This is a genomic window from Marinoscillum pacificum, assembly GCF_024714495.1.
Lineage (GTDB): Bacteria > Bacteroidota > Bacteroidia > Cytophagales > Cyclobacteriaceae > Marinoscillum > Marinoscillum pacificum.
Window position 1 is genome coordinate 115,344 of the sequence record NZ_JAMZMJ010000010.1, and the last position, 97,289, is coordinate 212,632.

Here is a 97,289-nt window from a genome sequence, read left to right on the forward strand (position 1 = left end):
GCACTCAACATTTGGAGAATATCCCTTGAAAGGAACGAAATGCACAATATCCATTTTAATTGCCATGGGTGTGATATCAAAACTGCTAGTATGACCTATTCTGGACTGAAAATCTTTATATATGTATATCTCTGATATCTTATTTCCTTCTAAAAAAACCTTAAAGGCCGCTTGAGCAGTGCCATAAAAAGGCTCTATACGGATACTATCTACCCTCGATCCTGCCTCCTTTTTGATCACCTCTATCGCCTCTACAAATGATTTAGGCACTACAGACTTGAAAATTTGACTCCTGGAAACAAAGAGCAAATCAGAAGTAGAAAGATCTAAGCGAAACCCAAAGCACAAAACCAAATCGAGCGGTCCATCCGTCTGATCACTCAAAACAGCTTGCACCAGGCTGATGGAGTGTCCAGAAAAATCACATGGGAGCAATACTCGCTTATTCATCAATCGTCTATCCTAAATATCCATCCAAAAATTGCTCTTGACTAGTTATAGATGGGTTAAAACCACATTAAGATGACATTAAAATTATTCGTATGGATTTTTTGTGATTGGCAGGAGAATTTTCACGGTCGTTCCCTCGTCTTTTACAGAACTCACCATCAACTCACCATTATGTATTCGTAGTATGTTTTTGGCCAACGACAGACCTATTCCATACCCCTCAAATCGCTGGGCATTGCTTGCTCGATAATACGGGTCAAAGATGTAATTCATTTCCCCTTGAGGAATCCCTATCCCCGAATCCTTAATGAATATGATAATGTGCTCAGCATCCGAATCAAGTGCCACCATCACCGGATTATTATTGGAATACTTACATCCATTGATGATCAGGTTGCAAAGTGCCAGTTTGAGTAACTGCTGGTTACCATTAACTTTTAACCTTTCTGGCTGCTCTGGCAATAAGCTAAAATCCAGATTGATCTTAGCCTTATTGTTGATACTATCTACTGTTTCCTTCGCATCCAAAACCAGCTGATCCATTCTCACAATCTCTTTGGTAAACTTTTTACCATCATAACCCGTCTGTGCCAAAAGGAGAAGTGCCCTGGTTTTTTGCTCCAGCTTTTCTGCTTCGCTTAAAATAATCTTGATCGTATCTACATACTCAGACCGCTCACGATCTTTGGTCAATGCCAAATCTGCCTCACCTATGATGGCGGTCAGTGGAGTATTTAGTTCATGCGAAGCATTACTAATGAAATTTTTCTGTGTCTCAAATGATGTCTCCAGTCGATCCAGCATATCATTAAATGTCTCGGTAAGTCGAGTCAGTGAATCATTCTGATCAGGGACTTTTAGTCGAAGGTGAAGGTTTTCAGACCCTATCTTCTTCACCTCTTTGATGATGTTATTGATTGGGTGAACGAGTGTTCGGGAGAAAACAAGTGAGATCAAAGTAACCAAAACTAGCGTATAAGCAAGTGAGGTAAACAATAGATTCCGCAAATAAGCCACATGGTGCGAACTGAAGTAATTCTCAGCAGAGATGATCACTACATATTCTTCACTGGACGTAGATTTATATCGGATGCCTGAGAAGAAAATATTCTGATTGTTATCACTTGCTGCTTCCAACTGGATCACATTCTCCACCAATTCTTTGCTGATGGCTTCAGGAATGGTATCAATCGGCTGATTATTTTCTATGCGAATAAAGTATTCTTTCTGATGGGGTAATTTTTCTAAATAATCCTGACGCAATTCCTTGATAATGGTCACGTCATTGGGATGTTCCAGAGTAATCTTGGCTGCTGTAATGGCACGGATTTCTAATCGTTTATAAAAATCTGTATAGGAATAACTAGAGATGGAATAGTATATAAACCCACTAAACAGGAGCGTATAGATCAGGAAAATGGTGATCAGCGCATAGATAATTTTGTTATGAATCTTCATCTGCTCTTAAGACATATCCCATACCAATAACTGTGTGAATTATCCGCTTTTTATTCACTCGTTCAATCTTTTTTCGCAGGTAGTTAACATAGACATCCACGACATTGGTACCTAAATCGAACGTAATTCCCCAAACCTCATCTAGCATGGATGTTCTTGAAAGCACTTTTTTGGGATTCTTCATAAACATCAACAACAAGCGATACTCTGTAGACGTGAGAGAAATGGACTCATCGGCTCTCGTTACCTTTTTGGTATGATCATCAAGAGTTAAATCATCAAATGTATATTGATGCGTATTGGTAACGACTGTCTCTTGATTTTCCGCTCTTCTCAAAAGAGATCGTATTCGTGCCAACAGCTCTATGAATTTAAACGGCTTAGTGAGGTAGTCATCAGCACCGGTTTCTAACCCCAATACAACATTTTCTGCACTACCGAGGGCTGTCAAAAACAAAATAGGAATTCGGGTATCACTCTTACGAATCTCCCGGCACACTTCTAGTCCATTAATGTCAGGCAGCATGATATCCAGTATGATCAAGTCAAACTTAGCCTGACTGCTTAAATCAATACCCTGCTGACCTGTCATCCCAACTGTCACGTCAAAATCATTCTCTTTAAGTCCCTTGTTGACCATGGAGCAAACACTGGGATCATCCTCAATTAGCAGTATTTTCATGCACTAGATTTTGAGACAAAGTAATTGGAAAAATACTCATTCTGACTGTGGGTGAATTAGAAAGGGATTAGAATTATTTAAATAATAAAATGAGTACAATAGCCCAAGACTTGGAATCATTGAAGAAAAATAACATTCCAAGTTAGCTATTCATTATTATTGTGACCTACAATTGCTATTACATAAGAAGTAAAAATCAAATGAAAAAAATAGTACTATCTAAAGAGGCACCAGCTCCTATCGGACCATATAGTCAGGCAGTCATTCACGGAAATACGCTGTATGTATCTGGACAAATTGCGATAGAGCAATCAACGGGCAATATGATCACAGATAACATAGAAGCTGAAACGGATCAGGTAATGAAGAACCTGGGATTCATACTGAAAGAAGCTGGAGCTGATTATAATCAGATCATCAAGTGCAGCATTTTCGTGAGCGACATGGGCAACTTTGCGAAAATCAACGAGGTGTACGGAAAATACTTCCCAGAAAATCCTCCTGCAAGAGAAACTGTTGAGGTGTCATGCCTGCCAAAAAATGTGAATGTGGAAATTAGCTGTATCGCATATATCTAATGGAATGGCTACCAAATAGCCAACAAACATTTGTTTCAGAGCTTTCGAAACGTGATGTGCTGGTTAAACTGCACAACTACACTCAGGAAGTCAACTCTGAATTTGTAACAGAAAAGCCGTTGTTCAATGGAAAAGTTGGATCAGACGGCTTTCGTGTTTCCTCTATTATTCAGACTCCACAAAATGCTTTACCTCTCATCATTGGCAATGTAGAATCGACCAAAAGAGGATCTATTATTTTCCTTAAACTAAAGCTTTTTCCCGCTGCTATTCTTTATCTGAAAGCCAGTTCACTCTTGTCGATTCTTTTAGGATTCACCTTTCTATTTCTGTCTAAATGGTACCCGGCTGGATGCATCAGTCTTTCATTTGGTCTATTAAACTATCTGGTACTCACCCTCTCCTTTCACCGAAAGTGTAAAGAATGCATTCAATCTTTAAAGAATCTGCTGGAAGGCAATCATTAACAGCCAAAGACTTCTGATAAGTATCGGCTATTTGATAGTTTTGCAGTCCTTAAAAATTACCCTATTCATATGGATCAAGTAAGAGTACGATTTGCACCAAGTCCAACGGGTGCGTTGCACATCGGAGGAGTGAGAACAGCTCTATTCAATTACCTATTTGCTAAAAAACACAATGGCACGTTCATTCTTCGCATTGAAGATACTGATCAAACGCGATTTGTGGAAGGCGCTGAAGAATACATCAAATCTTCTTTGGAATGGTGCGGTATTGAACCTGAAGAGAGTCCATGGAATGGTGGTGAATATGGTCCATATCGCCAATCTGAGCGAAAAGAAATCTATCAACAATACGTTCAGAAACTATTGGATGACGGGAATGCCTATTATGCTTTTGATACTCCTGAAGAGCTAGATGCCATGCGTGAGCGTCTAAAGGAAGCAGGAGTTGCCACCCCGCAATACAATGCAGCGGCTAGAATGACAATGAAAAACTCATTGACATTATCTGCTGATGAGGTGAAAGCAAAAATGGATGCTGGTGAACCTTATGTCATTCGGTTCAAAATTGATCCAAAAGAAGAGGTTCGCCTTAATGACATCATTAGAGGTTGGGTACATGTACACGGGTCTACACTAGACGATAAAGTGCTAATGAAGTCTGATGGACTTCCTACCTATCACCTGGCCAACATTGTAGATGATCATTTGATGAAGATCACTCACGTCATCCGTGGGGAAGAGTGGTTGCCTTCAGCTCCTCTACACGTTCTTTTATATAAGTATTTAGGTTTTGAAGAAACCATGCCTAAGTTCGCTCACTTGCCGCTAATCCTCAAGCCCGATGGTAATGGAAAACTTAGCAAAAGAGCTGCTGACAAAGCCGGTTTCCCGATCTTTCCATTAAACTGGAATGATCCAGAAACTGGAGACCTCTCTGAAGGATTCAAAGAAGCTGGCTATTTACCAGATGCTTTGATCAACTTCCTTTCATTCCTTGGATGGAATCCGGGTACGGAGCAAGAAATATTTAGCAAAGAAGAATTGGTTGAAGCATTTAGCCTGGAGAAGGTAAATAAGGCAGGTACCAAATTTGATATTGATAAAATCAAGTGGTTCAACCAGCAATACTTGAAAAACAAGGATGCTTCAGAGTTTGCTGCCAATATTCAATCAGATCTAAAAGCTCAATTTGGCATTGAGTGTAGTGATGAAGATGCTGCTGCTATTTTTCATCTACTGAAAGAGCGTGTTACTTTCCCTCAGGAAATAGCACCAAATGCACTGTATCTATTCCAGAACCCTACGGAATATGATGAAAAAGTGGCCAGTAAGAAATGGGATAAAGAAGCTGAAAAAGCAGTTACACTTTATGCCGATGCGCTTAACGCAAAAGATACCATCTCTCCTGAAGAGGCAAAAGAACTATTTTTTGGACTCATGGAAGAGAATGGCATTAAGGCTGGCAAAAACATGCAAGCACTTCGTATGACCATCACTGGAGCAGGTTCAGGGCCGGATTTGATGGAAATAATTTCCATTATGGGCGGAAAAGCAGTACATGATCGAATCAAATACTCCATAAATCAGTTAAAGTAGGTAGAACCTATGACTGATTCATATGAGTAAGAAAAACGAAGAGCCAGAGAAAAAGCCAAAAGTCAATAAAGAACTCGAAGGGTTTGATGTAAGTATTGACTCATTTGGTGAGTTGAAGTCCACGATAGACATTGATAAGATCAATCAATTTCTGAACAATAATGTGGATGATAAAAAACTGAGAGATCGCGAAGACCTGGACGATCTTAAAAAAGGAACACAAGACGAAGAATAAAAGAGCCGGCAGATGCCGGCTCTTAATCTATCTGTCAACCAATGTGGCGACAAACGCCCTAATCTTAAGACTTCCTTGCGTCTCTTATTTTCTTCACACCATAGAGTCCTCCAGCAACTAACAGTGCCGAAAGTCCTCCGTCAATAGGTGTGGCTGGTGGAGCCGACGGTTGCGCCATAGCAAATGGCACAACAAATAACATCAAGACAGGAACAAGGATATAAGCTTTTTGAATCGTTTTCATGATCGTATCGTTTGGCGGTTTATTTAATGATGATTTTTCGAGATTGATCTCCTGCAGAAACAACATAGACACCTTTGGAGTATGAGTTCATATCGATGATATCAGATCCTTTTGTCTTCGTTTTTAAAACCACCTGACCATCTAAAGCACAGACTAAAACATCCACTTCTGCATTGTCTTTCATTTGAATATGGAGGAAGTTATCCGCTGCATAAATCTGATTGAAATCCAATTCTTCCTTCAATACTCTTGAAGAACTAAAGATTTCAAATCGATCTTTATCCACTCCTTTTGAAGTGTAAAACTCATAGGATCCTGAAGACAAATCATGATAGACACCCATCTTTCTATCATACAATGATAATTGTCTGGATGAGTTCAGCTCTACCATATCAAAAGCATATTCACCAGCCTCCTTGATATCGATAGCTAAATCAATTGGTTTGTCATATGTTTCTGGAACTCCTTGAATAGCCAGCTGTTTGTTTTCAAGCGGCATATACAATTGAGAAGCTTCATTACCAATTAGTTTTCTAGAATCATATTTGTAATCATATCCAGGATCTGCGTCATTCACCCATCCGATAAGGATTTCGCTTCTTACCTCATCCTTATCAACCAGAGCGATTTTAGCAGTTTCATGTGCTTCTTTGTCAGATCGAAAATAATTGGCATCTGCATTATTGCCATTCGCTTTCATGGCATTGGTGAAGGTAAGGGTAGTACTAGCAGGAACACTCTCTACAAAGAAACCTTGTGCGACTCCAATGTATCCATTGAAGTCTCCACTTCTTCCAGAACCACCCGATACACTACCCAGTGCATTTACTGTAATAAAGTCACTCTGGTTTTTTGGACCAGGCCCACTACCATCATCCCATATATAGATGGTACTGGTAATATCTCCAGAACCACCTGGTCCTTCTGCTAACATCAAAGCTTCATAACTAATAGCGGTCGGGTAAGGGTTGGAAACTAAATTATAACCAAAGCCCTCTCCTGAATTACTAATAGTGGTACTAACATTACCAATACCTGGATATTGGCCTACAAACTCCAACACGTCATTATTGGCAATGGTATAACCCACCCCGGATTGCATGTATGTGAGACTATTAGCATCCAAGTAAGTATTATTACTCTGAATGTATCGATACTTATAATCACCTGTTATGGTGGTATAGTCATACGCATTAAATGGAGAACCAATGAAACTATATTTTCCATCTCCAATACCACCGGAGGTGTTTCTTCTTACAGTAAGACTAGCACCATCGTAAGGCAAGTACAAATTTTGTGAATTAAGAGATGAACCAGACTCAAGGATGATGTCTCCGTATGACTTAAGATAGAAGTTATGTTGGAGAGAGCCATTATTTTCTATGCTAAGTGTTACACCAGGATGAAGGTAGACTTCTCTAAATTCCAAAACTTCACCTTCAGAAAAAGGATAATCGCCTTTAAAAGCTACATTATCGGTACTCACAGGCGTGCCATCTACCCACTGACTTCCATCCCAGTAATTAAATTCTGTATAAAACGGCCAGGAAGATGTAGAATTAAAAGCAGATGCGGTTTTGCCTGGATCAGTTTCTGAACCAATCGCCAACGATGAGATAGTGACAAAGTAGTAATTCACGTCAAACTCCAGATCATCCGTTGGATCTATAACTAACTGGTTACCATTTTGAATTGAAATACGGTCACTTGTGCCTTCAAAGGACTCTACAGTAGTGATGGGTGAACCATACTTTTTTATTTCGATCAGGTTTCCTGACACATCAGTATTCAAAGCAATATTCTGATCAAAAGTAAGCACCAAATTACTACCAATAGACACCTGCTTTTCGCCTTTTTCCGGACTATAAGTGATTACTTCAGGGCCATTCCAGCTCACATCAAATGACAGGTCTGAGTCAGAAGTAACCCCTGCAAATGAGTTACCTGCCAAATCTGAAACAGCAGAAGGATCAATCAAGATATGGTAGCTCTCTCCATTGGTCACATATTTATATTCAAAACTAATACTGCTACTTGTAATAGCTGAAACAGACGGGCTTAGATTGATAGCAAAACTATTGAGTTCCCTTACAATTTTGAACATGTTGGTAGCCGTATTAAAATTCACGTCTTCACTAAAAGTAAGGGTAAAGTTGAGTGTATTATTGTCATAACTTCCACCTTCTATCGCTCCAGCAGAGGTTAATGTTGGTGCGGTGACATCCGTTTCCGCTTCGGTCGTAAAATTTAAAACCCCTGATCCATTGTAATTAGGTAAGGCGTTACCTGAAAGGTCGACAATTGCCGCTTTCCCCAACATAAAATACCTCACCCAATAGCCTGTATTATATTTCAATGTGGGTATATTATTGAGTGTTACTTGATCACCATCAATCACAATGTCAGTGCTAAAATTAAACCTCTTGACAAAAGCAACACTAGTCCCAGCACTAGTCCCCTCATGAAGCTCAATAAACTGATCAACACCGGCTGTGCCGGGATCATCCCCCAGCTTTACCTCTTCAGACATATGCCAGACAAAAGAACCTAAGTCGACACTAATTCCTGAAGCTCCATCAACTGGAGAGGTCGAAGAAACGGCAGGTGGAGTTTCATCCAAAACACTCATAACCTCATAAGATGCCACAATGATACCCTCACCCATTTCATACCCATCAGAAATATCATCATCAAAGTTGGTAACAGTGATATCATGAATTGCCCACGTATAATTATCCGTCGCATACTCTGCAGCGCGTAGTGTCTCTATTTCTGATTGAGAGCCGGTGATATGTGGCGGAGTAACCTCAAATGTTATTTCGTTGGCGCTAGTCAGTTTCAAAAACCTTAGTTCTCCATCAGACCTTGTGACAATCAGGTCATCACTGACATTGATGCTGAATTCATGGTTGTAGCTAAAATTTCTATTCCACTGCTCCACCCTGGAAGAGTTATACTTGATCAGGTTAGTAGCAACATTAAGGTAAAGGTTTCCAGAACCGTCCAACTGGATATCATTTGGGTTTTGTGCCAAGGTGCTGGTAATAATCCCTTGATAGACCTTAGAAGAATTGTAATAAGCGATATAAACATCGGAACTGTTTGAAGAATTGATCGTAGTACTTCCTCCATCAAAACTGGCATTTTGCTCGTAGTACCCTGCAATAATGATATTGCCTGAGCCATCCACAGCTATGGCTTTTCCGCCATTGTCTTGATCTGCAGCATATGTACTTTCTGCACTTACTATTGGATAACCCTGATCTACTCTGGTTCCTGAGCTATTAAATTTGGTAAAATACGTTTGCCGTTGACTTATGTTTGCCACCGTAAAATCATTCATCTTATTGGTAAACTCCCCTGTGATATAGACATTACCACTATCATCTACTGTAATCCCTTCACCCGTGCTAGATGCGCTTAATGCTTGCTCCAGGTTGTGTGCATCGAAAATAAGTGCACCGTTCGTACTAAACCCTTTGACAAAAGCTCTGGAATAATAGCCGTTTGCCACTATGGATCCCGTCACCTGGTCTCCCATACCAATTCCATCAGCGATTCCACGTATATCCCCAACCAGATAAATGTTACCCGAAGCGTCTAATGCTAAATCTCTAAAAAACAACAAGGGGTCATGCTCTGTTGACTGATAGACTGCAGGCCCTCTCGTCCACATCACTCTTAACCAAGATAGTGAACCGTCTGAGTTGTATTTTGCAATAAATGCGTCCAAGTATGAATCTGCGGTTTTCCAATCAAATGGATCATTTCCATTAATCACTGATTCGCTCGGATCAAAATCTGGGTCTCCTGAAAACCTCCCAATAACAAACGTATTACCTGAATCATCAATGACAGCATCGGTTGGGATTAGTCGGTTATCGTTGAGTATAGAAATGGAAGTAAACTCAGGAGTCTGAGCACCAGCATCGAGAACAAATACGATTATTCCAAATAATAAAATGACGGTGAAAAGTGTTTTCATAGTTTCTAAATTGATTGACAATCAAAGTTTGAAACCATACATCTCACATTCAATCAGGAATATCCCCCAGGGGTCTACGGAATTTTACGGATATCTCTGTATTCTATCTGGAAAAGCTTGCACTATGCGGTGATTAGCCCTTGCTTTATGGCAATTCTAACCATCTCTACAATACTCTTGGCTTCCATCTTTTTCATCAGATTGTTCTTATGAGTTTCCACTGTCCTCGGACTCATATCAAGCTGAGCGCCAATTTCTTTGTACGTAAAACCATCAGCAAAACCACGAAGCACTTCAATCTCCCTAGGGGTATATTTGAGTACATCATTCAACATGACATTGGAGAAAGCAGACGAAATGTATTGACGTCCAGAGACCACTTCATCCAAAGCTTTGAAATACTCCTGAGTATCCATATCCTTTGTTAAAAATGCGACAGCACCAGAAGACTTGGCTCTCTCCATATCCACTGAATTGGGATCACTGGTTAGCAAAATATAAGAAGCAGGAACAAGTTCATTTAATTCTTTAATCAATAACGCACCATTAGCGTCAGGGAGCTTTAGATCTACAAATACGATGTCCGGATTGAGTCTTGTAATATACTTAGTAGCCTCCTCAGCTGATGCAGCTTCTCCTACTACTTGAAATTCCGTTTTGGCCAATAACATGGCCTTGATACCATCACGCACAATTTTGTGATCGTCTATTAGAAAAAGCTTATAGGGCATAGATTAGGCAGCTTTAGGAAAACTTATCCTAAAGATAGTTCCTTCATTTCTTTTCGAGGAAACTTCTATTGATCCATTCATTCGCTGCACCAACTCCTTACAAAGCATCAAACCTAAACCTGTACCTTTCTCTGACGAATTTTGAATGTCATGTGCTACCAGGTTTCCGCTAAGCAATTTATCAACTTGTTCCTGATCCATCCCCACACCCTGATCCTTCACCTCGATCACTCCACAATTATCTTCACCGCTAATTAAGACATCAATCCTTTTCTGAACATCAGAATATTTCAAGGCGTTACTAATAAGATTGCGAACGATAATTTCTAAAAAGGCTCTATCAGCTTCAATCTTCAGGGACTCTTCTTGCTGTATGTGAATCTCTGTTTCTTTCAATTGAGCTACTGAAAGCAATTGACTTTTTACTCCATCAATAATCTCAACAGGGTTTAATGATTCCGGGTCATATTGCAACTGATCAGTCTGCGCCAATGCCCATTTCAACAGGTTATCCATCATATCACGCACATTTGCTGAACTTTCTCGCAAAGTGATCAGGAAGTCTTTCAATTGATCCTTTTCTAGGTTATCCCAGTTTTCAGTCAAGCTTTTAGTGATTAAGTGAAAACTAGACAGAGGACTTTTCAGGTCATGAGAAATGATAGAAAACAAACGATTCTTCGTTTGATTTAGGCTTGCAAGTTGCTGATTGACCATTTCAAGACTTTTATTTGACTTAACCTTAGCTCGATATAAAAGAACAATCACGGCGATTATTATAGATAGCAGAGTTAAACCTATCAATAAATACAATTGCTGACGTTCTGCCTGCTGAGCTTTTAGCTCTTGTAGTTGCCTTTCGGATTCCAGTTCAGAGATTCTTAAATCCTTTAACTCTGTTTCGAATGACACTCGTAGTTCACTTAATTCAGCTTTGTTTTCTGCTGCAGAAATAGAATCAGAGATTTCATAATATTGCTTTCTACTCTCAGCAGAAACCTTAAAGTCTCCAAGTTTTTCTGCTATATCACCTAAAATCTTGTATGATGCTTTCTTCGTTTCCACATCCCTGGTCATAGACAGTGAGCTTAAGACCATTTTCTTAGCTTCCTGGTATTTTGATTGAAAGAAGAGAACTTCAGCAAAAGAAGTTAAGTCGCTAGATAGTGCAATGGTGTCTTTAATTTGTTTGTCTAGATTAACAGCTTTTTCATAATAATAATGAGCTGAATCATACTGCTGACGATGCAAATGAACCAAACCTATAGAGCCGTAAGATTTGGTTAAACCACGGAGATCATTGAATTTTAGTCTTAGCCCTGTAGCAATATTCAAGTAGTACAAAGCTGAATCGAACTCTCCCAATTCCTCATAAGCTATTGCGAGATTATGATATGAAGATCCAAGCCTGGATGAATCTCCCATATGGAGTTTATATTTTATGGCTTCAAAAAAATACGGTTTGGCTTTATCAAACTCCTCAAAACTATCGAACATGATTCCGATATTATTGCTAATTCCTCCCAGGCGAGCAGTATCTCCAAGGTCTTTTAAAATAAAATATGCCTGTACAAAGTAATCCAAGGCTTTAGAATCATTGGATTGATAATAATAGGTAATTCCTATTTCACTGATTATGGTTGCCATTTGAGCGGAGTCTTCTGCTGCTTTCGCATCCTCCAGAACCATCTCAAAGATAGTTCTTGCTGTATCCAGCTGATTTTGATAGACATAAGTGATACCCATTTTGATATCAATATCACGCTCAAATTGGTGATTATCAGACCTATTGACAATATCCTTTGCTTTGGCAAGAATGTGAGCAGTTAGGTCTGTATTTTCTCTGATATAAACTGGAAACAACCCTAACAAATAGGCAACTTTCGCAGAATCGCTGGTAATTCGATCTAGTGGAACAGCTATACTGTCGGGTAATTCATTTATTTGAGAATTGCCTGATAAGGTAATTAAACTCAACAGGACAGAAAAAATGACTATTCTTCTCATAATGAAACGTTGTTATCACTCGAGCTCAAAGCTGCGTACAACTTGTCTTTATCTATTGGTTTTAACAAATACCCATTAAAGTATGGCTCAAAAAGTTCACGTTGGTGAGCAGTAATATCTGCTGTCAGCGCATAAATTGGGGTACTGATATTTGGATTAATAGTAGAGCGGATGGTTTTTGTAGCGTCAAACCCATCCACTTCTGGCATATGAATATCCATGAGTATGTAATCGAAAACCGCCTCATTGGCCATATCCACTACCTCAATTCCATTTTTGGCGTGAGTGACTTTTAAGCCCCAATTGGTCAATAGTTTGATGGAAACCATTGCATTGATCATATTATCCTCTGCAATTAGTACATTCAGCCCTTCCAACCGCCTAACTTCTTGACCTGATTTTCCTGCAGGTTTCTCACTTTTAGCAAGACTAATCTGGAAATGGAATCGAGAACCTTTTCCTATCTCACTCTCTACTTCAATATTACTTCCATGCAGGTCAATTAGTTTTTTGACAATTGCTAAACCGAGCCCCGAACCTCCCTGCTTTTTGGTGGTAAATGATCTTGGCTGAGAAAAACTATCAAAAATCTCATCCATAAAATCAGGAGGAATACCCAATCCGGTGTCCTTTACAGTAAAATTCAATTGATCTCTTTCCTCTCCCGAATTAATCAAATCCACATACACTGAAACATTTCCACTGTCAGTAAATTTAATCGCGTTACTTACCAGGTTTCCCAAGATCTGAGAGAGCTTTGTTGAGTCCGCTTGATAATATTGATGAACATTTGGATCAATTGATAATTTCAAGTCAATACCCTTTTCTCTTGCCATAGAAGAATACGTATTGCAGATATTTTGAAGTAGTGGCCTGAATTCTACAGGAGCAAAGTCTAGGTGAACCTTACCAAGATCCAGTTTACTAAAATCAAGTATATCATTGATAATCAGTAACAGGTTATTGGCAGAAAACCTCAATGACTCTATTAATTTAATCTCTTCACTTGAAGTACGTTCTTCCAAAAGAGATGATATGGTAATGACAGCATTAAGTGGAGTCCGTATTTCATGACTCATGGTCGACAAAAATTCCTGTTTAATTCTTGAAGCCTCCTCGGCACGATTTTTCTTTTCTAATATTTCAGCCTTTTCACGCTGCATTTGAGCTTCTTTCTGAAGTCGCTCCATCGTAGAAATAGCCTCATAGCTCTCTATTACTTTTTGTGTCTGTGTATTGATTACGCCTTCCTTCTGCTGAAGGTATATCTCCAGGTATTTCAATGCATCAATTGGTCGATCAGTCATTTTGTACAACTGATACATCAAATAATTACTCTTAAATCGAAGAAGGGCTATATTATACTTCTCAGCAAACTCAATGGATTTTTTGATTTTACTCTCTGCGCGAGTAAAATCTTCCATTTCAATATAAAGCTCACCAAGCTTCATGAAGCACATACCACAACCGAGCTTCTCACCCATTTTTTCATGAATATCTATGGATTCTTTGAAGATGGATTCTGCAGTTTCATATTCCTTCAGTTGGACGTGTACTTTAGCTTTTCCGTAAAGTGCAAATGCCAAGCCTCTGGTATCATTGGTTTGCTTCTTCATCATGATAGACTTCTCAATGATCTCAGTAGCTTTCTTTATTTCACCTCTGTTGAGGTATATTCCAGAAAGTGGATTATATGCATTTGACTCAAGATTGAGGTCACCAACTTTTTGAGCTGCTTCAATAGCTTGTTCATAGGCTATGATAGCGCTACGTTGATCTCCAAAATACTCATAGATAGTACCCAATGATTTTTGAACTCTCGCCTGACTGTGCAAGTCTTCCGTTCTTCGGTATAGTTCAAGACAATCAATCAAATAGATCAGACCTAAATGAAAATTATCAGTCTTATAATAGATACTAGCGATATTAAATTTTGAATCCGCAATTCCCTGTTCATCTCCCGTGATTTGAAAAAGCCCAATTGCCTCATTGCTAAACCGCATAGATCTGTCATATTCCCCCCTGATCATGTGAAAGAGTGAGAGTCTAGACTTACTTCTTGCGATTAAAGTAGTTTCATCAAGTTTTATACTTAACTCTAGTGCTTCTGTAGCAAGCTCGATACTTCTAAAAAGATCATTGACCCGACATGAATATGCCTCATCTAACAGAGCGATTATGCGGTTAGCTTGCTCAAGATTTGTTTTGTAATTCATTTAGGTGTGAGTCAAAAAGTATCCGATTGAAAAATAATGAATATTCACCATTTAATTCAATGATTTTAGACGAGTGAAGCCTTTACAAACAAAAAGCCGATTCAGTTTGAATCGGCTTTCGTCAAATATCAAGAAATCTAATCCTTATTAGATATGAATAACTTCATCATATGCAGCAGCAGCAGCTTCCATTACTGCTTCACTCATAGTAGGGTGAGGGTGTACAGTTTTGATAATTTCATGACCCGTAGTTTCTAGTTTTCTAGCAGCTACAGCTTCAGCAATCATCTCAGTTACGTTAGCCCCAATCATGTGACATCCTAACCATTCGCCGTACTTAGCATCAAAGATTACTTTCACGAAACCATCTTTAGCACCTGCAGCACTTGCTTTTCCAGATGCCGAGAATGGGAATTTACCCACCTTGATTTCGTAACCAGCCTCTTTTGCTTGCTTTTCTGTCATACCAACAGAAGCAATCTCCGGAGAACAGTAAGTACATCCTGGGATGTTACCGTAATCTAACGGCTGTGGATTCTCTCCAGCAATTTTCTCCACACAGATGATACCTTCAGCTGAAGCAACGTGTGCCAATGCTGGTCCGTGTACAATATCTCCAATTGCATAAACGCCATCTACATTCGTTTTGTAGTAGTCGTCTACCAATACCTTACCTCTTTCTGTTTTTACACCAGTTTCTTCAAGACCGATACCTTCGAGGTTGGTAGAAACACCAACAGCTGAAAGAACCACATCACAATCCAACTGCTCTTCACCTTTCTTGGTTTTAACAGTGACTTTGTTGGTCTTACCTTTAGTATCTACGTTAGTTACTTCACTGCTAGTCATTATTTTAATACCAGCCTTTTTGAAGCTTCTTTCTAACTGCTTGCTCACCTCTTCGTCTTCTACAGGAACAATTCTGTCCATGAATTCAACGATGGTTACTTCTGTTCCAATTGAGTTATAGAAATAAGCAAACTCTACGCCGATCGCACCAGATCCAACAACAACCATTTTCTTAGGCTGCTTTTCCAATACCATTGCTTGTCTATAGCCAATGATTTTCTTACCATCTATTGGCAAGTTTGGTAGCTCTCTTGATCTACCACCTGTTGCTATAATGATATTATTTGCGTCGTAAACTGTTCTCTTACCAGCTTCGTCAGTTACTTCTACTTTTTTACCTTTCTGTACTTTACCGAATCCATTGATTACTTCAATCTTGTTTTTCTTAAACAAGAATTGGATTCCTTTACTCATTCCTCCAGCAACCTCACGGCTTCTTTTAACCATACCGGAGAAATCAACAGATGCATCTTTTACGTCGATTCCGTAATCCTTAGAATGTGATATGTATTCAAATACCTGAGCACTCTTCAAAAGAGCTTTTGTAGGAATACAACCCCAATTCAAACATATGCCACCTAGCTCAGCTTTTTCTACAACTGCTACTTTCATACCAAGTTGAGAAGCTCTGATTGCAGCAACATATCCACCAGGACCACTACCTACTACTATTAAATCATATTTTGATGCCATATTAAACTATTTTAATCCGGTTATTGAGGGAGCAAATTTAACCCAGTAGGGTTTAGAAAAAAATTAGATTCCTTAAATGGCACAATAGCCTGATCTAATATTGATTTTTCCCAATATTGCCCCTTTAAAGTCCTATGTTTTGCATACCAATTACAGCTTTTAGCAAACTATCCGTTAATTTGGCACCCTGAAATTATAGAACAACAACAAGTCAAACGACTTCTATAGAATCATAGATACAATAAACATGAAGTTACTAGAAGGAAAAAATGCGCTGATTACCGGAGCCTCAAAAGGGATTGGTAGATCTATCGCATTAAAATATGCAGAGCAAGGTGCTAATGTGGCCTTTACATACTTATCAAGTGTGGAAAAAGGTGAAGCTCTCGTAAAAGAATTAGAAGCTTTTGGAGTAAAAGCAAAAGGTTACCGTTCTGACGCATCAGATTTTAAAGCTGCCGGCGAATTGGTAAACATCATGGTGGAAGATTTTGGCTCACTTGACATCTTAATCAATAACGCCGGTATCACCAGAGACAACTTACTTTTAAGAATGTCTGAAGAGCATTGGGATGAGATCATGAATGTGAACTTGAAGTCTTGTTTCAATACTGTAAAAGCAGCTTCCAGAACTTTGATGAAGCAAAAATCAGGCTCTATCATCAACATGTCTTCTGTGGTTGGTGTAAAAGGAAACCCTGGACAGGCAAACTATGCCGCATCTAAAGCTGGAATCATTGGCTTCTCTAAATCTATCGCTTTAGAGCTTGGTTCTAGAGGCATTCGTTGCAATGTAGTAGCGCCTGGTTTCATTGAAACAGAGATGACAGAAGTGCTTGACGAAAAAACTGTACAGGGCTGGAGAGATGCTATTCCTTTGAAAAGAGGTGGCCAACCTGAAGACATTGCTGATGCATGTGTATTCCTTGGTTCAGATATGTCTACTTATATTACAGGCCAAGTACTACAGGTAGACGGTGGTATGCTCACCTAAAGTTGAATTAATTTAACCGAATTGATGAGAAGCCGTTTATAGCACAAAGACTGTAAGCGGCTTTCATTTATATATGGATAATAGTTGGTATTCTTTTGATGTTTCACCCATTTGGGTCTTTATCGCTTTAATTGCTGCACTAGGAGTTTCCGCTCTTTTGTATTCCAAAAAGAAAACTCCCTGGTCAAAGTCTGTCAATATTCTACTTGGCCTTCTTCGCTTTGGTGCCATTTTCCTATTGATTCTGCTAGTCATTAATCCGCTACTAGAATACAACACCAATAAAACAGAAGAGCCTATCATCGTTGTTGCTGTGGACAACTCCGAATCACTAGACCTAAGAAAATCTGGAACTGACGTTTCGGCTTTAAACTCCTGGTTAACCCAAACGAAGCTTGCATTAGAAAACAATTATCAGGTAGTTGTAGAAGGATTAGCCAAAGACACCATCACTGCTACTGACAAAACGACCAACTTAAGTAAGCTTCTAAAAGGAATAGAAACAAAATATGAGCACGAAAACCTGGCTGCAATTGCGCTTCTGTCCGATGGAATCATCACCAATGGCCAATCTCCAGACTACCTTGGTTTTAGCGTGCCGGTCTACACGTTAGGGCTAGGAGACACCATTCCTCCAAAGGATATCATTATCCAAAACATCAGAAATAACAAAGTAGCATATCAGGGCAACAAATTTCCAGTGGCTGTTCAGCTTTTCCAGACAGGCTTTAATAACCAAACCGTAAAATTAAGTGTGCTGGAGAATGGAAAAACCCTGACCTCAAAGGATATCCAATTGACCAATGCAAGTCAAGAGGTTGATTTTCTACTTAACGCTAATACGGCTGGACTGAGACGATTTACAGTTAAGGTAGAAGAGAAGCCTGAAGAGTCTACCTACGGAAACAATTCCAAAGACTTATACATAGATGTAGTAGAAGGTAAGGATCGCATTCTTATTCTGGCTCCCTCTCCTCATCCAGATATCAATGCTATCCGATCCATTTTGGAAGAAACAGAAAACTACGAAACCTCGCTCTACATTCCTGGCATACATGATAAGCCGAAAATTAAAGATTATGATTTGATCATTGAACACCAGGCGTTCAGTGGCATCAACTACGGTGACTACAACGCGTCTGGAAAGTGGTATATTCTTGGTAATAGAAGTAGAATTAATCAACTCAATCAAGCCACTTCTTTCTTCAACATTGCTCAGAAGGGCAATCAGCGCGATCAGGTTTTAGGCAGCTACAACTCCAAATTCACCAAATTCAAAATCGATCAGGACAGAACAGAGCGTCTATCAAGCTATCCCCCTATCTCCTCGCCTTTTGGGGAATATACGCTTGCGGGACCTACTGAAATACTTCTCTATCAACAAGTAGGAAGCATAACCACGAATAGACCCTTGCTCCTTTTCTTCGATGATGGAGAATCGAAAACGGGGCTTTTAACAGGAAGCGGAATTTGGCAGTGGAAACTACAGGAATCAGGAGCCAATGGTGAATCTCAACTGTTCAATGATATAGTCTTAAAAACCGTTCAGTACTTAAGTATCAAGGTCAACAAAGATCGATTTGTTGTAAAACCTCGAGAAGCTAGTTACCAAATTGGTGATCAAATTATTCTTGATACAGAAGTATATAATGAGATTTTCGAACGGACTTATGGCAATGCCATTGACCTTACCATAACGGATCAGGATGGGTCTATGAACACCTATCAACTGGTGGATAATGAAGCTAATAACAGCTTCAAAATAGGAGTTTTAGAACCTGGAGTCTATACCTACAAAGCATCAACAGAAGTTGGTGGAAAGAAATTTTTCGAGCAAGGATCATTTGCTGTAAGAGATGTACAATTAGAGGGAATCAACCTTACCGCCGACCACAATTTACTACGCAGACTTGCTAACAACACCGGCGGAACATTTGAACATTTTGCAAATCGTGATCAGTTAGTTAAAGAGATAACTGAAGCCAACTTCAAGAGCAGAATATCTACTTCTAGAGAAAAGCTCCCATTAATTGATGCCTTCTGGATTATTTTGTTGATTGCTGGACTGCTTACAGCAGAATGGTTTTTAAGAAAATATTTAGGCGCCTATTAAGAAGGAATATTCTTATTACTTTTCATTTAATAACTATCTACTGATTCTATTAAAGTATTTACAGAATTAAAAATTCATCTGGATTCCTGCATAGATCAGCCTTCTGCTTAAATATTGAGCGACGGAATTAGAGTAGTCAGAATTATATCGATAATTGCGAACATTTTCGTGATCTGTCAGATTATTAACTGAACCAAAAGCTACCATAGTTAATTCCTCACTAATCGGCATCAACTTACTGATGGACAGATTTGCAATAAAATAATCACTGTATTGAGATTGATGATCAGAATATACTGGGCTGTACGCTCCAAGTTCTGTATCGTATTCAGCATTGATTACACTAGAATAGCTCAGTCCTTCTCGATAGACACTATTAATTGCCAAAATCCAGTTGCTCTTTTGATATTGCAGATTTGATTTGATAAAATAACTGATATTAAAGGCTGACCCCTCGTCAGCAGTCAAAAACGTGTAAGCTATATCAAAGCTCCAATGTGCAGATAACCCTTGATCCAAAAACACTTCAAAACCACTCACAGGCATTTTCACTCCATTAATAGTTGCATGTTTAGTGAATACTGAAGCAGATGCATCAGTATCAGAATACGCATAAAACACATCTAGTGATAACTGATCACTTTTCACAAAAACCACCTGCCCCTGATCTGTATCTATTCCATACTTATGGAAACGACCACCACCCATTATAACTTTCCATCTATTACCTATCAGATAAGTCATATTCATTTGAGCACTCAAATAATCATAAGTTGCTCCATTCAGGTTTTTACGTACTCCCCCTCCAAAAATCAAATTGTCAGCGAAATAATATTTTCCATATACAAAAATCTCAACTACAGAAGAATTGCTACTTTGACCAATGGTATCTAATGGAAATGAAGCTCCTACAGCATATGGATATCGAAACAAGATCCCCTGAATTTCCGAATGATTCATATCCAGTTGCAACCCACTTTTCACTTGCCACTTCTGCATTAATTTGGAATAACTTAACCCTTGAAAAAGAGTCTTATTATTGACTTTAAAATCGGCCAAACTGTATCTGTATTTACCCGACGTAAAAGTGTAGCCTTGATTCCAGGAAAATGTACCAATAGGTGTACTCCAATTAAGATTAGAAACATTAAGAACCTTCTTCCGATTTTGCAAAATAGATCCACTAAATGTCGGGTGAAGCATCTGATAATCGTAATCTTCTAACAACACATAATTATAGGATTTGTAATTGACCTTAACTGCTAATTGCCCATACAAGTAAGCGCCTCCATCTATTGATTTGAAAGAGTTGAGTTGCGGCAGAGCTTTTGGGTTTATCCATTTGAGCGCGGCACTTGGCTGATAGTTGCTAAAAACCTTCAGATTCTGAGAGCCCAACCGCTGATTTCTTTGTAAACCAATACTAGCCGGACTAACGATTAAAGAGGAATTACTTGCTTTGATTGACTCATCATCTGTAACGATTGAAACCACTCCAGCGGTGCTATTTCCAAATTCCAATGGAGGATTACCAGGAAACACCGTCACATTTTTTATAAGTGCCGTATTAAACAAACTAAAAGTCCCCACTCCATTTATTTGACTATAGCGAATTGCATCATATACCGGAACATTATTCAAAAAAATCCCAGTTTCAACAGGGCTACTCCCTCTCAAACTAATGGAGGCGGATTCATCTGTAGTAGTGGAAGCTGGCATGGAATTTACTGCCAGCAATGGATCCGCTTTGGAGGCAGGGTTCGTGTAGATTTCTAGTTTATTAACTTTTTCAAATTTAAATTCTTCAGCGATTAAGGGCTCCGCAACTATCAAAACCTCACCCATTTCTAAGTCCTTAGCTACCAAATATACAACGTCACTCAGCTCACTAACAGGCAACATTCTTTCCTGATAGCCCATGAAGGAAAACAGGAGCGTGTCAGCCATTTGATCCGTCATGACTGACAACTTAAACTCTCCTTCAAAATTCGTGGTAGTTCCTCTAGCGTAATCTTTGATGAAGAAAATATTAACACCTATTAAGGCCTCGCCAGTCTCCTGATCCAACACGCGTGACCTGATTTCTAACTGAGCATTAGCGAACCATCCACTTACCAATAGGAATACCATTAATATAATTCTCATTTGGCAGCCAACGCTTTTTCTGAAGAAGGAGCTAGCCCGTATTTAACCCACCCAAAATCGGGCTCCGACTGTAACGCCTTTTTGAATACAGTTAATGCCTTGTTATGGTCACCCACTTTTTGACATGCCAATCCTAAGTGAGCCAAAGCGTCCAGGTACAGCCAATTATGCGTTGTATCACTTTTGTTTTCAAATAATTTTACACTTCGTTCAAACTCCGTTACCGCCAGTTCAGGATCACCACCAAACATCTCTGGAGTGTACAACTTGGAGGTTGCATATAACTTCACAACTAAAGGATTATCACCATCCATTCCATAGGCATCTGAAATAAGTGATGAACTTTTAGGCCCAAGAAACATTCCTTTGTAACTGTTATAGGCTAGCTCAAAACCGTATATAGACGATTTCAAGGCCTTACATTCAGCAATTTTTGTTTCTGAATCGATTAACTCATCCAAAAGATCGATTGTCTCATCGTAATAGCGATGAAAAGCTTCATCATCCATTTCTGACAGGGTACTATTGAGAAAGCCATATTGAGCAAGTGCTCTCTCATATGAGCTTTCTGTGGATTGATCAATGACCCGCTGCCAAATAGTTTGACTATTAGAAACATACGCCTGATAGGTAGTAACATTCTGTGCAGTAGCACAGTAGGCACTTAAAAAAGCAACTCCAATACCTAATGCTGTAATAATTGTTTTTATTGATTTCATGATTCTGATATTTGTAAACTAGTTTATATTATAAACTATAAGGGTAAAAAAATTATTCTATATATCCTTTCAAAGCATTTACATATGCCTCAAAGGCCTCAACTCCAGTCTTTGTTATTTTACACGTTGTAACAGGCTTTTTGCCTTTGAACGCCTTTTCCACTTCGATGTATTTCGCTTCGCTAAGTTTATCCAACTGAACGCTTAAATTACCTGCAGTCGCTCCTGTTTTCTCTTTGATAAACGTAAACTCGGCAGATTCTACGCCTAGCAACAAACTCACTACGGCTAGCCTCAATTGTGAATGAAGCAATGGATCTAATGGCTTAAAACCACTCATTTCTCTTTTCCTTTTAGTAAATAACCAGGAATCAAATATCCTGCGAATATACCTATTCCACCTACTAGATATTGATCAGTTATACTAACATTGAAGCAAATCACACTACTCAGTGCTAATAGCATGCCTCCTATTTTTAAAGGATTAAACTTCAACATGCTCCCAGAAACAAATGTGCCTATAGCCGCCAACAATATGATCACCGCATTGTGATTATACCCCAGCTTATTCATGAACATCAGAATGATAATTAAAGCCACACCAATTGACATCCACACCTGACCATACAGTTTATCCAGATGACTGACAACAAGGGCTTTCCTTTTTTGTCGGATACCATATATAGCTGAAAAAATCCCCGCCGGAATTGTCACTGCCCACACATAATAAGGGTGTGGATAATCCGTGTAAGCGTCCAAATAATAATGTGTTAAGTTAGCCACCATTACAACCCAACCCCAAAGCAAGAAATAGAAACTTCCTCCCTTTTGGTAGTTACTTTTCGCCTGGCTTATCATGCTTGATATAAGCGCAAGGCTCTCTTTTTCAGATAAATTCTTCTCAGTCATAGTTCAAATATAATTAAGTTTATATTATAAACTACTTTACACCATTAAAGGTTACGATTTCTCAACAATTTATCCTTTGATCTTAACCAATTACCGTAAATCGTCTACCGTAAATCGTAAATACAAACACTCCTGCACTACATATTCCTACTTTTGAAGAAACATTAACAAAAAGAAACATCAACAGAGCTTTATCCTAGATAGAATTTCAAAGACACATGAGATAAATCAGAGATGTATAGAGCGAAGTTTAACCGATTAAAACAAGTAGGACGAGTTTTTGTCCTACTGTTTTCACAGCAGAAATTATAATTCAACTCATAAGTTGAATTCAAGGTCCTTTTATAAGGTGAGTTTTGATGATTAGGTTAGGTAAGGGATGAAATGATGGTTTTCATCCCTTCTTTTTTTTAATTAAAAAAAGAGTGACCAAATGATTTTTTGATACCCCGCAACAAAAAAGAGGCCTCATCTGAGGCCTCTTTCCTATTTTTCTTTGTCTTCTTGCTTGATCTTCTTTTTCTTCAACTTGAAGTGAAGCTCTTCAGCTTTTCCATCCCAATCAGCAACTAAAGTATCACCTTCCTGGATTTCTCCTTTCAGGATTTCCTCCGCAACTGGGTCTTCAAGGTACTTCTGAATCGCTCTGTTCAAAGGCCTAGCTCCATATTGAGGATCATATCCTTTATCAGACAAGAAGTCTTTAGCTTTCTTTGTCAATTCTACATTGTAGCCAATGTCCACGATTCTCTTGAACAGTTTCTCCAAAGAGATATCGATGATTTGATGAATATGCTCTTTCTCAAGAGAGTTGAACACAATTACATCATCCAATCTATTCAAGAATTCAGGACTGAAGGCTTTCTTCAATGCATTCTGAATGGTCGACTTCATTGCATCATCAGCGTTATCTCTTCTTGTAGATGTAGAAAAACCGATACCTGCACCAAAATCCTTAAGATCACGCACTCCAATATTGGAAGTCATAATGATGATCGTATTTCTGAAGTCCACTCTTCTTCCCAATCCATCTGTTAAAACGCCATCGTCCAATACCTGAAGTAAAATATTGAATACATCTGGGTGCGCTTTTTCGATTTCATCAAGAAGTACTACTGAGTAAGGCTTTCTTCTTACTTTTTCTGTAAGCTGCCCGCCTTCTTCATAACCTACATATCCCGGAGGCGCTCCTACAAGTCTTGATACCGAGAATTTCTCCATGTACTCACTCATGTCGATACGGATCAAAGTATCATCCTTATCAAATAAGTAGGTAGAAAGCATCTTAGCCATTTCCGTCTTACCAACACCTGTTGGACCTAGGAAAATGAAAGAACCAATTGGCTTTTTAGGATCCTTCAAACCAACTCTGGTTCTCTGGATAGCTTTAGTCAATTTAACAACTGCATCATCCTGACCAATTACTTTCTTCTTAAGATCCTCTTTCATAGCAAGGAGCTTAATACTCTCGTTCTGAGCGATACGTTTGGTAGGAATACCAGTCATCATCGCAATTACTTCAGCAACGTTTTCTTCGTTTACTTCATATCGCTTAGTCTTGGTTTCTTCCTCCCACTTATTTTTCTCCTCATCTAACTGCGCAAGGAGTTTCTTTTCTTTATCTCTGAGCTGAGCAGCTTCTTCATATTTCTGACTTTTAACTACTCTATTTTTCTCTTTCTTGATTTCCTCAATCTGCTCTTCAAGTTCTACAACTTGCTTCGGCACATTGATGTTGCTGATATGCACTCTAGCGCCAGCTTCGTCCATCACGTCGATAGCCTTGTCCGGAAGGAATCTATCACTGATATATCTATCTGAAAGCGTCACACATGCCTCTACCGCTTCTTTGGTGTAGTTTACATGGTGGTGATCCTGATATTTATCTTTGATATTTTCAAGTATCTGAACTGTTTCCTCAGGAGAAGTAGCATCTACCATTACCATCTGGAAACGTCTTGCCAAAGCACCATCTTTCTCAATATATTGTCTGTACTCATCAAGAGTAGTAGCACCAATACATTGGATTTCTCCACGAGCTAGAGCAGGTTTGAACATATTGGATGCATCCAAAGAACCGGAAGCTCCACCAGCACCTACAATAGTGTGTAGTTCGTCAATGAACAAAATAACGTCCGGAGACTTCTCTATTTCGTTCATCACAGCCTTCATACGCTCTTCGAACTGACCTCTATATTTAGTTCCAGCCACTAATGATGCCAAATCAAGGGTCACCACTCGTTTCCCGAACAAGATTCTAGAAACCTTTTTCTGAACAATTCTTAGGGCCAAACCTTCAGCGATGGCTGTTTTACCAACACCCGGCTCACCAATTAGAATTGGATTGTTTTTCTTTCTTCTACTAAGAATTTGCGCTACACGCTCAATTTCTTTCTCACGACCCACAATTGGGTCCAACTTATCATCTTCTGCAAGTTTCGTTAAGTCACGACCGAAATTATCCAAAACCGGAGTTCTGGATTTTTCATTTCCTTTCGCTGACTCACGTCCACTTCCTCCTCCAGATGATGAACCACCAAACATTTTACCTGTATCTTCATCACCGTCATCAGTATCTGATTGCGCCAATGGATTTTCCGTTTGGTATTCTAAAAGCTCTTTAACAACATCATAGCTCACATCAAACTTGTCAAGTATTTGAGTAGCCAGGTTATCTTCATCTCTTAGGATGGATAAAAGCAAGTGCTCAGTACCAATAAGCTGGCTTTTAAAAATCTTAGCTTCTAAATAAGTTATTTTCAGCACCTTTTCCGATTGACGTGTCAATGGAATATTGGCCAGGTTTTTCACATTACTCGTAGCTGTTCCCTTAGTAGCCTGCTCGATAGCCGAACGCAACTCTTCTAAAGAAACTCCTAATTTTTTGAGCAAGCTTACTGCGACACCTTCACCTTCTCTAATCATGCCAAGCAATAAATGCTCTGTTCCGATGTAATCATGCCCAAGACGCAAAGCTTCCTCGCGGCTTAGTGAGATTACTTCCTTTACTCTATTTGAAAATTTAGCTTCCATAAAATGGATTATATGGTAATGAGTACTCTATTAGTAAATTTAACGCTTATGCGACTTAAATCCTCGGCATTCTCCGAGTTTTAGAAACGCATAAAATTTCAGATTTGTTCAATCGCTCAATGCATAGATCGCGTCAATACTTCTGAGGCTCTCGAACCCTCACACATGATGAGGTCTATTATGCTCAGATTTGGGACAAAAATGTTGCCAAATGTCTGGGTGTAGGGAAAAGGTAGATATAAATTTCTTTCTTCAAAAGTCTTTTTAGGAAGTATTCGTTCTCTGAGGTCATTTAGTCGATGATCGGGAATTTTTTCGTACTGTTCTGTCAGCTGTATCGACCTGTCAATTTGTAAGACTTTCAGACACATTGTCATCATTTCGAGATTAAGATCAATTAGAAACTGATGTTTTTTCTCCCAAATAGCGTGGAAATAATCTTGAAAAAACTCAAAAAAAGGCGCTTTACCGTATGCAGAATAGAAGGCTCCCTTATGATCTCTAGCCCATGATTGACTATGATCAATCGTAACTTCTTTTAAAGGAGTCCTATTATCAAACTTAACAGGAACAGTTAGCGGCATTATACCATTTGCAGACAATATGTAACAGCGATTTTTGTAGGTCTGCTTCGTAAAGTTCTGACACACTTCCAGGTGTATTTCATCACTAGCTACAATTTGTCCGTAATATTCCAAACTCCCCAAGTAATGAGGCTCGACAATAATTTTCTGCATTTACAAATATGGGGTAATATCTCCCAGACCCTCTCTAACAACCTCTGGTAAATCTCCGGTACAATCAATTACTGTACTAGGCTGGTTATTTCCATATCCTCCATCAATAATGATGTCCACCAGGTTTTCAAAGTCATCATATATCAAACTTGGATCCGTGGTATAATCCACTATTTCATCTTCGTGATGGATGGAAGTTGTAATAATTGGGTTACCCAGAAACTTCACAATATCTCTAGGAATGTTGTTATCCGGCACTCTAATACCGATCGTTTTCTTCTTGACATTTAGAATCTTAGGCACCTTACTGGACGATTCTAAAATAAATGTAAAAGGACCCGGGAGACACTTTTTCATCAATTTAAACGTCGGTGTATCCACATGTTTAGCATATTCCGACAATTGACTTAAGTCGTAGCATATAAACGACAGGTTGATATTCTTTCCTTTAATGCCCTTAATAAGTTTTAAACGCTCCAGCGCCTTATTATTAAAGATATCACAACCCAAACCATAGACTGTATCCGTTGGATAAATAATCAAACCACCGTCTCTAATGACTTCAACAATTTGAAGAATTTTATCCTCTTCAGGATTTTCCGGGTATAATCTGATGAATTCCGCTCCCATGACTTGCTACTTAAGTGAAAAAAAACGCCGTTCAAACACAATTACATTCTTTTTACTCAGATGTTGCCAATATGTTATGTCTCGACGACTGAAATTTATTTAATTTGCCACGAATTTTTAAGAGATATGATTAGAGTTGTCATTGTGGGCCTGGGTAATTGTTCAAGTTCATTCATTCAGGGAATAGAATTTTACAAAAACGAGCAAGAAACCAAGGGTTACGTAAGAAGGGAAATTGGTAACTACCTAATAAAAGACGTAAATGTTGTTGGAGCAATCGATGTAGACAAACGTCTCATTGGCAAAGATGTTTCTGAAGCAATTTTTGCTGGAAGTAACACAGCTGAGAAATTTACAGATGTTCCTAATTATGGAGTAGAAGTAGTTAAAGGGCCAGTATTAGATGGTGTTGCTCCGCATATGCATAACTCCTTTCAGGTAGATGACAACCAACAACCAGTTGACGTAGCGGCATATCTTAAAGAAGTCGAGGCAGAATTTGTAATATGTTACTTACCTGTGGGTAGTGAAAAGGCTGCGAAATTCTACGCAGAAGAAGCATTGAAGGCAGGAGTAGGCTTTATCAATGCAATCCCAGTATTTATTTGTTCTACCCCTGAGTGGAGCAACAAATTCAAGGAAGCAGGACTCGTTTGTGCTGGTGATGATATCAAATCTCAGTTTGGTGCTACCTACCTAAACAGAGTTTTAGTAGAAAGCTTAATGTACAGAGGATTCAATATCGACAATTTGTATCAACTAAATGTTGGTGGAAATACCGACTTTGAAAACATGATTGATGAGTCTAGACTTCAATCTAAACGTATCTCCAAAACATCAGCCGTATCCACTTTATTTAAAGAAGGTGAAGCGCCTGCATTGAGAATAGGACCTAGTGACTATGTTCCTCACCTGAAAGATGCCAAAATCTGTTACATCAATGTAAATGGAACTCAATTTGGCAACCAGAAATTTGAGTTAGAACTAAAACTTAAAGTTGAGGATAGTCCCAATAGTGCTGGTGTAATGCTAGATGTAGTGAGATTAGCCAAAGTAGCGAAAGACAAAGGACTGTCAGGAAACATTCCTGTAGTATCTGCATTCGGATTTAAATCTCCAGCTGATAAATTCAGCGAAACTGATATCTTAAGAAAGATTGACGACTTCCTTTCTTAAGTTGCTGTGCGCAACTTAAGATTTTAATGGAATTTCTAATCTTTTGTATTCAGCATAAATTTTATGAATAGCCTCATCAATTTGCTCCTTTGAGTGAGTTGCCATGAGGCTAAATCGTATAAGTGTATCTTCAGGAGCTACTGCTGGAGAGATAATTGGATTGACAAAAACACCTTTTTCTAGAAGACTTGTAGTCAATTGAAAAGTCTTCATGTAATCACGAACATAAATAGGAATGATCGGAGACTCGGACGCTCCTGTATCGAACCCTAAGTCGCTTAAACTCTTCTGAGCATAGTGTGTATTCTCCCATAGCTTCAATCTGTGTGAATCATCTGACTCTATGATATCCAAAGCAGCCAAAGCAGCAGCACAAGATGGAGGCGTAATGCTTGCACTAAAAATCATTGATCTTGAATGATGCTTCAAGAAATTAATGGTGTCACTATCACTAGCAATAAATCCGCCCAAAGACGCTAAAGATTTACTGAATGTACCTCCAATCAAATCGACCTTATCAGTAAGGCCAAAATGTGAAGGAGTTCCCGCGCCATGATCACCAATTACGCCCACAGCATGCGCACAGTCTGACATAACTACAGCTTCGTATTTATCAGCTAGAGCGACTATTTCTGGAAGCCTGGCTAAATCACCTTCCATACTAAAGATACCATCTACTACAATCAGTTTAAAAGCATCTTTCGGACAACGTTGGAGTTTCTTCTCCAACGACTCCATGTCATTATGTCTAAACTTGAGCTTATTTGCAAGAGATAATCTAGCACCTTCGATAATAGAAGCATGAACAAACTCGTCCATGATGATAAAGTCATTTCGAGTAGTGATACAAGGAATAACACCCAGATTAACTTGAAAACCTGTACTGTACATCAGGACAGCTTCTTTCCCTAAAAACTTAGCAAGCCTATCTTCTAGTTCTTCATGGATATCTAACGTACCATTTAAGAAACGTGAACCTGCACAGCCAGCACCATACTTACTCATTGCCGCTCTTCCAGCCTCTACAACCTTAGGATGATTGGTAAGACCTAAATAACTGTTAGAGCCAAACATCAAAACATCCTTACCATTCACTTTTACGATGGTACCTTGTTCTGATTCAATTTTTCTAAAAAAAGGATAATAGCCTAGAGCTTTTACACGCTGTGGCTCCGTATATTGATTGGTTCGTTCCCGTAATCTACTCATACTTATATAAGTGGCAATTCCCACGTCTTCCTCCCCTACAGCTTAACCGAAGAAATCCACAAAACAGAAAATTAATTTGCAAATAAACATTAAATAAACTCAAATATTAAGATTCAAAGAGTTCTTTAAATCTTCTGGATTGTCAACATCATTCCAAACACTTCCTACAACATCTACAGTAGTTGCTTCTTGGTCGTTAATTAATTGACTAACCATATTCGATATGGTGTATTTCTTTTGATCAAAACACAATTTCAAAGTTTGAAATACTTGAGGCTTTAAAAAAAAAAGTCCAGTATCGTATCTATTATATACCTCAATCATCTTGCCTATTGATTGGATATGTCCTGCATCGTCCACCAAAACTCTAGTTACATCTTCAATATCGATATGCGAATTTTGTTCAGACGGAACATCTACCGCTAAACAGAGATGTTTATTCACTTTTCGGTTTTCAATTGCTTGTTGAAAAGCTGGTATAAAACCCTGATCAAACACATGATCACCCATTGTAAGAAAAAATCCTTCTGATTTCTGTGACTTAATCCAATCCTCAGTGACACTCACTGAAAACCCATTTTCCAAATCATACCTTTCATTATGAACTGCATCTATAAGCACATGATGCTTACCACGCAACTCTACTAACTTTTCACGAATAGGGTCTGGATTATGGCCCGTGACCACACAAAACTCTTTACAGCCATTTTGCTTAAAGAGCATAATGTGTCGTTCCAAAAGAGAGATACCGTTAATTTCTAATAATGATTTAGGCTTACCTGTGTCTAGACGACTGTTTTTTCCAGCAGCAAGGATGACGCACTGATTGTTCATAGGCCATCAAAATTAGAATAAGTTAGATAATCAACTCAATAGTCACAGGACTAAATTATTTTAGCACAAGACAATCATCATACCAGAATGAATTTTCAAATTTCAGAAGTCACCTCAAAATCTGATCTGAAAGCATTTATAAAATTCCCTTTCAAGCTATACAAGGGAGTATCTTCATATGTTCCTCCTTTGCTAAGTTTTGAACTTAGCACTCTGGACCCTAAGAAAAACCCAGCTTTTGAGCAGGCTAATGCCAAGTATTGGGTTGTTAAAAAGGACAAAGAGATTGTTGGCAGAATAGCAGGAATCTTATTACATCAAGAATTCGAGGAGAAGAAGTTAGTTCGTTTTGGATGGGTAGACTTTATTGATGATAAAGAAGTTTTCACTTTACTCATGGATGCAGTCATTGAATGGGGGAAAAATCAAGGTGCCCAAAGCATGCATGGGCCTATGGGATTCACGGATTTGGATTTTGAGGGAGCCTTAATTGAAGGCTTTGAACACACTGCTACACAGGCTACGATATACAATGCTCCCTACTATCAAAAACATTATGAAGATTTTGGATTTGAGAAAGCTGTAGACTGGATAGAAGGAAGAGGCAATATTCCAGGCAAAACTTCAAAAAAACTGGATCGAATAGCTTCTATTTGCGAAAGTAGATTCAACCTGAAAGCTGTTAAATTCAAAAAAAACAAGGACATTAAACAATATGCTCCTGCCGTTTTTAACCTACTCAATAAATCATATAGTCATTTGTATGGCTACTATCCGTTATCTTCAAAACAGGTCGACTATTACATCAAACAATATTTTGATTTTATTAAGAAAGAGTTCATTAGCATAATAGTTAATGACCAACATGAAGTTGTCGGAATGGCTATTGCCCTTCCCTCCATTTCGGAGGCATTAAAAAAAGCTAATGGTCATCTCTTTCCCTTTGGCTTTATTCACATTTTAAAAGACTTTAATAAAAACACCTTGATGGATCTTTTCCTTATAGGTGTTGATCCTGAATATCAAAAACTAGGTGCTCATGCTATTATATTTAATGACATCCTTTCCAATTTTATTAAGTTAGGCGTCAATCAAATTGCGACAGGGCCGATGCTAGAAACTAATAACGGTGTCATGAATTTATGGCATGAATTTGATGCCGAGGCAACTGGCACATTAAGGAGACGGTGTTACATCAAGAATATTTAACTCATTCACATATGATAAAAAGAGCCTTGATTTTAGGCGGTTCAAGTGGTATAGGAAAAGCTACAGCAAAAAAGGTCGCCGCATCTTTTGATGAAATCATTATCGTTCATAGAGACAGGAAACAAGGAGTTTCCGAATTACATCAATTCACTGATGAAATTTCATCAACCTACAATTGCACTTTTAAAACTTTCAATATTGACGCGACTGAGAAAGAAAAAGCTTTAGAGGTAGTAGGCAATGACACAGAACCTTTTCAATTGGTCCTGCATGCGATAACGAGAGGAAATCTTGGCAGCCTTGACATCACCAGTGATAAACCATTGAGAAGTGATGATCTAAAGCTAACAATGGATGCCATGTGCTTTAATGTACAAATGTGGAATGAAATCCTGGTCTCTTCTAAACTATTAACTTCAGAGAGTAGATTCATCACTCTAACATCAGAAGGAAGTACAAGATCATGGCCTGGCTATGGCGCGGTAGGTATGGCCAAATCATCACTCGAAACACTCACAAAATATTTGGCAGTGGAAATGAGCTCACACGGAATACGATACAATTGTATCCATGCTGGTGTGACAGATACCCCTTCATTGAGATTAATCCCTTCCTATAATGAATTGGTAGATTTTACAAAAAAGAGAAACCCTTATAAGCGACTTACTAAACCAGAGGATGTAGCGAACGCCATTTATTTATTAATTCAACCCGAAGCCAGCTGGATTAATGGTGCTGTTATTCATGTAGATGGAGGGGAACACCTTGTATAAAATGAAAGAGAAAATACCACAAATCCTTGAACTACTCCCCTACAGTGATCCATTCTTATTTGTGGATGAAATCAAAGAATTGGATGAGTCCAGAATAATTGGCACGTATACCATTAAAAAAGATGAGCACTATTTCAGAGGACATTTTAAAGAGAAACCAATTGTTCCTGGAGTGATCATTACGGAAATCATGGCTCAAATAGGCTTGGTTTCATTTGGAATAGGATTGTTATTAAAACAATTTGATGAGCACCCTGAAAAAGGGAATAAAGAAATTCTACCAGTCTTCAGCAATTTTCACGTAGAGTTTGTGAATGCCGTTGGTCCAGGAGCTAAACTTACCATCGAGTCAAAAAAGGTCTTTTTTAGACTAGGTAAATTATTTTGCAAAGTAAAGTGTATGCACGAGGAGACCATTGTTGCTAGAGGTGAACTTGGTGGAGTGTTAATTAGTAAATAAATGAATCAAAAAAGAGTAGTAATTACTGGGATGGGAGTAGTTGCTCCAAACGGAGTTGGTATTTCCGAATTTTCAGAAGCGTTATATAGAGGGAAATCAGGAATTAAATTCCAGGAGGACTCAGCCAATCAAAACTACAGATGTCAGGTGGCAGGAGTACCGACAGTTTCCGAAGAATACATTGATAAATATTTCCCCAATATTTACAAAGAAGTAATAAAAAACAATGCCATCAAGTACGGGTGTTTAGCAGGCCTTGAAGCGTGGGCAAATGCGGGACTTTCACCTAGCAAAGAAAGAAAATCAAGATGGGGAATGGTATTTGGAGCTGGCGCTCCTGGTTTAGATGAATTTATCATTGACCCAATTGAGAAGCTAAATATTGGAAAGTCTAGAACGGTTGGCACCACTCTGGTTCCACAATCTATGACTAGCGGCACTGGGGCATACCTAAATCAACTTTTAGGATTAGGAGGCCCCGTAATCAGCAATTCATCTGCCTGCAGTACAGGGAGCGAAGCGATTTTAATAGGTTATGAACAAATACAATTAGGCAAAGCAGATATAATGCTGTGCGGAAGCACAGAAGGAATAGGTAGATTTATTTGGGGAGCGTTTGACACCATGAGAATTCTCGTACCCAACTCAAATGACGCTCCAGAAAAAGCAAGCAAACCTATGAGTCAGAAATCATCTGGATTTGTACCGTCTGGAGGTGCTGGTACTCTTATTCTGGAAACTTTGGAATCTGCACAAGCTAGAGGTGCTAACATACTAGCTGAATTAGTAGGTGTATCTCAAAACTGTGGTGGTCAGCGTAATGGAGGCTCTATGACTGCTCCAAATTCTGAAGCAGTTATTGAATGTATAAAATCTGCCATTAATCATGCCAATATTGATGCTTCCGAAATTGACTTAATATCTGGTCATCTTACTTCTACAATGGCAGATCCAATTGAAATCGAAAACTGGGTAACAGCACTAAATTTACCTCCTGATAAACTACCAGCAATCAATACTGTGAAGTCCATGATAGGTCACGCTATCTCAGCCGCTGGATCTATTGAATCTGTAGCTTGCATCATTCAGTTAACTGAAGGTTTCATTCATAAAAACATCAACATTGATGCCGATACCATACATGAGAAGATTAAGAATATTTACCCAATAGAGAAAATACCATTAGAAACTGAGCGAAGAGAAATTCAAACAATAATTAAGTCTAATTTTGGATTCGGTGATGTAAATTGCTCGCTAATTTTCAGCAAATTCAAGCCGTAATTATGGAATTAAAAGAAATACAGGAGAAACTCACACCAATTATCAGTAAGTACTTACCTGATGAAGTAAAAGTAGAAGAAATCACTCCAGAAAAGGATATTCTGAAAGATTTACAAATTAACTCCGCTTATTTAATTGACATCATTATTGCAATAGAAGAAGAATTTGATATTGCAATAGATGATGACTCCATTGCCAAGATAAACACCGTTCAGGAAGCAGTGGACGTTATTGTCAGCAAAATAAATGAAAAGTAGAAGGTGATTACTTTCTACCTCTTCACCCGCGAATTCAACCCTATATTTTTCTGAGTAAGAAAGTGATAAATCACCTTCGTCCAGGAATTGTAAGAATGCAATCCTTCATAATGCTTGCTGGCTTTTTCTCTCAAGACTGGCAATCTAGAACCTGGAACATTTGGAAAATCATGATGCTCATTGTGGTAGCCTACGTTGAAAACCAACTTATTTAATGGCCCATAATAGGAATATGTCTCCTGACCAGGCTTAGTAACATAGTGCTCAGACACAAAGTGACCACCCAAGGGATGAAGACCAGTTGCTAATATCACAGATAAAGCCATGTATAGCACACCTATCCAACCTACAAAATTCAGATACGTTAAAACAAAAATGATTTGGACCACTAAGTTGACAAACTCCCATTTATTGGGTTTTCTTGGATAAACCATCAATGGCCGTAAAGCGTAAAAGAGAATCTGAAAAAACATCCAAATAAATTTCCCTACAAAACCTCTAAATAGCTTCGCTTCCAATCGTGTAGGAAGATCTGTATCAATTTTATCTTCTCCTTGTTTCCAATGGTGTTCAAGGTGATATGCTTTAAAAGCCATTGCAAATGGAAAAACCAAGGGCAGATTGACCAAAATGGCTAGCCAATTGTTTTTCGCTTCTGATTCAAAAGCAAGGTTATGGGATAATTCATGAATGGCTAAAACCAGGATATGCACCAATGTAGTACCTACTAAAAACAACACTGCGATGAACCCCCAAATATTAGACGGCACATAAAATGACACTGCTAACTGTAACAGTGAGACAAGCAAAACTTTGTACTTCAGACCAGCATCTATACCCATTAACTCCTTCACCTCAGGCACTTCTTTCAAAATCTGCTTTCTACGCTGAAAATGAGGCTCTCGTCCTTCCTCCCAAATGAAATCTTTAGTAGCTCCCATCCAGCAAATTTAAACATTGTACTTTAATTGAAAGCCAGAAGATTAATTGATAGACAGCTAGTATATCTCCTATTTTTCATGTTCATCTTTAATATTCCAATACTGACATTAAAAAATTCTCAACGTTTAGTGATTTGATTAACTTTGTGACAATCAATATTCTATGCTTAGATACAAAGCCGATATTAAGACCTTAGTCTATCTAACTTTCACCTCATCCCTGATGCTGGTATTATTCTTTTATCATGAGCAAATCCAATCTGCGATTTTGTGGATACTTTATGGTATAGAATTGGTTATGGCTATTACTGTGGGAGTTATTGTTCATAATCATCGCCATGTAAGCATCTGGAAAAACAAAACCTTGAATAATCTCACGGACTGCTGGTTGACAGTTCTATACGGGTTCCCTGTATTTGGATGGATCCCCACTCATCTTCAGAACCACCATACACATACCAACAAGGAACCAGATTATACGAAGACCTACGCATTCTCTGAAAAGAATAACTTATGGACTATCATTTACTATCCGATGTATAGTAGTGGGGTTCAACTGAAAGCTATCAGACGCTATCTTTCTGATTTGAGAACAAAAAATCGAGAAAAATTCATTGAACATATTTTCCAGATCATATCATTGGTTCTATTCGTTGTAGCTGCATTCATTATTGACTGGAAAGCGGCTATTCTCTTCGTGATAATCCCTCAACAAATCTCGCTCAACAGTGTATTAGTATTTAACTACGTACAGCATATTCATGCAGATGAAGAATCAGAATACAATCACTCCAGAAATATAGAAGGCCCACTAAATACCTTCCTATTCAACAATGGACTGCATACTGCGCATCACATAAAACCTCATCTACACTGGAGTCGTTTACCTGAATTTCATGCTGAAATCAGAGACAAAATCGATCCTAAATTGAATGAAAAAAGTCTGATCTGGTATTTAATCAGGCAATACTTATTATCACCATTTAACTCTAAATGGTCTACTGTATCCATGCGCCTTACGCGTGAAAAAGTCTGATAATATGTTGAAATTAAAATATAAATCAGATCGCAAAACACTTGCAGCTGTTACCCTGTACTTTGTCAGCACAGGACTGATCTGGTACTATTTCCCTCAATTGCACATAGCACTTCAGATCTTTGCAGTTATTTTTTTATGTATGCTCTCCTTTATATGTGCTGTGATCGTTCATAACACGGTCCATGTACCTATATTTAGAAGTAAGCGAGCAAACAAGGTGTTCCAAATCGTACTTTCTATGACTTATGGATATCCTGTAAGTCCGTTTGTGATAGGTCATAACCTAAGTCATCATCAACACACAGGCAAAGATCAAGACATTGCCAGAACGGATAAGTTAAGGTTTAAGTGGAATTTTCTCAATCAAGCATTGTTCTTCTTTGTAACCTCTGACAGCATCATGAAATCTGAATGGCTATGGATCAAAAAAATGTGGAAAGAAGATCGAAGAAGCTGGGTTATTCAATATTTCTTGGAACTGATTGGTGTAGGCTTAATTAAGATTCCTCTTTTATTTTTCAATTGGCCAGTGACGTTATTAACTATTTGGCTACCGCACTTATGGGCTCAGTGGGGCATCGTAGGAACTAACTTTTGGCAACATGATGGCTGTGATGTTTATCATGAATATAATCACTCCAGAAATTTTACCAACAAGCTGTTAAACTTTCTGGTATTCAACAATGGGTACCATGGTTTGCATCACAATAATGCAACGCTACACTGGAGTGAACTACCAGAAATATATGAGAAAGAATTTGCTCCAAACATTCATCCAAATCTAAATCGAAACTCTTTATTCATGTATTTGTGGGAATCTTGCGGGTGGCCTGGAAAAAGACTAGACTATTTGGGAAACCCAGTCGTTTTAGATAAAAACAAACAGGAAGATAGCCTGGAGTGGATCAACCACAAGGATTACAAAAAGAACATTGAGCACTTAGGAGCCGAAGTTTAACTAAATAATGAGTCAATTGAATTTCATCAGTAGACATTATCAGGAAGTTTTAGCCTCGATTAAGCAAATAGATGTAGAAGAAACATTTGATCTGTACTTCAGTCGTTTTTTCGGTTTGTTATTTGCCAGGCTAGGAAAAACACTCAATCTAACACCTACTCACGTAAGTTTTTTAAGCTTGGGTTTTGGTGTTCCAGGAGGTATTTTGCTTTACTGGCAAACAGATGTTTGGATTATTGCAGTTGCTTGCTTTCTTATAACGCTTGCAGGAATACTAGATAGCGCAGATGGCCAACTAGCCAGGATGACAGGAACGTCAAGTGAATTTGGCAGAATGGTGGATGGCACTATTGACAACATGGTATTCATGGCATGCTACTTCGCAGGAATTGCCTATTTCAAAGACATCTATGGCCTTCTTACCATAGTTGCTATTGCAGGAGCCTCAGGTTTTGTTCATAGTGTCAAGTCTGCCATCTATGAATTCTATAAATGTGAATACCAGGAATTGATGGAAAACAAAGAAGAAAGCAGTATTCCATACACTTCCAAAGAAGTAGAAATTCAGGGGAACCGATGGTACCATAAGGTGATCTATTATATTATCGTAGATTACACCAACAAGCAATTGAAGTTTATAACCAGAAGCATTGCTCAGCGCAAATCCATGCGAGAACTCACTACCAACTCCGAAATTTCCCGACGATTTTTAGAGCGTTACAGAGATTACAATAAATCTATGCTTAGCTGGTGGGCTATTTTCTGCGGCACCAACACTCATAGAACTGCCATAATGGTCTGCTCCCTTTTTGGCAGAATAGATATTTATTTCATTGCCAGTGTTGCCTGGACCATTTTCATTATTCCTATTTCCTTAATTCAAGCGAAGAGAGACAAAGAGCTTCTTCAAGAATTTTCATTTCAGAACGCCGCTTAATTAAGATTTAGGTTTCAATACTGCATTGGAGGTCAGCTGACAAAAACCCTTTAAGCCTTTCATGATCGCTTTTGCTTTGGTGGCCTTAACAGTTCCTGGCTGATATTCTACTGACGCCTTCGTCATTGGATCCAGTACTCGATTTGCAAACTCATTGACAATTGCCCGATCTTCTGTAATCATCACAACCTCCTGCTCAAAGTGATAACTGATTAAGTCATAATTACTACTTCCGAAAACAAGTTTATCACTGTCAATTAGAATAGCTTTCAAATGAAACATCCCAGGATGATGAAAGAGCTTAAAGAACCCTTTATTACTCTGTGAAAGGAGGTAATCAAAAAACAAGCCTTTATTATTCTCCTTTGGAGAGATAATACTCACTTCTACACCAGATTCCGCTATACTCTGAAGCACTGGAAGCAAAGGCTCTGATACATAAGGAGAAATAACAGTAATTTTTGATTGAGCTTGTCTAAGAATGTCAAAAAACTCCTCATACAGACTTTTACTTCTCACTCCATTGAGAAAAAATAATTGATGCCCTTTAAGATTTTCCTTGAGTGACTGGTTTGAACCGTTCCAAGTGGTTAAAAAATCCGCTCGGATTGCTTTGCCTATGGAAAGATCCTCCATCTCAAGCATCATATCATGCCACTCAAAATTGTGATCGCTAAAGTTTATCCCACCCAAGTATGAGTATCTACCATCCACCACCATCATCTTTTTATGATTTCGAAGCGGATATCGAAGCATCAATGGGCCTGTAGGATTCACAAACTTGACCTTTATCCCATTCGCTTCAGCTTTAGCTAACAACCTATATGTATTCTTTACTTCTCCCTTAAAGTTTGGATCTCTCAAATACTTCAGCCCAAAGACAAAGTGATCACTGACGACAGCTTTTGAAAAAGAATCAATTATGAGTCGCTTATCTCTTGCAGGGCTTTGCAGCATCAAATGAATTAACTCCTCCCCTGCCGCATCTCCTTCAAAAGTCATTGCTTGCACATAAAGAGATTCTTTAGCTTCTTGAGCTCTAACACTCAATGCTGCCATAAATTCACTCGCTCCTATTAATATTTGTGACTTCATTATAAGACTTTCCTATTTTTGGGGCATACAAGATTAATCAAATCCACTAATACCAAGACACAACCACCCATGAAGATTGCTCAGGTTTGCCCATATGATTTTTCACGTCCTGGTGGGGTAAAAAACCATATTGAGTCTTTATCCAAATATCTGAGACAAATGGGTCACGAAGTGAAAATAATTGCCCCCAATCCCAATATTTCTGAGGAAGGTGTTTATCATTTTGGAGGTAACAGGAGTCTAAACTTGGGCGGCACCAAAATTGATATCAACATCGCATTAGGAGCTGAACGAAAAGCACTAAAAAACTTCCTTCGAAACGAGCAATTTGACGTTATTCATTTTCACACTTTTTGGAATCCAGCGCTACCATTTCAAATTAGAAGATTTAGTAGAGCAAAACATGTCACCACCTTTCACGACACACCAAAAAGCCAATTTGTCGGAAAAAACATCATGCCAATAGCTGCTAAGGGTGTTTTCACATTAATGGATGCCATCATTTCAGTAAGTAAAACACAAGCAGCATACATCAATAGGTTTTCAAAAAGAGAAATCTCTATCATTCCAAACGGTATAGATTTAGCGGAGTACCAACAACCTATTGAGCCAATAAAAAAGTATGACGATGGTAAATTCAACATCCTATTTCTCGGAAGGCTTGAAGAACGAAAAGGAATTTTGCACGCATTGGAGTCTTACAAAATTGTCAAAAAGGCAAACCCTGACATCCGACTAATCATTGCTGGAGACGGTGATGAGAGAATCCAAGCAGAAAACTTTATCAAAATACATGAACTACAGGATATTGAAATGCTTGGGTTTGTTTCAGAAAGCGAGAAACTTCGACTTTTAAAAACCGCTGATTTGTATATCGCTCCAGCACTTTTTGGAGAAAGTTTTGGAATCGTTTTGCTTGAAGCAATGGCTATGGGCACACCCATGTGTGGCTATGGAAATGAAGGCTACCTAAATGTGCTTTCAGAAAAACAACGTGCGTATTTCGCCTCACCGTATGATACTGAAAGCTTAGCTGCTAAGACTTTGGCTCTGATTAGCGATCAGAACGAACAATCAAAAATGATTTTAGAAGGGAGTCAAGTTGTTCAACCATTTGATTGGGAAATCTTGACAACTCAAATCGAGAATGTTTATAAACGCGTCCTAAAAAATTAAATTAAGGTCATGTTTCGTTATGATTCTGCATTTAATCATAACACTCCATAAATTAACAATTAGAAGAATCAAATTATTTTGTTTAGAGTGTCTGGTTAGTTCCGACACCAGATAAATTTGCAAGGATTAAACAAACAGGTATTGACTAATTTATTAATGGGTTTTGCCCATGGATATGACATTGGGGATCTAGAAGTTTTTATCAAGAGCTTAAAAGCTCATGGATTTTCTGGTGAAGCGGTTCTATTCACCAACAAAATCAACACCACGAAACGAAAGGAAATTTACCAGACCTATAGTGTTACCTGCATTGACTCAAAGGATCCTGTTTTCAAGAAAACACTAAAAGATCAACCAATAATTGATCAGTTGTTGCCCGCTATAAGGAGATACCTGATTTACGAGAGCTACCTCAATTCAGGCCAAGAGTATGGCAATGTGTTTATCTCCGACACAAGAGATGTATTATTTCAAGGAAATCTAGATGATTATGAAGTGAAGGATGAGCTTCATGTTTTTTTAGAACGCGATAACAATTCCATTGTGGAAAACTCATTTAATCGAAATTGGATACTCAATGGTTACGGTGAAGAAGGTCTTGCTCTGATTGGGAATAAAACCATTTCTTGTTCTGGGTTTACTTTTGGTAGCCATAAACAAATGGCCAATTACCTCAAACTCATGAGCGATGAGATTGTCAAGTTTCACAATACTCAACCTAAAATAATCGGTGGTATTGATCAGGGATTTCACAATTACCTGGTGCACACCAATAAAATTGACAACTGTATCATACACCCCAACAAAACCTTTGGTGTTATTACTTGCGGACGGGAAAGCAATCTCAAATTAAAGGATGGGATAATCCTAGATGACAATGAGTGTGTTCAAACAATCGTACATCAATACGACAGGAACACAGATATCTACAAAGAGCTAAACCCATACCGATACAATAAAGAACAAGAGATCAAAAGGAAGCGGGAGTCTAAATCATTTTGGTCAAGATTATTCAACTAATCCTGTATCAAAGCAGACGGAAAACCTCTTCTAAGACTTATAGATACTCTAGATCAAAATACTGTAACTCTTTTATTTTTTTGATTTCAATGCTATAATGGAACAATAGATTGACCAATAAGGCATCTTGAAAAGCAGAAGTAAGGAGTACTTTAAAAAATCGAATAATCGAAAGGGCTTTTGCCAGGCAAGGCGTAAGTATTCGCTAAATTTTTCGGTGATCCCATTTAAATGCGAAGCTGTTCCCCAGGGACCTACCTGAATGGCTCTTCCAGGCACTAAAGCAAAGGCTTTATCTGTACTAGACCGCAAAAGTCTATCTCCAAAGATTCCAGTCCAAGGCTTTCTAGCCATCAACTTAGCAAACTCCAAATTCATCGCATATGCATGACGATCATTGGTGCGAACCTTTATAATTCCAGAATATTCTGTTCGCTTGGCATAAGTGTCCTGCCTGAAATCAGGCTTGTGACCAAAATAAAAGACATCCCACTCTTGCTCATTTAGAAACTGCTGATAGCTAGACGGAGAGACTTTTGATAAAAAATGAACGTCATCCTCAAAGATCAGACAATTGCTTAGCTTGTTTTCAGCTATGTAGCAATAGACATCATAGTGAGCATTGAAACAACCTCGCTTAGAATCCTCAGTGTCAGGCTCATTTTTAAATACTTCAACAAACCCTTTCGGCAAACCTAAACTTTGCTCTATGTGAGCACACTTGAGTTGGATGAATGCTTCATCATTTTTAGTTGTCAGAAGTATAGCTTTGCTGAAAAATGTCATCTAAAGAAATTAATCTTATTTAAGCTCAAAGATGTACAGAATTACATTCTTAACTTATCTGAATAAATCATTAACCTATTGAAATAGGTATCTTCGCCACTGAATGAGCGAAAAAGTGACCATATTGATCCCATCATGCGATGCATATGCCGATGCGTGGGAACCCTTTTTCTACTGCTTCAATAGATCATGGCCCGATTGTCCGTTTGAAAAAATCTTGATTTCGAACCATCTTGAAGCACCAGATACTAAAACCAAAACAATCAAAATTGGAGATGATAAAGGGTATTGTGACAACTTAATTTACGCTTTAGAACAGATCGATTCTGACTACATTATTCTCTGGCTCGAGGACTTATTATTGGCAGCAATACCAAAAGGTGACACTACAGTGATCATCAAGGAGGCCATACAAGCTAATGCTGGGTACTTAAGATTATGGCAAATTTCTAAAACCCAGGCCTCCTCATCAGATCTGTTTTATGAATTACCAAAAGACTCTAAGTTCAGAGTGAGCTTAAAACCTGCTTTGTGGAAAAAATCTGTTTTACTATCCCTACTTGTTCCTGGGGAATCTCCTCACGATCTAGAACGTAAAGGATCCATAAGATCAAATGAACTTCCAGAAAAGTTCTTATCTCTAACTAAAAATTCTGAGGAGTACAGGTTCAGTACAGTAAACCTGATTTACAGAGGTAAATACGAACAATCGGCACTTAATTACCTAAAAAAGATTGGCTTTGATATAAAGCCATCCAACAGAAAAATAAAGCCGCAATTTCTTTATCTCCTTCAACACAGACTATTGAACCCAATTGCTCGGCTTTTCAAGTTACTAGGTAATTAGCTTTTTAATATCCGCTGATAAACCGAGTACATGGTCATATAAAAAGCATCTCCAGGAACTGGTTTTTTGTGATACACAAAGTGTTTCAATGCCGCTTTTAAATGAAAACGCTTGTCTTCCCACTCCTGCGGAGTGATACCTTTAAGAATATCATACGACTGTTGGATTTTATCCATTGGGACCAAAACGGCAAACTTGGTCCAATCCAGCAAATCTGAAAATGGCAGGGTATATTGTTCATAGACAACAACAGGAACAGCACCAAACCACATCCCTTCAAACAATCGTGGAGACCACTCGGAACTTCCTGGAAAATGAAAATAATATTTAGACTGACTGTAATAAGTTAAATATTGTGCGAATGGAACATGATGATCTATCCATAAACACTCGTCCGTCCGTTTTTCATGCACCCAGCCTCTCTGACCGTAGATCATCCCAGCATAGTACCCAAAGTATTTACGTTGATCAAACGGTATATCGAAAGCATTTATGTCAGCTGCATATTTCGGAATCTTATAATCCTTCATGCATACACTACTCACATCTTTTTGAGGGTTGAAGAAACCTCGCTTGGCATCAGCACTATTAACAACTAAATGTGCATGCTGAAACAAGTCGTTATTTACCTTCTCGAGAAATTCTGTACCCAGTTTGGATGAAAAATAAATATGTCTTTTCCCTTGCTCAAAATAGGCTGAATCAACTGCTCTGGCTATTGCTTTCTTTAAAAACCATTCTTCTAATTTCCTCTTCTGGTTGAACTCAAATTCTCCATCTGTTTTAGGATTAGGCTTTATTCGAAGGACCTGCAACAGCTTCCACCATATTTGCACCAGCATGTAGTACATATATGGAGTTGCTGGCAATACAAAAGCAGATGCTTTATGTTGATCTCTGGTGTAAAACTTAGTCTTCGTTAAGCTTTTTAAAAAGTAGTGTTCAACTAAATAGCCTCTATTAGCACTTATGGAAAAGGGAATTTGAAATCGAGATTCATATTTGTATACCTTAAACTCCTTTTCCATCTTTTGGAGTTCCCTGGCAAGATCATCAGCATTTCCACTCAAATAAATACCGAAAGCAGAAGAGGCTGGACGCAACTTCTCTAATCCATACTCATCGTGTATATGGGTTGATTTCCTTCCTTTCGGTCGAAAAACTATATAGCTAATTAATTTCTCTTTAATGGCCACTTAATTGCAATGCTCTATCCACTGCAATATTAACGAGAATCTCATCGCTCAAGCATTTAGCTAAAGGCTAATTTATATGGTAGTTTTGCCCCGGCTTTAATTACCCAATAAGCAGATAATCAAAAAACACAATGAGTTTCGTTTGGAAATACCTCAAAGGAAGTTTAACAGGATTAATCATCGCAACCTTAATGAGCACACTATCAGGTTTAGGAATAGTGTACATCATGCGAAGCTTTCACCAGGCAGTAAAAAAAGGATTGGATAACCCAACCATGTTTTTCACTTCTGTGGGCATTGGACTTCTCGTATTCATTGTATTTGGCCTTATTTCCGAAAAAACATTATCGAGAATCACCAATCGCATTATTCTTGAAATGCGTATTGACTTTAGTAATCTCATCTTCCAATCTGAATACGAAGAGGTAGAGGGTAAGAAGAAAGAGCTATTCTCCAGTATGATATCTGATATCAATGGGTTGTCTCGTATCATAGAGAAGTTGCCAGGAGCAAATAGGAACTTTGTCATCGCTCTGGCAGGAATCATATATCTGGTTACAATAAGCTGGCTACTCACACTCATCATGATCGCATTTTTTGGTGTGACGTATTTGATCATACTACGACGCAATGTATTGGCATATAAACTCACTATGTCTTCCAGAAAAAGCTGGGATGCCGTCTACAACAACATTCATGACATTATCTATGGTATAAAAGAGCTGAGTCTCAACTCATCCCAAAAAGACACTTTTATAGAGAATCATCTAAAGAAATCAGGAGAAATAGAAGCTCAAAACAAAATCAGTTTAAGGTTCTTCAATCAAGCAACAGGAAAGATGTCCGAAACAGTCATGATATTGGGTATTTGCTGCATGATCCTGCTGAGTATTTCAGTAGATGTTTTGAATATGTCTGCATTCGCGGAGTTTCTCACAATCTCTTTATTTATCGTCAATCCATTGTCCAGTGTCTCCAATTTCACCAAAGATCTGGTACCATTGAAAGTTTACACCACGCACATACAAGAAATAGGCATTGAACTTTCTAATGCGAAAGACGATTCACAAGAGGATAGAATAGAATTAGAGTCCATTAATCAATTCATCTCCTTACAAAACGCGGAATATACTTATCGACGAGGAGATGACTCCCATTTTCACCTTGGGCCTGTTTCTATGGAGATCCCAGCAAATCAAATTACCATAATATACGGCAGTAATGGCAGTGGTAAAACCACGCTATCAAAAGTTATCGCTGGTCTATACAAAATAGAAAAAGGCCAATTAGTTTACGGTAATGAGCAGATCAACAGAAATAACCTACAGAGTTTTAGAAATAAGATATCTGCCGTATTTGCTGACAATCACCTTTTTAAGAACAACGATATCTCTCAGGATCAATTACCAAGAGTGCAAGAGCTACTACAACTATTCTCTATAGACAATCACGTGCAAATAGAGAACAACACAGTGATTCATAAAGGTTTATCTACCGGACAATCTAAACGCCTGGCTTTAGTCCTTTCGATGATTGCAGAAAAAGAAATCTATATTTTTGATGAGTGGGCAGCCAATCAGGACCCTCAGTTTAAAAAAGCCTTTTACCATCAACTCATTCCTCAACTCAAAGAGGAAGGAAAAACAGTCATTCTAATTACGCATGATGATCAGTACTTTGACATAGCAGATCACAAAATTCACTTACAAGAAGGCAAAGTCGTTTGATCAAGCTAGCCCTTACCTACTATTAATTCAAGATTCTTTTTTAACTGGACTAAATCAACAGACACATCCGCGTTTTTAGCTATGGAATTAACGCTATTACTTAGCTGATAAAAGTAATCATGCTCCAAAGCTGAAGCCATCGAGAAATAGCAATTGTTGTGACTATCAACAGCGTTTCTGATCTCCAAAATTTTACCCCCTTTATGCATAAACAACATATTGGTTAACCCCGCTCCATGCAGACCTGCCAGAATTTTCGCTTCTGACATAATTTTTAACTGATCAGCCCAGCTATAATCCTCAAAGTGATGAAGTTCAAAACCAAATTGCTCAAACAATAACATAACTTCCTTTTCATTCTTAATCTTACGAATAAGAGCTTTGGATCGACTAATGTAAACTTTTCGATGAGGTTTGGAATTCGTGTTCTTTATGAGTTTCGACCTTAATTCATTGATTAGCTCCTTATTGAAATTCCCCGGCTTAGCAGTGTAACTCGCCACGATCATTCTATCGACCTTGTAGACTCTATTGGAATTAAGTACAACAATAGGAAGACCCAAGGCGCTTAGAGACTCACGAACGAAATGAATTTGATAATATTCACTTGGAATCAAAGCAGGAGCTTGATCGGCAGTTCGCGCATGGAGCAATAAACGTGTCATGCTATCTGAAAACCAATGAAAATAATTGGGGCTTCGATTATCCGAAAACCACACAGCTTCAGGTATCGAGTTCCATCCCCTCAAGAGCAAAAAGAACTTCGAGAATATTCGAAAGTTGGATTCTCTGCGTGCCATATAGTACTTGAAATATCTGGATAAACTCCATGGCTTAAACAAGATATAGTCAAACACAAATACGTTCGAAAGCTCTAATAAGTAAGATTTAGCAATTCGCTTTTCTAGCTCATGCTCAAACAAACCTCTATCCGTCTCTTTAAAATTGACAGGGAGTTTTCTTTTTACGATATGCTCTTTGAACAGGACTTTCAATCTAGTATTTCTAGAAAATCACTTCTTTTTAAAAATAGTAAGCAACTTTGAAATCCCACTTTTTGATGATTTTTTCTTGGAATTTGCAACAAAATCATCAAATGATCTCACGGCCCATTCTGATGACATATTCTGATAGGCAACAAGTAGACTAGATTGAGATTGTCGCAAGTTATTCTCTTCTTTGATGAGTTTCAATACAGCATCTTTTTCTATTCTATTGTCAGGGAGAAGCTCTTCCTCCGGGATATTGTACCTTCGACTAAATGAACTAGTTTCCGAGTGACTCTCTCCATCAATATACGCACAAAGTCTCTGGAATAAACTTGAAGTGGTCAACTGAACCTCATTCATGTCAGCAGAAATTTTCCTTAAAAAATGATTGTAACCATGCTGACCTAGCCGGTTTTTAAATTCATTGCTAGTCCTGTAAAAAGACTCCACTACTATTTCACTGAACGCAGGGTTTATCACATCAGGAGAATAACTCCCTTTGGCTAAGCCCGATTTATCACAGAAGTCTTCTATCAAGTCAAAAGATCTGTTTTTACTTGGCAAGGAATTAACAATTAGCTCAACATGATCATGACTTATCAAACTTTCTAATTTTAGAAACTCCTCACTCCATTTATATGGCTTGAGAGTCAACTTTTGTGAATCCAGAACAATGGCCATCAGATAAGCCTCCGTTCCTAAAAACAAATTGGGTTCTAGTAGATTGGATTTAAGTATTTCATTAATGCTATCACTCATCTCAGGATTCCTAAACTCCCATTGATTAAACGCTGCAACTAATAACTTTGATGATGGGCGAACATATCCAATAATAGAAATACGATCAGCTTTTACCTGATCACAGATGAACTTTACAGCTCGGTGACATTCAAAAAAATACTCATGGCTGAGGATGGCAATATTCTTTTTCTTTAACAGTTCATTTACTTCGCTGATAAACTCTGCCAAATTGCTATCATCAGAATCAACACTCTGATTCATGAGATCAATCAATGGAGGAGAAACATGTCTGTAATGGTCCTTCCACTCACTTTTCAAAAAGTGTTGAATAGATGAAGAACCACATTTAGGAGGACCAATATGTAGAATAAGGTGTGTCATTTAGGTCGAATGGATAAAAACTTCCTATGTGAATTTGTTTTTTAAGTAAATCATAAAATTCAAAAAAATCCTGACCAGCCATTTAGGATTGTTTACTTGAAAATCCATCTGAAACTCCGACAGCTTAGGGTTTGAAGCATAAAATAACCCTTCTTTATCATAAATGTATTTGTTTCTATCATGCACAACTTGAACCCAATAAGCGTCACTTTTTCCGACCCTTAAATTAGTCTCTGTTCGCCAGTCTCCATGTATGCGAGCGAATACTGTTTCCATTGTCTTTACTTGCTCAACAACACTAATAAATGGATTGAATTTGGCATAGTAACTTTTTACTTCACCATTCAAAAAATTAACCTGATATCCTCTGCGAAGGTCTACCACTAACTTATCTACTGGCTTTGCAAGAGTCTGAATTGCGTCAATAAAATCCTTATGAATGAGGTCGTCATTATCCATGCGAGTGGTAACCACATATTTGTCTTCACTTAGCTGACCAGATATAAAGGATTTCAGATCGGACAACAAATTAGCTACACCATCAATAAATAGGGGTTGAAATAGGTCGTATTGAGACTCCAATTCTGAAATTTTGGTTCTCCACTTTTCATCCGTATCACTGTTAAATAGCACAATCCATTTAAAATTCTGGTTCGACTGAGCTTTTACAGATGGAAAACAATAATTCTCAAATAAATCAAATCGATGAGTCATCCAACCATCATCCAAAATTGAATTGCCATTCTTATCTGAATCCCAATTTCTGGTTTTCACATTGAATCTGGTAATTAAAAAGTGTTTCACTTATCAGTCTATTCTTTTTACGTTCTTAGCGATTACCCCAAAATCACCACTATTGGCAACCAAAAGACCTTCTTTGATATTCTTTTTTGAAATTCTCTGATTATGCTCATTCATCCGCTTCCAGGTCATATTATGAGGAATAAATTTCTCATGCTTAATCGCCATGTTGTATAGTGGATCTTGATTTTTGATAATTTGGGTTCCGAATCGTTCTGCTCGTTTAATTAGATCACCATCCTGAAACCCCATAGGAAGAAAAGACTCATCATAGCCTCCCAATTCATAAAATGTATTTTTTGTCAGAGCAATTCGTCCATAACTTCCATCAAGTTTCTTCTTGCTGTACTGCCAAAACAGAATCTCATTTGTTGCTTCACTAAAATGTTTGATGATAAAATCTCCGCCATTCTTTCCGGTATAGTTATCACAATCCAAATTCACCAAAATATCACCCTCAGCTAACGCATGAGCGCAGTTCTTGGCTTTTGGCGAATGCCATTCTGGAAGATCATTACTGTGAAAAGCTTTGAGTTTTCCACTACCCAAAAAAGATTTAAACTCAGAACTTACCCAATCCACAATTTCTAAATCATCTTGAAAATCAACAAGAACAAAATCCACATTCGGGTTTGCTTGATTGTCATTTAGGTTTTGCAGAAGTGTTTTTTTTAGATACGATTCACGGTTTTTGTGTGTAATGCAAAAAGTAAGTGTCAGGTCATTTAAAGAACGACCTGTGAATGAGTTACCTCTATAATTCTTTCTAAAAAACATTTAATACTACCCTATGAGTTCTTTGAGATTTGTATAATCGACTAAAGCCGTTCGCTCATCCTCAAACTTCTCCACTAAAACCTTTTTCAATTTCTTATGAACCAACTTAACCTCTTTACAATTATGCTTCACATCAAAAAATGGTAATGAAACATAAGTCTTCAACGTTCCTTCTTGATTATGTTTTTGACGAAACTTCCCAGTAACTAAATCAATACATCGATAATTAATTCCTCGATCTAGTAGCAATTGTTTGAAAACCATCTCAGGGTTCCAACAACTATATCTTGCCCATATCTTGCCTTTCCTTTTCAAGTATTTTGGATTGTTATGATAATTTGGATACCACTCTTCCAGAAAGTATCTCAGGATATCCATTCGTGCATCCATCACTTGTGATCCACCATAACAAAATCGATCATAAAGCCCTTCATGATTATCAACAGGCGGCAAATAGATGTGCTCGCTACTTTGATTAAAATCAATAAACAGATCGTTAAAAAAACAGATATCTGGCCTGGACCAAATAACCCAATCGTACGGCTGACCAACCTTCTTCTCCAGCTGTTTCTTTAATTGGTTACACGAAATCATGGATTGCCACTGAAGAAGATTACCCTCAATCCCCTGATTTCCAATCAGATTTTCATTATAAGACAGTTCCCATGTAAATGTCGGATCGGCCTCTATTTTTACCAATTGATTATCAACCTTAGACAGAAGCTCATTTAGCGCATTTTTGTCCGGCTGCTCAGGAAAGTGCCCAACAAAATCCACAGAATGACCAATATGATTCAGAACATGATTTTGGAAACTCTCAACAAAGTATTCAAAATTTCTAGGCAAAGAAGATAAACATACCAATATCCGCATATCAAAGTCCCAGTTCGCTCATTAACGTATACAAATACTGAATCCAGTGACGTTGCTTGCTGTACTGTCCCACTAGCCGCTCATGGATCTCGGGGCTCATCGGTCTTTTACTCAAAATCACATCTTCTTTTCTTGCCAAATTGATTCCCTGCCCTTCTACTTTCTGTAAATAATTAGCCTCTAATGGAAGCATAGTTGCCTGAAATGTCGCTATGGCATTTTTGACTTTACGAGTGGTTAGCACCAGCTGTGTCTCAGCCAAAAAAGACGGCTTTTCTCCATATAGATCAAATTCCAATCCTTGATATTCTTTTTCAGTCAGTCCTAGCCATTCAAAAAACACATCATATTTAGATATCGATTCACTCAATTTCTGAAACTGAAACGACCTCTTTCCCAAAGATATTGGGACTTGATAACGAGCAAATTCCCCTTTATGATTTACTCCTGCATCTCCAAAATTCGTTGTAAAAGAAACCCTAGGGTAAAAAAAGAATTTATGCTGATCTACCAGATAGTATATAAAATCCTTTTTCCATGATTGGTCACTCCACTTAGCAACTGGCGTTGGAACTCTTACCGAATCATAATTCACTTTCTGATCCATCCAATTCTCGAAATCTGCCCATTGACTTTCCGTCCAGATTTGGCCCCAGGAAGATGGCACTTGCAAAAAGTAGTTATCAGCCCCGTCTTCAAGTGGAATGAATGGCAAATGCTTGAACTCTTTGATATGATAGCTGAATAAGGAAATTCCTGCTATTGATTGATCATCTTCGCAATAAGTCAGGGCTTCTACTGCATACTGATAATATACCGGACTTACCACTAGATCATCTTCCAAAACGATAACCGCTCCATAGTCCTTTGTTAATCTGCCACAGCTCATTACATGTGCCTTGAGTCCCAGATTTTCCTGATGAGTGATTACTTTTTTTTCTCCATTGTTCCACTCAAAATCCTCTGCTGCTTGTATCACCTCTGAGTTTGCTCCTCCATCAAGGCTGATCAATAGCGGAATATCTGTCACATTATACTGTGCGGACTGCAACGAACAGAGTAAACGATCTAGTGATGCTGGTCGATCATAGGCTACTACAACTACGGCAGGTACACGGTTCATTTACTTGGACTATTCGGTTTTGACAGAAACAATTGGCTATCATCAAAATTAAGAGCTTTTAAATAGATTGACCGAAAATTCTCTAATGCATGCTTTTTCAGCCTTTCTCTTTCATTATTCGCCAAATTTTTGCTGAGGTATTTGACTCTGTTGGAAACATACAATCCATATCTTATCCAGCCAAATCTCGATGACGGATCAAGCAACTTAATGTATAAGTCTCTTTCAAAACGCTTGATCGGATCAAACTTGATCTTAGAAGGAGGCCTATCTTCTCTGTCGTGAACTACGAGTGCATCATTCACTATTCCTATCCTTAATCCTCCGTTGATCAATCGCTGTACGTAATTAAAGTCTTCACCATAATGAAAAAATAAAGGATGAAACAAACCAACTCGTTCTATACATGATTTAGATATGAGCCATGCTGCTGCATTCACAAAATGAACTTCCGCAATATTTGATTCTTGATTGATATTGGCTAGAAAATCGTCAGAAACGTCTTCAGACACAAATGTATAGAACAACTGATCATATCCTGACCGATCTCCTTTCAGATGGATAGGAGATACTATTCCATAGTCTGGATTTGCTATCAATTGATCTCTAAGGCATCCTAAAGTATTCTCATCTACCCATGCATCTTGGTTGAGCAAAAAGAAATAAGAATAACCCAAGCTAAAAGCATATGCAATACCTTGATTATTCGCTCCTCCAAAACCCACATTTTCTTGATTAACAATGACATGAACTTGCGGGTATTTCTCTTCAATATGTGCCAGGGTGTCATCAGAAGAACAATTATCTATTAAGATGATGTCAGACTTCTGGTCAGACGCTAGAATAGAACCAATACATCGATCTATCCATTTCATAGCATTGTAAGTAACTATAATACAGCAAGTGTCTGATCGTTTTGTTTCTGATTTCATTTTACCTGACATCACACAAACTTATCCTAATCTAAACTCTCTCAATCGGTATTCTTTCAAGAAAATGAGTAATTCTAATCATATGGTATGCTCTTTGATACAATATCCTTTGATTATTATCAATTAAGCTTATTTACTTTGTACTTATGGTCACGAAAATTTCCATCTTATTTATTGGACTTTTAGGAGTTTTGAACTCTAACTGGATATCTAATGATGACAGAAAAGACGATTATACATTCGCTTTTTACAAAATCGACAACAAGGTAGAAATCATCGTTAATGATTCATTGATATACTCAACAGGTGAAATGAAAGGTAACCCAGACCTGGAAGGCAACCTAACCTATAAGGTTGGTCATTTACTCACGAAGGGAAGGGATGAAGTCATCGTCAGGTTATACAATGGCCATGAACCCTATAGCCCCGATAAGAAAGATCAGCATTGGGAAATTGAATATTCTCTATTTAAAAACGGAAAGGAATATGATCTGATGTGGGATGAGGGCGATGACTACAGAACAGGATTGGTTTTCGAGGAAACCTACTTTTTATAAAGAAGTTATCACTTTCTGAATAAACCGAAAACTCCACGATTATAATATTTTATTATACTCCAACTGATCATTCGACTTGATTTGAGTAATCCAATTTTCTTCACGTAATGTGATAAGACTGTTTTCAATTCATCAACACCCTCTTGACCGATCATGACTCGAAATTTTTGATAAAAAGAAGATTCCAACAAATCCAATATCAACACCACTCGATCAGTATAAGAAGGATTAGGGCCTATAGTGGCGATATTACTAGAGGATACAGACCCTGAATGCACCCTGAATGTGTTCAACTTTTCACGAACAAACGATATGTGCTCATTAAGACCAATCCTCAGCCAATATTCAAAATCTACAATCTGTTGGTATTTAGTATTAAACAATCCATATTTTTCTATCAAGGACCGATGAATTAAGCCAACTATTGGTTCACCAAGAAAATTATGTTTGAGTTTATTTCCAATTAAGATTTCTGCTATCCTTTCTGGATGAACCAATATCTCCTGTTCTTTCAATGCTTTGGCAAGGGTTAAAATACCATCGAAAAATGTACGCCTTTCTGGATTGTCGCACAGATACTCTCGATCTGTCAACACTAATCCAGTGCCATTTCTTTTTCCCGTTTCCTGCATTTTCTCAATGCAATCCGGCTGCATGAGGTCATCCTGAAATTGAAATTTGATCCAATCACCCTGTGCCATTTCTAGGCATTTATTCCAGTTCTCTACCAGACCAAGTCTACGTTCATTGATTATTAACTTTATTCTGGAATCTTTTCTGGCAAATTCAGTTACAATTCGTTGAGAGCTGTCTGCTGAAGATTCATCTATTACAAGAACTTCAATATGCTCGTATGTCTGATTAATTACAGACTGTAAACACTGTTCTAAGTATTCCTCACCATTATAACATGGTATACACACGGAAACAAGCTCTTGCATAATTCGAAATTACGCTAAAAAGCAAAAATCCTCGTTAATCAACACCCTTGATAACAATTTCAATTAGCCAACATTGGCTTTATTTGCACTATAAACTATGAACCATGAGACTGAATTATATATTCTCGATTGCTATCATATCACTATCTTCTGTAGTATTTGGTCAAATTAGTGCGCCAGGTAGTCTATTTACGACAATTGAAATTACTCATGATACTACAACCTTAGGTTTCTACCAATCAGTTCATTCAGAAGAAATTACGAACAAAATTGAATTACTAGATCCACTATTCAGGACTAGTGCTAATAACTATTACCCGAGAGGGTTCAATGATGGACCGGTTTGGAAAGGTAAAGGTTTAACGATCGAGCTGCATGGAGGGGTGGCAGGTAAAATAGGACCGGTGACCTATGCATTGTATCCAGTAGTTTATTACTCTCAGAACCTTGAATCAAAACTAAATCCACCAATTCTTAACAATAGCATTAGTCCATATGGATATCAATTTACACAAGGATTGGGAGGTATTGATTGGCCCAATAGATTCGGAAACTCCTCCTTTACAACATTTCATCCGGGTCAATCTGAGATAAAATTGGAGCTAGGCAAGTTTGTAACGAGCGTGTCTACTCAAAATTACTCTGTGGGTCCTTCGGTTTTTAATCCTATAATTTTAAGTAGACAAGGCGGTGGGTTTCCTCATTTGAGAATTGGCAGCAAACCATTTGATCTCAATGCCAAAAACCTATACCTCGGTAAAATGGAATTGACTGTATTGGCCGGCTTCCTAAAAGAATCTGAATATTTCGACAATAATGAAGACAACAACAGAAGTTATTTCAATGGTCTATTCTTCGCCTATACTCCTCCATTTCTTGAGAACCTAACTCTTGGATTCAATAAGGCTCTTTATAAACAAACCAACAGGTTTAGCGCTCAAGATTTGATTTCAGTAATTCACGTATTAGACACAGTTGGTCCAAATGATCAATTTGATCAACTTGCCTCGGCCACTATGGAATGGAAGTTCCCGTCAGTTGGTTTCAGAGCATACATGGAGTTTGCATACAATGACTTTGGGGGATTTTTTAAGTGGATAGAGCCAGAACACAGTAGAGCATATACAATCGGTTTTGAAAAAGAATTATATCTAAAAAATGGCGACAAGTTCCTAATCAATTATGAGCACACCAATCTCTCCCGTAATCATACATTTCTTTGGAGACCTGAACCTTCATTTTATATACACTCAGTTAACAAGCAGGGATATACCAATCAAGGACAACTTCTAGGAGCAGGAATTGGCCCTGGTAGTAACTGTGATATTCTAATGGTCAAATTCACCCATAAGCAATCTACTTTAGGGTTATCAGGATCGCGTATCGAAACAAACAAAGACTATTTAGTCAGGAATATTCGTGAACCAGATCATGACATTGAATATGGATGGGGCGGATATGTTAACTATGAATTAGAAAAACTGAATATCTTCTTTGAAATAGTACGCAGCAGAAATCACAACAAGTACTACATCAAGAGAGTAAGCAATTTGTATTTGAGTCTGGGAACGCAGCTAAAACTGAATTGATCATCCCCTTGAGTATTCAAATAAAAAGACCTCTAGCCCCCAACCTGTCGTGTATTGTTGATCATTTTAATGAAAATACATCGTTATATGGGGATACCCATTTAATTCTTCATTCGAAGATACTTTGGGCTAATACAAGCACCCCCGAAATATTAAAAGATATTTCGTCAAAAACTGATGATAAACACAAAACCCTGGTCTTCATAGTTGATGACTTTGAACAGAGATATAACCATCATCAGAATCTAATACTCTTTCGAACAAGCTTGAGAGCTTCCAGGAAAAGGATAAATGAATTCGTGCTTCCCTACATTTGGGAATGTAATGACACAGCATTTCCTACATCAGAATCAACCATAACTCCAGTAGTTGGTTTTTGTGGTCTTGTAAATAAGCATCGAAAAAAGATTATTCAAACTTTTAAGAAATCCAATAGAGTTGAATCCAACTTCATCATTAGAGATAAATTCTGGGGTGGTGATCCACACAATTCACAATTGGTTGACGAATACGAGGCGAACATCAAAAGCTCACAATTTGTACTTTGCAATAGAGGTCGAGGAAACTTTTCCATGCGCTTTTATCAAACCTTGGCATTCGGAAGAATTCCTGTACTAGTTAATACAGACATGGTGCTACCATTCGAAAATGAAATACCATGGAAAGACCTCATTGTCTTTGAGAAGTCTGAAAAGAAATGTCTTGAGAAAGTAATAGAAATTCATAAAAAGGATGAAATCACTCACAGACAAAAATTGTGTCGAGAGTTTTTTGATAAGTTCTTTCACAAGGATGTGGTCTTTTCTAAACTTTTAGAATCTGCACTAAAACCCCAAAAGACATCTTGGTGGTCCAGACTGTTTGCTTGACACATCTCGTTTAATTTCTAATCCGTTAAAAGACACTTCACTACCTTTGCCCCAAACTCAATAAAGGCATGAACAAAAAGAACTGGGTAGCTGCCGCTTTGATCATCGGCACAATTATGCTATCGTCGTTTGCATTTTATTTCTACCAGATTTTATTCACTCCAAATATCCTGGTAGACCAGGAAGACCGCTATTTCGCAATTCCAGAGGGAACCACTTTTGAAGAAGTGCGAAATCAATTATATGATCAACGAATCATAAACGATGCGGTATCCTTTAGTTTTCTGTCTAAACTGAAAAAGTATGACGAGAATGTGAAACCAGGCATGTACTTGTTCAAAAAAGACATGAGCAATACAGCGGCCATCAACATGCTTCGAGCTGGCCTACAAACTCCAGTGAAACTAACGTTTAGTACCGCCAGAAAAATAGAGGAACTAGCGGGCAAACTAACGAATAACATCATGATGGACTCATTGGATCTTATCCCAATACTGACATCAGATAGTGTGGCAGAAGCTTATGGATTTGATTCGCAGACATTCATTAGTATGTTTTTACCCAACACTTATGAAGTTTACTGGACCATCTCTGAAAAAGAACTTCTTGATCGACTAAAGAAAGAATATGATAAATTCTGGAATGCGGAGCGACTTGCTCAAGCTCAAAAAATTGGTTTAACACCTGAAGAGATTACTACAGTGGCTTCCATCGTAAATGCTGAAACAAACTTCAGTGATGAAGCACCAACAATTGCTGGTGTATATTTAAATCGACTTGACAGAGGCTACAAACTTCAAGCGGACCCAACATTGAAGTTTGCACTGAATAACTTCGAAATCAGAAGGCTTCTTTTGAAAGACATGGAGTTTGATTCTCCGTACAACACTTACAAATACGCTGGCCTACCTCCTGGTCCCATCAACATGCCTTCCATCAATATGATAGAAGCTGTTTTGAATTACGAAGATCATTCTTACCTTTATTTCTGTGCAAAGGATGATTTTTCTGGTAGACATGTTTTTGCGAATACTTTAGTAGAGCACAATGTCAACGCCAAAAAATTTCAAACAGCACTTAACCAGCAGAGGATTTACAGATAGTTTAATGTACACACATGAAGCGAAAACCCGGGTCAGATATGCTGAAACTGACCAAATGGGTTATGTATACTATGGCAACTATGCTACTTACTATGAGATAGCTCGGGTAGAGGCCTTTAGAGCGCTAGGATTTCCATATAAGCAAATGGAAGACATGGGAATTGGTATGCCAGTGCTTTCACTCAACGTAAAGTATCACCGACCAGGCAAGTACGACGACCTTCTAACTATCAAAGTAACCATTCCTGAAAAGCCAAGAGCTCGAATTTTATTTCAATACGAGGTTACCAATGAAGCTGGTGAACTGATTAACACAGGAGAAACGGAATTAGTATTCATCAAAATGGATACCGGTCGACCCACAAGAATGCCAGAAGCTATGGAAAAGCTTCTAGAACCACATTTTGCGTGAGAACAAGAGAAAGGCTACATAAACATCTGCTCTATACGAGCTGGTACCTCAGAATGATCCAAATACTGAGGGCTATCAAAATACGACATGGAAAAGCCTCTCTCTACAGAATCCTGATTATTTTCATTGATAAGGTAGGTGACAATCAATTGTTTGACAGAGCCTATGGTGTGGCGTTCAACTTTACTTTATCACTTTTTCCAGCCATCATCTTTTTATTTACGCTGATTCCGTTCCTTCATGAGTTTATACCATCTATCAGTCAAGGGGAGATTCTACACTTCTTGAAAGATGTGATGCCAGACACCGTATTTGAAGTGATGGCCGAAACGCTCTATGACACAACTCAGATACGACGTGAAGGCCTCATGTCATTCGGTGTGCTGTTTGCCTTATTTCTGGCAACCAATGGAGTAAATTCACTAATGCAGACCTTCAATATGAGCTATAAGACGGTTGAAAACAGGTCATTCATCAAGACACGGATTATTGCGTTGTTCCTCACCATTTTATTAGCATTTGCACTAATAGTAGGTGTCATTTTCCTTATTATCGGACAAATCTTGTTGAACTGGGTAGTAGAGATTGGGGTAGTTACTGAGGATCTGCTTGTATGGATTATCTTGATATTGAGGTTTATTGTTGTTTTTATAATCTTCTACAGTGCAACAGGTGCGATATATTATTGGGGGCCAGCCATACATGACAAGTGGAGATTCTTTTCTTTGGGATCAATATTAGCAACCGGACTATGCCTTCTTGTCTCCTTTGGATTCTCGTTTTACGTAGCCAATTTTGGCACATACAACAAAGTCTACGGATCAATTGGTGCGCTGATCGCCTTGATGATCTGGCAGTGGCTCATGTCGTTTATCCTACTGCTGGGCTTTGAATTCAATGCCAGCATTGACAGAGCATCAAGTGGAAAAGTATATGATATTGATAAGGATTAACCCTTTCGCCTACTTGAACCTTCTTAGCTCTTCATTTCGAAACGTGGTATTAATAATTAACCCATTCTCTAACTGACATTTGCAGAAGTACTTTGGTCGTTCTTGACTTCCAAGAATTTCTTTTATTAATACTCTCACAGAGTGATTATTTGCTAATCCAACCTCTTCTCCTATGTAATAAATTGGCTTAAAAGACTGATCCATAACGTTAATTTTTGAGTAACGAATGTAAGACAATCTGTTTAACCAAAATTGTTTTGAGAATATTCACCTAAAACAAAAAAAGCTCAAGATGTCAATCCTGAGCTCTTACAAATTGATTTAATATTATTAGAAAAGAATCAACAAAATCGTCAATACCAGACCAGCCGCTGTGAAGTATAGACCTTTCTTAAAAATACTAGTACCGGGAGAAAACATCCAAAACGAAGAAACCACAAAGAACAACAGCGACAACCCGAAGAAAACATTTAAAAATGCCAATGGTCTACTGCTTGTGGCTTTGTGCATATGTGTCATTCTGTCTAGCAAATACGGCAGCTCCTTTACCGTGTAAACAGCCTTGCCTGTTTTCGTATCAAAGTTTCCTTGCTCGAAGTAAGCTACTCCGCCTTCTTCCTTTTCAACCTTCAAATTTCTTATTCTTAGAGCTTCACCTAATTTTTCGACAGGAGTATCAACCGGCAACTCCTTTTCCACTACTTTTTCTTTCTTGAAGATGTCTTTATCTCTAAACACGAGCACAATTCCGCTCAAAGCATAAACTGCCATGATACCCACCAGGAAAAAACCTAAATACCGGTGGTAAATTCTGAATTTCATATTCATTTTTTATTCCAATTGATCATTAAACTTACCTTCTTCCTCCTGAATAAGTCATGGCTTCTCCTTTACCGAATCCATAACTAAAACCAAGGGTCACAAAAGTACCACGCAAGGACCGACTATACAGCTCATAAGTAGGTTGATACACGTAATTTCTTTCTATTCTTGATGCAAAAACATCCCTTACGCTAAAATTGATGACACCCTTTCCTTTCATAACTTTCTTTCGAGCCCCGAGATCCATAAACAGCTGATCCCCCTGCTCACCTTGCACTGTCTCAAATTGAGAGCGGTAGTTTCCTGTTACTTCCAAATCAAAATCTGCAGGCAACTTAAATTTAGAATTTAATTTAGTTGACCACTGATTAGCCTGAAAATCAATAGATACACCTTCTAATTCGCCTTTACGATCATAATAATTGTAGTTAAAATCTCCATTGATTGTAATCCATCTAGCAGGCTCATATTTTCCGTTCAGCTCAAGACCTGTCGCATTATTTGTTCCAATATTCTCTGGCTGAGTAACATTCACATTGTTTTCATAAAATGATATACGCTCCACTACTCCGGTGGTAAATCGGTGATAAATGGCCGAACTCAATGAAATCTGATCACCATTAAACACTGCAGCTACTTCATAAGAGTCTGTCAGCTCGGGAAGTAAATCAGGGTTTCCTCTTCTTATATTGAAATTATCTCTCAAGTTGAAGAATGGATTTAAGTCCCAAAGTCTGGGTCTAAAAATCCTTCTTGAATATCCTGATTGAAGTGAGAAGGTTTGAGACATTTTATAACTCGCATGAACTGTTGGAAAGAAATTATTATAGTTCTGATCATTACGCTCATTGGTAGTTGTCAAGATCGTTTCTAAATCTGTATTTTCTACCCTTAATCCCAGTTTCACACCCCACTTATCCAACTCATAAGCGCCTGTAGCATAAACTCCTAATACATTTTGCATGTATTCAAAGTTATTGGTTTGAGACTCATCCAAAACCCAGGTACCGTCAATAAGATTCTCCACTGAATAATCATTACCAACATCATTAATTAAATATTGACTTCCGGCCTCCAATGTAAACTGCTCGGTAAAAGGCCGTGTATAATCTAACTTAAATGTATACTTACCTTCATCAAAAGCCGTTGCTGTTTTTTGTTGTGCATCTTGATAAGATACACCGTCAGTTGTTTCAGTGACAAAATCAGAAGACTGTGTTTTACCAAAGAAACTCCCTATAGCTGAAAACAGGAGGTCGTGATCTTCATGATCTTCAAAATCTCTCTTGTACTGTAGTTCAAATTGATATTTAGGATTGGTTGCTTCAGTAGTTTCTGTACGTTGCCATTGAGAGATCATTGCTCCATCATTTTCCATTAAGTAATCCGTAGTTGATGGTTGATTTTCCAACTCCAAAGCAAAATTTCCTGACAAAGTGATCACATTGAAATCATTGATGTAGTAATCACTACCTAAAATGAAATTGTAAAATTGCTCATTTCGGTATTCCGTACCCACAGTAGAAATAGTCGTATCTGTTTCCAAATTAGAATTGACACTCCTCCGTTTATCTGGCAATTCTCTATAACCAGCCCCCAACTGAGTAAATAGGTTAAACTTTTCCGTTCGATGATTGAGACTCAAACCAAGACTATGGTTATGCGGGACACCAGTATTCAGAGAAATGGATCCATTCGTTCCTTTTCTTTCCTCTTTTTTCAAAATGATGTTGATAATCCCGGAAGTGCCTTCCGCCTCATATTTGGCAGATGGATTGGTAATTACTTCTACACTTTCAATCATATCCGCGGTAATAGTACCAAGTGCATTTCCATTATCACTTGAGGTGAGGACAGAAGGCTTACCATCAATCAATATCTGAACCCCACTACTTCCTCTAAGGCTCACCTGTCCTTCAATATTCACATTAACTGATGGCACATTACTTAGCACATCGAGCGCGCTAGCCCCGGCTGTACTTAAATCAGCCCCTACATTAAACACTCGCTTATCGATTCGAAACTCGGTAGTGGACTTCTCACCTTCTATAACTATTTCATCCAACTGCTGATTATCCACACCAAGGGAAATAGTCCCTAAGTCTACATTTTGTCCCGTGCGGCTAAACGATCTAATTTCTCGTTTTTCAAATCCGATAAAGCTGATTTCCACATAAAAATCAGTGGCATCCGTCTCAATTTTAAACAGACCATCAAGCCCTGTGGTAACACCAGTAATTGGATTATTTGTAGACTTAGACTTTATCGCCACGGTAGCAAACTCAACTGGCTCATTGGATTCAGCATCAACTACCTTACCTGTAAGTACTACGGTGCCAGACTGAGAGAAAGAAAATAAATAGGAGGTGAATAAAATGATAAATATATAAGAACGCATCAATTGTGATATTGTGTTTATTTTAATGAATACCCAAAGAAAGAATGGTTCACGTTCTTCTCATAATAAAATCTTTGAACGACTGTTTCATTCGTATGAACGACATACTACACCTATTTCAATATAAAAACAATTGTCGTTGAACGGGAAAGTTTGGTTGATCACCTATTTGTTTTGTAGGTATCTCTATCTATAAGTAACATTGGAATGTGATTGACCTCCAACAAAAAACATCGAATAGCAAATGGGAAATTCCTTTTCAGGTTGTACTAAACCTCATAGTCTTCTCATTTTTCTCTGTAAGTACACGTGGGTATCATGATAGTATTCCACAGGTTGAGCCATTTGAAGTAGCTTTTTTTACCAACTATGCAATAGCAGCTCTTGCAATTAATTACATCCTATTCCCCAGGTTTCTTTATGAGAAAAAGTACGGGCTATTCTTAGCTTGTTTCTTTTTAGTTGTTTTCGCATCCATTTTCATTGAGGAATTCATCCTGGAAAAAATTTACTTCCCTACCACTCGTGGAAACAAATTTGGGAAAATCATGTTCAGCCTGATTGATGTTCTTCCTGTCACAATTATTTTATGTGGATTTAAACTGGCATGGGATATCATCAGAAAGCAACTGCAGCTTGAGGAACTAACAGCATCTGTTGAACAAAGTGAATTGAAATTTCTCAAGTCTCAGATCAATCCACATTTCATGTTCAACAATTTGAACAATATCTATGCATTAGCTCTTGAAAACTCACCTAAGACACCTGAAATCATCTTAGGAATGTCATCCTTCATGAGATATGTTTTGTATGAGTGCAAAAGTCAATATGTCCCCTTAAAGAATGAAATTCATCAATTGGAAAACTATATTGAACTCTATGAAATGCAAATTGAAGGACGAGGACAGGTACACTATCACAAATCCGGGATCGACGAGCCTTCACAATTAGTTGCCCCTTTGATCTTGATGGTCTTTGTGGAAAATGCATTTAAGCACAGTTCCGAAAAAAAATCAGATGGAATTGAAATTTATATTGATCTGATGTTAGAGAATGACACTCTTCACTTCCATTGTAAAAACAATTATGACCCGATAGAACACAAAAACATTGAAAAAGAGGCTGGCATCGGATTGGAAAACGTGCAAAAGCGCTTGCAATTCATTTATCCCAATTCACATGAATTGAGAATTAATGAATCCGATACAGAATATGATGTGCAACTAACAATCGATCTGAAGTAATGAACTTAACATGCATCATCGTTGAAGATCAAGCTCCTGCACAGCGAATTCTGAAGAAATACATCAGTGATTTAGAGTTTATAGAACTGAAAGCTACGTTTTCTAATGCCACTAAAGCCCTCGATTTTCTAAATTCGGCAGAAGTCGACTTAATTTTTCTAGACATTCACCTACCCAAAATGTCTGGCATGGATTTCCTGAAAATCAAACCCAAATCCAATCATGTCATCCTTACTACGGCGTATAGTGACTATGCTCTGGAGAGCTATGAATACAATGTTGTAGATTACCTCCTTAAGCCCTTTTCATTTCAGCGATTTGTTCAGGCAGTTTCTAAAGTGCAGGAACTTATCACTTTTAAACAAGGGAGTCACCCAATCTCAAGGAATGAGGTCACGGAAGTTTTTATCAAATCAGGATACGATCATATTAAATTGGTCATAGATGATATTCTTTTCATCAAATCTGATGGAGATTACACAGAACTCCATTGCGAAAAGCAGAAACACCTATCTTCAGAACCATTAAAATTCTGGATAAATTTCCTGAACACAAATCATTTCATTCAGATCCACAAATCGTTTTTAGTCAATCTCACTAAAATCTCAAAAGTATCAGGAAATCGAATATTTCTAGTAGATAATCAAGAGCTCCCAATAGGTCGGGTTTATAAAGACACATTCACTGAAAAGTTCCTGAAATAGCCTTTAAAACTTCATATTTCAAAATGTCGCTTCAATGTCAGGTCAAAGTCTTACCTTTTCCTTGAAAGACAATGCTATTGAGATTTTCATTGCAATGATTTCTTATGATAGAGCAGAGACAACTAGGAGATAGAATTATTCAGCTGAGAATGACTGCTGGATTAACACAAGATGAACTTGCTGAAAAATGTCAAGTAGCTACCAGAACAATTCAGCGAATCGAATTGAATCAAGTTAACCCCAGGGCCTATACCTTGAGAGTATTATCTGAGGTACTGAATGAGGATTTATTCGAAAAGTCTCACGTGATTCAAAGAGATCAACGCAATCTGTTTTGGTATTTGTGTGATTTGTTCAACTTCAAAACCAATAAAATGAAAAAAATCTCCATTCTCAGCACAACAACGCTTTCAATTTTCCTTGCAATCTTTTTAATGTCAGGAAAGAGTACAGACTTTTCGACCATGACTTCTCATTCTATTGCACCAAAAAGCGGAATTACAATCATCAGAAACCAAGAGAATGAAATAGAGGCACTGGATGTAGTATTCTCTTCAAATCAAACTCTAGATAGCTTAATACTAATGAGAGATCAACTAATAAAATGGAATATCACATTAAATTTCTCTAACCTAGAATTTGATGATTCAGGCAACCTCACAGCAATTGGTTACTCTGCCTCAGATGGCAGATCAAAAGGTGCGGCAAACGCCATCATCAATAAGCAAGTTCAAATGGGGTTCTATTTTGACTACACTAAATCTAGAAAACGAGATTTTTGCATTGGAGGCTGCTGGATTGAAGGGCAACAATAGCAAATCAAACACATTGAACGACTGGTTGTTAATAAACTACTGACAGCTAGTTTTATGAAAGATCGCCTCAAGAGCATATACTATTTTGTTAAAAACATTGTTCAAATATTCAATGAGCAAGATCCTGTGGTATATGCAGGAGCCATAGCCTTCTTCACATTATTTTCTTTGCCATCAGCTCTAATGATTATCATTCAGTCACTAGGAACCATCTTAAGCAAAGACGAAATAAGAAGCCAGCTGGCTAATCAAATTTCCGGATTGATAGGAGCGGCGAGTACAGAAGAGATTCTCACCATTGTAGAAAACAGAGGGTGGGAATATTCTTCAATACTTGGAAACATTGTTGGTTTAGTGTTTTTATTCATCAGTGCCACTGCGGTTTTCAACTTTATTCAAAAGGCACTGAATTCGATTTGGAATGTAAAGCCTCAACCCAAAAAAGTTGTCAAGAGATTCTTAATAGACAGACTATTATCATTCTCCATCATTACAATTATTGGCTTTTTACTCATGGTCACATTGGTTCTTGACGCAGCAATGAGCATTTTCAAAGAATTCCTCTACAAGCTAATTACAAAAGATTTCAGCATGTACATTGTGGAGGGAGCCAATTTATTAATATCTCTTTTAATTATATCTACAATTTTTGCACTGGTCTTTAAATTCCTTCCAGATGCCAAAATAAAATGGCGCGATGTTTCTGTAGGTGCCATTGTCACAGGCATATTATTCATGCTTGGAAAGTTTGCGATTGGCTTAATATTATCCAATTCACAAATCACATCTACCTACGGAGCAGCTGGATCATTGGCAGGAATTCTTGTTTGGGTGTTCTATTCTTCTATTCTGGTGCTGATCGGAGCCATTTTCACTAGAGTTTATGCTGAGGAAATAGGACATGACATCAAACCGCAAAGTCATGCTGTTCTGGTCGATTCGCCAAAAGAAGAAACTATTGAGAGTTAATTAAGCTCTTTTGGCGTCTTCCCTCCAATTCGCTTCCATCCTTGAGTCACCAATTTGCGGGTATAGACTTTCGTCAGTGCCCCTATGATGCCAGTAGTTATTGAAAACAATAAAACTTCTCGGGTACTGTAATCCTCGTGTTCTGGGTTGTCTGGCAAGTCCTTTGAAGTAACAGCCTTATAAGATGTGGAAACTACTTTTTTAATCAACGTTGCTCCTAGAAATGAAAAGGCAAATACCACAATATTGAACTTAGCCTCATCTAGAGTATTTGTAGAAAGTTTCTTCATAGCGCAATTGTTAGTCTAGTAAACTAACCGAGTGAAGCCGTAATGGTTTGGAAATGTCTTTGTTATGATGCCGGATTGTGGGATTAGTTGACGGTGATTCTTCAAGAGAATTAATCAAATTAAACCATTCTCATTTCATTGGAAGTTGCTCTTTCATTTTATGTCCTTCTGAGAACAAGTCCAGCCTTTGATGTAAAATGGTTAGTCTATGTAAAAACTTATGGATTACCTAACGGTGATCCCTGAACAGGGAGATTCAAGGAATCTAAAAACAGAGTTGGCTAAAACAAAAAAAGCTCGACATAATGTCGAGCTTTTCAGCAGAGGAAGAGGGATTCGAACCCCCGGTACCTCGCGGTACAACGGTTTTCAAGACCGCCGCATTCGACCACTCTGCCATTCCTCTGTGTGATCTTTCACCCTATTCGGATGATGCGTTTTTGTTTTAGAAGAGACGCTCAGCTTTTCAAGCTTTTTGAACACTCCTCCGATAGCTATCGGAGTTCCTCTGTGTGATCTTACACCTTATTTAGGTGCTGCGTATTTCCAATTCTTTTGGTGTTTTGCCCGAATTGGATCGCAAAAATAACGGATCAATCGAATCTACCAAATCCATTGACCAATATTTTATCGAATATCTAAAAGAAATCTGAACATTTTATCTGAAAGCACAGTTTTTACAATTCAAACCCCGCCAATATGAGTATTGAAGCAACATGGATTATGCTAATTCTCACTAATTTCTTCGGAGCAGTGATGATCTTTGTAACTCTTTACGTCCTTCGTTCTGGAAGAAAAAATAAAAAACTCACTACTTACTCGAACCATAAAACAAAAGAGGAAAAAGGACCTACTCTTGAATTGCCTGCTGGCGTGACTCTTCCAACCAGGCATACTAAAGTTTAACAACCACACCTTTCTCTGCACTCTCAAAGGCAGCATCAATCACACGCATGACATTCACCCCGTCTGTAGCCGTTACAGGCGCTTCAGCTCCATTTCGAATGGATTGATAGATGCCTTCATAATATTCCTTATAGTCACCTACTTCTGTAGGCAATTGCCCTTTTCTGGAATCTACGTGAAGAACACCCTTTTCATCGACTGATTCAACACCGTATTGTTCATGATCTGGCTTCATTCCAGCTTGTAACTGATCCTCTTGCACATCTGCCCTTGATTTCAAAAATGAGCCCTTAGTCCCATACAAAATAAATCCTGGTAACTGATCCTTGAAAAAATATCCACCATGGACATGAACTCTTTTTTTATCGTACTTGAGAAGAATATCGAAGTAATCATCCACTTCTGAACCTTCACGTGTGATCCCTATGTCAGCGAAGACACTGTGGGGCATACCAAATAGAGTCAGTGCCTGATCTATGACATGTGCTCCTAAATCTTTGATAATTCCAGCTCCATCGCTAGGTTTCTCTTTGTGCGCTTTGGGACTTAGTTCTGGTCTCCAACGATCAAAAGCAATTCGCGCTTCGATGATATCGCCTAGCTGTCCAGTTTTCAATAATCGCTGTACAGTTTTAAAATCACTATCAAACCTTCTGTTTTGGAAGACTGATAATTTCAAGCCTTTACTCTCTGCCAGGGCAGCAAGCTCTTCGGCTTCACTTGTACTGCCCACAAAAGCCTTTTCGACCACAGCATGTTTCCCAGCCTCAAGAACTTTCCTGGTATATTCATAATGTGTATAGGTAGGTGTATTCACTACCACCAACTCAACTTGCTCATCATCTAAGACCTCCTCCAGAGATTCATAAGATTTCACATAAGGGTAGTGATCCTGGATGACATGTTTACTTCTTTCCCAACTTCCCAGTAATTCAAAACCAGAGTGAAGGTGAATAAACGGTGCGTGGAATACTCTTCCAGACATACCAAATGACAAAAGTGCGGTCTTAATTGGTTGTAAATGAGCCATTAAAAAGTTAAATTCTGTAATGTGAATATACAATCAGTCCTTATAAATTCGGTTTGACCGATGAATTAATCCTGCCCGTCTAATTTTAAATGTTTTGAAATACAACGGGTTATAATTTTGAGTCTGCAAATAACTACCTAAAACAAATGTATAAAATTGAAGCCGACGTAGAAAAAAACCTTCTGATTTTACACTTAGAAGGCTTTATGAGTGATGAAGAGTTGAAAAATGGAGCTCAGGAACTAATTGACCTTGTATCCAGCAAAATGAAACCGGGTTTCATTGTCATTAATGATATTGCCAAAATGAAGCCAGCCAGCCAGGAAGGAACTGAGCATATCAAGAAAGCACAAATGTTTGTTGCTCAAAATGGTGTAGCACGAATCATCAGAGTAACTGACAACCCAATTTCCAAAATGCAAATGAGTCGTACAGCAAAATCTGCTGGTTACATTGCCGAAGAGGCAAAAACCATGGAAGAAGCTCTTGACAGAGTGAATGAATTGGTTAGCGCCTAAAAGATGATACTTTATTAATTAAGGAGATTAAGTCAGCTTAATCTCCTTTTTTTATTGCTTGACCAGTTTACTCAACCTCTCTTCTCCTGACAAATCTGATACTTTCAGCATATAAACTCCTCTTGTCAGATCGCTAAAATCAAGTCCAGACACTCCACCTCTATAGATTTCTTGTCCAAACAAATTCATCAATAGCACCTCCGTCACTACCCTACCAGACCATTCAATATCAACATGATCAATTACCGGATTAGGATAAACTTTTAAACTTCCTGTCTGCTGATTGCTCCCTACAAAAACGAATTTAGACAATTCTGATTGACCATCATAGTCTACTTGATTAAGCTGATAATACACCGCATTGCTTGATTCATAATCCACAAACTGATAGTCCTGCTTTTCATTGGTTGTGCCATTTCCATCAACCTGACCCAAAGACTTCCATTTCAACCCATCTGTAGATTTTAGTACCTCAAAGTAATCATTGTTTTTCTCTGTTACAGTTGCCCATTGAAGTTTCACGCCTGCCGCAACTCTCTCTGCATTAAAGAATAAATAAGATACAGGAAGAGGTCTTATTAAATTATAATCAAATGTAACTCTGTTCTGGCCACCACCTTCGAAATACTCCAAAACCAGATTGTAAGTACCATCTAAAACCTGAACAGCAGAGGTAGTAGTGGCATATCCATGATAGCCATAATTATCCACGATCCAAGTAGCTCCACCATCAATACTCAATCGGTACCCATCATCACCACCAACAGTAAAATCATATTCGCCAAAGTCAAAATTCTTTTGCATTTTAAATCGAACAGTAAAGTTTTCAGTTTGAAAATCACACCCTGAAGTAGAACTAATCACATTGTCTCCTCCAAAACCTTCATCGAATGTTTCTGACTCAAAAACCTCTCCTCTATAGTCCGTATAATTATCCGCTCCTCCTGCATACACATAACCAATCCAGCTTTCACTGCCATAACTGGTCTCGTCACCCTGCTGCTCTTGAGCATAGACAGATAAGGATGATGTATTCACTGTATTTCCCCCGCCAGTAGCCTGACGCCTGTAATAGGTTAAGGTTCCTGCAAAACCTGATGGGATATCATATGTAGCAAATGTTGCACCTGAAATATCACTCCAAGTGCTATTATCAGAAGAAGATTGCCATTGGTAAGATGCAGTGCTGCCATCACTAAACTGAGCAGGAAACTGACTGGTGAAAGCATCAGGATCGAAGGGAGCCACAGCACATATCATCTGATCCGAGCCTATCCTTCCTCCCCAGTGAGTACCTAAAAATGTAATATCTATAGAAACACGGCTATCTCCTCCGTCTTCATAATAATCTAAAACCAGATCGTAGTTTCCGTTGAGTACTATTTCGTCATAAGTAGTACGATAAGAATGGTTTGAATAATCAGATATCACATAGGTGCTTCCGCCATCCAGACTTAAACGAACTCCATCGTCACCTCCAATGGTAATTCCATATACACCAGCAGCGTATGTCTGATTCATCCGATAACGAACACTAAAAGTGTTGGCATTTACATTACAGGCATCTGTTGCGAAATCACAATCAGCTGAACCGCAAAAACTACTGTCAAAGTTTTCTGATTCATAAATTCTTCCAGAAAAATTGGCGGTTGTAAAGGTATTGGAGCCTTCATATACATAACCAATCCAGCTTCCAGATCCATAGACGGTTTCTGAGCCTGAACCACACTGAGCCCAGATCAAGTGAGAGGCAATACCCAGCAGTACTGCCATTAAATACTTATTCATGTGTTGACGGTTGTAACGGTTAATTACAAATAATTGATACTGACAAAGATACTACATGTTCTATAACAAAAAGTGATCACCTATTACCGTTAACATAGACAATTCAAGGCCACATGGGCCTTGAACAAAAACATTATTTAACTACTATTCGTCGGGTAATTAGTTGATTATCCGTTTCAATTTCAATCACATACAACCCTTTAATTACACCGTGAGGCAATGAATATTTATTTCCAGACTGCACTTTTTTGGAAACTACCTGTCTCCCAGACAAATCTCTCCATCGGACACTTGCCTCTTCCACTCCTGCGGAAGACAAATCTATCTGATACTCAGAAGTCACAGGATTGGGATAAATCAACACTTCAGTTTTTTGATGCGTCAAATCCTCTGAGGACCATCTGGCACCTGATCCTGTGCCCCAGGTAAAAGTTTCCCATCCTCCAATTGAAGCACGATCACACATCATATTTGATATACCATTTTCAGAGGACACATATTGATTCCCAAAACCCCTCAGGGCAACAGTATTATTACCCAGATCTTCCCATGTAAAAGCTTCCCATCCACTTACAGATGTTGAATTACAAGTCATTACACTTTGACCATTTCCAGAAGAAACATACAAACCATTAGTACCTTGGAGAGCAATCTGGTTGGAGCCAACAGCTACAACTGTAAACTGCTCCCAACCACCTACAGATCCTCGGTTGCAATTCATTCCTCCCTGTCCATTTTCTGACGACACATATTGTCCATTGCTGCCCCTTAGCCAGATTACCTGACCAGTAGGTGCGCCTGTAGTTCCTGATGAAGAGATTCTAAACCAATTAAGATTAAACCCACCAGCTAAAATCGATAACGCTAAATCTTGATTCCCGGCATTCAAGTTGACTGAATGAGATATAGTAGTCCAACTTTGCCAACCGCCTGTGGAAGGAATATTAATACTTCCATAACTGGAACCTCCGCCAAGAGACTCTAACTGTATAGAGCCTCCTCCACCTTGACTAGCTACGCGATACTCGATAGTGTAGGCTCCAGAACTTGGAATATTCACTCGATAACCCATCCAATCTCCGGCATCTAACCAACCAACGTTTGACCCACCTCCTGTATCTGAGGTATTTTCCGTTTGCACACCTTGCATATCGCAAAAACTTTCCGCTTGTATCGTTCCTATTGACTGGTAATTTCCTTGACAACCTCCAGAGGCTCCTGTATACTTTACTGCATCATAATACCCTTGATGAAAGGTTATGCCAGACGCTCCATTCCCAATATTATTCTGACAGAAAGCAATCAAGTTATTGTAAGCATTGGCAGGTGGAGATCCTCCGTATTTAATATAATCTCTTACTGAGTTATATGCTCCATTAGGGTTGATCGTCCAAATACATCGATCATGGTACATTTTCTTAAATGACCATGGAAAATATGCCACATTATTATTGATACACCAATCAGTCATTTCTCGAAGCTTGCTATTGGTGTTTTCCCCATATTCTCCGAGCATCAAAGGTACATTCAAACGATTGGTTAAGTCCTTTCTTCCGTTCAATTGAGACACATCGTCTGAATAATGATGCGTCTGATATACGAGGTTATTATCCCATCGATAATTGATCCCAGTACTTGACTGAACGCTTGGATCCTGCCAGTCTAGTTTTTGCATATCAGATCCCCACCAGCTTCCTTCAGCCACGATCACGTGATTGTTATCTACCTGGCGAATAGCATTTCGGATAGTCAATAGAGAAGGCAATAATTCATACTCTCTACCAGGCTGAGGAACAGGCTCATTGATTAAATCATAACCCCAGACTACTGGTTCATTCTTGTAATAATCAGCAATGTGATGCCATACTTGAGCCGCAATATTGACATTATCACCATCCCAAAAAGTCACACTTGATCTGGGTTGACTGGAATTGGAATTAACATTGTCACTATGATCTCCTGGATTCTGATAGCCTGGAGCTGCATGCATGTCCAATAGAACATACATATCATGAGCCCGACACCAGTTGATCACACGATCAAAGTATTGAAATCCCCTGTTGGTAACTCCATAGGAACCATAATCCCAAAAGAGATTAAAGTGAAAAGGAATTCGAACTGAGTTGAATCCGAGATTTTTGAGATCAATAATTGTTTGCTCATTGACGTAATTCATTCGCCATTGATGCTCAAACTCTATGGCTTGCCCTAAATCTCCGCCGACAGCATTTTTAATGCCATCAAAAAACTGTGTATGCGTACGGTACTCAAAGTCGCCCATCATGAGATAACCCTCCCAAAGCAACCAGTTGCCAAGGTTTATACCTCTAAAATAAATGGGAGCCCCATTCTCGTCAAGAATTTGAGTTCCCTGAGCCTTTACATATTGTGCTTGGGCGGAAAAACTCAATGAAACCATTAAGAACAGGATAATCGCACTAAGAAATCTAGTGACTGAACGACTTTTTAGAAGTTCATTGGACTGTCGAGTGCACGATCGTGCCTTGACGATTTGTTGTAAAACGTTGTGATTCATCATTTTTATGGTTTGGTTTAAAAAACTTCATCACAGCGGTGGGGAAAAATAGGACCAAAGAAGCCGTCTGCCCCTTTGATCCCGATGATATATGAAGAAGTATACTATCCGTAGATTGAGTTACATCCCTTCTAAACATCACAACCAACTTCACATCCCTACAAGAAGGAATTAATAAACAACTGTCTGTATGCCATGAGCAGGAATGGTCAGTTTCACTGCTCTATCCATAACATATAATTGGTATTCGATATCATAATCAGTTTGATTCATCACGACGGTAGCTGTAGTGCCATCCGTGTTTTCATAAGAAGTACTCAGCAGGGTGCTTCTACTCACAGCCGTACTCAATCGCACAGCTTGTGGACGAATGAATCGAGAGAAATGACCTAAATAATAATAAGATGGTGTAAAAATCAGATCTCCCGTTCGTGTATCAGCGTGCACTGGAGCAAAACAGAAGTTCCCAACATGATTTGGCCCTCCTCGCTCATCCAACAATATGTTCCAATCGGTCCAGGCAGCAGTGCCAGCATTGAAGTCATTGATAATTGAATTACCATAACGCTCCGCATTTGGCCAAAACTGATACTTTTCTGGGTCAAATCGCTCAGCACAGCCCTCAGTGAAAATCAAATTCATATCTGGAAAAGCTTCCTTTACATTGTTCAAATTATCAAACAATGGTAAGCCCCCTGTCCAGGTCTCGTACCAGTGAAACCCAATACCCCAAATATATTTAGCTGCTTCCGAGTCCTCGAAAATGGTCATAGCTCTGTGGCTGATTAAGTCACGGTTGTGATCCCACACAACAATCTTCTTATCTCCTAATCCTTCCCTAGCCATAGTAGGACCAAGTGCTGTTTTCACAAAATCACGCTCTTGCTCTGCTGTGTATATACATGATTCCCAGGTTTGAGTGGCCATAGGTTCGTTCTGCACAGTAATTCCCCAAATAGGCATTCCCAGCTTTTCATATGCTTTGATGAACTTGGTGTAGTATAGCGCCCAGGATTGATAATACTCAGGTTTCAAACTACCACCTTTCAGCATGTGATTGTTCGTTTTCATAAATGGTGGCGGACTCCATGGGCTGGCATAAAACATAAAGTCTTCGCCAATTTTCGCCTGAGCCTTTTTGATTAGCGGAATACGATATTCCAAATCATGGCTGATATCAAAAGTCTTTAAAGACTTATCATCATCGCTCACATAGGTATAGCTGCCGCTGCTAAAATCACAGCTATGGATATTCGTTCTAACGATGTTGTAAGCTATACCTTTCTCAGTATCGTAGTATGCTTCCAGCAATCGCTGTTGATTCGCAGGAGTTAGTTTAGCAAAAACTTCAGCACTAGCATCAGTTATGGCACCACCAATTCCTAAATGTGTCTGAAATTTCTTATTCGGATTTACGAAAACACTAATCGCATTCTCCACAGGCTGCTTTGCATCATAGAATGATGTCTCTCCAGACAATTCCAACCTTTGCCCTGTTTCTTTTGCTGTAGTATAGATCCTGGCAGTTTTGGGCTGTGCCATGAGCACAAACCCAACCACTGTCAGCACCACAGCAAACAAATTTTTGTTGATCATATGCATTTATTCTGATTTTCGACCACTAATCATTCGCTCTTAAGTGAATCATAGCGAGGTGTAGGTAGAGTGCGGAGAGATGCCTCCAACACTCACAGCACAGCCTACTCGCACCCCATAATGAGCAAGCTGTTTCCTACTATCCTAAACAAACTTTGTATAACTATTTGATGACTTTTCATTAGGTCACTCATTCCTTGAGTGAGGAAAAGACCATCCGGGAAAACCCCAAATGGTCTGATAGATGGTTACAATTATTTAGTACCTCTCAATTCGATATTATCGATTGAGATTCCGGTATCACCCAGGCTTGCACCACCTGACTTCACTACCAGATACACAGTACCTGTTTGTGCAAAAGTTATCTTACCATCACTTTCCAATAATTCTCCAGCACATCCAACATTTAGAATGCTACCCGAGAACTCAGATGTTGCGCAACCTGCCCATGTATTCAAACCAACCTGATTACCTCCATCAGAGTAATCAGAGTAATCTACAGGTTCAGAAGATCCAAAATATACTTCGAACCAGGTGTCAGAAGCCCCGCTTCCAGATACTAAGGCATTGAAAGCATACTCTTTACCTGCAATAACTTCAATTGGTTGATAGAAGCCTGCGTGGCCCCATCCACCTCCGATACCCGTCATTTTTCCATCAGCAACACTGAACGAAACTCCATCTGTGATTGTAAAAGTGGTCCAGGCATCTGGATCGTCCATTCTACCACCCACCACAATGTTACCTGCCGCTGGATCACTCGTAGCAACGGTTAACACTTCCACATCAGAAGTGTCAGAGCCACTACTCGAAACTGTCACCAACTGGATTTCATAGTCTCCAGCATCAGGCAAAAACAACGTATCTTCCTGAGAGCCCTCACTAAACCCGTTACCATAGTTCCAGATTGAAATGAATGCACCTTCAGTGGTGTTTTTTAGTATGTACGTGTTATTCTCCCCTGAAACAGACTCAACTGTAAACGTAGCTACAGGCGGCTGGCCTCCAAGAGAATAATCTTCATTTTCAGGGAAACAGCTAGACACTACTGCAGCTACAAACCCTATCAATAATATTTTATAATTTTTCATTGCTCTATTCATTTGAGTATCCGATTAAAGAGTTCCTCCGTATTCTGCATTCTGTTGCAATGCCGTATTCTCAAGCTCTAATAGCGGGATAGGTAAAACCTCATGCTTTCCAGCCTCAAAACCTGATCCTCCAAGCACAGATGAAGCATCGCCCCAGCGAACCAGATCAAACCATCTGTGACCTTCTCCAGCAAGCTCCATTCTTCGCTCATGCTTAATCGCATCAAGTGACACAGCCACAGACCCTAATCCTACCCGAGCTCTTACAGCATCGAACAACGCTTGAGCTCTAGCTGAATTTCCGCCACCTCTCACCAATGCTTCTGCTTCTAGTAAATAAGTATCTGCTAATCGGATGTCATATTTGTTCTGATCAAAGTTTCCTTCGATTACACCACCTTCATTTCTATCAGAAGTTAGTGAAGTGAATTTCTCAAGGAAGAATCCAGTGTTTTGATATCCTTTCTCATATTCCACAGAACCAGCATCCTCCAAAGCTTGAAGATTTGCAATGGTTGCATCATAGCGCGGATCTCCTTGCATAGCTGCCTCCAGACTTTCAGTCACTGTATTAAAACTCCATCCTGAGTTATAATCAGGTGCTGCAGGATCAATCTTATTGTATCCACGTGGGTTCAACATAATATTTAACCAGTTACCTTCTGTACAAGAGGTACATCCCCAGTCTCCCCAGTTAGATTGACCAGTATGGTTGATTTCGAATATCGATTCACTATTGTGCTTGTTATCAAAAATCCACAAGTCTCCAAAGTCAGCCAATAATTGATAACCATATTGGCTAGTTCCACCTGGTGCACCATTTACCTGCTCTAATTGAGCAGCAGCTTCACTAAACTTATCTTGCTGTAGATACACTTTACCAAGCAAAGCTCTCGCCGCTCCTTGTGTCGCCCGGCCACCTTCGGTTTCTGCAGGTACAGATGTTGGTAAATGCTCAATAGCAGCTAGCAACTCCTCTTCCATAAAGGTGTAAACCTCTGATGGATCTGCTTGAAGCACATCATACATTTCAGAAGTAGAAATAGGTTGCTCGAATAATGGCACATTCTCAAAGAATCGAACTAAATCAAAGTAGAACCAAGCTCTTAAGAACTTAGCTTCAGCCATGTATCTAGCCTTCAGGTTTTCGTCCATGGGAACATCTGGCAATTTAGAGATGATCACATTGGCTCTGAAGATTCCAGAGAACCCTTTAGACCACAATGACTCTTGAGGCCCATTGGCAGGATCCAACGTATAATTATTCCAAACCTGGATAGCTGTGATATCTGACGAGTTTCCGCCTCCTGCATAGCAGTCATCAGATGCTGCATTAGTAGCCAAAAACTTATCGATATATGGACCAGTCACGCCACCTACGTTATCATATACCGCAACTAGTCCAGCATAAGCTTCTTCTGCATTTCGGTAGTAGTTATCTTCTAACTCCGTGCCCTTAGGCGCTACCTCCAAAAACTCTTCTCCACAAGCTGAAGCGATCAACACTACAGCCAGCATGAATGAATATATTTTGATGAAATTTTTCATGTTAATCTGTATTTATTGATTAAAAACTGAAGTTTAAACCAAGCATATAGGTACGTGCCTGAGGGTAAACACCACGGTCAATACTCATTACACCGCCACCGATCTCAGGATCATATCCTGTGTATTTAGTGAATGTCAATAAGTTCTCAGCCATTAGGTAAACTCTCACCTTATCAATACCAGCATTGCTTAGCAAAGAAGTTGGCAGGTTGTAACCAAACTGAACTGTCTTAAATCTGAAATAATCACCTTTCTCTAAGTAGAAATCGGAAGGATTTGCAAAATTCCCGTTAGGATCTGAATCGATCAATCTTGGGTAATCAGTAGAGGAACCCTCTCCAGTCCACCTTCCAAGAGCTACGCTTTGATAGTTAGCATTGGAAACATCCAATCTTCTAAGTCCCTGGAAAATCATGTTTCCAGCAACTCCCTGCCCAAAGACGACCAGGTCAAATCCTTTGTATGCCAGATTTACTGTCAAACCATACGTCCAGTTAGGTGTAGGATCACCTATAAATGTTCTATCTGCTTCCGTAATTTCTCCATCACCATCAGTGTCTTGCCACTTAAAGTCACCCGGTTTTGCATTTGGCTGGATCATTCCCCCTTCTGCATTGGTGTAGTTTCTTACCTCTTCTTCATTTTGGAATATTCCCATGCTTTGGAACCCATAGAATGAGTTAATTGCCTCTCCTATTGCAGTTCTTGTAATTGGATATCTACTAGCCTGGAAAGACTGCCCTCCAGACAAATAATCAACACCAGCTCCAAGATCTGTAACCTCGTTTTCCAGATAAGAAACATTACCATTAACCCCTATATACAGGTCTCCAATATTCTTTCTATAACCAAGCTCAAGCTCAATTCCTCGGTTTTCCATAGTAGCTACATTGGCAGCAGGATTACTAATAGCACCTACATACGCCGGAATCCTCGGGTTCATCAACATGTCGCTTGTCACTTTTTTGTACCAGTCAAAAGTCACCGTTACATCATGGAATACAGAAGCTTCAAACCCTACATTTATCTGAGAAGTTGATTCCCATTTCAAGTCAGGGTTAGAAGGAGAATTAGGACTCACCCCATTATAATACGCTCCGGTAGTACCAAAAGCATAGTTTCTACCACCACCAACTGTAGAGAGGTATGCAAAATCACCGATATTATCGTTACCAACAACACCATAACCTCCTCGAACTTTCAAGAAGTTTACTACATCATTTTTAGGCCAGAACGATTCTGATGATGTCACCCACCCTAAAGACATGGAAGGGAAGAATCCATACTTATTGTTAGACCCAAATCTCGATGACCCATCACGTCTTAAAACAGCTGTTAAAAGATATTTCTCGTCGAAGTTGTAGTTCATTCGAGCAAAGATGGAGCTTACCTTATGTTGTGCTCCTTCATATCCACTTGCTGTAATTTGATCCGCTGGTACGCTATAATTCATGGACGCACTTTCGAAATCCGTAGCAGGAATATCTCGATATGTTACGCCTATTCCTCTTGAATTATTATCCATGTAGGCTCCTTGACCTAAAAGCACACTCACATTATGAGCTGAAAACGTTCTGGTATAGGAAACGGTATTTTCAATATTGTAATTCAACCCACGATTACTTCCTCTATAGAAGGAATTAGTTGAATTTACGTTAGAAGAGTTTAACCAGAATACAGGAGTGTATGACTCAGATCCCCAGAAAGCAAGCTTTACACCCAGGTTTGACCTGATTTTCAATCCTTCGATAGGTGCCACTTCAAAAAAGGTATTACCTATCACATTATCACTCCAGCCATAATTTCCTTCTCTAGTTTGAATATAAGCCAGAGGATTGGTCATTTCCTGACCTACGATAGTCGATATTCCATAAGGATTTCCATTGGCATCACGCTGAATGCCTGTATTGGTATATGGTGCTGCATTTGCCGCTGCTCCTGTTACCACCAATTGAGTAATTGGATCCAGGTTTATAGCCGAACTCAAAGGCCCTCCAAACTCACTATTGGTATTTCCAAGACCAACAGACTTCTCTCTAGCGTATCCTAGATTCTCCCCAAAAGTCAACCATTTGGTTATTTTGTGTGTAGTATTAACTCGAACATTGTATCTGGTATATTGGGAGATATCCGAAGCTACAATACCCTCTTGATCCCAATACCCAAACGAGGTATAAAAAGTAGAAACATCATTACCTCCACTAAAACTCACTTCATGGTTTTGTTTTACAGCGCTGTTATTGAAAATTGCTTCTTGCCAGTCTGTGCCTTCACCAAGACTAGCAGGATTGCTAAACTCCGGCGTTAGTCCTGCTGCAATCCTCGATTCATTTCTAAGCGTCGCATATTCTGTTGCATTCAGAAGGTCCAATTTTCTTGCCGGTGATGAAGTACCAAAAAAGCCATTGTAACTAACTTTCATACTTCCTTGCTGGCCTTTTTTGGTGGTAACGAGGATTACTCCAGCAGCTGCCCTTGCACCATAAATGGCCTGAGAAGCCGCATCTTTCAAAACTTCAATTGATGCAATGTCCGATTGATTAAGGTAACCAATACCTCCATTATCAACCACCACTCCATCTACTACCCACAATGGATCGTTGTTGTTTAGTGAGGTAATTCCACGTACACGTACCGTAGCAGATGATCCAGGCTGTCCAGAATTAGCTGCAATGGTCAAACCAGATGTACGCCCTTGAAGTGCTTGCTCCACTCTGTTGATCGGCATTGATTCCAGATCTGAAGCTTTAATACTTGAAATAGCACCAGTTACCACACTTTTCTTTTGAGTGCCATACCCTGTTACCACAACTTCTTCCAAAGACTGAATGTCAATTTCCATCGCAACATTGACAATACTTTGTCCATTTACATCAACTTTTTGTGATGCAAACCCCACAAATGAAAAAACAAGTCTTGCACCGTCTGCAGGAACATTGAGCTGATACATACCATCAATGTCTGTAATGGTACCATTGGTTGCTCCTTCCACCAGAACAGTCACACCCGGCAAAGTCTCGCCAGTTTCTTTATCAGTCACCGTTCCTGTCACTTTTACTTCCTGGGCATTGGTTACTCCCCAGAACAGCGAAAGACCGAATACCGTTAAGAGCCTCATCACGCTCTTGAACTCGGGTAAAATTTTCAATCTCATATTTATCAGGTTTATTATGAATGGTTAATTGTTAGAATCTCAAAAGACTAAGTCTTTATTGATCAATTCATCAATTCCAAATATAGAATCCCTGATTAGTGATATTGAATTTCACACTACACTTTGACTACTTCACTATTAAGAGGCACTCGCCAGCACTACTTCATTGATATTTAAATACTGTATATCAATTACTTAAAACATATTTTCACCTCAATTATTAGCCTATAACTCGCCAGTAACTCACCAAACCACACTTAGAATAATACAATTTGTAAAGGATTTCATAAGCTTTGACCTCAGATAAGAGCCTCAACATTCCACAGATGCCCCTATAAAGAACCAATCCCTCATAGTGCATTAAGAAATGCTCAAAATGATAGAAGAAAATTTAAGAAAATAGGATGTCTGGCTGGTAAAATCACTCCCGTATTTAGAGAATGGTATTTTTTAAAGAAATCGACTCGCTACAATTATAGGTGCTGAACTAAAAGTTTGGACGATATTATACCTCCATTTGGAGAAAGCATCCGAATAATATACAATCCATCAGAAAAACCAGACACATCAACCTTCAACTCACGAATATCCGGAGAAATGACTTCTCTATAAACCACCTGATGATTGATGTTAGAAATGATAATCTGGTGAATGTTATCTACTTCTGAAATTGAGAAACTAATATCTGCCGGGTTAGGGTACACCTCAACATGATCCTTCGGAATGGCAACATTCAAAGGTTCTTTTGGATATTGAATATCCATCCAATTAAGATTGAATCCTTCAACTAACACTACCAATCTTATTGTATGCGTACCTTCGGACAATTCTAAATCCCAGCCCACATTCTCCCAATCTTGCCAATCACCCGTTGAAGGCAGAAAAACATTCAAAACTCCAACATCATCTAACTCTAGACCAAGCTTTCCTTGTCGAATAGCAGCATATCGCAGATTGAAGTTGAACACACCAGCTTCAGCAACTTCAATATTATACTCCAAAAAATCCCCCGACTCCAAATAGCCTACATTGATTTCGTTTTCACCTTCAGAGCAAAGCTCCAACTGGACACCATCCATCTGCTGATAGGCCTCCGCTTCTATTTTAGCAGGAATTGAGACATAAGCTTCTTTATCATGAATAGGCATGTTCATGTAAAATTCACCTAGCTCCGTGAGCTGACCGCTAGCGCCCAAGAGTGAAATAAAAGGCCCATCTCCTCGCCCAGTAAACCAGGCATACTTTTCTACATTGGGATGATTTTCCATTTGATCCACAGCGTTGATCAAAAAACTCTTTTGCTGATCCAAACTAATGTTATCCTGATCCCAGCAGGCAATCTCTGTGACCCAAATCGGAAGATTGTATTTGGCAAATTGATCTAAATACCAATCCAGGCCACCACACCCATACCAATGCACAGCGATATAATCAACTTGACAGTTTTGACAGGCTTCAAAAAAATCATCCAAATACTCAATTGGATCTGAATAGGTAATCCCATTTTCTGAAACGCAGTTTCCGCAGTAATTAACCGCCGGACCAACAATTTTTAAGTCAAACTCCTTAGCAATTTGCTCCAATTTAGGCCATGCGCTGGCTGCCTCTGAGGGAGTCATATTGGCTTGATCTGTAAAGTTGGGCTCATTGAATCCTAACAAATATTCTATCTGAGGGTTGGAGGATAAAAATGAACGCATTCCAACTTCATCAAAATCTCCATTCCAAGCCATTGGCACAAAAGCAACATCAAAATCTTTGAAATTCTCCCTTAATCCCTCATCTGGAAGGTGATACCAATTATACCACCAACTGATATTGGACTCTAACCCCTGCATATCTGCCTGAGAATGATGTCCATAGGCCATTCCCCGTTTCTCACTCTTCTGTGAAAAAACAGCGAGAGAAATATTAAATGCAACGATATAGAGATATAAGCGCACTATTCAATAATGATTTTACCTTTAAAGTGATCATTATTTGCCCAGGCATTGACTATGTATAGCCCCTTTTTCAATTGATCTACTGATACAGATTCTCCATTTTCGATCTGCTCTTCTTTCACAACTTTACCTTCCATCGATACTACTTGCACTTTCACCAATCCCTTAACCTCAGGCAAATGAATCTCAAATGAATCTTTTACTGGATTAGGGTACAAATTCAATTGTTTGACTGGTTCAGACAATGGACCTCCGAGAGATGATAATTGAAACCAGTTCACATTAAACTCCGGATCTAGAATTTTCATGCGTAATACACCTCGTGATTGTTCCAAATCAATAGTACTGGAAACAGTCTGCCATGTCTGCCATCCTCCAGTAATAGGCACCACAACATCCGCTTTGTTTAGAACAGCCCCATCTTCAGCTAATTGCTGAAACTGCAGCTTACCAGCATTGCTTTCACATGCCACCCTTACCTCTAATTTATAAGTACCAGATTCAGCAATTGCTACTTGATAATCTAAATAGTCACCAGTACTTGTATAGCCGATGTTTTGTCCACCACCTACATCCGAAGTAGTTTCAAGCTCCAGCCCTTGATTAAAAATGAAATTTTCCGCTTCAATTTTACCAGGAATAGCTGCATGGTAAGGAAGATTATTCGTGACTTTAAGCTCAGAAAATGCCTGCAAAGAACTTCCATCTGTCGCCAACAGGCCTCCTCCAGGGTATGAAAGCGTTATTTTATCTGTATCAATCAGCACAGCCTCAGATTCCAATCGCAATTGATAAGAACTTTCCACAGCTATAGTAGAAATAATTGAAGCTGAGCCATTCACGCTCATAGATAGTCCATCAAAATCTACGTCTAAACCTTCACTTTGATCTATTTCTTTGTTTAAATCCAGGATAATTAACCCATCTTCCCTTGTTTTGGCTGACAGGGCTGTGAAAGAAATATCACTTAGTTGACCGGTCAAAAAAAAACCGAAGTAGCTAAGATTTGGCCCTCCCTGATCAATTACAAATTTGATTTTATTAGTCCCTTTTCGCAACGCCACATCAGCTAGAACTTTATCAGTCCAGATCTGGAATCCTCCGCTAGAAGTAAGCTCAATCGGTCCAGTCACATCTATGCCATCTATCTCTAAATGCACAACTCCGCCAGTTTGACCTGCATAACGTATTGTTAAATCATATGCTCCTGTCGAATCAACAATAACCGTATATTGCATCCACTCTCCATCTTCAGTCCAACCCACATTGTAGTCATTAGCATACTCGCTTTCATCTTGTGTTTCTTCAATATCTACTCCATCATTTCTGTATGCATATCCAAGATTCCACGCCTGACCACCAGCATTACCTGTTATATTGGTTACCTCATTATCAGCGTAAGCAAACTCGCTTTTGCCTAGATCAAAGTCTGAGAAATTAATCGCTGAAAACTCGCCTTCTCCAATCTTATGATGTTTGAATGGTTTTGTGTCGTCTGTATGTGGTTGACGAATTTTAGCATCCACTACATCAGGATGATATATATTATTCTCCAACTTAAGATCTTCTGCCAACTGCATCAATCCTTCAAAAGCATCTGCCTCAGATGGCTTGGAGCCGCTGCCATTCCAGTAATCAAGAACATCCTGATAACCATCATTCATCTTGATTTGAAGGGGGTTGTTACCACCGAGCTTTTTCAGTGGCCACCAGGACCATCCCATTTTATTAGACTCAAACAAGCTAATTGCATTGGTAAACCAGGTATTTGAGTTCTCACCAGTTTCACCCAACCAAATCGGCACGTTTCTATTGGTACGCATATCCAGCATTCCCTGAATTGCTCCCTGAGTATTAGGATTCCAATATTTATGATAGCTGATAACTAAATTATCATCCCATAGAGCCGGCAAACCGGAGTAGTTATTTCCCCAACAGTTTCCTTCGATCACCACAATATGCTTAGTATCAACCTCTCGTATGGCTTGAGTTACTCGCTTTTGTAAATTCCACAATTGTGTGTTCTGCGACTCTGCACATCCATTTGGGTCATTGTTGTGATCTTGAAAACCCCAGTTAGGCTCATTGATGATGTCATAAGCACCAATCCACGGCTCATCTTTATATCTTTCAGCCAGCTTTACCCATAAAGCCACCATTTTATCCTTATTGGCATCACTTTCCCAAAGAGATGGCTTTGTCGAATCATAATCACTAATGTCCGCATTTTCACCCTGCCCACCAGGAGCTGCATGTAAATCCAGGATCAAATACATCTCATTGGCTTCACACCACTCCAGGAGCTCATCTACCATTTCGAATCCCTTATCGTTCCAGGTGATCTCACCTGCCACAGGCTCCTCTTCGATTGGAGGCGTAAAAAGTTTATAATGCATAGGAAGACGGATCATATTGTATCCCCAACTTGCCATAGAATCCACATCTATTTTGCGTGTGTGGTTAGCCAGCCATGCCTCATAAAACTGTTCCGTTTTTTCAGCACCAATCAATGCCTCAATTTTAGCTTCAATCTCATGCTGTGGACCTGAAGTCCGAAGCATATAGCCTTCCTGCAACATCCATCCTCCAAGACCAACACCTCGCCATATCACTTCTTCACCAGACTCGTTTACAATTCTGGTCCCATCAGTATGAAGGAGCTGCGCATTTAAAGTACCAACACTTAATATAATAACCATGAAAAACCACAAGGTCGTGTGGCTGAATATATTTTGAAAGTTTGACGTTTTTGCCATTAATTTTGGAGTTATTTTTAGTGGATTTTCAATATCCAATCGTTTTCAATCAATAAATCTGCATTATCAAAAGTAATGTGATTGGCAACAGTTATATAAGTTCGGGTTACATCTTAAATACATCAACATTTATTTGAAGTACTTCATCACTACTTCAGATGTTCATATATCTTTGATATCCAGAATATTAATCAGCTTGAATAGAAAGGCAAATCAGCGTATGAAAGGGTACTTGGGAGCGATTTTTTGGCTCATTTTCGGTGCATTAAACACTGTAAATAGTCAGAATATTGAAGAAGCATTGTATGAGAATACCGAAATCAGAGGAACTCCCAGGCTTATTCATTATAGCAGAGAAGACTTTTCAGGTGACCCTCAGATATGGGCCATGTGTCAGGACACAAACGGCATTCTTTATTTTGGCAACAATGACGGCACGCTTATTTTCGATGGAGCACGCTGGACCAAACTCACCTTACCAAATAACTCCTCCATTCGAAGCTTACTTTATAGCTCAGATGGAAAAGTTTATGCTGGTGGATTCAATGATTTCGGAATAATCGAAAAAGACGATTTCGGGCAATACACATACAACTCTTACCTGGAAAAACTCCGAACGGAAGAACGCAACCTGGAGAATATCTGGGACATTCATGAAGTTCAAAACCATATCATTTTTAGAAGTTTTGCGAGGCTAGTTGCCATCTCCGGCAATAAGGTGTTCACCATTCCGGCTGAAGGGTTCTATTACTCCACAGTCATCAATGATCAACTTTATTTAGCAGATGGAGAAGGAATAAAACTATTGAACCTGGAAAGTTTCAGCTTCGAAACCATCATCCTATACTCGCAAATTTCCAATATATCTATCGCTGAGATCATACCTGGACCCGATGATTCCTCCATTAACATATTGACCAAACAAGGATCATCATTTCTTTTCGATAAGCATACCAAATCCGTTTCTCATTACAAGGATTATTTAGATCCTAACTCAAGTAATCAGCTAATCTCTGCCATCAAATCTTCTGGAGGCAATACCTACATTGGAACACTAAGCTCTCAAATCATCGTCCTTGATGAATCAGGAGAAATCATTAGCTCGCAAGATGATTTTCTAGAGCTTCAAGACAACACGGTTCTTAATTTGTTTGAGAGCGCAGAAGGCAACATTTGGGCATTGCTAAACAATGGGATTGACTGCATAAACATCACCTCTCCAGTCAGTATTTTGTTCGAAAACGCCTCGGTGTTTGATGTCATCATCCGAGACGAGAAGTTCTATGCGGCGACCAATCAAGGCGTATTTGTTTCGGATAAAATCGTCCAAAACCCTTATTTCGCAAACCTCAATTTCAAAAAAATACCCGGATTGGAAGGGCAGACATGGACCATTCAGATACTGCATGATAAGATCATCTGCAGTCATGATGCTGGTCTATTCATACTGGAAGAAACTGGAATCAAGCGAATCGAAGGAGCGAGAGGAGTTTGGAAGGTAATTCCAATCAGAGGTAGACCTGATCATTACTTTGTTTGTACTTATACAGGCATCCACATGATGCAATATTCTCCAGAGAATGGATTTCAAATATTGTACCGGCTTGATGGATTCAATGAATCAAGCAGAGACATCATCCAAGGTGAGGAAGAAGGCTCCTTCTGGGTTTGTCACGGCTATAAAGGCGTTTTTAAGGTCCAACTTGACAAGAATTATCAAAATGTAATCGCTGTAGAAAGTTTTGAAGATCGAGGACTGCCATCACCATTCAACATCAACGTGTTTGAATACCAGAACCAAATAGTATTCACGACCAATTCTGGGATTTACACCTATGATAATAAGCAAAACACCTTTGTCCCACATTCTAAACTCAATAACATCTTTGGCACTGATAAGAATGTTAGAAAACTTCTCACTTATCAGAATCAGACATGGTTTATACACGATGATGAAGCTGGATATTTTGACAATAACAACACTGAGTTAAATAAAGGCCTCTTTCTAGAGCACAAAGGAACCTTCAATAGAGGAATGGAGTGCATCCTACCCATCAATAAAGAGAATGTGTTGATCGGAACTACAACAGGGTTATATGCATATGATCTTTCTTTAAAACAAATAGCAGATCAAAAAACAATACTCAATAGCATCAGCTATAGAGCTCAGGATAAACGATCGAATGTTGCTTTGAAAGCAGACAACATTCATCTTCCTCATGATGCTACTGAGTTTCGGTTTGAATTTTCCGCACCAAGGCTAAAAGACCAAACAAGAGTAGAATACAGCTATAAACTAAATGGACTTAACAAAAACTGGTCGGAATGGAGTACCAACTCCACTGCGGGATTTTCAAGGCTGTATCCAGGCTCGTATTCATTCCAGGTTAAAGCCAGAAACTTAATTGGTCAACATGCAGAAATCGCCTCCTATAGCTTTTCTATTTTACCAGTATGGTATCGAACAAAATGGGCTTATGGACTACTAACTGTTTTGATCATTGGTGGGATCGTATTAGCTCATCAACTAATCAATAATAAAATAGCCTCTGAAACAGAGAAAACCCGAAAAGAAGAGAAGAAAAAGCAGACTGTTCTGGAACTAGAGCTCCAGCAAATGAAGCTAGAGCGAGAAAAAGAACGAATTGAGCAAGACAAAAAAATTCTGGAAGAAGATGTAATCTTTAAAAGTAAAGAGCTGGCCAATTATACCATGCTGCTAGTAAGAAAGCGTGAATTACTTACTGACCTTCGTGAAGATTTGAAAGATCTAAAAGAAGTTGCTAAGAATGAAAAATCCAGAAATCTTCTTCGAAATCTGGTTAGAAAAATTGGTATTCACCTAAATGACGAGGAACATATTCATGTATTTGAGGCCAACTTTGAGCGAGTTCACCATGAGTTTTTCCAGGAGTTAAAAACGCATTTCCCAGACCTGACCTCTAAGGAACTAAGACTTTGTGCATTGGTCAAAATGAATCTTTCCAATAAGGAAATTGCTCCGATTCTAAACATTTCTTTAAGAGGTGTAGAAACTGCCAGATATCGTTTGAGAAAACGATTAGACCTGGAACATGAAGAAAACATGGTGGAGTTTTTGGAAAAGCTAGCTCCTTAACCACATATTGCAGTCAACTATGAACCCTAGAGCACTCAAATCATTAAGCTATTTTCTTGTTACAGTAGTAATGGGCATTAGTGCCGTATATTTTTACACTACCTGGAAACAAGGTGCGCCTAGATGGTATTTCATGATCATGGCATTATCAATAGCCTTGTTACTTTCCTATAACCTCCTTACCAAAAGAAGGAAGTGATTACTTTGGGAAAGTCATGGTGAAAGTCACATGACCATCCGCATTACTAGCCGAAATAGTGCCTCGATGTTCTTTCACTGCACTGAAAGCAAAATACAATCCTAAACCAGGGGATTCACTATCATCTTTTGTCGTAAAGAACGGATCAAACACTTTGAGCAGATCAGCTTCAGGAATAGCTGGACCACTATTTTCTATGGTCACAACCAACGATTTTTCCAGCTCCTTCAAAGCTATTCTTACAAACGCCTCATCAGGTGAAGATTGTCTTGCATAATAGAACGCATTCTCCAAGACCGATTTAATCGCATGATGAATACGGTTTGGGAAACAAGTAAATCGAACGGACTCTACTTCCTGAATGAATTTTACATCACCCTTGCTAGATTCTTCCCTCAATGCGATTTTCACATTGTCGATTATCTCCACAAAGTCCACCTCTACGGGAGTTTTATCTGTATATGTAGCAATAATCAAAGCCTGAATAATTCGATTGATCTTGGCGATACTAAAACTTGACTCCTTTAGCATGATCTGAATGTCATCCAATAGATCCTGATGCTTGTTATCATCAAATTCCATCTCTCCAAGATTTCTTTCAATCACCTGAAGGCCACCATTAAGAATATTGATAGGGTTATTTAGCTCATGAGCTACTCCTGAGACAAACGAACCAATTGATGCCATTTTCTCAGATTGAATCAACTGTGATTGCGTTCCCTTGAGCTCTTTGATCGTATGCTGTAAGAGGTCATTCTTTTCTTGCAAAGCATCACTTTGAGTAGAGATTCGCTCATTCAATACTTTCAACTCATTATTTCGCTTGTTTCTTAAAACCAGCATACGGTAGGCCAAAAGCAATCCGAGAAAGAGAATGACAACACTAAGAACAAGAATGATTAAATAAAACTTACTCTCATGTTGACGTAGCTCGTAAAGCTGATTTTCCTTCTCGAGCAATTCTATCTTCCCCTCTTTCTCCTGCAGTTCATATAGCTTTTGAAAATTCGCAAGCTGAGTTGAAAGATCATTTTTATAAAACGCCTTTAACTCTAAGATGTACTTACGTTGATTTTCTATAGCGTCCTTAAAATTCATCGAGAGCGTATCCGCAATAACATTCGTTTCTAGAAAGTCAAGCGGCCTTGGAACATCGTCTTCAGTGATATGTAGGGAGTCTCGCTTTATTAGATAGACTCTGCTCATTCTTTGATTTCCGAGCTTTTTATACAGTGCACTTATAAAATTATAAGTAAAATATTGGGACGTTTTAGTTCCAGTTGAAATGCCTTTCTCTTCAAGTTCCAACATTCCTTGTAAAGCATTCTCATATTTTCCTTGATCTATTTGTAACCCTGCCAGCATAAGCAATGATGCCACAGGCACATCATCTGTTATCTCATACTGCCTAATGGCTTGTCTAAAGTATTTCTCTGCAGAATCTGGCAAAAACAGATTGAAATAAACATAACCGATCTGGTGGCTATTGACTTTCAACACTTCCAAATCCGTAGAATAATCAGGAATAAGCAAGGCATATCTCAACGCATCATGATATTGCTGAACGGTAGAATAAGCGGTAGACAATTTGGCTAATGCCTGACTAATACCCACCGAATCCTGATCGATTTTATATAAATCCAAAGCCGATTTGTATTGCTCTAAGGCTCTATCACTAAACTTTAAATCAAGGTATTCATCACCGAGTGTTAAATGCGCTTTTGCCTTAATGGTAGAATCCCTAGAAGACTCAATAATCTTCTCATAGGCGGCAATTTTCACATCCAACAGACTATCGGGTAAATCAGCAATGGAATCTAACTGATAGGAGCCAACTAATGCATATAGTACCGTTACAAGGTTGAGCATAGGATGATAGGTGAGCAATTTAGCTAAACGGAATATAGCTCAAATAGAGTTTAAAAACCACACCAATTCCACAGAGGGTAAGAAGTTTATTCAGTTGAGAAGAGGGTTCTGGTAGCTATACTACGTCCGAGTGTCACCTCATCTGCAAACTCCAATTCTCCTCCAACAGGGATTCCTCTGGCGATAGTAGACACCTTTACTCCTGTTGGTTTCAGCATTTTTGTGATATAAAAAGAAGTAGTATCTCCTTCCATTGTAGAACTAAGGGCAAGAATGATTTCCTTAATTTCTCCTTCAGATTCTTTTACTCGCTCTATTAGCGAATCAATTTTGATGTTTTCAGGCCCTATCCCATCCATAGGAGATATACGTCCTCCCAAAACATGGAACAATCCATTGTATTGACCTGTATTTCGAATAGCAAGTACATCCGGAGTATCTTCCACCACACAAACCGTAGTGACATCTCTGGAAGGAGTTTTGCAAGTGCACTCCTCAGTGTCAGCTATGATATGACACATGCCACAGTACTTGATCTTAGTGCGTAGGTCTTTTAAAGACTCAGCCAAAGAAAAAGTCTGGGTATCTGGTTGCTTCAATAAATGCAATGCCAGACGCAATGCACTTTTACGTCCGATACCGGGCAGCTTGGATATCTCCTCCACTGCCTGTTCAACCAACTTAGATGGATAATCCATACTTATTCGATAGTCGCAGAAATCCCTGCATCAGTAATACCTTCTTTCATCGGCTTTAGTTCATTGAACGAACCATTTTTTACCGAGCACTTTCCTTTGTAGTGAATCAGATAAGTACACTGTTCTGCTTGCTGTACGTCGTGTTTGCACACCTTGATGAGCGTATTGATCACATGATCAAACGTATTGAAGTTGTCATTGTGAACAACCAGATTCTTCAAATCATCTTGTCCATAATCTTCCTCAACTTCAACTAACTCTTCTACTTCAGGTGCAAATTCCATTTCTAGCATCATACTGCAAAATTAGTGTATGTGATTTATTTGCCACAATTTTGAGCGTTTTTGTATACGCTAACTATTAGATAATCAAATGAGTCCGGTAATTGTTGGGAGTATTGTTTTTGGTTACTTCTTGGTTTTGATCACGATATCATGGCTTACTTCACGTAATTCTTCAGATGGAGATTTTTACAACGCCAATCGTCAATCCCCCTGGTATCTGGTAGCATTCGGCATGATTGGCGCCTCCTTATCGGGTGTCACCTTCATTTCTGTACCCGGAGAAGTGGGCAATAGCAACTTTTATTACTTCCAGGTAGTTCTCGGATATCTAGTTGGCTATTGGGTGATCGCCAAACTACTTCTCCCACTCTATTACAAACTCAATCTGGTTTCTATTTACACTTACCTGGAGCAGCGATTTGGCTTCTGGTCCTATAAATCTGGTGCGTTCTTCTTTTTATTGAGCAGAATCATCGGATCATCCTTCAGACTCTTCCTGGTAGCTGGGGTTCTACAGATCTCGTTCTTTGATGCATTTGATCTTCCTTTCTGGGTATCGGTTCTGGTAACAATTGTACTGATTTGGGTATATACTTTCAGAGGTGGCATCAAGACGATTGTTTGGACAGACACCTTGCAAACAGCATTTATGCTGGCAGCGGTAATGATCAGTATTTTCTTTATCAAAGATGAACTCAACTGGACCTGGAGTGAATTAACCACCAACATGACATCCGATCCACGCTTCACCATGTTCAACTGGGACTGGCAAAGTGGCAAAAACTTCTTCAAGCAATTCATTTCGGGTGCATTCATAGCCATCGTGATGACCGGACTGGACCAAGACATGATGCAAAAGAATTTGACGTGTCGGACTCTTTCTGATGCTCAGAAAAACGTATTTTGGTTTTGTATCATCCTGGTAATTGCCAATTTCTTATTTCTGAGCTTGGGATTACTACAGTTTCAGTTTGCCGAACACATCGGAATGACGATTCCTGAGAGAACAGATTATTTGTTCCCTGAGCTAGCGATTAATCATTTCCCAACGATCGGAGCAGTTATTTTCTTATTAGGTATTACAGCTGCTGCTTATTCCAGCGCAGATTCTGCACTGACGGCAATGACCACTTCATTTTGCGTGGATTTTCTAGGCTTCACTCCTGCTAATTATCATGAAAAGAAAACCATCAGAAAAATCGTTCACCTGGCCTTTTCATTAGTTCTCTTCATTGTCATTTTGGTTTTTCAAGCCATCAATGATCAGAGCGTCATCACAGCAGTATTTGTAGCTGCTGGATATACTTATGGACCACTATTAGGAATGTTTGCCCTGGGCATGTTCACTAAAATTAATGTGAAAGACCATCTGGTGCCAGTAGTAACAATCCTATCACCGATTCTTTCTTACATTATTAATATCAATTCCGCAGCATGGTTTGGCGGCTACAAATTTGGGTTTGAGATTTTGATTCTAAACGGACTGTTAACGTTTATTGGGCTCATTCTAATTAAAAAATCATAATCCCAGCTCAATCATTGGATCCCAAAAAACCTCACTGAATTTCTGAATCTGATCATTTTCAATTGTTATTCCTTCCGCTTCCAATCGTTCTTGCATGACATTCGGACCGCCATTAAAATGAATCTTTCCTGAAAGCACACCAATTCGATTGACCACCCGATGTGCAGGTATCGTTGGATCTGAATGAGCGGCATTCATGGCCCAGCCCACCATTCTTGCGCTACGCTTCAATCCTAAATAATTCGCAATAGCTCCATAGGAAGTTGCCCTGCCCTCTGGGATCAATTTGACAACCTCATAAACATCCTGAAAAAAGCTAGATTTAGAATCTGTCATAACTTAGCGTTCAATATTGAGTTGTAAATATAAAAGAGCAAGCCATGGCTAAAAACATATTCATCACCGGAGCAACAGGAAACTTAGGAACAGCAGTTGTAGATTTTCTTTTTCAAGAAGGATATCAACTCATTGGAACCACACGATCATCCACAGCTACAGAGGAAAAAATCGATCTGTATGAATGTGATCTTACTGACGAAGAATCCGTGGCAGAATGCTTTAGCAAGATTAAATCGAATTACGATCAGTTAGATGGAGCGGTATTGTTAGCAGGTGGATTTGGAATGGGATCTATCCTAAATTCCAGCAAAGAAGATGTATTGAAGCAATACACGCTCAACTTCATGACCGCCTATCTCACTAGCAGAGAATGCGTAAAATGGATGAATGAAACTGGTGGTGGTAAAATCATTTTCACTGGTTCAAAACCAGCAGCAGAAGGTGACGGATCAGGCGTTTTGCCTTACGCACTAGCGAAATCATCGGTGATCGATCTTGCAGAATTAATTAACTCTGATGGTGATCTGAACAACATTCAAGCTTCGGTAATTGTGCCAAGCATCATTGACACTCCTCCAAATCGGGAAGCAATGCCAGACAGCAACTTCAGTGACTGGGTGACTCCAGAAGCAATAGCTCAGAACATTGGTCACTTACTTTCAGATAGTGCTTCTAGCTTGAGAAACACCATCCTAAAACTTTATAATAACGCCTAATCCAGGAGCTCTACTTCGGCATCCTCAAACACATAGAATAAATGCAGTGGATCCTGATCATTTAACTTCAGGGTTCCTGTTACCCGAACTCGAACGTCCTTGTAAGTCACTGGTTCTTTGGTGTAAACTTCAGCAACAGTCTCTGGACCTGCATTTCCACAGAAAAAACAGTTGTTGTAAGGAAACCTTGATAGCACGAAATAATCCTGTTCTACACTTTGTTGCAGGGGAATGGTATAGCCCTCAATAGAAACAACCTTTCCTTCAAACGACTTTAGTTCATCAGAGAAAACAGGCACATCAAACGACTCTCCGAGCATGTCATCATAGCTCGATTTGATTTCTATGTTTTGCAGTGTATCCCAACCGTTAAACGTTCCAAACCACCAACCAACAAAAACTAAAAGCACTTTTAACATAAAAATTCAATTTTGACAACCAAAACTATGCAATAACCCGTTAGTAGGAGAGTTTACTGAGTTATAAAGTTTTCGCTAGATTTAAGCCACTATGAGTTCTATCATCGACACCAAAAACCTAAAAAAGCAATACGTAATGGGCAGTGAAACGATTCACGCCCTCAAAGATATTTCTATTCAGATCAATCAAGGAGAGTATGTAGCCTTCATGGGACCATCAGGTTCTGGTAAGTCTACGCTCATGAACATCATTGGTTGTTTGGATACTCCTACTTCAGGAACGTACGTATTGAACAACAATGACGTAAGCGACCTTACGGAGAACGAGCTTGCAGAAATTCGAAATAAGGAAATCGGATTCGTATTCCAAACATTCAACTTGTTGCCAAGAGCATCATCAATAGAAAACGTGTCTCTACCTCTTGTTTATGCAGGTTATGGTAAGGACGACAGAGATGAAATGGCACTCAAAGCACTTGATGGTGTAGGTCTTGCAGAAAGAGCTTATCATAAGCCAAATGAGCTTTCTGGTGGTCAAAGACAAAGGGTAGCTATTGCAAGAGCACTGGTAAATAACCCAAGTATCATCCTAGCCGATGAGCCTACTGGAAACCTGGATTCCAAAACTTCCTACCAGATCATGGACCTTTTTGCGGAATTGCACAGAAAAGGTAACACGATCATCATGGTAACTCATGAAGAGGATATTGCAGAATACTCTCACCGTATCATCAGGCTACGTGATGGCCTTATCGAGTCTGATGTTGTCAACGAAAATGTAAGGACTGCCACCCCCGTTTTATGAGTCTAAAACTATACACCAAAACTGGTGACAAAGGACAAACCTCCCTTTTAGGAGGTAAAAAAGTATCAAAATCAGATTTAAGAATTGAGGCTTATGGCAATGTGGATGAGCTCAATTCTTTCATTGGGCTATTAAAAGATCACCCAGAAGTACCTGCCAGAATCGGCAGCCAGTTTTATTGGCTGCAGGAAAATCTGTTTTCTATAGGTTCCATTTTAGCTACCGAGTCAGGTTTCAAAGGCTTCAAACTTCCAGAAATCACTGATATAGAAGTGAAACAAATAGAGGTTTGGATAGATAAATATTCTGGAGAACTACCAGAATTAAAAACATTTATACTTCCGGGAGGACACCAAGTTGTATCTTTGTGTCATGTGTGCAGGACTGTTTGCCGCAGGACCGAACGCAGTATCATCGCACTTTCAAATGCTGAGGAGATAGACGCTCATATCATTCAATTTATGAACAGACTCTCTGACTACTTTTTCGTGATGGCGCGCAAGTTTGCAGACATGTTTGAGGTTCCGGAAACTCCGTGGAGTCCGGGCCAGGATTGAAACACTAAGACTTTAGAAAAGGTATGACAGAGACAATGGACATCAGCATCACTAAATCAGCTGAATCTAAGATCAGTCAAGTTGATTTTAACAACCTACAGTTTGGTAAGGTTTATTCCGACCACATGTTCATCGCAGACTATGCTGATGGCGAATGGAAAGACCTTAGAATTGTCCCTTATGGTAACATTAGCATTTCTCCGGCCAACACTACCCTTCACTATGCATCGACCATTTTTGAAGGACTGAAAGCTAACAGATCTGAAAATGGAGACATTCTCGTCTTTAGACCAGAAGCTAATGCGAAAAGAATGCAGGAAAGTGCTGTCAGAATGTGCATGCCTCCTGTTCCTGAAGAACTTTTCATGAGTGCTTTGAATGAACTATTAAAAATTGATAGCCAGTGGGTTCCATCTAACCCTGGCACTGCACTTTATATTAGACCATTCCAGTTGGCAATGGATCCATATGTAGGCATTCGTCCATCTGATACCTATCAGTTCTTAATCATCACATGTCCTGTAGGAGCATACTATGCAGAGCCTGTAAAAGTGAAGATTGAAACTCACTATACGAGAGCTGCTAAAGGAGGTACTGGTTTTGCAAAAACAGGTGGAAACTATGCTGCTGCTTTGAAACCTGCCGTAGACGCCCAGAAAGAAGGCTTTAATCAGCTGATCTGGACAGATGCAAAGACACACGAGTATGTAGAAGAAAGTGGAACGATGAACCTAATGTTCATTAAAAATGACACGCTTATTACTGCTCCTACTGGTGACACTATCCTAAGAGGTATTACAAGAGATAGCATCATCCAGATTGCCAAAGACAAAGGCATGAAAGTGGAAGAGCGTCCAATTAAAGTAACAGAAGTAATCGAATCCATTAAAGATGGCAGCATGCAGGAAGCTTTTGGTGCTGGAACTGCCGCTACTGTAGCTCAAATCAAAATGATCCACCACGATGGTATAGATTACAACCTTCCTCCAGTAGAGGGATGGAAATACTCTACGGACTTCTTAGATACATTAAATAAAATTAAAACTGGAGAAACTCCAGATCCACATAACTGGATTCACAAAATCTAAACAAAAAAGAGGCCGTCTCAAAAGTATTTGAGTCGGTCTTTTTGTTTTAGAGAGATTCAAGATTGGATTCATCAGGATATTATGAGATTTTTAGATTTGAGCAAATGCTTCTTAGCATCAAGCAGCCTTCT

The 97,289-nt window shown here is 38.8% G+C and carries 86 protein-coding genes and 1 tRNA gene (1 of these 87 only partly in view); 38 read left to right on the forward strand and 49 right to left on the reverse strand.

The genetic code is table 11. From position 1 onward, the window contains the following. The 3 genes from NXS00_RS19585 to NXS00_RS19595 all read right to left on the reverse strand — a co-directional run. Window positions 1–450 carry the 5' portion of a hypothetical protein gene (locus NXS00_RS19585; RefSeq protein WP_258100962.1) on the reverse strand. The gene continues 45 nt to the left of window position 1, outside the view, so the window shows 450 of its 495 coding nt (coding positions 1–450); it begins with the start codon at window positions 448–450; its stop codon lies off the left edge, out of view. A gap of 84 nt (window positions 451–534) precedes the next feature. Continuing rightward, window positions 535–1,908 carry a HAMP domain-containing sensor histidine kinase gene (locus NXS00_RS19590; RefSeq protein ID WP_258100963.1) on the reverse strand — a complete coding sequence of 458 codons (1,374 nt, stop codon included), beginning with the start codon at window positions 1,906–1,908 and terminating at the stop codon, window positions 535–537. Beyond that, window positions 1,895–2,590 (reverse strand): response regulator transcription factor, encoded by a 696-nt coding sequence (locus tag NXS00_RS19595; protein WP_258100964.1) that lies wholly within the window; start codon window positions 2,588–2,590, stop codon window positions 1,895–1,897. The genes NXS00_RS19590 and NXS00_RS19595 overlap by 14 nt, the downstream gene beginning before the upstream one ends. Window positions 2,591–2,790: 200 nt before the next feature. On the opposite strand from NXS00_RS19595, the gene NXS00_RS19600 reads away from it, so the two are divergent. The 4 genes from NXS00_RS19600 (at window position 2,791) to NXS00_RS19615 (ending at window position 5,466) form a co-directional block, all read left to right on the forward strand. Then, the gene (locus tag NXS00_RS19600) at window positions 2,791–3,168 is read left to right on the forward strand and encodes a RidA family protein (protein ID WP_258100965.1); all 378 of its coding nucleotides are present in this window, start codon (window positions 2,791–2,793) and stop codon (window positions 3,166–3,168) included. Then, complete coding sequence (locus tag NXS00_RS19605; protein WP_258100966.1) at window positions 3,168–3,635, forward strand: hypothetical protein; 468 nt, start codon at window positions 3,168–3,170, stop codon at window positions 3,633–3,635. The genes NXS00_RS19600 and NXS00_RS19605 overlap by 1 nt, the downstream gene beginning before the upstream one ends. A 69-nt stretch (window positions 3,636–3,704) precedes the next feature. Next, window positions 3,705–5,231, forward strand: a complete 1,527-nt coding sequence (gltX, locus tag NXS00_RS19610; RefSeq protein ID WP_258100967.1) for a glutamate--tRNA ligase — start codon at window positions 3,705–3,707, stop codon at window positions 5,229–5,231. Window positions 5,232–5,253: 22 nt separating this feature from the next. Then, window positions 5,254–5,466, forward strand: coding sequence for a hypothetical protein (locus NXS00_RS19615; RefSeq protein ID WP_258100968.1), 213 nt, complete (start codon window positions 5,254–5,256; stop codon window positions 5,464–5,466). A gap of 64 nt (window positions 5,467–5,530) precedes the next feature. Here NXS00_RS19615 and NXS00_RS19620 read toward each other — a convergent pair whose 3' ends face one another. The 6 genes from NXS00_RS19620 to lpdA form a co-directional block, all read right to left on the reverse strand. Then, window positions 5,531–5,710, reverse strand: coding sequence for a PID-CTERM protein-sorting domain-containing protein (locus NXS00_RS19620; protein ID WP_258100969.1), 180 nt, complete (start codon window positions 5,708–5,710; stop codon window positions 5,531–5,533). A 19-nt stretch (window positions 5,711–5,729) separates the two neighbouring features. Then, window positions 5,730–9,695, reverse strand: coding sequence for a DUF8693 domain-containing protein (locus tag NXS00_RS19625; RefSeq protein WP_258100970.1), 3,966 nt, complete (start codon window positions 9,693–9,695; stop codon window positions 5,730–5,732). Between the two features lie 122 nt (window positions 9,696–9,817). After that, on the reverse strand, window positions 9,818–10,426 hold the full coding sequence (locus NXS00_RS19630; protein ID WP_258100971.1) for a response regulator: 609 nt from the start codon (window positions 10,424–10,426) through the stop codon (window positions 9,818–9,820). Window positions 10,427–10,429: 3 nt separating this feature from the next. Then, a complete protein-coding gene (locus NXS00_RS19635; RefSeq protein ID WP_258100972.1) occupies window positions 10,430–12,433 on the reverse strand; it encodes a tetratricopeptide repeat-containing sensor histidine kinase in 2,004 nt (667 codons plus the stop codon). After that, complete coding sequence (locus NXS00_RS19640; RefSeq protein ID WP_258100973.1) at window positions 12,430–14,649, reverse strand: tetratricopeptide repeat-containing hybrid sensor histidine kinase/response regulator; 2,220 nt, start codon at window positions 14,647–14,649, stop codon at window positions 12,430–12,432. The genes NXS00_RS19635 and NXS00_RS19640 overlap by 4 nt, the downstream gene beginning before the upstream one ends. Before the next feature lie 147 nt (window positions 14,650–14,796). Further along, on the reverse strand, window positions 14,797–16,191 hold the full coding sequence (lpdA, locus tag NXS00_RS19645; protein WP_258100974.1) for a dihydrolipoyl dehydrogenase: 1,395 nt from the start codon (window positions 16,189–16,191) through the stop codon (window positions 14,797–14,799). A gap of 247 nt (window positions 16,192–16,438) precedes the next feature. Here lpdA and fabG point away from each other — a divergent pair, with 247 nt between their 5' ends. Then, entirely contained in the window at window positions 16,439–17,185 is a 747-nt protein-coding gene (fabG, locus tag NXS00_RS19650; RefSeq protein WP_258100975.1) for a 3-oxoacyl-[acyl-carrier-protein] reductase, read from the forward strand. A 73-nt stretch (window positions 17,186–17,258) separates the two neighbouring features. Then, window positions 17,259–19,298: a hypothetical protein gene (locus NXS00_RS19655; protein WP_258100976.1), complete on the forward strand. Its 2,040-nt coding sequence runs from the start codon at window positions 17,259–17,261 to the stop codon at window positions 19,296–19,298. Window positions 19,299–19,364: 66 nt separating this feature from the next. On the opposite strand, the gene NXS00_RS19660 is transcribed toward NXS00_RS19655, so the two are convergent. From NXS00_RS19660 to NXS00_RS19690, 7 genes are all read right to left on the reverse strand, one after another. Further along, window positions 19,365–21,443 (reverse strand): carboxypeptidase-like regulatory domain-containing protein, encoded by a 2,079-nt coding sequence (locus NXS00_RS19660; RefSeq protein WP_258100977.1) that lies wholly within the window; start codon window positions 21,441–21,443, stop codon window positions 19,365–19,367. Beyond that, on the reverse strand, window positions 21,440–22,162 hold the full coding sequence (locus NXS00_RS19665) for a tetratricopeptide repeat protein (protein WP_258100978.1): 723 nt from the start codon (window positions 22,160–22,162) through the stop codon (window positions 21,440–21,442). Before NXS00_RS19665 ends, NXS00_RS19660 begins: the two co-directional genes overlap by 4 nt. A gap of 52 nt (window positions 22,163–22,214) precedes the next feature. After that, window positions 22,215–22,502: a winged helix-turn-helix domain-containing protein gene (locus NXS00_RS19670; protein WP_258100979.1), complete on the reverse strand. Its 288-nt coding sequence runs from the start codon at window positions 22,500–22,502 to the stop codon at window positions 22,215–22,217. Then, window positions 22,499–23,071 (reverse strand): hypothetical protein, encoded by a 573-nt coding sequence (locus NXS00_RS19675; protein WP_258100980.1) that lies wholly within the window; start codon window positions 23,069–23,071, stop codon window positions 22,499–22,501. Before NXS00_RS19675 ends, NXS00_RS19670 begins: the two co-directional genes overlap by 4 nt. Window positions 23,072–23,557: 486 nt before the next feature. Then, on the reverse strand, window positions 23,558–26,104 hold the full coding sequence (locus NXS00_RS19680) for an ATP-dependent Clp protease ATP-binding subunit (protein WP_258100981.1): 2,547 nt from the start codon (window positions 26,102–26,104) through the stop codon (window positions 23,558–23,560). 116 nt (window positions 26,105–26,220) lie between these two features. Further along, complete coding sequence (locus NXS00_RS19685; RefSeq protein WP_258100982.1) at window positions 26,221–26,841, reverse strand: WbqC family protein; 621 nt, start codon at window positions 26,839–26,841, stop codon at window positions 26,221–26,223. Further along, window positions 26,842–27,471: an L-threonylcarbamoyladenylate synthase gene (locus NXS00_RS19690; protein WP_258100983.1), complete on the reverse strand. Its 630-nt coding sequence runs from the start codon at window positions 27,469–27,471 to the stop codon at window positions 26,842–26,844. 126 nt (window positions 27,472–27,597) lie between these two features. Between NXS00_RS19690 and NXS00_RS19695 the strand changes: the two genes are divergently transcribed. Further along, a complete protein-coding gene (locus NXS00_RS19695) occupies window positions 27,598–28,647 on the forward strand; it encodes an inositol-3-phosphate synthase (RefSeq protein WP_258100984.1) in 1,050 nt (349 codons plus the stop codon). A gap of 15 nt (window positions 28,648–28,662) precedes the next feature. Here NXS00_RS19695 and spt read toward each other — a convergent pair whose 3' ends face one another. Both spt and NXS00_RS19705 read right to left on the reverse strand, forming a co-directional pair. Next, window positions 28,663–29,856, reverse strand: coding sequence for a serine palmitoyltransferase (gene spt / locus NXS00_RS19700; protein WP_258100985.1), 1,194 nt, complete (start codon window positions 29,854–29,856; stop codon window positions 28,663–28,665). Between the two features lie 99 nt (window positions 29,857–29,955). Continuing rightward, window positions 29,956–30,690, reverse strand: a complete 735-nt coding sequence (locus tag NXS00_RS19705; RefSeq protein WP_258100986.1) for a phosphocholine cytidylyltransferase family protein — start codon at window positions 30,688–30,690, stop codon at window positions 29,956–29,958. A gap of 87 nt (window positions 30,691–30,777) precedes the next feature. Between NXS00_RS19705 and NXS00_RS19710 the strand changes: the two genes are divergently transcribed. The 5 genes from NXS00_RS19710 to NXS00_RS19730 are packed head-to-tail and all read left to right on the forward strand — an operon-like array spanning window position 30,778 to window position 34,670. Continuing rightward, entirely contained in the window at window positions 30,778–31,899 is a 1,122-nt protein-coding gene (locus NXS00_RS19710) for a hypothetical protein (protein ID WP_258100987.1), read from the forward strand. An 11-nt stretch (window positions 31,900–31,910) separates the two neighbouring features. Beyond that, a complete protein-coding gene (locus NXS00_RS19715; protein ID WP_258100988.1) occupies window positions 31,911–32,672 on the forward strand; it encodes an SDR family oxidoreductase in 762 nt (253 codons plus the stop codon). 1 nt (window position 32,673) lies between these two features. Further along, on the forward strand, window positions 32,674–33,132 hold the full coding sequence (locus tag NXS00_RS19720; protein WP_258100989.1) for a 3-hydroxyacyl-ACP dehydratase FabZ family protein: 459 nt from the start codon (window positions 32,674–32,676) through the stop codon (window positions 33,130–33,132). Continuing rightward, a complete protein-coding gene (locus NXS00_RS19725; protein ID WP_258100990.1) occupies window positions 33,133–34,413 on the forward strand; it encodes a beta-ketoacyl-[acyl-carrier-protein] synthase family protein in 1,281 nt (426 codons plus the stop codon). It begins immediately after the preceding gene. 2 nt (window positions 34,414–34,415) lie between these two features. Next, entirely contained in the window at window positions 34,416–34,670 is a 255-nt protein-coding gene (locus NXS00_RS19730) for a phosphopantetheine-binding protein (protein WP_258100991.1), read from the forward strand. A gap of 14 nt (window positions 34,671–34,684) precedes the next feature. Here the strand turns inward: NXS00_RS19730 and NXS00_RS19735 are convergent, their stop codons facing one another. Further along, on the reverse strand, window positions 34,685–35,611 hold the full coding sequence (locus tag NXS00_RS19735; RefSeq protein ID WP_258100992.1) for a fatty acid desaturase: 927 nt from the start codon (window positions 35,609–35,611) through the stop codon (window positions 34,685–34,687). A 163-nt stretch (window positions 35,612–35,774) separates the two neighbouring features. Between NXS00_RS19735 and NXS00_RS19740 the strand changes: the two genes are divergently transcribed. From NXS00_RS19740 to NXS00_RS19750, 3 genes are read left to right on the forward strand one after another with little or no spacing between them, the layout of a single operon-like run. Then, window positions 35,775–36,647, forward strand: coding sequence for a fatty acid desaturase family protein (locus NXS00_RS19740; protein WP_258100993.1), 873 nt, complete (start codon window positions 35,775–35,777; stop codon window positions 36,645–36,647). Window positions 36,648–36,651: 4 nt separating this feature from the next. Then, a complete protein-coding gene (locus NXS00_RS19745) occupies window positions 36,652–37,608 on the forward strand; it encodes a fatty acid desaturase family protein (protein ID WP_258100994.1) in 957 nt (318 codons plus the stop codon). Between the two features lie 7 nt (window positions 37,609–37,615). Continuing rightward, the gene (locus NXS00_RS19750; RefSeq protein WP_258100995.1) at window positions 37,616–38,545 is read left to right on the forward strand and encodes a CDP-alcohol phosphatidyltransferase family protein; all 930 of its coding nucleotides are present in this window, start codon (window positions 37,616–37,618) and stop codon (window positions 38,543–38,545) included. On the opposite strand, the gene NXS00_RS19755 is transcribed toward NXS00_RS19750, so the two are convergent. Beyond that, complete coding sequence (locus NXS00_RS19755) at window positions 38,546–39,640, reverse strand: phospholipase D-like domain-containing protein (protein WP_258100996.1); 1,095 nt, start codon at window positions 39,638–39,640, stop codon at window positions 38,546–38,548. A 69-nt stretch (window positions 39,641–39,709) separates the two neighbouring features. On the opposite strand from NXS00_RS19755, the gene NXS00_RS19760 reads away from it, so the two are divergent. Both NXS00_RS19760 and NXS00_RS19765 read left to right on the forward strand, forming a co-directional pair. After that, a complete protein-coding gene (locus tag NXS00_RS19760) occupies window positions 39,710–40,816 on the forward strand; it encodes a glycosyltransferase family 4 protein (RefSeq protein ID WP_258100997.1) in 1,107 nt (368 codons plus the stop codon). A gap of 141 nt (window positions 40,817–40,957) precedes the next feature. Beyond that, window positions 40,958–41,836, forward strand: coding sequence for a hypothetical protein (locus NXS00_RS19765; protein WP_258100998.1), 879 nt, complete (start codon window positions 40,958–40,960; stop codon window positions 41,834–41,836). Window positions 41,837–41,908: 72 nt separating this feature from the next. Here NXS00_RS19765 and NXS00_RS19770 read toward each other — a convergent pair whose 3' ends face one another. Then, a complete protein-coding gene (locus NXS00_RS19770; protein ID WP_258100999.1) occupies window positions 41,909–42,622 on the reverse strand; it encodes a glycosyltransferase family 25 protein in 714 nt (237 codons plus the stop codon). A 103-nt stretch (window positions 42,623–42,725) separates the two neighbouring features. Here NXS00_RS19770 and NXS00_RS19775 point away from each other — a divergent pair, with 103 nt between their 5' ends. Then, window positions 42,726–43,469 carry a hypothetical protein gene (locus NXS00_RS19775; protein WP_258101000.1) on the forward strand — a complete coding sequence of 248 codons (744 nt, stop codon included), beginning with the start codon at window positions 42,726–42,728 and terminating at the stop codon, window positions 43,467–43,469. Here the strand turns inward: NXS00_RS19775 and NXS00_RS19780 are convergent. Beyond that, the gene (locus tag NXS00_RS19780) at window positions 43,466–44,572 is read right to left on the reverse strand and encodes an exostosin domain-containing protein (RefSeq protein WP_258101001.1); all 1,107 of its coding nucleotides are present in this window, start codon (window positions 44,570–44,572) and stop codon (window positions 43,466–43,468) included. The two genes, NXS00_RS19775 and NXS00_RS19780, sit on opposite strands and share 4 nt — an antisense overlap. Before the next feature lie 224 nt (window positions 44,573–44,796). Here NXS00_RS19780 and NXS00_RS19785 point away from each other — a divergent pair, with 224 nt between their 5' ends. Next, entirely contained in the window at window positions 44,797–46,392 is a 1,596-nt protein-coding gene (locus NXS00_RS19785) for an ATP-binding cassette domain-containing protein (RefSeq protein ID WP_258101002.1), read from the forward strand. 5 nt (window positions 46,393–46,397) lie between these two features. On the opposite strand, the gene NXS00_RS19790 is transcribed toward NXS00_RS19785, so the two are convergent. The 7 genes from NXS00_RS19790 to NXS00_RS19820 are packed head-to-tail and all read right to left on the reverse strand — an operon-like array spanning window position 46,398 to window position 53,021. Further along, window positions 46,398–47,387: a glycosyltransferase family 61 protein gene (locus NXS00_RS19790; protein ID WP_258101003.1), complete on the reverse strand. Its 990-nt coding sequence runs from the start codon at window positions 47,385–47,387 to the stop codon at window positions 46,398–46,400. Window positions 47,388–47,405: 18 nt separating this feature from the next. Continuing rightward, window positions 47,406–48,503, reverse strand: coding sequence for a hypothetical protein (locus NXS00_RS19795; RefSeq protein WP_258101004.1), 1,098 nt, complete (start codon window positions 48,501–48,503; stop codon window positions 47,406–47,408). A 24-nt stretch (window positions 48,504–48,527) separates the two neighbouring features. Further along, complete coding sequence (locus tag NXS00_RS19800) at window positions 48,528–49,307, reverse strand: glycosyltransferase (protein ID WP_258101005.1); 780 nt, start codon at window positions 49,305–49,307, stop codon at window positions 48,528–48,530. Window positions 49,308–49,310: 3 nt separating this feature from the next. Next, a complete protein-coding gene (locus NXS00_RS19805; protein ID WP_258101006.1) occupies window positions 49,311–50,081 on the reverse strand; it encodes a glycosyltransferase family A protein in 771 nt (256 codons plus the stop codon). 6 nt (window positions 50,082–50,087) lie between these two features. Next, window positions 50,088–50,954, reverse strand: coding sequence for a DUF7796 domain-containing protein (locus tag NXS00_RS19810; protein ID WP_258101007.1), 867 nt, complete (start codon window positions 50,952–50,954; stop codon window positions 50,088–50,090). A 1-nt stretch (window position 50,955) separates the two neighbouring features. Then, entirely contained in the window at window positions 50,956–52,077 is a 1,122-nt protein-coding gene (locus tag NXS00_RS19815; RefSeq protein WP_258101008.1) for a glycosyltransferase, read from the reverse strand. Then, window positions 52,074–53,021, reverse strand: a complete 948-nt coding sequence (locus NXS00_RS19820; protein ID WP_308709520.1) for a glycosyltransferase family 2 protein — start codon at window positions 53,019–53,021, stop codon at window positions 52,074–52,076. Before NXS00_RS19820 ends, NXS00_RS19815 begins: the two co-directional genes overlap by 4 nt. Before the next feature lie 134 nt (window positions 53,022–53,155). Between NXS00_RS19820 and NXS00_RS19825 the strand changes: the two genes are divergently transcribed. After that, window positions 53,156–53,566, forward strand: coding sequence for a hypothetical protein (locus tag NXS00_RS19825; protein ID WP_258101010.1), 411 nt, complete (start codon window positions 53,156–53,158; stop codon window positions 53,564–53,566). Between the two features lie 8 nt (window positions 53,567–53,574). Here NXS00_RS19825 and NXS00_RS19830 read toward each other — a convergent pair whose 3' ends face one another. Continuing rightward, window positions 53,575–54,507: a glycosyltransferase family 2 protein gene (locus NXS00_RS19830; RefSeq protein ID WP_258101011.1), complete on the reverse strand. Its 933-nt coding sequence runs from the start codon at window positions 54,505–54,507 to the stop codon at window positions 53,575–53,577. Between the two features lie 104 nt (window positions 54,508–54,611). On the opposite strand from NXS00_RS19830, the gene NXS00_RS19835 reads away from it, so the two are divergent. The 5 genes from NXS00_RS19835 (at window position 54,612) to NXS00_RS19855 (ending at window position 59,433) form a co-directional block, all read left to right on the forward strand. After that, window positions 54,612–56,096 (forward strand): capsule assembly Wzi family protein, encoded by a 1,485-nt coding sequence (locus NXS00_RS19835; RefSeq protein ID WP_258101012.1) that lies wholly within the window; start codon window positions 54,612–54,614, stop codon window positions 56,094–56,096. Between the two features lie 299 nt (window positions 56,097–56,395). Then, window positions 56,396–56,965: an exostosin domain-containing protein gene (locus NXS00_RS19840; RefSeq protein WP_258101013.1), complete on the forward strand. Its 570-nt coding sequence runs from the start codon at window positions 56,396–56,398 to the stop codon at window positions 56,963–56,965. 68 nt (window positions 56,966–57,033) lie between these two features. Next, the gene (mltG, locus tag NXS00_RS19845) at window positions 57,034–58,068 is read left to right on the forward strand and encodes an endolytic transglycosylase MltG (protein ID WP_258101014.1); all 1,035 of its coding nucleotides are present in this window, start codon (window positions 57,034–57,036) and stop codon (window positions 58,066–58,068) included. A gap of 4 nt (window positions 58,069–58,072) precedes the next feature. Then, window positions 58,073–58,480 (forward strand): acyl-CoA thioesterase, encoded by a 408-nt coding sequence (locus NXS00_RS19850; RefSeq protein ID WP_258101015.1) that lies wholly within the window; start codon window positions 58,073–58,075, stop codon window positions 58,478–58,480. Between the two features lie 53 nt (window positions 58,481–58,533). Beyond that, a complete protein-coding gene (locus tag NXS00_RS19855) occupies window positions 58,534–59,433 on the forward strand; it encodes a YihY/virulence factor BrkB family protein (protein WP_258101016.1) in 900 nt (299 codons plus the stop codon). Between the two features lie 9 nt (window positions 59,434–59,442). Here NXS00_RS19855 and NXS00_RS19860 read toward each other — a convergent pair whose 3' ends face one another. The 3 genes from NXS00_RS19860 to NXS00_RS19870 all read right to left on the reverse strand — a co-directional run bounded on the left by NXS00_RS19860 (window position 59,443) and on the right by NXS00_RS19870 (window position 62,653). Further along, complete coding sequence (locus NXS00_RS19860) at window positions 59,443–59,637, reverse strand: hypothetical protein (RefSeq protein ID WP_258101017.1); 195 nt, start codon at window positions 59,635–59,637, stop codon at window positions 59,443–59,445. Window positions 59,638–59,763: 126 nt separating this feature from the next. Then, on the reverse strand, window positions 59,764–60,255 hold the full coding sequence (locus NXS00_RS19865; protein ID WP_258101018.1) for a hypothetical protein: 492 nt from the start codon (window positions 60,253–60,255) through the stop codon (window positions 59,764–59,766). A 31-nt stretch (window positions 60,256–60,286) separates the two neighbouring features. After that, entirely contained in the window at window positions 60,287–62,653 is a 2,367-nt protein-coding gene (locus NXS00_RS19870) for a TonB-dependent receptor (protein WP_258101019.1), read from the reverse strand. 209 nt (window positions 62,654–62,862) lie between these two features. Between NXS00_RS19870 and NXS00_RS19875 the strand changes: the two genes are divergently transcribed. The 4 genes from NXS00_RS19875 to NXS00_RS19890 all read left to right on the forward strand — a co-directional run bounded on the left by NXS00_RS19875 (window position 62,863) and on the right by NXS00_RS19890 (window position 66,385). Then, window positions 62,863–63,897 (forward strand): sensor histidine kinase, encoded by a 1,035-nt coding sequence (locus NXS00_RS19875; protein ID WP_258101020.1) that lies wholly within the window; start codon window positions 62,863–62,865, stop codon window positions 63,895–63,897. Continuing rightward, complete coding sequence (locus tag NXS00_RS19880; RefSeq protein ID WP_258101021.1) at window positions 63,897–64,601, forward strand: LytR/AlgR family response regulator transcription factor; 705 nt, start codon at window positions 63,897–63,899, stop codon at window positions 64,599–64,601. The genes NXS00_RS19875 and NXS00_RS19880 overlap by 1 nt, the downstream gene beginning before the upstream one ends. A gap of 104 nt (window positions 64,602–64,705) precedes the next feature. Further along, complete coding sequence (locus tag NXS00_RS19885; RefSeq protein ID WP_258101022.1) at window positions 64,706–65,416, forward strand: helix-turn-helix domain-containing protein; 711 nt, start codon at window positions 64,706–64,708, stop codon at window positions 65,414–65,416. A gap of 54 nt (window positions 65,417–65,470) precedes the next feature. Further along, window positions 65,471–66,385: a YihY/virulence factor BrkB family protein gene (locus NXS00_RS19890; RefSeq protein WP_258101023.1), complete on the forward strand. Its 915-nt coding sequence runs from the start codon at window positions 65,471–65,473 to the stop codon at window positions 66,383–66,385. Here the strand turns inward: NXS00_RS19890 and NXS00_RS19895 are convergent. Next, window positions 66,382–66,675 (reverse strand): DUF4235 domain-containing protein, encoded by a 294-nt coding sequence (locus NXS00_RS19895; RefSeq protein WP_258101024.1) that lies wholly within the window; start codon window positions 66,673–66,675, stop codon window positions 66,382–66,384. The genes NXS00_RS19890 and NXS00_RS19895 overlap by 4 nt on opposite strands. A gap of 321 nt (window positions 66,676–66,996) precedes the next feature. Continuing rightward, window positions 66,997–67,081: transfer RNA gene (locus NXS00_RS19900), tRNA-Ser, on the reverse strand. A gap of 293 nt (window positions 67,082–67,374) precedes the next feature. Here NXS00_RS19900 and NXS00_RS19905 point away from each other — a divergent pair. After that, the gene (locus NXS00_RS19905) at window positions 67,375–67,581 is read left to right on the forward strand and encodes a hypothetical protein (RefSeq protein WP_258101025.1); all 207 of its coding nucleotides are present in this window, start codon (window positions 67,375–67,377) and stop codon (window positions 67,579–67,581) included. Here the strand turns inward: NXS00_RS19905 and NXS00_RS19910 are convergent. Continuing rightward, window positions 67,571–68,611 (reverse strand): Gfo/Idh/MocA family oxidoreductase, encoded by a 1,041-nt coding sequence (locus NXS00_RS19910; RefSeq protein WP_258101026.1) that lies wholly within the window; start codon window positions 68,609–68,611, stop codon window positions 67,571–67,573. The genes NXS00_RS19905 and NXS00_RS19910 overlap by 11 nt on opposite strands. Before the next feature lie 146 nt (window positions 68,612–68,757). On the opposite strand from NXS00_RS19910, the gene NXS00_RS19915 reads away from it, so the two are divergent. Beyond that, a complete protein-coding gene (locus tag NXS00_RS19915) occupies window positions 68,758–69,129 on the forward strand; it encodes a hypothetical protein (RefSeq protein WP_258101027.1) in 372 nt (123 codons plus the stop codon). Between the two features lie 51 nt (window positions 69,130–69,180). Here NXS00_RS19915 and NXS00_RS19920 read toward each other — a convergent pair whose 3' ends face one another. The 8 genes from NXS00_RS19920 to NXS00_RS19955 all read right to left on the reverse strand — a co-directional run bounded on the left by NXS00_RS19920 (window position 69,181) and on the right by NXS00_RS19955 (window position 85,484). Further along, complete coding sequence (locus NXS00_RS19920) at window positions 69,181–70,917, reverse strand: DUF8696 domain-containing protein (RefSeq protein WP_258101028.1); 1,737 nt, start codon at window positions 70,915–70,917, stop codon at window positions 69,181–69,183. A 133-nt stretch (window positions 70,918–71,050) separates the two neighbouring features. After that, complete coding sequence (locus NXS00_RS19925; RefSeq protein ID WP_258101029.1) at window positions 71,051–73,456, reverse strand: carbohydrate-binding protein; 2,406 nt, start codon at window positions 73,454–73,456, stop codon at window positions 71,051–71,053. Between the two features lie 168 nt (window positions 73,457–73,624). Then, window positions 73,625–75,049 (reverse strand): glycoside hydrolase family 30 protein, encoded by a 1,425-nt coding sequence (locus NXS00_RS19930; protein ID WP_258101030.1) that lies wholly within the window; start codon window positions 75,047–75,049, stop codon window positions 73,625–73,627. Between the two features lie 254 nt (window positions 75,050–75,303). Next, a complete protein-coding gene (locus NXS00_RS19935; RefSeq protein WP_258101031.1) occupies window positions 75,304–76,140 on the reverse strand; it encodes a hypothetical protein in 837 nt (278 codons plus the stop codon). Window positions 76,141–76,164: 24 nt separating this feature from the next. Further along, a complete protein-coding gene (locus NXS00_RS19940) occupies window positions 76,165–77,688 on the reverse strand; it encodes a RagB/SusD family nutrient uptake outer membrane protein (RefSeq protein ID WP_258101032.1) in 1,524 nt (507 codons plus the stop codon). Between the two features lie 19 nt (window positions 77,689–77,707). Beyond that, a complete protein-coding gene (locus NXS00_RS19945; RefSeq protein WP_258101033.1) occupies window positions 77,708–80,842 on the reverse strand; it encodes a SusC/RagA family TonB-linked outer membrane protein in 3,135 nt (1,044 codons plus the stop codon). Window positions 80,843–81,315: 473 nt separating this feature from the next. Next, window positions 81,316–82,785, reverse strand: coding sequence for a glycosyl hydrolase (locus NXS00_RS19950; protein WP_258101034.1), 1,470 nt, complete (start codon window positions 82,783–82,785; stop codon window positions 81,316–81,318). After that, window positions 82,785–85,484 carry a carbohydrate-binding protein gene (locus tag NXS00_RS19955; RefSeq protein ID WP_258101035.1) on the reverse strand — a complete coding sequence of 900 codons (2,700 nt, stop codon included), beginning with the start codon at window positions 85,482–85,484 and terminating at the stop codon, window positions 82,785–82,787. The genes NXS00_RS19950 and NXS00_RS19955 overlap by 1 nt, the downstream gene beginning before the upstream one ends. 277 nt (window positions 85,485–85,761) lie before the next feature. Here NXS00_RS19955 and NXS00_RS19960 point away from each other — a divergent pair, with 277 nt between their 5' ends. Then, window positions 85,762–88,659 carry a helix-turn-helix and ligand-binding sensor domain-containing protein gene (locus tag NXS00_RS19960; RefSeq protein WP_258101036.1) on the forward strand — a complete coding sequence of 966 codons (2,898 nt, stop codon included), beginning with the start codon at window positions 85,762–85,764 and terminating at the stop codon, window positions 88,657–88,659. 19 nt (window positions 88,660–88,678) lie between these two features. Continuing rightward, window positions 88,679–88,858, forward strand: coding sequence for a hypothetical protein (locus NXS00_RS19965; protein WP_258101037.1), 180 nt, complete (start codon window positions 88,679–88,681; stop codon window positions 88,856–88,858). Here the strand turns inward: NXS00_RS19965 and NXS00_RS19970 are convergent, their stop codons facing one another. The 3 genes from NXS00_RS19970 to NXS00_RS19980 form a co-directional block, all read right to left on the reverse strand. Further along, window positions 88,859–90,727 (reverse strand): ATP-binding protein, encoded by a 1,869-nt coding sequence (locus NXS00_RS19970; protein WP_258101038.1) that lies wholly within the window; start codon window positions 90,725–90,727, stop codon window positions 88,859–88,861. 86 nt (window positions 90,728–90,813) lie between these two features. Continuing rightward, window positions 90,814–91,425 (reverse strand): recombination mediator RecR, encoded by a 612-nt coding sequence (recR, locus tag NXS00_RS19975; protein ID WP_258101039.1) that lies wholly within the window; start codon window positions 91,423–91,425, stop codon window positions 90,814–90,816. A 2-nt stretch (window positions 91,426–91,427) separates the two neighbouring features. Continuing rightward, complete coding sequence (locus tag NXS00_RS19980; protein WP_258101040.1) at window positions 91,428–91,721, reverse strand: ATP-dependent Clp protease adaptor ClpS; 294 nt, start codon at window positions 91,719–91,721, stop codon at window positions 91,428–91,430. 76 nt (window positions 91,722–91,797) lie between these two features. Here NXS00_RS19980 and NXS00_RS19985 point away from each other — a divergent pair, with 76 nt between their 5' ends. Continuing rightward, window positions 91,798–93,234: a sodium:solute symporter gene (locus NXS00_RS19985; protein WP_258101041.1), complete on the forward strand. Its 1,437-nt coding sequence runs from the start codon at window positions 91,798–91,800 to the stop codon at window positions 93,232–93,234. Here the strand turns inward: NXS00_RS19985 and NXS00_RS19990 are convergent. After that, complete coding sequence (locus NXS00_RS19990; protein ID WP_258101042.1) at window positions 93,229–93,570, reverse strand: MGMT family protein; 342 nt, start codon at window positions 93,568–93,570, stop codon at window positions 93,229–93,231. The genes NXS00_RS19985 and NXS00_RS19990 overlap by 6 nt on opposite strands. Window positions 93,571–93,614: 44 nt before the next feature. Here NXS00_RS19990 and NXS00_RS19995 point away from each other — a divergent pair, with 44 nt between their 5' ends. After that, window positions 93,615–94,289, forward strand: coding sequence for an SDR family NAD(P)-dependent oxidoreductase (locus tag NXS00_RS19995; protein WP_258101043.1), 675 nt, complete (start codon window positions 93,615–93,617; stop codon window positions 94,287–94,289). On the opposite strand, the gene NXS00_RS20000 is transcribed toward NXS00_RS19995, so the two are convergent. Beyond that, window positions 94,286–94,708 carry a hypothetical protein gene (locus NXS00_RS20000; protein ID WP_258101044.1) on the reverse strand — a complete coding sequence of 141 codons (423 nt, stop codon included), beginning with the start codon at window positions 94,706–94,708 and terminating at the stop codon, window positions 94,286–94,288. The genes NXS00_RS19995 and NXS00_RS20000 overlap by 4 nt on opposite strands. 91 nt (window positions 94,709–94,799) lie before the next feature. On the opposite strand from NXS00_RS20000, the gene NXS00_RS20005 reads away from it, so the two are divergent. From NXS00_RS20005 to NXS00_RS20015, 3 genes are read left to right on the forward strand one after another with little or no spacing between them, the layout of a single operon-like run. Beyond that, window positions 94,800–95,513 (forward strand): ABC transporter ATP-binding protein, encoded by a 714-nt coding sequence (locus NXS00_RS20005; protein WP_308709531.1) that lies wholly within the window; start codon window positions 94,800–94,802, stop codon window positions 95,511–95,513. Beyond that, a complete protein-coding gene (locus NXS00_RS20010) occupies window positions 95,510–96,070 on the forward strand; it encodes a cob(I)yrinic acid a,c-diamide adenosyltransferase (protein ID WP_258101045.1) in 561 nt (186 codons plus the stop codon). The genes NXS00_RS20005 and NXS00_RS20010 overlap by 4 nt, the downstream gene beginning before the upstream one ends. A gap of 23 nt (window positions 96,071–96,093) precedes the next feature. After that, a complete protein-coding gene (locus NXS00_RS20015) occupies window positions 96,094–97,158 on the forward strand; it encodes a branched-chain amino acid aminotransferase (RefSeq protein ID WP_258101046.1) in 1,065 nt (354 codons plus the stop codon). Window positions 97,159–97,289 lie beyond the last annotated feature (131 nt).

Coding starts and splice junctions, on each gene's coding strand:
- NXS00_RS19590 (WP_258100963.1), bottom strand. CDS start 1,908: ATGAAGATTCATAACAAAATTATCTATGCGCTGATCACCATTTTCCTG.
- NXS00_RS19595 (WP_258100964.1), bottom strand. CDS start 2,590: ATGAAAATACTGCTAATTGAGGATGATCCCAGTGTTTGCTCCATGGTC.
- NXS00_RS19600 (WP_258100965.1), top strand. CDS start 2,791: ATGAAAAAAATAGTACTATCTAAAGAGGCACCAGCTCCTATCGGACCA.
- NXS00_RS19605 (WP_258100966.1), top strand. CDS start 3,168: ATGGAATGGCTACCAAATAGCCAACAAACATTTGTTTCAGAGCTTTCG.
- gltX (WP_258100967.1), top strand. CDS start 3,705: ATGGATCAAGTAAGAGTACGATTTGCACCAAGTCCAACGGGTGCGTTG.
- NXS00_RS19615 (WP_258100968.1), top strand. CDS start 5,254: ATGAGTAAGAAAAACGAAGAGCCAGAGAAAAAGCCAAAAGTCAATAAA.
- NXS00_RS19620 (WP_258100969.1), bottom strand. CDS start 5,710: ATGAAAACGATTCAAAAAGCTTATATCCTTGTTCCTGTCTTGATGTTA.
- NXS00_RS19625 (WP_258100970.1), bottom strand. CDS start 9,695: ATGAAAACACTTTTCACCGTCATTTTATTATTTGGAATAATCGTATTT.
- NXS00_RS19630 (WP_258100971.1), bottom strand. CDS start 10,426: ATGCCCTATAAGCTTTTTCTAATAGACGATCACAAAATTGTGCGTGAT.
- NXS00_RS19635 (WP_258100972.1), bottom strand. CDS start 12,433: ATGAGAAGAATAGTCATTTTTTCTGTCCTGTTGAGTTTAATTACCTTA.
- NXS00_RS19640 (WP_258100973.1), bottom strand. CDS start 14,649: ATGAATTACAAAACAAATCTTGAGCAAGCTAACCGCATAATCGCTCTG.
- lpdA (WP_258100974.1), bottom strand. CDS start 16,191: ATGGCATCAAAATATGATTTAATAGTAGTAGGTAGTGGTCCTGGTGGA.
- fabG (WP_258100975.1), top strand. CDS start 16,439: ATGAAGTTACTAGAAGGAAAAAATGCGCTGATTACCGGAGCCTCAAAA.
- NXS00_RS19655 (WP_258100976.1), top strand. CDS start 17,259: ATGGATAATAGTTGGTATTCTTTTGATGTTTCACCCATTTGGGTCTTT.
- NXS00_RS19660 (WP_258100977.1), bottom strand. CDS start 21,443: ATGAGAATTATATTAATGGTATTCCTATTGGTAAGTGGATGGTTCGCT.
- NXS00_RS19665 (WP_258100978.1), bottom strand. CDS start 22,162: ATGAAATCAATAAAAACAATTATTACAGCATTAGGTATTGGAGTTGCT.
- NXS00_RS19670 (WP_258100979.1), bottom strand. CDS start 22,502: ATGAGTGGTTTTAAGCCATTAGATCCATTGCTTCATTCACAATTGAGG.
- NXS00_RS19675 (WP_258100980.1), bottom strand. CDS start 23,071: ATGACTGAGAAGAATTTATCTGAAAAAGAGAGCCTTGCGCTTATATCA.
- NXS00_RS19680 (WP_258100981.1), bottom strand. CDS start 26,104: ATGGAAGCTAAATTTTCAAATAGAGTAAAGGAAGTAATCTCACTAAGC.
- NXS00_RS19685 (WP_258100982.1), bottom strand. CDS start 26,841: ATGCAGAAAATTATTGTCGAGCCTCATTACTTGGGGAGTTTGGAATAT.
- NXS00_RS19690 (WP_258100983.1), bottom strand. CDS start 27,471: ATGGGAGCGGAATTCATCAGATTATACCCGGAAAATCCTGAAGAGGAT.
- NXS00_RS19695 (WP_258100984.1), top strand. CDS start 27,598: ATGATTAGAGTTGTCATTGTGGGCCTGGGTAATTGTTCAAGTTCATTC.
- spt (WP_258100985.1), bottom strand. CDS start 29,856: ATGAGTAGATTACGGGAACGAACCAATCAATATACGGAGCCACAGCGT.
- NXS00_RS19705 (WP_258100986.1), bottom strand. CDS start 30,690: ATGAACAATCAGTGCGTCATCCTTGCTGCTGGAAAAAACAGTCGTCTA.
- NXS00_RS19710 (WP_258100987.1), top strand. CDS start 30,778: ATGAATTTTCAAATTTCAGAAGTCACCTCAAAATCTGATCTGAAAGCA.
- NXS00_RS19715 (WP_258100988.1), top strand. CDS start 31,911: ATGATAAAAAGAGCCTTGATTTTAGGCGGTTCAAGTGGTATAGGAAAA.
- NXS00_RS19720 (WP_258100989.1), top strand. CDS start 32,674: ATGAAAGAGAAAATACCACAAATCCTTGAACTACTCCCCTACAGTGAT.
- NXS00_RS19725 (WP_258100990.1), top strand. CDS start 33,133: ATGAATCAAAAAAGAGTAGTAATTACTGGGATGGGAGTAGTTGCTCCA.
- NXS00_RS19730 (WP_258100991.1), top strand. CDS start 34,416: ATGGAATTAAAAGAAATACAGGAGAAACTCACACCAATTATCAGTAAG.
- NXS00_RS19735 (WP_258100992.1), bottom strand. CDS start 35,611: ATGGGAGCTACTAAAGATTTCATTTGGGAGGAAGGACGAGAGCCTCAT.
- NXS00_RS19740 (WP_258100993.1), top strand. CDS start 35,775: ATGCTTAGATACAAAGCCGATATTAAGACCTTAGTCTATCTAACTTTC.
- NXS00_RS19745 (WP_258100994.1), top strand. CDS start 36,652: ATGTTGAAATTAAAATATAAATCAGATCGCAAAACACTTGCAGCTGTT.
- NXS00_RS19750 (WP_258100995.1), top strand. CDS start 37,616: ATGAGTCAATTGAATTTCATCAGTAGACATTATCAGGAAGTTTTAGCC.
- NXS00_RS19755 (WP_258100996.1), bottom strand. CDS start 39,640: ATGAAGTCACAAATATTAATAGGAGCGAGTGAATTTATGGCAGCATTG.
- NXS00_RS19760 (WP_258100997.1), top strand. CDS start 39,710: ATGAAGATTGCTCAGGTTTGCCCATATGATTTTTCACGTCCTGGTGGG.
- NXS00_RS19770 (WP_258100999.1), bottom strand. CDS start 42,622: ATGACATTTTTCAGCAAAGCTATACTTCTGACAACTAAAAATGATGAA.
- NXS00_RS19775 (WP_258101000.1), top strand. CDS start 42,726: ATGAGCGAAAAAGTGACCATATTGATCCCATCATGCGATGCATATGCC.
- NXS00_RS19785 (WP_258101002.1), top strand. CDS start 44,797: ATGAGTTTCGTTTGGAAATACCTCAAAGGAAGTTTAACAGGATTAATC.
- NXS00_RS19795 (WP_258101004.1), bottom strand. CDS start 48,503: ATGACACACCTTATTCTACATATTGGTCCTCCTAAATGTGGTTCTTCA.
- NXS00_RS19805 (WP_258101006.1), bottom strand. CDS start 50,081: ATGTTTTTTAGAAAGAATTATAGAGGTAACTCATTCACAGGTCGTTCT.
- NXS00_RS19810 (WP_258101007.1), bottom strand. CDS start 50,954: ATGCGGATATTGGTATGTTTATCTTCTTTGCCTAGAAATTTTGAATAC.
- NXS00_RS19815 (WP_258101008.1), bottom strand. CDS start 52,077: ATGAACCGTGTACCTGCCGTAGTTGTAGTAGCCTATGATCGACCAGCA.
- NXS00_RS19820 (WP_308709520.1), bottom strand. CDS start 53,021: ATGTCAGGTAAAATGAAATCAGAAACAAAACGATCAGACACTTGCTGT.
- NXS00_RS19825 (WP_258101010.1), top strand. CDS start 53,156: ATGGTCACGAAAATTTCCATCTTATTTATTGGACTTTTAGGAGTTTTG.
- NXS00_RS19830 (WP_258101011.1), bottom strand. CDS start 54,507: ATGCAAGAGCTTGTTTCCGTGTGTATACCATGTTATAATGGTGAGGAA.
- NXS00_RS19835 (WP_258101012.1), top strand. CDS start 54,612: ATGAGACTGAATTATATATTCTCGATTGCTATCATATCACTATCTTCT.
- mltG (WP_258101014.1), top strand. CDS start 57,034: ATGAACAAAAAGAACTGGGTAGCTGCCGCTTTGATCATCGGCACAATT.
- NXS00_RS19850 (WP_258101015.1), top strand. CDS start 58,073: ATGTACACACATGAAGCGAAAACCCGGGTCAGATATGCTGAAACTGAC.
- NXS00_RS19855 (WP_258101016.1), top strand. CDS start 58,534: ATGATCCAAATACTGAGGGCTATCAAAATACGACATGGAAAAGCCTCT.
- NXS00_RS19860 (WP_258101017.1), bottom strand. CDS start 59,637: ATGGATCAGTCTTTTAAGCCAATTTATTACATAGGAGAAGAGGTTGGA.
- NXS00_RS19865 (WP_258101018.1), bottom strand. CDS start 60,255: ATGAAATTCAGAATTTACCACCGGTATTTAGGTTTTTTCCTGGTGGGT.
- NXS00_RS19870 (WP_258101019.1), bottom strand. CDS start 62,653: ATGCGTTCTTATATATTTATCATTTTATTCACCTCCTATTTATTTTCT.
- NXS00_RS19880 (WP_258101021.1), top strand. CDS start 63,897: ATGAACTTAACATGCATCATCGTTGAAGATCAAGCTCCTGCACAGCGA.
- NXS00_RS19885 (WP_258101022.1), top strand. CDS start 64,706: ATGATAGAGCAGAGACAACTAGGAGATAGAATTATTCAGCTGAGAATG.
- NXS00_RS19890 (WP_258101023.1), top strand. CDS start 65,471: ATGAAAGATCGCCTCAAGAGCATATACTATTTTGTTAAAAACATTGTT.
- NXS00_RS19895 (WP_258101024.1), bottom strand. CDS start 66,675: ATGAAGAAACTTTCTACAAATACTCTAGATGAGGCTAAGTTCAATATT.
- NXS00_RS19905 (WP_258101025.1), top strand. CDS start 67,375: ATGAGTATTGAAGCAACATGGATTATGCTAATTCTCACTAATTTCTTC.
- NXS00_RS19910 (WP_258101026.1), bottom strand. CDS start 68,611: ATGGCTCATTTACAACCAATTAAGACCGCACTTTTGTCATTTGGTATG.
- NXS00_RS19915 (WP_258101027.1), top strand. CDS start 68,758: ATGTATAAAATTGAAGCCGACGTAGAAAAAAACCTTCTGATTTTACAC.
- NXS00_RS19920 (WP_258101028.1), bottom strand. CDS start 70,917: ATGAATAAGTATTTAATGGCAGTACTGCTGGGTATTGCCTCTCACTTG.
- NXS00_RS19925 (WP_258101029.1), bottom strand. CDS start 73,456: ATGATGAATCACAACGTTTTACAACAAATCGTCAAGGCACGATCGTGC.
- NXS00_RS19930 (WP_258101030.1), bottom strand. CDS start 75,049: ATGATCAACAAAAATTTGTTTGCTGTGGTGCTGACAGTGGTTGGGTTT.
- NXS00_RS19935 (WP_258101031.1), bottom strand. CDS start 76,140: ATGAAAAATTATAAAATATTATTGATAGGGTTTGTAGCTGCAGTAGTG.
- NXS00_RS19940 (WP_258101032.1), bottom strand. CDS start 77,688: ATGAAAAATTTCATCAAAATATATTCATTCATGCTGGCTGTAGTGTTG.
- NXS00_RS19945 (WP_258101033.1), bottom strand. CDS start 80,842: ATGAGATTGAAAATTTTACCCGAGTTCAAGAGCGTGATGAGGCTCTTA.
- NXS00_RS19955 (WP_258101035.1), bottom strand. CDS start 85,484: ATGGTTATTATATTAAGTGTTGGTACTTTAAATGCGCAGCTCCTTCAT.
- NXS00_RS19960 (WP_258101036.1), top strand. CDS start 85,762: ATGAAAGGGTACTTGGGAGCGATTTTTTGGCTCATTTTCGGTGCATTA.
- NXS00_RS19965 (WP_258101037.1), top strand. CDS start 88,679: ATGAACCCTAGAGCACTCAAATCATTAAGCTATTTTCTTGTTACAGTA.
- NXS00_RS19970 (WP_258101038.1), bottom strand. CDS start 90,727: ATGCTCAACCTTGTAACGGTACTATATGCATTAGTTGGCTCCTATCAG.
- recR (WP_258101039.1), bottom strand. CDS start 91,425: ATGGATTATCCATCTAAGTTGGTTGAACAGGCAGTGGAGGAGATATCC.
- NXS00_RS19980 (WP_258101040.1), bottom strand. CDS start 91,721: ATGATGCTAGAAATGGAATTTGCACCTGAAGTAGAAGAGTTAGTTGAA.
- NXS00_RS19985 (WP_258101041.1), top strand. CDS start 91,798: ATGAGTCCGGTAATTGTTGGGAGTATTGTTTTTGGTTACTTCTTGGTT.
- NXS00_RS19990 (WP_258101042.1), bottom strand. CDS start 93,570: ATGACAGATTCTAAATCTAGCTTTTTTCAGGATGTTTATGAGGTTGTC.
- NXS00_RS19995 (WP_258101043.1), top strand. CDS start 93,615: ATGGCTAAAAACATATTCATCACCGGAGCAACAGGAAACTTAGGAACA.
- NXS00_RS20000 (WP_258101044.1), bottom strand. CDS start 94,708: ATGTTAAAAGTGCTTTTAGTTTTTGTTGGTTGGTGGTTTGGAACGTTT.
- NXS00_RS20005 (WP_308709531.1), top strand. CDS start 94,800: ATGAGTTCTATCATCGACACCAAAAACCTAAAAAAGCAATACGTAATG.
- NXS00_RS20010 (WP_258101045.1), top strand. CDS start 95,510: ATGAGTCTAAAACTATACACCAAAACTGGTGACAAAGGACAAACCTCC.
- NXS00_RS20015 (WP_258101046.1), top strand. CDS start 96,094: ATGACAGAGACAATGGACATCAGCATCACTAAATCAGCTGAATCTAAG.